This is a genomic window from Mesorhizobium sp. WSM4307, from assembly GCF_007003945.1.
Lineage (GTDB): Bacteria > Pseudomonadota > Alphaproteobacteria > Rhizobiales > Rhizobiaceae > Mesorhizobium.
Genome location: NZ_VFTB01000007.1, coordinates 345,180 through 453,198, shown reverse-complemented (window position 1 = coordinate 453,198; position 108,019 = coordinate 345,180). Strand labels below are relative to the sequence as shown.

103 protein-coding genes and 5 pseudogenes (1 of these 108 running past the window's edge) are annotated in these 108,019 nt (G+C 59.4%); 50 read left to right on the top strand and 58 right to left on the bottom strand.

Annotated features, from left to right (window positions below):
• Positions 1-102 precede the first annotated feature (102 nt).
• The 9 genes and pseudogenes from FJV83_RS19695 to FJV83_RS19660 all read left to right on the top strand — a co-directional run bounded on the left by FJV83_RS19695 (position 103) and on the right by FJV83_RS19660 (position 4,859).
• Positions 103-1,044 (top strand): DUF2493 domain-containing protein, encoded by a 942-nt coding sequence (locus tag FJV83_RS19695; RefSeq protein WP_095775679.1) that lies wholly within the window; start codon positions 103-105, stop codon positions 1,042-1,044.
• Between the two features lie 62 nt (positions 1,045-1,106).
• Positions 1,107-1,367: a type II toxin-antitoxin system prevent-host-death family antitoxin gene (locus FJV83_RS19690; protein WP_057143280.1), complete on the top strand. Its 261-nt coding sequence runs from the start codon at positions 1,107-1,109 to the stop codon at positions 1,365-1,367.
• Positions 1,357-1,776, top strand: coding sequence for a hypothetical protein (locus FJV83_RS19685; RefSeq protein WP_095775678.1), 420 nt, complete (start codon positions 1,357-1,359; stop codon positions 1,774-1,776). Before FJV83_RS19690 ends, FJV83_RS19685 begins: the two co-directional genes overlap by 11 nt.
• Before the next feature lie 82 nt (positions 1,777-1,858).
• Positions 1,859-2,059 (top strand): annotated as a pseudogene (locus FJV83_RS37740) (hypothetical protein); the annotation flags it as partial.
• A gap of 137 nt (positions 2,060-2,196) precedes the next feature.
• On the top strand, positions 2,197-2,487 hold the full coding sequence (locus FJV83_RS37735; protein WP_348645170.1) for a hypothetical protein: 291 nt from the start codon (positions 2,197-2,199) through the stop codon (positions 2,485-2,487).
• Positions 2,477-2,692, top strand: a complete 216-nt coding sequence (locus tag FJV83_RS37730; protein ID WP_348628980.1) for a hypothetical protein — start codon at positions 2,477-2,479, stop codon at positions 2,690-2,692. Before FJV83_RS37735 ends, FJV83_RS37730 begins: the two co-directional genes overlap by 11 nt.
• A 198-nt stretch (positions 2,693-2,890) precedes the next feature.
• Positions 2,891-3,424, top strand: a complete 534-nt coding sequence (locus FJV83_RS19670) for a hypothetical protein (protein ID WP_142886630.1) — start codon at positions 2,891-2,893, stop codon at positions 3,422-3,424.
• Positions 3,425-4,135: 711 nt separating this feature from the next.
• Complete coding sequence (locus FJV83_RS19665; RefSeq protein WP_006205585.1) at positions 4,136-4,459, top strand: DUF736 family protein; 324 nt, start codon at positions 4,136-4,138, stop codon at positions 4,457-4,459.
• Positions 4,460-4,517: 58 nt separating this feature from the next.
• Complete coding sequence (locus FJV83_RS19660) at positions 4,518-4,859, top strand: hypothetical protein (protein WP_095775676.1); 342 nt, start codon at positions 4,518-4,520, stop codon at positions 4,857-4,859.
• Between the two features lie 118 nt (positions 4,860-4,977).
• On the opposite strand, the gene FJV83_RS19655 is transcribed toward FJV83_RS19660, so the two are convergent.
• Both FJV83_RS19655 and FJV83_RS19650 read right to left on the bottom strand, forming a co-directional pair.
• Positions 4,978-5,385: a hypothetical protein gene (locus FJV83_RS19655; RefSeq protein ID WP_095775675.1), complete on the bottom strand. Its 408-nt coding sequence runs from the start codon at positions 5,383-5,385 to the stop codon at positions 4,978-4,980.
• A complete protein-coding gene (locus FJV83_RS19650) occupies positions 5,382-6,062 on the bottom strand; it encodes a ParA family protein (protein WP_095775674.1) in 681 nt (226 codons plus the stop codon). Before FJV83_RS19650 ends, FJV83_RS19655 begins: the two co-directional genes overlap by 4 nt.
• A 482-nt stretch (positions 6,063-6,544) precedes the next feature.
• Here FJV83_RS19650 and FJV83_RS19645 point away from each other — a divergent pair, with 482 nt between their 5' ends.
• The gene (locus FJV83_RS19645; protein ID WP_095775673.1) at positions 6,545-6,952 is read left to right on the top strand and encodes a ribbon-helix-helix protein, CopG family; all 408 of its coding nucleotides are present in this window, start codon (positions 6,545-6,547) and stop codon (positions 6,950-6,952) included.
• Positions 6,949-9,186 carry a relaxase/mobilization nuclease domain-containing protein gene (locus FJV83_RS19640; protein ID WP_142886628.1) on the top strand — a complete coding sequence of 746 codons (2,238 nt, stop codon included), beginning with the start codon at positions 6,949-6,951 and terminating at the stop codon, positions 9,184-9,186. Before FJV83_RS19645 ends, FJV83_RS19640 begins: the two co-directional genes overlap by 4 nt.
• 83 nt (positions 9,187-9,269) lie before the next feature.
• Here the strand turns inward: FJV83_RS19640 and FJV83_RS19635 are convergent, their stop codons facing one another.
• Complete coding sequence (locus FJV83_RS19635; protein ID WP_095776145.1) at positions 9,270-9,521, bottom strand: exopolysaccharide production repressor protein; 252 nt, start codon at positions 9,519-9,521, stop codon at positions 9,270-9,272.
• Positions 9,522-9,936: 415 nt separating this feature from the next.
• On the opposite strand from FJV83_RS19635, the gene FJV83_RS36490 reads away from it, so the two are divergent.
• From FJV83_RS36490 to FJV83_RS19625, 3 genes are read left to right on the top strand one after another with little or no spacing between them, the layout of a single operon-like run.
• Positions 9,937-10,110, top strand: coding sequence for a hypothetical protein (locus FJV83_RS36490; protein WP_179296595.1), 174 nt, complete (start codon positions 9,937-9,939; stop codon positions 10,108-10,110).
• Between the two features lie 15 nt (positions 10,111-10,125).
• Entirely contained in the window at positions 10,126-10,335 is a 210-nt protein-coding gene (locus FJV83_RS19630; RefSeq protein ID WP_142886627.1) for a hypothetical protein, read from the top strand.
• The gene (locus FJV83_RS19625) at positions 10,332-10,655 is read left to right on the top strand and encodes a hypothetical protein (RefSeq protein ID WP_095776142.1); all 324 of its coding nucleotides are present in this window, start codon (positions 10,332-10,334) and stop codon (positions 10,653-10,655) included. Before FJV83_RS19630 ends, FJV83_RS19625 begins: the two co-directional genes overlap by 4 nt.
• A 178-nt stretch (positions 10,656-10,833) precedes the next feature.
• Here FJV83_RS19625 and FJV83_RS19620 read toward each other — a convergent pair whose 3' ends face one another.
• A complete protein-coding gene (locus FJV83_RS19620; protein ID WP_142886626.1) occupies positions 10,834-11,769 on the bottom strand; it encodes an XRE family transcriptional regulator in 936 nt (311 codons plus the stop codon).
• 240 nt (positions 11,770-12,009) lie between these two features.
• On the opposite strand from FJV83_RS19620, the gene FJV83_RS36485 reads away from it, so the two are divergent.
• The 3 genes and pseudogenes from FJV83_RS36485 to FJV83_RS37065 form a co-directional block, all read left to right on the top strand.
• Entirely contained in the window at positions 12,010-12,153 is a 144-nt protein-coding gene (locus tag FJV83_RS36485) for a hypothetical protein (protein WP_179296594.1), read from the top strand.
• Between the two features lie 911 nt (positions 12,154-13,064).
• On the top strand, positions 13,065-14,678 hold the full coding sequence (locus tag FJV83_RS19615; protein WP_095804229.1) for a hypothetical protein: 1,614 nt from the start codon (positions 13,065-13,067) through the stop codon (positions 14,676-14,678).
• A gap of 32 nt (positions 14,679-14,710) precedes the next feature.
• Positions 14,711-14,881, top strand: a pseudogene (locus tag FJV83_RS37065) (LysE family translocator); the annotation flags it as partial.
• A 145-nt stretch (positions 14,882-15,026) separates the two neighbouring features.
• On the opposite strand, the gene FJV83_RS19605 reads toward FJV83_RS37065, so the two are convergent.
• From FJV83_RS19605 to FJV83_RS19550, 12 genes are all read right to left on the bottom strand, one after another.
• Positions 15,027-17,174 (bottom strand): type IV secretory system conjugative DNA transfer family protein, encoded by a 2,148-nt coding sequence (locus FJV83_RS19605; protein ID WP_095776138.1) that lies wholly within the window; start codon positions 17,172-17,174, stop codon positions 15,027-15,029.
• A 12-nt stretch (positions 17,175-17,186) separates the two neighbouring features.
• Complete coding sequence (gene virB11 / locus FJV83_RS19600) at positions 17,187-18,212, bottom strand: P-type DNA transfer ATPase VirB11 (RefSeq protein WP_095776137.1); 1,026 nt, start codon at positions 18,210-18,212, stop codon at positions 17,187-17,189.
• Positions 18,209-19,672 carry a type IV secretion system protein VirB10 gene (virB10, locus tag FJV83_RS19595; RefSeq protein ID WP_095776136.1) on the bottom strand — a complete coding sequence of 488 codons (1,464 nt, stop codon included), beginning with the start codon at positions 19,670-19,672 and terminating at the stop codon, positions 18,209-18,211. Before virB10 ends, virB11 begins: the two co-directional genes overlap by 4 nt.
• Entirely contained in the window at positions 19,672-20,466 is a 795-nt protein-coding gene (locus FJV83_RS19590) for a TrbG/VirB9 family P-type conjugative transfer protein (protein WP_179296593.1), read from the bottom strand. Before FJV83_RS19590 ends, virB10 begins: the two co-directional genes overlap by 1 nt.
• Entirely contained in the window at positions 20,463-21,182 is a 720-nt protein-coding gene (locus FJV83_RS19585; RefSeq protein WP_095776134.1) for a type IV secretion system protein, read from the bottom strand. The genes FJV83_RS19590 and FJV83_RS19585 overlap by 4 nt, the downstream gene beginning before the upstream one ends.
• A gap of 65 nt (positions 21,183-21,247) precedes the next feature.
• Positions 21,248-22,291, bottom strand: a complete 1,044-nt coding sequence (locus FJV83_RS19580) for a type IV secretion system protein (RefSeq protein ID WP_057143244.1) — start codon at positions 22,289-22,291, stop codon at positions 21,248-21,250.
• Between the two features lie 182 nt (positions 22,292-22,473).
• Positions 22,474-23,208, bottom strand: coding sequence for a type IV secretion system protein (locus FJV83_RS19575; protein ID WP_095776133.1), 735 nt, complete (start codon positions 23,206-23,208; stop codon positions 22,474-22,476).
• A gap of 9 nt (positions 23,209-23,217) precedes the next feature.
• The gene (locus FJV83_RS19570; RefSeq protein WP_095776132.1) at positions 23,218-24,375 is read right to left on the bottom strand and encodes a lytic transglycosylase domain-containing protein; all 1,158 of its coding nucleotides are present in this window, start codon (positions 24,373-24,375) and stop codon (positions 23,218-23,220) included.
• Positions 24,359-26,761: a VirB4 family type IV secretion system protein gene (locus FJV83_RS19565; protein WP_142886625.1), complete on the bottom strand. Its 2,403-nt coding sequence runs from the start codon at positions 26,759-26,761 to the stop codon at positions 24,359-24,361. The genes FJV83_RS19570 and FJV83_RS19565 overlap by 17 nt, the downstream gene beginning before the upstream one ends.
• On the bottom strand, positions 26,758-27,051 hold the full coding sequence (locus tag FJV83_RS19560) for a VirB3 family type IV secretion system protein (RefSeq protein WP_006339854.1): 294 nt from the start codon (positions 27,049-27,051) through the stop codon (positions 26,758-26,760). The genes FJV83_RS19565 and FJV83_RS19560 overlap by 4 nt, the downstream gene beginning before the upstream one ends.
• Before the next feature lie 3 nt (positions 27,052-27,054).
• Positions 27,055-27,369, bottom strand: a complete 315-nt coding sequence (locus tag FJV83_RS19555; RefSeq protein WP_023720448.1) for a TrbC/VirB2 family protein — start codon at positions 27,367-27,369, stop codon at positions 27,055-27,057.
• A gap of 12 nt (positions 27,370-27,381) precedes the next feature.
• Positions 27,382-27,990, bottom strand: a complete 609-nt coding sequence (locus tag FJV83_RS19550; RefSeq protein WP_179302416.1) for a lytic transglycosylase domain-containing protein — start codon at positions 27,988-27,990, stop codon at positions 27,382-27,384.
• A 132-nt stretch (positions 27,991-28,122) separates the two neighbouring features.
• Here FJV83_RS19550 and FJV83_RS19545 point away from each other — a divergent pair, with 132 nt between their 5' ends.
• Genes FJV83_RS19545 through FJV83_RS36480 form a run of 3 tightly spaced genes read left to right on the top strand, consistent with a single transcriptional unit; the run spans position 28,123 to position 29,431 of the window.
• Positions 28,123-28,725, top strand: a complete 603-nt coding sequence (locus FJV83_RS19545; protein ID WP_095776129.1) for a hypothetical protein — start codon at positions 28,123-28,125, stop codon at positions 28,723-28,725.
• Positions 28,722-29,270: a thermonuclease family protein gene (locus FJV83_RS19540; protein WP_095776128.1), complete on the top strand. Its 549-nt coding sequence runs from the start codon at positions 28,722-28,724 to the stop codon at positions 29,268-29,270. The genes FJV83_RS19545 and FJV83_RS19540 overlap by 4 nt, the downstream gene beginning before the upstream one ends.
• Complete coding sequence (locus FJV83_RS36480) at positions 29,267-29,431, top strand: hypothetical protein (protein WP_164753924.1); 165 nt, start codon at positions 29,267-29,269, stop codon at positions 29,429-29,431. The genes FJV83_RS19540 and FJV83_RS36480 overlap by 4 nt, the downstream gene beginning before the upstream one ends.
• Here FJV83_RS36480 and FJV83_RS19535 read toward each other — a convergent pair.
• Complete coding sequence (locus FJV83_RS19535) at positions 29,428-29,772, bottom strand: hypothetical protein (RefSeq protein WP_095776127.1); 345 nt, start codon at positions 29,770-29,772, stop codon at positions 29,428-29,430. The two genes, FJV83_RS36480 and FJV83_RS19535, sit on opposite strands and share 4 nt — an antisense overlap.
• 338 nt (positions 29,773-30,110) lie before the next feature.
• Between FJV83_RS19535 and FJV83_RS19530 the strand changes: the two genes are divergently transcribed.
• From FJV83_RS19530 to FJV83_RS37725, 3 genes are all read left to right on the top strand, one after another.
• Positions 30,111-31,724 (top strand): hypothetical protein, encoded by a 1,614-nt coding sequence (locus FJV83_RS19530; RefSeq protein ID WP_095776126.1) that lies wholly within the window; start codon positions 30,111-30,113, stop codon positions 31,722-31,724.
• A complete protein-coding gene (locus FJV83_RS19525; RefSeq protein ID WP_095776125.1) occupies positions 31,714-32,739 on the top strand; it encodes a dienelactone hydrolase-related enzyme in 1,026 nt (341 codons plus the stop codon). The genes FJV83_RS19530 and FJV83_RS19525 overlap by 11 nt, the downstream gene beginning before the upstream one ends.
• A 103-nt stretch (positions 32,740-32,842) precedes the next feature.
• Entirely contained in the window at positions 32,843-33,106 is a 264-nt protein-coding gene (locus FJV83_RS37725) for an ATP-binding protein (protein ID WP_348628983.1), read from the top strand.
• Between the two features lie 94 nt (positions 33,107-33,200).
• On the opposite strand, the gene FJV83_RS19515 is transcribed toward FJV83_RS37725, so the two are convergent.
• Positions 33,201-33,707 (bottom strand): helix-turn-helix transcriptional regulator, encoded by a 507-nt coding sequence (locus tag FJV83_RS19515; RefSeq protein WP_245318418.1) that lies wholly within the window; start codon positions 33,705-33,707, stop codon positions 33,201-33,203.
• A gap of 117 nt (positions 33,708-33,824) precedes the next feature.
• Between FJV83_RS19515 and FJV83_RS19510 the strand changes: the two genes are divergently transcribed.
• Positions 33,825-34,427 carry a hypothetical protein gene (locus FJV83_RS19510; protein ID WP_095776123.1) on the top strand — a complete coding sequence of 201 codons (603 nt, stop codon included), beginning with the start codon at positions 33,825-33,827 and terminating at the stop codon, positions 34,425-34,427.
• 31 nt (positions 34,428-34,458) lie between these two features.
• Entirely contained in the window at positions 34,459-34,944 is a 486-nt protein-coding gene (locus FJV83_RS19505) for a hypothetical protein (protein ID WP_246691885.1), read from the top strand.
• 485 nt (positions 34,945-35,429) lie between these two features.
• Here FJV83_RS19505 and FJV83_RS19500 read toward each other — a convergent pair whose 3' ends face one another.
• The 8 genes from FJV83_RS19500 to FJV83_RS19465 form a co-directional block, all read right to left on the bottom strand.
• Positions 35,430-36,839, bottom strand: a complete 1,410-nt coding sequence (locus tag FJV83_RS19500; protein ID WP_095776200.1) for an ISNCY family transposase — start codon at positions 36,837-36,839, stop codon at positions 35,430-35,432.
• A 190-nt stretch (positions 36,840-37,029) separates the two neighbouring features.
• Positions 37,030-38,385, bottom strand: coding sequence for a Glu/Leu/Phe/Val dehydrogenase (locus FJV83_RS19495; protein WP_095774295.1), 1,356 nt, complete (start codon positions 38,383-38,385; stop codon positions 37,030-37,032).
• Between the two features lie 208 nt (positions 38,386-38,593).
• Positions 38,594-39,091 carry a UPF0262 family protein gene (locus FJV83_RS19490; protein WP_095774294.1) on the bottom strand — a complete coding sequence of 166 codons (498 nt, stop codon included), beginning with the start codon at positions 39,089-39,091 and terminating at the stop codon, positions 38,594-38,596.
• Between the two features lie 359 nt (positions 39,092-39,450).
• Positions 39,451-40,443, bottom strand: coding sequence for a dipeptide ABC transporter ATP-binding protein (locus tag FJV83_RS19485; protein ID WP_095774256.1), 993 nt, complete (start codon positions 40,441-40,443; stop codon positions 39,451-39,453).
• Positions 40,440-41,483, bottom strand: a complete 1,044-nt coding sequence (locus tag FJV83_RS19480) for an ABC transporter ATP-binding protein (RefSeq protein ID WP_245318202.1) — start codon at positions 41,481-41,483, stop codon at positions 40,440-40,442. The genes FJV83_RS19485 and FJV83_RS19480 overlap by 4 nt, the downstream gene beginning before the upstream one ends.
• Positions 41,484-41,490: 7 nt before the next feature.
• The gene (locus FJV83_RS19475) at positions 41,491-42,372 is read right to left on the bottom strand and encodes an ABC transporter permease (protein ID WP_095774254.1); all 882 of its coding nucleotides are present in this window, start codon (positions 42,370-42,372) and stop codon (positions 41,491-41,493) included.
• 1 nt (position 42,373) lies between these two features.
• A complete protein-coding gene (locus FJV83_RS19470; RefSeq protein ID WP_095774253.1) occupies positions 42,374-43,315 on the bottom strand; it encodes an ABC transporter permease in 942 nt (313 codons plus the stop codon).
• Between the two features lie 5 nt (positions 43,316-43,320).
• A complete protein-coding gene (locus FJV83_RS19465; protein WP_095774252.1) occupies positions 43,321-44,808 on the bottom strand; it encodes an ABC transporter substrate-binding protein in 1,488 nt (495 codons plus the stop codon).
• A gap of 866 nt (positions 44,809-45,674) precedes the next feature.
• Between FJV83_RS19465 and FJV83_RS19460 the strand changes: the two genes are divergently transcribed.
• From FJV83_RS19460 to FJV83_RS19440, 5 genes are read left to right on the top strand one after another with little or no spacing between them, the layout of a single operon-like run.
• Positions 45,675-46,481 carry a CoA transferase subunit A gene (locus FJV83_RS19460; protein WP_095774251.1) on the top strand — a complete coding sequence of 269 codons (807 nt, stop codon included), beginning with the start codon at positions 45,675-45,677 and terminating at the stop codon, positions 46,479-46,481.
• 7 nt (positions 46,482-46,488) lie between these two features.
• On the top strand, positions 46,489-47,121 hold the full coding sequence (locus tag FJV83_RS19455) for a 3-oxoacid CoA-transferase subunit B (RefSeq protein WP_095774250.1): 633 nt from the start codon (positions 46,489-46,491) through the stop codon (positions 47,119-47,121).
• Positions 47,122-47,134: 13 nt separating this feature from the next.
• Positions 47,135-48,418, top strand: coding sequence for an ArgE/DapE family deacylase (locus FJV83_RS19450; RefSeq protein ID WP_095774293.1), 1,284 nt, complete (start codon positions 47,135-47,137; stop codon positions 48,416-48,418).
• 3 nt (positions 48,419-48,421) lie between these two features.
• A complete protein-coding gene (locus FJV83_RS19445) occupies positions 48,422-49,600 on the top strand; it encodes an acetyl-CoA C-acyltransferase (RefSeq protein WP_095774249.1) in 1,179 nt (392 codons plus the stop codon).
• Positions 49,601-49,654: 54 nt separating this feature from the next.
• Positions 49,655-50,149: a GNAT family N-acetyltransferase gene (locus FJV83_RS19440; RefSeq protein ID WP_348628971.1), complete on the top strand. Its 495-nt coding sequence runs from the start codon at positions 49,655-49,657 to the stop codon at positions 50,147-50,149.
• Positions 50,150-50,652: 503 nt separating this feature from the next.
• Here FJV83_RS19440 and FJV83_RS36475 read toward each other — a convergent pair.
• Together FJV83_RS36475 and FJV83_RS19435 are read right to left on the bottom strand one after the other, a co-directional pair.
• The gene (locus FJV83_RS36475; RefSeq protein ID WP_179296493.1) at positions 50,653-50,823 is read right to left on the bottom strand and encodes a hypothetical protein; all 171 of its coding nucleotides are present in this window, start codon (positions 50,821-50,823) and stop codon (positions 50,653-50,655) included.
• A gap of 153 nt (positions 50,824-50,976) precedes the next feature.
• Positions 50,977-52,470, bottom strand: a complete 1,494-nt coding sequence (locus FJV83_RS19435; RefSeq protein WP_095774248.1) for a M81 family metallopeptidase — start codon at positions 52,468-52,470, stop codon at positions 50,977-50,979.
• 119 nt (positions 52,471-52,589) lie between these two features.
• Here FJV83_RS19435 and FJV83_RS19430 point away from each other — a divergent pair, with 119 nt between their 5' ends.
• Entirely contained in the window at positions 52,590-53,543 is a 954-nt protein-coding gene (locus FJV83_RS19430; RefSeq protein ID WP_095774247.1) for a LysR family transcriptional regulator, read from the top strand.
• 6 nt (positions 53,544-53,549) lie between these two features.
• On the opposite strand, the gene FJV83_RS19425 is transcribed toward FJV83_RS19430, so the two are convergent.
• Together FJV83_RS19425 and FJV83_RS19420 are read right to left on the bottom strand one after the other, a co-directional pair.
• Positions 53,550-54,242 carry a GntR family transcriptional regulator gene (locus FJV83_RS19425; RefSeq protein WP_095774291.1) on the bottom strand — a complete coding sequence of 231 codons (693 nt, stop codon included), beginning with the start codon at positions 54,240-54,242 and terminating at the stop codon, positions 53,550-53,552.
• Positions 54,243-54,268: 26 nt separating this feature from the next.
• A complete protein-coding gene (locus FJV83_RS19420) occupies positions 54,269-55,576 on the bottom strand; it encodes an aminotransferase class III-fold pyridoxal phosphate-dependent enzyme (protein ID WP_095774246.1) in 1,308 nt (435 codons plus the stop codon).
• A gap of 1,007 nt (positions 55,577-56,583) precedes the next feature.
• On the opposite strand from FJV83_RS19420, the gene FJV83_RS19410 reads away from it, so the two are divergent.
• From FJV83_RS19410 to FJV83_RS19395, 4 genes are read left to right on the top strand one after another with little or no spacing between them, the layout of a single operon-like run.
• Positions 56,584-57,345 carry a transporter substrate-binding domain-containing protein gene (locus tag FJV83_RS19410; protein WP_245433480.1) on the top strand — a complete coding sequence of 254 codons (762 nt, stop codon included), beginning with the start codon at positions 56,584-56,586 and terminating at the stop codon, positions 57,343-57,345.
• Positions 57,346-57,397: 52 nt separating this feature from the next.
• Positions 57,398-58,045 carry an amino acid ABC transporter permease gene (locus FJV83_RS19405; protein ID WP_095774290.1) on the top strand — a complete coding sequence of 216 codons (648 nt, stop codon included), beginning with the start codon at positions 57,398-57,400 and terminating at the stop codon, positions 58,043-58,045.
• 9 nt (positions 58,046-58,054) lie between these two features.
• Positions 58,055-58,714, top strand: coding sequence for an amino acid ABC transporter permease (locus tag FJV83_RS19400; protein WP_095774244.1), 660 nt, complete (start codon positions 58,055-58,057; stop codon positions 58,712-58,714).
• The gene (locus tag FJV83_RS19395) at positions 58,711-59,475 is read left to right on the top strand and encodes an amino acid ABC transporter ATP-binding protein (RefSeq protein ID WP_095774243.1); all 765 of its coding nucleotides are present in this window, start codon (positions 58,711-58,713) and stop codon (positions 59,473-59,475) included. The genes FJV83_RS19400 and FJV83_RS19395 overlap by 4 nt, the downstream gene beginning before the upstream one ends.
• Positions 59,476-59,575: 100 nt before the next feature.
• On the opposite strand, the pseudogene FJV83_RS19390 reads toward FJV83_RS19395, so the two are convergent.
• A pseudogene (locus FJV83_RS19390) lies at positions 59,576-59,782 on the bottom strand (TrbI/VirB10 family protein); the annotation flags it as partial.
• Between the two features lie 837 nt (positions 59,783-60,619).
• Here FJV83_RS19390 and FJV83_RS19385 point away from each other — a divergent pair.
• The 11 genes from FJV83_RS19385 to FJV83_RS19330 all read left to right on the top strand — a co-directional run bounded on the left by FJV83_RS19385 (position 60,620) and on the right by FJV83_RS19330 (position 72,258).
• Positions 60,620-61,582, top strand: coding sequence for a hypothetical protein (locus FJV83_RS19385; protein WP_095774242.1), 963 nt, complete (start codon positions 60,620-60,622; stop codon positions 61,580-61,582).
• Positions 61,583-61,646: 64 nt separating this feature from the next.
• Entirely contained in the window at positions 61,647-62,621 is a 975-nt protein-coding gene (gene nadA, locus FJV83_RS19380) for a quinolinate synthase NadA (RefSeq protein ID WP_095774241.1), read from the top strand.
• Positions 62,618-64,159: an L-aspartate oxidase gene (locus FJV83_RS19375; protein ID WP_095774240.1), complete on the top strand. Its 1,542-nt coding sequence runs from the start codon at positions 62,618-62,620 to the stop codon at positions 64,157-64,159. The genes nadA and FJV83_RS19375 overlap by 4 nt, the downstream gene beginning before the upstream one ends.
• Entirely contained in the window at positions 64,159-65,013 is an 855-nt protein-coding gene (gene nadC / locus FJV83_RS19370; protein WP_095774239.1) for a carboxylating nicotinate-nucleotide diphosphorylase, read from the top strand. The genes FJV83_RS19375 and nadC overlap by 1 nt, the downstream gene beginning before the upstream one ends.
• A gap of 158 nt (positions 65,014-65,171) precedes the next feature.
• Positions 65,172-66,113, top strand: coding sequence for a biotin synthase BioB (gene bioB, locus FJV83_RS19365; protein ID WP_245318196.1), 942 nt, complete (start codon positions 65,172-65,174; stop codon positions 66,111-66,113).
• The gene (locus FJV83_RS19360; protein ID WP_095774237.1) at positions 66,110-67,249 is read left to right on the top strand and encodes an 8-amino-7-oxononanoate synthase; all 1,140 of its coding nucleotides are present in this window, start codon (positions 66,110-66,112) and stop codon (positions 67,247-67,249) included. Before bioB ends, FJV83_RS19360 begins: the two co-directional genes overlap by 4 nt.
• Positions 67,250-67,260: 11 nt before the next feature.
• Positions 67,261-67,896 (top strand): dethiobiotin synthase, encoded by a 636-nt coding sequence (bioD, locus tag FJV83_RS19355; protein ID WP_095774289.1) that lies wholly within the window; start codon positions 67,261-67,263, stop codon positions 67,894-67,896.
• Positions 67,896-69,161 carry an adenosylmethionine--8-amino-7-oxononanoate transaminase gene (locus FJV83_RS19350; protein ID WP_142886620.1) on the top strand — a complete coding sequence of 422 codons (1,266 nt, stop codon included), beginning with the start codon at positions 67,896-67,898 and terminating at the stop codon, positions 69,159-69,161. The genes bioD and FJV83_RS19350 overlap by 1 nt, the downstream gene beginning before the upstream one ends.
• Entirely contained in the window at positions 69,158-70,141 is a 984-nt protein-coding gene (locus FJV83_RS19345; protein WP_095774236.1) for a beta-ketoacyl-ACP synthase III, read from the top strand. Before FJV83_RS19350 ends, FJV83_RS19345 begins: the two co-directional genes overlap by 4 nt.
• 57 nt (positions 70,142-70,198) lie before the next feature.
• A complete protein-coding gene (gene panD / locus FJV83_RS19340; protein WP_095774235.1) occupies positions 70,199-70,651 on the top strand; it encodes an aspartate 1-decarboxylase in 453 nt (150 codons plus the stop codon).
• 1,136 nt (positions 70,652-71,787) lie between these two features.
• Positions 71,788-72,258 (top strand): MucR family transcriptional regulator, encoded by a 471-nt coding sequence (locus FJV83_RS19330; protein ID WP_095774233.1) that lies wholly within the window; start codon positions 71,788-71,790, stop codon positions 72,256-72,258.
• Positions 72,259-72,500: 242 nt separating this feature from the next.
• Here FJV83_RS19330 and FJV83_RS19325 read toward each other — a convergent pair whose 3' ends face one another.
• Positions 72,501-72,713 carry a cold-shock protein gene (locus FJV83_RS19325; protein WP_095774232.1) on the bottom strand — a complete coding sequence of 71 codons (213 nt, stop codon included), beginning with the start codon at positions 72,711-72,713 and terminating at the stop codon, positions 72,501-72,503.
• 304 nt (positions 72,714-73,017) lie between these two features.
• On the opposite strand from FJV83_RS19325, the gene FJV83_RS19320 reads away from it, so the two are divergent.
• A complete protein-coding gene (locus FJV83_RS19320) occupies positions 73,018-74,493 on the top strand; it encodes an NAD-dependent succinate-semialdehyde dehydrogenase (protein WP_095774231.1) in 1,476 nt (491 codons plus the stop codon).
• 300 nt (positions 74,494-74,793) lie between these two features.
• Here the strand turns inward: FJV83_RS19320 and FJV83_RS19315 are convergent, their stop codons facing one another.
• The 15 genes from FJV83_RS19315 to FJV83_RS19245 all read right to left on the bottom strand — a co-directional run bounded on the left by FJV83_RS19315 (position 74,794) and on the right by FJV83_RS19245 (position 92,224).
• Positions 74,794-75,042: a DUF982 domain-containing protein gene (locus FJV83_RS19315; protein WP_095774230.1), complete on the bottom strand. Its 249-nt coding sequence runs from the start codon at positions 75,040-75,042 to the stop codon at positions 74,794-74,796.
• Between the two features lie 200 nt (positions 75,043-75,242).
• Positions 75,243-75,545 (bottom strand): DUF982 domain-containing protein, encoded by a 303-nt coding sequence (locus FJV83_RS19310; RefSeq protein WP_095774229.1) that lies wholly within the window; start codon positions 75,543-75,545, stop codon positions 75,243-75,245.
• Between the two features lie 1,937 nt (positions 75,546-77,482).
• Complete coding sequence (locus tag FJV83_RS19300) at positions 77,483-78,838, bottom strand: Glu/Leu/Phe/Val dehydrogenase (protein WP_095774228.1); 1,356 nt, start codon at positions 78,836-78,838, stop codon at positions 77,483-77,485.
• A gap of 564 nt (positions 78,839-79,402) precedes the next feature.
• A complete protein-coding gene (gene pcaF / locus FJV83_RS19295) occupies positions 79,403-80,608 on the bottom strand; it encodes a 3-oxoadipyl-CoA thiolase (protein ID WP_095774227.1) in 1,206 nt (401 codons plus the stop codon).
• A gap of 1 nt (position 80,609) precedes the next feature.
• Positions 80,610-81,281 (bottom strand): 3-oxoacid CoA-transferase subunit B, encoded by a 672-nt coding sequence (locus FJV83_RS19290; RefSeq protein ID WP_095774226.1) that lies wholly within the window; start codon positions 81,279-81,281, stop codon positions 80,610-80,612.
• Positions 81,278-82,000: a 3-oxoacid CoA-transferase subunit A gene (locus FJV83_RS19285; RefSeq protein ID WP_095774225.1), complete on the bottom strand. Its 723-nt coding sequence runs from the start codon at positions 81,998-82,000 to the stop codon at positions 81,278-81,280. Before FJV83_RS19285 ends, FJV83_RS19290 begins: the two co-directional genes overlap by 4 nt.
• A gap of 149 nt (positions 82,001-82,149) precedes the next feature.
• On the bottom strand, positions 82,150-82,275 hold the full coding sequence (locus FJV83_RS37565; RefSeq protein ID WP_280951242.1) for a hypothetical protein: 126 nt from the start codon (positions 82,273-82,275) through the stop codon (positions 82,150-82,152).
• 77 nt (positions 82,276-82,352) lie between these two features.
• Complete coding sequence (locus FJV83_RS19280; protein ID WP_095774287.1) at positions 82,353-83,783, bottom strand: aldehyde dehydrogenase family protein; 1,431 nt, start codon at positions 83,781-83,783, stop codon at positions 82,353-82,355.
• A 65-nt stretch (positions 83,784-83,848) separates the two neighbouring features.
• Entirely contained in the window at positions 83,849-85,225 is a 1,377-nt protein-coding gene (locus tag FJV83_RS19275) for an aminotransferase (RefSeq protein WP_095774224.1), read from the bottom strand.
• A 14-nt stretch (positions 85,226-85,239) separates the two neighbouring features.
• Positions 85,240-86,277, bottom strand: coding sequence for a dipeptide ABC transporter ATP-binding protein (locus FJV83_RS19270; protein WP_245318195.1), 1,038 nt, complete (start codon positions 86,275-86,277; stop codon positions 85,240-85,242).
• Positions 86,274-87,281 (bottom strand): ABC transporter ATP-binding protein, encoded by a 1,008-nt coding sequence (locus tag FJV83_RS19265; RefSeq protein ID WP_095774223.1) that lies wholly within the window; start codon positions 87,279-87,281, stop codon positions 86,274-86,276. The genes FJV83_RS19270 and FJV83_RS19265 overlap by 4 nt, the downstream gene beginning before the upstream one ends.
• 1 nt (position 87,282) lies before the next feature.
• The gene (locus FJV83_RS19260) at positions 87,283-88,164 is read right to left on the bottom strand and encodes an ABC transporter permease (RefSeq protein ID WP_095774222.1); all 882 of its coding nucleotides are present in this window, start codon (positions 88,162-88,164) and stop codon (positions 87,283-87,285) included.
• Position 88,165: 1 nt separating this feature from the next.
• Positions 88,166-89,107, bottom strand: coding sequence for an ABC transporter permease (locus FJV83_RS19255; protein ID WP_095774221.1), 942 nt, complete (start codon positions 89,105-89,107; stop codon positions 88,166-88,168).
• Between the two features lie 5 nt (positions 89,108-89,112).
• Complete coding sequence (locus FJV83_RS19250; RefSeq protein WP_095774220.1) at positions 89,113-90,714, bottom strand: ABC transporter substrate-binding protein; 1,602 nt, start codon at positions 90,712-90,714, stop codon at positions 89,113-89,115.
• A gap of 112 nt (positions 90,715-90,826) precedes the next feature.
• On the bottom strand, positions 90,827-92,224 hold the full coding sequence (locus FJV83_RS19245) for an amidase (protein ID WP_095774219.1): 1,398 nt from the start codon (positions 92,222-92,224) through the stop codon (positions 90,827-90,829).
• 1,070 nt (positions 92,225-93,294) lie between these two features.
• Between FJV83_RS19245 and FJV83_RS37060 the strand changes: the two genes are divergently transcribed.
• Positions 93,295-93,744 carry a GntR family transcriptional regulator gene (locus FJV83_RS37060; RefSeq protein WP_245318194.1) on the top strand — a complete coding sequence of 150 codons (450 nt, stop codon included), beginning with the start codon at positions 93,295-93,297 and terminating at the stop codon, positions 93,742-93,744.
• Positions 93,745-93,839: 95 nt separating this feature from the next.
• Here the strand turns inward: FJV83_RS37060 and FJV83_RS19235 are convergent, their stop codons facing one another.
• From FJV83_RS19235 to FJV83_RS19225, 3 genes are all read right to left on the bottom strand, one after another.
• Positions 93,840-95,186: an IS5 family transposase gene (locus tag FJV83_RS19235; protein WP_095774217.1), complete on the bottom strand. Its 1,347-nt coding sequence runs from the start codon at positions 95,184-95,186 to the stop codon at positions 93,840-93,842.
• A gap of 328 nt (positions 95,187-95,514) precedes the next feature.
• Positions 95,515-96,534 (bottom strand): hypothetical protein, encoded by a 1,020-nt coding sequence (locus FJV83_RS19230; RefSeq protein ID WP_210248233.1) that lies wholly within the window; start codon positions 96,532-96,534, stop codon positions 95,515-95,517.
• Positions 96,535-96,585: 51 nt separating this feature from the next.
• Positions 96,586-97,908, bottom strand: coding sequence for an aminotransferase class III-fold pyridoxal phosphate-dependent enzyme (locus tag FJV83_RS19225; RefSeq protein ID WP_095774215.1), 1,323 nt, complete (start codon positions 97,906-97,908; stop codon positions 96,586-96,588).
• Positions 97,909-98,317: 409 nt separating this feature from the next.
• Here FJV83_RS19225 and FJV83_RS19220 point away from each other — a divergent pair.
• Positions 98,318-98,575 (top strand): annotated as a pseudogene (locus tag FJV83_RS19220) (DUF1045 domain-containing protein); the annotation flags it as partial.
• Positions 98,576-98,693: 118 nt separating this feature from the next.
• On the opposite strand, the pseudogene FJV83_RS37055 reads toward FJV83_RS19220, so the two are convergent.
• The 8 genes and pseudogenes from FJV83_RS37055 to FJV83_RS19185 all read right to left on the bottom strand — a co-directional run bounded on the left by FJV83_RS37055 (position 98,694) and on the right by FJV83_RS19185 (position 107,814).
• A pseudogene (locus FJV83_RS37055) lies at positions 98,694-99,223 on the bottom strand (DUF6118 family protein).
• A 12-nt stretch (positions 99,224-99,235) separates the two neighbouring features.
• The gene (locus FJV83_RS19215; protein WP_095774286.1) at positions 99,236-100,381 is read right to left on the bottom strand and encodes a porin; all 1,146 of its coding nucleotides are present in this window, start codon (positions 100,379-100,381) and stop codon (positions 99,236-99,238) included.
• A 456-nt stretch (positions 100,382-100,837) separates the two neighbouring features.
• Complete coding sequence (locus FJV83_RS19210; protein WP_095774213.1) at positions 100,838-101,581, bottom strand: hypothetical protein; 744 nt, start codon at positions 101,579-101,581, stop codon at positions 100,838-100,840.
• Positions 101,582-101,941: 360 nt separating this feature from the next.
• Entirely contained in the window at positions 101,942-103,012 is a 1,071-nt protein-coding gene (gene ugpC, locus FJV83_RS19205) for a sn-glycerol-3-phosphate ABC transporter ATP-binding protein UgpC (protein ID WP_095774212.1), read from the bottom strand.
• Positions 103,013-103,021: 9 nt separating this feature from the next.
• A complete protein-coding gene (locus FJV83_RS19200) occupies positions 103,022-103,849 on the bottom strand; it encodes a carbohydrate ABC transporter permease (protein ID WP_245318193.1) in 828 nt (275 codons plus the stop codon).
• On the bottom strand, positions 103,849-104,808 hold the full coding sequence (locus tag FJV83_RS19195; protein ID WP_245318192.1) for a sugar ABC transporter permease: 960 nt from the start codon (positions 104,806-104,808) through the stop codon (positions 103,849-103,851). The genes FJV83_RS19200 and FJV83_RS19195 overlap by 1 nt, the downstream gene beginning before the upstream one ends.
• Before the next feature lie 59 nt (positions 104,809-104,867).
• Positions 104,868-106,175, bottom strand: coding sequence for an extracellular solute-binding protein (locus FJV83_RS19190; RefSeq protein WP_095774209.1), 1,308 nt, complete (start codon positions 106,173-106,175; stop codon positions 104,868-104,870).
• A 4-nt stretch (positions 106,176-106,179) separates the two neighbouring features.
• Positions 106,180-107,814, bottom strand: coding sequence for a sulfatase (locus tag FJV83_RS19185; RefSeq protein ID WP_095774285.1), 1,635 nt, complete (start codon positions 107,812-107,814; stop codon positions 106,180-106,182).
• 168 nt (positions 107,815-107,982) lie between these two features.
• On the opposite strand from FJV83_RS19185, the gene FJV83_RS19180 reads away from it, so the two are divergent.
• A protein-coding gene (locus FJV83_RS19180; protein ID WP_095774284.1) for a LysR family transcriptional regulator crosses the window boundary here: on the top strand, positions 107,983-108,019 show its beginning. Its footprint extends 905 nt past the window's final position; 37 of the gene's 942 nt are visible here — the first part of the coding sequence; its start codon is at positions 107,983-107,985; its stop codon lies beyond the right edge, outside the window.

The following is a 108,019-nucleotide window of genomic DNA, read 5'->3' as shown; positions in this document are numbered from 1 at the left end:
CGCCAGCCCGCCTGCCGCGGGGGGGGGGCCCGCCCCCGGGGGCGGGGCCGGGGAGCGCTGTCAGGCCGCAAAAGGCGCGGACACAACCGACGGAGACACGCCATGACCTACGAGCTTCCTTTCGACGATGCCTACGAGCCCTACCACGCCTCCTCGCCGACCGACCGCGTCATCCTCGAACTGCAGATGTATGGCCATCGCCCGCATCAGGACGAACCTGATGCTCGGCCACTTCCCGACGACGAGGTGATCCGGGCCGGGCTAGCCGGGATCGTCGAGATCTTCGCCGGCATGCTCGGCGACACCAGGCTCGAACCCGATCTCGATGACCTGCTCTGGTCCTTCGCAAACGTCTTCCACCGTGCCGCCGAGCGCGTCGCCCGCAGCCTCGATCGCAATGAAGAGGCGCAGCGTTCAAGCCAGCAGGAGCAGGACGGTTCCGAGGTGAAGTCTGTCGAGCTGGAACGGCTCACGGCCGAGGGCATCACCTATATCGAGCGCCGCAACGTGCTCGAAATCATGCGCGACGAGGCTGCCGACCTCTACGAGGCACAAACCGGATCGGCATGGCGGCCGCGCACCGGCTCCAAGGTCTCCCACCAGGCGATGACCGCTGCGGTGATCGACTCCCGCGACTTCCTCGCCGCCCGTCGCCACGCCGAAACCGAGGTGCTCGTTCCAGCCGGCACCAAGATCGCCTTCGCCGGCGGCCTCGACTGCAACGATCACGACCGGATCTGGGACGCGCTCGACAAGGCTCGCGAGAAGCATCCCGACATGGTTCTGCTCCACGGCGGCAGCCCGCGCGGCGCCGAGCGCATCGCCGCTTGCTGGGCCGAGAACCGCAAGGTCACCCAGATCGCCTTCAAGCCGGACTGGACCCGGCACGCCAAGGCGGCTCCGTTCCGCCGCAACGACCAGCTTCTCTCCGTAGTGCCCTACGGCCTGATCGTCTTTCCCGGCTCCGGCATCACCGACAACCTTGCCGACAAGGCGCGTCGGCTGGGCATTCCCGTCTGGCGGTTCGCGGAGGACGGCGCGTGAGCGCCGTTTTCTTGCAAATCAAGAAAATCCAGATAATATGGAGATTGGTAAGGAGGCCAGCCATGCGCCAGTTCACGACCGGGGATCTCAACAAGCAGGTTGGCGACGTCACCGACGTTGCCAGCCGCGAACCCGTTATTCTCACCAAGCACCGGAAACCCCGGTTCGTGCTGATGAGCTACGAGCACTACGAGCGGATGCGCATCGGCGGCGATCCCCGCCGCGCATACCATGTCTCCGAGATGCCGGAGGAACACACGGAACTCTTCGCCGCCGAGATCGACCGATTGGCGCGCGGGGAAGGGTACGATGATGAGCGGTAGATTTCTGCCTGGTCAGGTGATCTCCTACCCGTATCTTTGGGCATGGCAACACGAGCGCGGCGAAACGGAAGGCCGCAAGAGCCGGCCGACCTGCGTGGTCATCGCTGTCCGCGGCGCAAGAGATGGCCTGACCCATCTCGCGCTCCTGGCGATAACCACCCAGCCACCGACCAGCGATCGGGTCGGTTTGGAAGTCTCCGCTATCGAGTGCCGCCGCGCCGGTCTGACCGATCTCAAACGCTGCTGGATCGTGGTTGACGAATACAACTACGATATTGCCGAACGCTCCTGGTACATCGAATCCGACGGTAAGCCCTCTGGTCGTTTCAGCAAGGCATTCATGATGAAGATCGCAGGCGCCTTTATCGAAGCGCGCAGCGAGGGCCGCCGCGTCAGCCGTCTGGATTGACGTTCTCTTTTCGCGGCAGGGAGCATACCTCGGATCGGATCAGTCCGCGGTTTCCGCATGCCTGTACGCCGGTCCCAGGTACATGAATGGCGTCACACAAATCCAGTGTCATGCTGCATCGCATCGGCGTATGTCCATTCCAGCACAGGAACGCACCATGGCCGCCGCCGCAAAAAGGAAGGTGTCGATGCGGTTTCGCGAGGATGATCTCACCATCATCGACCGCGGCGCGCAGCTGCTCGGCCTGTCGCGCACGGAGTTCATCCGGCGCGCAGCACTCCACGAGGCGCAGGCGGCCATCCTCAACGAAACCGTCACCCGCGTCTCCCCGCAAGCCTATGACGCTTCATGCAGGCGATCTCATCCCCCGCCGCTGCGTCGCCGCCGAAGGCGCGCCGGTCCCCGCCCTGGGACCGCTAGGTGGCGCTTTCAGGCATCGATCACCTTGACGAGGCGCACCGCCTCGACAGCTTCTCTTGCGGCAAGGCCGCGCTCGACGCCTGGCTGGCCGGCTTCGCGCGAACGAACCAGGCCTGCGGGTTTACCCGCGTCCTGATCGTTCACGACGAGGGCACAGTCGTCGGCTATTACGGCCTCGCGCCAGGCGTGATCCAGCCAAACAGCGCACCGCGCGCCATCCGCACCGGGCGACGGCCCGATCCGACCCTGTCGATCGAACAACTCGCCGTCGACCACCGTCATGCTGGGTAAGGCGTCGGCAGCGGCCTGGTCCAGGACGCGCTGCGTCGCCAGCGCCGCCTTCGTCGGCGGCCGCGCGGTGGTGGTGCGGGCGATCGACGCCGAGGCCGAGCGCTACTGGCAGAGCTGGGGCTTCATTCCCGCGCGGGACAATCCGTCGGTGCTCATGCGCTCAATCCAGGACGTGAGCCTCTGGCTGGCCGACAAAGGCCAATAGCTCCCCCGCGCGTAACGCCGGCAGCGGCAAGGCCTGGGCGCGCCGGCCCGCGGCCGGCCGGGCTCTAGTCGCGGCGTCCCGCCGCTCCCCGAGCCGGCTTGGCCGTCTCGGCCTTCGGGTGACGATCCCTCGCGCAGGGCCAGAGGAAGAGGGCGGCCGGCGCGGGGCGGGGGACGCGAGAGAGAAGGGAAAGTCACCATGTCGATGATATTCATAGGTGGATCACGCGAAATATTCGAGCTGCCGGAACCTGCCATCACTCGCATCGGCGCAATTGTTGCTGCCGAGCACGGCGTGCTGGTTGGCGATGCGCCCGGAGCCGATGCCGAGGCGCAGGGCCTGCTCGCGGGCTACAAGTACGAGCATGTCGGGGTCTTCCATGCCGGCAAGGAACCCCACAACAATCTGGGCGACTGGGCCGCCTACCATGTCCCGTCACCTGGACGCACTCATGGATCTTGGGACGACGCCGCCAAGAACCGGGAGATGGCGCGGCGCGCCGACTTTGGCATGATGGTCTGGGACGGCGCATCACCCGGTACGGCCGTCAACGTGTTTCGGCTCGCCATCGCGAACAAGCCGTGCGTCATTTACGATCTGGCCAGGGGCCGGATGGCGACCACGTACAATGTGGAGGACTGGTGCGCCATGCTCCGCCATGCAGGTTCGGACATTCGGCGCCAAGCCGAAGCCCGCATGACGCCGGAGGAGCGTCTAACGTTGCCAGGATGATGGATGCGGTCCTGCCGACAGCCGGCGGGGTCAATCCGATATGTTGATCCGGCAGCTCGCCGCCTAATCCACTTGTATGAGCGGACGGAGCCGGCACCTTTGGAAACCGGTCCACGCGCAGAGCCGCCGGGCGTTGTGCGGATGATCATCTGGACCGTCTCGCCTCTGAAGCGGGTGCAAGCGTGCCGAACAACATGCTGGCTTGCCGGGTCATCCAACCTGACTGCGCGGTATCATCCCCGAGGGGGCGTGAAGGCCACTGCCAGCCGGCCCCGATCTCGAAACCGCTATGCCGCCATACCGAACACGCAAGGCGGTCACGCGCCAGGCTGCTTTTCGATGTGTTGGCAATGCCGACGACATGACCCGAGAGGCTGCAGCATGTTCCTGCGATCCGGCACCGTTGCGTCGGCGGTCTAGCGATGGCGGCCTGAGTTCTTTTCCTTCGGTCGCATCCGGGGCCATTCCCGTTTCATGTCGCCTTTGTAGACGACCGCCTGCTTTGTGCGGTCAACCCCCGTTGGGGGTACACTCGGCGAATATTCAGGAAAATTCGATTTCTGTTTTTGGTCTGCGGGCAGGCGAAGGGCCTGCCCGCAATTTTTCGGCAAATAGAATTTTCCAGAATTTTCGCCGAGATGACCGCAGCAGGACGGCCCTCTCCTTTGGCGCCATCGGGAATGGTCCCGATGCAACCGAAGGAGAACTACCATGGCCACCACGATCGCAAACCTCACCACCAAGGCCGACGGCTCGATGGAAGGCGTCTTTGCCACGCTCCGGGTCAACGCCCCGATCACCCTTATCCCGAACACCAACAAGTCGCGCGAGGACGCGCCCGACTACCGGATTGTCAACAAGCGCACGGGCTTCGAGATCGGAGCCGGCTGGCACCGCATCTCCCAGCGTTCGGGAGAGGAATACCTCTCGGTCAAGCTGGAAGCCCCCGAGATCGGCGTGATCTTCGGCAATCTCGCTCCCGCCCCGGGTGGCGAGGAAAACAAGAAGGTCATCCTCTGGAACAACCCCCAGTGAGGCATCGGTGGCCGGCCCCTTAAGGGGCCGGCTTCCCCACCGGCAAAAGGAGGTTGCAATGAGCCGCTACACCATCACTCTCACTGGCACCGTCACCGGAAAAGTCCGCTCGGATCCAGACGCTGTCATCGGCTACGATCCACCGCTTCGGACCTATTTCCTGCAAGCGTTCCCGCACGAAGAAACCGACGAGCCCGCGCTCTGGCTTGGCACCCGCGACCACGCGTTCGAAGCGCTTGAGGATCTTCGCCACGCAGCCATCTCACAGGGCTACGACTTCATGCCGCTGTCGCCCAAATTGGCCGCAAAGCTGGTCGACGACAAAGTGGCAGCCAGCGGGCGTCCGGAGCGCGACGCCCCCCTCGGGGAACTGCTGAAACACCCCAACCAACCCAAGTAGGCAAACACATCTCAGGGCCCGCGACGGAGTGCTCCGTCGCGGGCCCTTTTTTTGCGCGTCGCAAGAGAGCCACGAACATCACCCGTCGCAGCATGCGATAGCGACTCCAAACCGCCGATTATTCCTTCGGCAGTTTGTGCTTATGAATGCGGATATAATCCTGCACGGCCTTTCGCAGCAGCTCGGTCATGCTGTGCCCGTTGCTGATCGCCAGCAATTTGAACTGACGCTGCTCCACGGCCGTCAGATAGTAGCCGCAGCGGACCATCTCCTCCTCGCGAATCTTCTTGCCGGCGATGGGATCCTTTTTCTGGCCCTGCCGCAGCAGCTTGCGAAAATCGGGCCCGACTGCCGGGGACGGCTTTGTCGGTTCCTGCATCTGTGGCGTAGCTTGCACCTTGGTCCCTGACGTCTGGACCTTCGGTGTGATGAACATGCTCGGCAGCGCCGGCGGCTGCGTGGAAATCGCCTTCATCATGCGGGCTTTCTTGTCGTCACCGGGTTTCGGTGCGGTTTCGTCACTCATGCCGCATTCCTTGTGGCTTCGATGAAGGTTTGCAGAAGGTCGTCAAAGACCCCTTCGCTCTCGGCAATCGCCTTCGCATCGGGCACCGCGGGGCTGTAAAGGGTCTGCCCGGTCTGCAGATCGCGGTAGGCAACACGATTGTGCAGGACGTGTTCTGCGATCGGCGTGCCGTTGGCCTGAATAATGGCGCGCAGTTCGGTCAGGGCTCGCGCCCTGCCATCGATGATGGTCTGCTTGGTCAGCACGAATATCGCAGGCAGGGGTCTACCCCGGCTCTCGACCGCAAGCGGAATGTAGTGGTCGGTGATCTGGATGGCGGCGGTCACATCGTCGAGCGCAAAGTAGACCGGCACGACGACAATGTCGGCCGCGAAGAGCCCGGCCATGAGGTTGTCGTTCGTGGTGCCTTCCGTATCGATCAATACGACGGAGCGCTCACCGTTGTGAATGGCTGCGGCGTCGAGGATTTCCTGCGGGGTCATCGCGCTCACCAGCTGGAGCCTGTCAGGACGGTTGCCAGCGTCACCCAGCATCTGGAACCAGCGGTTCATATTCTGCCGCCGGTCGCCGTCGATAAGAGTGACCGAATAGCCGCGATGCAGCGCGACGGATGCGAGGGTGCGCAGCATCGTCGATTTGCCAGTGCCGCCCTTGGGGATCGCAGCGGAGATGATCATTGGGCCTCCTTCCACGTTGGCTCCTTGTTTCCATGTTAACATGGAAACAAATCACCATGGACACGTGGAAACAATGTCACGGTCGAAAACTTGGTTACATAGTCGACGGGGCAGACCGGTTTGGCAACCCAGACGCGCACCAAAAAAGCTCGCCCGGGTGCAATCAGTGGGAAAGGGGTCCGGTCGGACGGTCAGGCTGCGAACCGCTCGGTTGTTTCCATGTTAACATGGAAACAAGTCCTCAACGCAACATGGACACATCACAACAATTCACGATGGAAACATCACGACGCTGGGTGCTGGCGGTCCGGAGTTGAAAACTGGGCTAAGTCGTGAGGGGACGTCGGCCGGTTTTTTTTTGCACCCTCGGTTTTTTTTGCACCCTCCCTTCTCTACGTTGGCAGGATAGCCTATTTTGTGATACACACAAAATAGGCGGCGCGGCCCTGGCAGGCCTTAGCGCCCGCAAGCGGGCTTGAGAGATGAACGCAGACGCCCAGAAAGCAGCGGTGAAGAGTGCGTCACGACGCTATGGCGAGGTGACGCACATTCGGTTTTCGGCTGACGAGCTGGCTAGCCTCAAAGCCATTGCGGAGCGGGAGGGCGCAACCGTCAGTGAGGTCGTCCGGCGTCTGGTGCGGGCTCAGGCTGGGCACCTGCCTGTGGCCTCAGAGGCGTTGCGGCCGGCGATCGTAGACATGACCGATCAGCTGCGGCGCGTCGGCATCAATTTCAATCAGGCCGTGCGCGCCATGGACGACGGCCGAGTTGCCTATGATGAGGATATTGAGCAGGCTTTGATGGCGGTAGGCAACCTGGTGCGGCAGTTCCGCGAGGAACTGAAGGCGATGGCTGGCGGGTCCCGCAAGGCGAGGGAGGTCAGGCCGTGAGCAGTCGTCTTGCTGGCTATGCGGCCGAAATCGAACGCTATCTGCGGGGCGAGGCCGGCATGAAGCGTGAGGAGCTGGACGACGACAAGTCACTGACGGGCACCCGACGCGAGGCCAGCGAATTCCAGGCGATGAAGAGTTTTGAACGGACCGGTGGCGGGGGACGGGTCGGGCAAGGACAAGCCGGCTCGACGGTAAGTGGCGGCTGGAAGGGGCCTCGTTCGTCGCCGGGCGGGACAGGAGGGGTGGGGAGCTCCGTCGCCAGCAAGTCTCCGAAGTCCGCCGTGGCTGCGACCACCCCCAATGCCGCTAGCGCGCCGATCATGGTCTATGGCGCTACGCTCGCCGGATTCCGGCCGGAAGAGGAGGAGGAAGACTGGAAGCGGCGCGGCGGCGGCGGCCGTCGTGGGAGTCTCTCGAGCGGTGCAGGGCGAGTGGCGCGGGTCGCCTATCAGGCGCGGGCCGTCGCGGCACGGGCAGGCTATGCGGCGGGCGCGCAGCCTGCTGTGTTCAAGGTCATGCCGAATCCGCCATCGACCAAGGAAGCCGCCGCTCGGCTGCTCAATTACATCGGAAAGCGCGAAGACGAAAAAGGCGAGAAACACGACATCGAGATTTTTGACGAGGATGGACAGGTCCTTGCGACAGGCGGCGCACGAAAGGCGTTCCTGAAGATGTTTTGCGAGACGTTCGAACCACCCCTGGAAAATACCAATTTTATCGAGGTTCGTTTCGATCTCGCCGGCGAGGTCAGCGATGCCGCCTTGAGCGAGGCGTTGAGCGAGGCCTTCGACGCAAAACCATTCATCTATGCTCGGGATGGTCAGACGGTGGAGGTATACGCGCACACTGATGAGCGGGCAGGGCCGCTCGCCAAGGTGCTGGCCGGCGGGCGGGAGAATTCGCGCAGCAAGGCGCTCGACAAGATCGAGGCGCGGTTGTCCGAGGCCATGGGCGCGGCGGGGGTGGTCGCCAAGGCAGAGGTAACGGCGGCCGTCAGCCGTGAACCCAAAGCGAAATACTTTTTGCAAAAGTTCATCCGTACAAACAAAGACGTCCGCACTGCGAACGGCGAGCCAATTCGGGGCGCGAGGAACCCCGCCAAGGCGGCGGCTTCGGTCTATGAACAATGGCGCCCGCAGTTTTCGGGGCGTGAACGCCGCAATGCCTATCACCTGCTTTTCTCGGCAAAGGCCGGCACCGATGCCAACGCGGTCATGGCCGCGGCGCGCGCCGTAATGGAGGAGCGAGCGCCAGGATACAAGTTCGTCCTGGCGCATCACAAGGACACCAAGCACGTCCATATCCACGCGATGGTCCAGGCACGGTCAGCCGACGGCGAACGCCTGAAATTCTACAAGCCAGATATTGTCGCTTGGCGCGAGACCTTTGCGGAAAAAGCACGCGAGAACGGCATTGCGATGGTGGCGACGCGGCGCATGGATCATGCGATGACGCGGCCCTTCACGAAGGAGCACGCCGGAGCCTACAGCCGCGCCCAGAGCGATCCGCGCTACCAGGTTAGCGCCAGGACGATCGAGCGAGTGGAGGCCAAGCGGCAACGCCGTTTGGATGGACAATCCCTTGTCATGAACGGCGACGCAATCGCTGCCGCATGGCAAAAGACTGTGACGACGATGCGGACCGCGGGCGTAGTCGGTCAGGCTCTCACGGCAGCGGAGTCGATCGGCAACAATTTTCTGCGGTTCCGTCGCGATCGGACAGGCGAGGGGGAGTCAGGTCCTGCCGCGGATCGCGGAGCTGATCAATCGGGGCAGAAGTCTTTCCTGTCCCATCCCGGTATGAGAGAATTGAATGCACTGATAGGAGATTTGAACATGGCGCAAACCCCTTTGGAAATGCGGCGTCAGATGGCCCGCGTCAATCAGGCTCTCGACAACATGCGCGAGACGCTGCCTCCGGCGCATCAAGGACAGTTCGAACAGTATCGTGAAGAGGTCAACGACAAGATGCACGACCGTCTCGCGCGGCTGCAGTTCGAGCGGCAGCAACAGCGTCGTGGTGGTGGCAGTGGCGAGCCGATCCCCGAACGCGAGGCGCGAGGGCGAGACCTTCCAACTCGGGACGATCCCCGCCACTCGGAGCAGCCGCGCACCGGCAACGAGCAGGAGATGAGACCCAAGCAGAAGGACGCGAACAAGCAGAAGACTCAGCAGGCTGAAGAGCAGGACCGCAAGACTCAGCGCTCGAATGATAACGATTACGAGCGCTGATCAAAGTCGACATCTTCACCCCAGCCGAATGTGCTAACTCCTTCAAAGCCGCAGGATATGAACCGGATTAAACAGGACTTGCTCTAGGCCATTTGAGAAGACCAAAACACCAGAGGTTGTGTGGGGTCGACCGCAGCCGACCTTGTGTCGGTGGCTCCCAATGCTCGCTTATATATCAAGCGAACGACCAGGCCGAAGTATCCAACCTGCAGAAGGACCAGTGCAAGGATAGTCCATCCGAGCGCCGCCCAGACGGATCCGGTTTCAAGGTACGCCCAGATTGCGGCCACGCTCGTTGTGGCAGACATCCCCACCAGAAACTGCGGAAAATACATGCTTTGCCCAGCCGATCTCGGAACCTTCGCGGTTCGAGAACGTCCCCTTTTGCCCTATGTCCCTCCACCAAGGTTTCACTAATTTTGGCAATTACGCAATTATCCGGTTTCAAATATCGGTGCAGCACGACGTCGCATCGCCTAGCGCCGCTTGTCCGGAGTCACGGCGTGGTTTGTTAAAGCCAGTTGTCTTAGTGATCCAAGTCGGCGGGCCGATGGGGCTCGCCGGCTGAGGCGATATGATACCCCTCTTCATGGCCGCGCAAATTCCTCGCTGGCGATTATCGGCCACACATTGTCGCTCAACCGCTAGGATCGGCTGGCGAGAGTTCCATGTAACGTGAATTTAGCTTCAGCTAATAAAGCCGCTCTGCTAAGCTTAATGGTGGGGAGCCAGGGGACGGAGCGTTTCCCGATGGATGCAACCGAATTGCAGGCGATCAGCGAGACTCTGATGCGGATCGTGACGCCAGATATGATGCCCAAGCAATTGATCAGGGCGGCACGGCACCCGAACGCGTCAAAGAAAGACATCGCCGCGCGCGGCATTCTTTTCGACATAGCCGAGCGTGTAGACCACGGCTCTTGATCAGGAGCATGGCGCTTGCGTCCAACCAATGCCGACCGAATGGCAATCCGCGAGCAACAGATTGAGGTTTGCCGCGACATGATCGAATGGGAAGCGTCACACGATTGGGGCGATGCCGTTCAGCTCGCGCATTTCTCTGCCGATATCATCGAGGAATACAAGCGCCTGATCGCCACTCTGCAACTTATTGCGGACGGGCTGAGAAACCTCGAAACCAGCGAATGAAACAGGCGTCGCGCGATAGGCCGAACTCCTATACGCGTTACCCGCAATGCATTGGAGAAAGCCGCGTGCCGTCGAGATCCTTCGAGAAGGACGTTCAGATACCGCTACAGTATCTTGCTGCCGCGACCTTGATGCATTGGCAGGAGATCCCCGAAGCTGTGCGCACCGCGATTGTCGAGACGGCGACAAGCGGTGCATTCCCCGACTTGCCGCGCTCCACCTCCTTGCATGAACAAATCGCGCGGCTTGTCCGCTACAGCGGGGAGAACCGCGACCAATGCCCACCGGACCTAGAGGCCAAGAAGCGCCGAAAACTGTGAGAACGACGTCACTGCGATGCGGTCGGGCAGACAAAGCCGTCCGACCAAATGGAAAAAGACCGGCGCGAACTGCCCCAGAGGTTGGCGCCTTCGATCCTTCCAAGACTGGCCAATCAGGGGGTGAAAAGCTTCCTCTGCAATGATCGGAAACCGGGTAACGACGCATTGTAAAACGTCATTAGGGTTTGGCGAGGCTCACTTTCTTTCCAATATGATCGCGCCATAGCCCTAGCCGCTTTATTCGATATTCAACAAGTTCCGGTGACGTCCCGAAGAAGGACGCGATCTCGGGGGCACTCTTGCCGTCCGAGACCATACGCTTAATCGCATCTCTTGGAAGCAAAGTGGCCGATGCCAGGAAATAGGCGTCATGTTCTTCAGCACTATCATATGTCCGGCCGAAAGAGCCAGCGATCTTAGCTATCTTGGTTAGCTTATGACCGGCAAGAATGTGCCAATATTCTTCAAGTAGCGTTACTCTTTGCCTCTCAACAGTATGGCAGTCGTTTAGGAAGATAACCCAGCTATCCTGATCAGCACTTAAGGGAACGCTCATCGCGGACCACTCGTTGCGCGAGGGTCCAGCAAGAGTGTTTCTTGTCCTTCCCGGAATACAAGATGAGTCTTGCAGTCGATCCACCGTGACCGAATCAACGACCAAATAGAATGGATCCAGTGGATCGTTCTTCTTCAATCCTAAGTCCCTTCGGAAATCTTCGGCCGTCTGCTCTAGTTCCTCCTTAGACATGGCGATAACGTCCCCATCTGTCGGCGCGCCGCCCGGTTCTGTTATGTCACCCTTAGCGTAGTGCTGACGAAGACACATGGCTGCCTGCAACAGGGTTTGCACGGTCCCGGAGGACGCGTTCTTTCCGGCTCGGAAGTGGACGAATGCCACCCGGTCAAAGCCAAGCTCGTGTTCGTCGGCGTCCGGGCCGAGCCACTCCAACAGCCTAATCTTGGAATTGTTGTCGGGCGATCCATCGCCCCGCTCGATTCGAGCCAAGGTGGAGAAGCTGATCCCTACAATTCCCGACAGTGCTCTTATACTAAGACCTTCGCGTTCGCGCTTCTCGCGGACCGCTCCGACGAGTTTTTTTTCGAATTCGTCCATGTTCACCAATTGTGCGATCAGCACGCCTTGACACACTTCGCCTCAGAATGCATCCTGTGCTGGTGACACAGACTCGCACATCGGCAAGCAAAATGGAAGCGTTGTTGGCCGACGATGCGCTGGCTGAGTTGCAGCGGATTGGCGACGGTTTGGACGCGCGCCGGCCCGTTCGGGTGAAGGACGGGGGCCTCGTTATCCTCGATCCACAGCCCTTCTCAACGACTGTCCAGGAGAAAAGCGATGAGCAACAGCAAAGAGCGGGAGGACCCGCAACCCGAGCACGGCAAAGGTCCACCCGACGGCAAAGGTCGTCCGATCGATCACGGCCGCCCCGTGCCGGATCACGGATCGTCGGCCTCGCCGGCAACTACGCCGGGCAGCTAGAGAATGTGCAACGGGCATACCCCGGCACAACTCTCCTCCCCGATGACCATGGAGTATGGCTTCTCGCTCGCAGCCGCGTCGTAGAGGGCCTAGGACGGGAAGCCATATTCCTTATCGCCTTGCCAGAAATATCAGTGGTGGAGCCGCGCGGATGGGCTTTCTGGGATCAAGACGGGCAGGTCGAGTGGATCGGCCCGCGACACACAAATTTTCCTGATGGCTCGGTGTGCGCTTATCACCCGATGCTCGACAAGGCTTGGTCGCCTGGCGGCGACTTGCGTACGTTGCTCGACCTCTACAGCGTTTGGGCGCTCCGTCATCTCCACTTGGCGGTATTTGATCGGTGGCCTGGACGTCAGCACGCTATGCCGGACGATCTCGGGCAGCCTGACCCTTACTATCGGCTAACCCAGTTCAAGGATGCCGAGCTTTGCAGCTGCGGGTCAGATCGACGCTATGGCGAGTGCTGTCGGCCGCACGATCTGAAGCTGCCGTTTCTCTCGATTCTGCGCGCGTTCAAAAGGCGTAATCTCGGTCTCAGCATCCTTGATCGAGCACCCCCCGCCGAGATTTCCGGGTCGATCGCCCAAGGAGGACAAAATTCCCTACCTCCCATCTTGGAGGTTCACGCTACTCTACGAGCGCATTTCGCGGACCTCAGCGGGAACCCTTCGCTCTACATCCCCTAAGAGATGCACGATTGGGTCAGAGCTTATCGAGGTAGCCGGAGATGTAGTCGCCCGCTGACCCCAAATCCTCGTGACAATATTTGTTTAGGGCACCTGCCTTCAGAGTCTGCCCTGGACTGCTCACGCTAAGTGCTGCTACGGCGCAGGCAAACACAGCCCAATTTTTCATAACGCCTCACTAAGCATCGTGGCTGCTGTGCTTTTGACTAGGAATCTCATACCTTGATACAGCAGGGCGGGCTCGAACAAAATATGGCTGATTCACCGAAACAAATGCTCGCGCTCAGAAAGCACAAAAGCACGCGGGAGCGGCTGCTTAGGAACCTCTCGAACGTCAACGACTTCGGGACCTTGAAGATATTATGGGCGGTTAACGCTCTTCAGTCGGACAATCCACCAGACGTTAGCCCCTTCCTTGCCTACCCAGACAGCGCTGCAGGCGCGCGTTTAGGGAATAACCAATTCATGCCGAAATGGGAATTGGAGAACCTGCTGCTGCTCCTACTGTCAACTCCCAAGACCTTGTCCAATCGGGTTGCGCCCGAGGAAACCTACCGGAAGTTCGACACCGCCAGGATACTCATCAATCTCCTCAAAGCAGCCGAGGCAGCCGAGGAGACCCGGCTCATCGACAATTCCAACATTCTCAACTTCATGCAGAAGCTGGGCCACAAGCAGTTCGCATGGCAACGCGGGTTTTTCAGCATCGAGCGCATGTACCGCTACTACTACGTTTACGGGCAGGGGAATTGCGCCAGCTACTTCGAAGCCCAGCACGGCTTGACCATGGATGAGTTCGCAATGAGTTGCTTGGCACTGCATGTTCAGACCTTTCGCCTGCCGTGGAATAAACCGCCAGACGCGTCGGCCTTGAAGCCCATGCGGCCTGAAGCCATTGGACTGACGCTGGACTTGATTTCGAAGGAGCTAACCGACCAACGCAGCGAAGCACAGGCCCGCATTCATGAGCTGACGCAGAACAGTGAGTGGCGGGTTTCCTACCTGCCGAGCACGCTCAGGTTCCACCCCATTATCTCATCGTCACTGATGGACAGGTACATTGCCCCCCTGCCGCAGCTCATAATGTTTCGCGCGACGTCGGGGCTCTATTATGACCTGGTGAGCGGCCCGCAATCTCTAATTGCGGAGGCGACCGACCGTTTTGAGGCGTATGGTAAGAAGCTCATCGAGGCGAGGTGCCCGCGCTTTAGCGTGATGCGTGAGAGCGAGTATGGGCCGAAGCTGACCCGGGCGCGAACGCCCGATTTGCTCCTCAAGGACGAGGGCACTATCAAGGTGGTGTTTGAATGCAAGGCCACCAAGCTCACGTTTGCCGCCCAATATGCGGATGACCCGCTTGCGCAGGCCCCCAAGGGATTTAGCCAGATTGCCAAGGGCATGTCGCAGCTTTGGAAATTCTTCTCCAGGGCGCGCCGGCGGATTTATAGCGACGAGACGGTGGCGCCAGATGCTTATGGCGTCGTTCTCACCATGGACAGCTGGTTCCACCTTGAGGACAACCAGCTGCCTGCTTTAAGGGCAGAGGCGGAGGCCCTACTTGTGAATGAGCCTGACATGCTGCCCGAGGACAAGCGCGACGTTATCTTCTGCTCAATCGGGGAACTGGACGACTTGCTGGCCGTTTCGACCGAGGATGAGGTCTTGGAAACGCTGGCCAAGACGCGCCTACCCGAGTTTCGGGCATGGCAGCTCACGACGATCAGAAATCCGGAATATGCCTTGACGTTGCCGGCGAGGAAGTTCCCATTCAAGGTCGGTGAGGTTATACCATTGTGGGGTGCGATGCATAAGGCCAACGGTCGCGAGGACACCTAGACCCCCTTATGCAGTATACGGACGTCATCATCATCCTTGCAGGATGTGCGGTGCTGAGCGTTATAATATTCTGCGGGTATGCCGTCGTGTTTTCCACGCAGCCCATGGTCAGGATGTATCGGCGTGCGCGGCGAGGCATTGAAGTTGTTTTAGCCGTCGCCTTTGGTTTTGCGGGGCTGCGGCTCCTGCTTTGGCGAACCTGAAAGGATCTCCTCAACAACGCGGAGCGGGAGCGAGGGGTCAAGTCCCGGGGGCGGAGGGTATCTCTGGCACCGCTTTACGTGGCGTCTGGCGCATCAAAAATGCGGCCGGGAGCTAGCTGTCGGCGATCGCCGTAGACTGCTAGGGCTAATCGACTAGATCAGGCAAAGCATCTTCGACGATGGTCAGATTTCGATCGAAAGTCTCGGTGTCGGATGCGTTGGCGCGCAGAGACCGCACCCTATTCAAGATCGCCGCAACCGCCGCTTCTTTGTCGGGCGCTATGCGTGTTGTCACCGCTTTGGCTGCCAAAGCAGAAAAATCTATAGCGGCATAAGCTGGTACGGATTCAGCGTCTGTTGCTTTCAGCCGTTCTTTTACGAATGCGCGCCGGCCCGGCGGCGGAGATATAGGGCCTGCTTTTGCGGCAAATGTTGCGCCGCGCCGCAGGCGGGTCTGCGAGAGGCCTGAGCGGTACGCCGGTGCTGTCGGCACAATCGTCGGGAGCGCAGGAGATGGAACCGCCGCGGAAGCGTCCAACGCGGGGCTTTTCGTGCGCGAAACCTCGACAGAGGCGGGCAGGGGCATGAACGCGCGTTTGGCGATCTGACTGTCGGCGAAATAGAAATTGCGCGTGCCGAGGATTGGCAGTTCGCCACGCGGCAATATGATGACCTTGTTCTTGTCGAGCGTGCGGATTTCATCTGGCCGCATCAGGGGCCGCCGCACTTCCTTGCGGTGCTCCGAGCGCGTGTAATATGTGTCGAACAACGTTGCCTTGGTGCGCGTCACGTCCTTTTGCACGTCCGACGTTTCGCCGAGCTGCTCGGAAACGTAGCGCAGATCGTCCGCGTCCTGCGCACCAAAAAAGATCTGCACGCGAGCGGCGTTGATGAGCGTCTTGCGCCCTTCCTGGCGATAGATCTCGTCTACGGCCTTCAGCGACTGCACGAAAAACCACATGGAAACGCCGTTGCCGCCGAGCACGCTCGCCATTTCGGTCACGTTCTCGAGCTTGCCGAGGTTCTGAAACTCGTCGAGCAGCACAAGCACCGGATGCTCGTCCGGACGCGGCATAGTTTCCGACATGAAGTTCATCATCTGCGTAATCAGGACGTTGAACAACGGTCCAAGCGAGGTGATCTGCTCGCGCCGTACGTCGAGATAAAGAGAGATCCGGTCGCGTTTGAGTTTGCGAATATCGAACGTGCTGCGCGAGGTAGCTCGCATCAGGCGCTCGTTGAGAAAGGGGGCCATGCCGGTCCGCACGCCGGCGTAGATTCCGGAAAACTGCCGCTCAGACATCTCGAAATATGGCAGCACGGTTTGCAGCGTAAAATGCGAGCATTCGCGGCGGCGTTCATCGCGCAGCGAGCCGATGAATTCGAGGAGCGGCCGCTCGGCGCCGTTCATGATCTCGAGGATTGTGGCAAAGGTCTTCTTCTCGGTCGGGATCGCGGGCGATTCCATGACGAAAGACGCGATGCCGGTAAAAAGGAGGCGGGCGTCGTTAACCCAGTAGGGGTCAGCGTTCGAAGGGGGGCGCGGAAACAATGCCGCGGCGATGTTGCGAAGGTCGATGTCGCGCTGTGCTGAGTCCAGCGAGATGAAGTCCATGGGATTGTAGCATGCGGTATTGCCGTCCGGATCAGCCGGCGCGAAACGCACCACGCGGCTCATGGTTGAACGGTAACCAGCAGTCGCCGCATAGGTCTCGCCCCGCAGGTCGAGAACCACGAGCGAATGCGGCCAGGTCAAGGCGTTCGGGATGATGAGCGACGTGCCCTTACCGGAGCGCGGCGGCCCTATGACGAAGCCGCCGATATCATCGCCATCAATCCACAATTTCTTGCCACCAATCAGCTTGCGCTGCCTCAAGTGGATCTTGCCGGAGCGCTGATCGCGGCTGGGCGACAGAATTTCGGCGAGCTTGCCGCCAGCTCGACCGACGAAGACGCCGCCCACTTTCGTCAGGCCGGTTTTCGATATGTCGCTCATAGTCATGAAGCGAGAGTCATTGCGCTTTCTCGGACGCATGAGAAACAAGCTGACCAGTGGCGAGAGAAACCCAAAAAATCCCGCGGCAATGGCGTATTGCACCCGATCAAAATTTCTCGCAGTCACGTCAGCCCAGGCCTGACGAACAACCGGCAAGGGATTGGCGTTCAGCTGGTCAAACAGGACGTGGGAGCCAGTCCGGTACCAATCTGTCGCGACATAGGCGACCGTGAAGAGCAGGGCGCCCATGGCCATCGCCATGAGCACCATGAAAATTGCTGTTGCGATTTTCTGCATGGATAGGCCTCGCTAGATCGTCTCCGCCTTGGTGAACTTGATCTCGCTGATGCCGCGCCGTCCGCCTTCACTGCGGACCATCTGGACGACCACCGGAATGACCTCGCGCAGATAGTCGAGGATTTCGCTTCGTGAAAGGCCCGTACTGCCCTGCATGACCATGAGCGCCAGCCGCTCGTAGGCGGATCGGGCGGAATTGGCATGAACGGTGGTGAGCGAACCCGGGTGGCCGGTGTTGATCGCCTGGAGGAACGCGAAGGTTTCAGCGCCGCGTAACTCGCCCAACAACAGACGGTCGGGTCGCATGCGAAGCGAGGCTTCAAGCAGCTGCTGGGCGGAGACTTTGGCAAGGCCCTGGTCCCCCTTCGAGGCTATCAGGGTGACGTTGTTGGGAGCCGGCAGCCTCAGTTCGCGGGTGTCTTCGATCGTGATGATCCGTTCATGAGCCGGGATCTCCTTCAGGAGTGCATTCAAGAACGTCGTCTTGCCGGTCGACGTGCCGCCTGAAACGACGATCGAGACGCGGTTGCGCACCGCATACTGCAGGAACTCCATCGGCGAAGTGTCCTGCAGCATCTCGACAAGTCGCTTTTCCTCAGTTGACAGCGCCAGGCCGCTCCCCATCGCCGTGTTTTCGAATGCGCCGAGATCCTTGTAGGCATCAAGGCCCATGTCCATGATGACCTGCTTGCGGATCGAGATCGCCCCGCCTTCGGGGGCTGCGGGCGGCAAGATGCATTGGATGCGCTCGCCTGAGGGTAGCGCGGCCGACAGGACCGGCTTTTCTTCGTTGATGACCTGATTTGTCGCCGAGGCGACGCCCGTCGAGATATGCCTAATCCAGCCGGGCGTGACCTCGCGCTTGACGACGTGCTCCATTTCCTTCGCGCCGAGGCGTTCGATGAACAATTCACCTGGCCTGTTGATCGCAATCTCGGATACCGCATCTTCGTTCAAATAGGGCCAGATCGGTTCCAGATGCGCGCGCAGTACCGGGGCTCTTGCCCAAGGGTCGGGGAGGGGATGCACGGCGTTCATTTCACCGGGCTCCCATAGCCGGGATAAAAATGATCCTTTGGCGTCGCGTAAAGAGGCGTCGGATCAATCGCCGTTTTCGGCCGCCCTCCTGCCTTCAGACGTGCGACTTCTTGCTGAACGGGATCGGCGTACAGGTCCGAGAAATCGAGATCTCGCCGCACCAGCACGACTATCGATGTGCCCTGGTCGACATAGACTGTCGGGCCAATGTTCTGCGTGTCGCGAAACGCCTCTTGCGCGAGTTGCTGCAGGGCGGTTGATGATTTGTCGAACGCGATGCCGCGGGCGTCGCGCTGCGAACCATTGCCACCATAAGTTACGGTCGTGGTTTCACCGGTTACGGGATCGATCGTCGACACCTGGCGCTGTTGTCCATCCTGGCTGCTGTCGCCAAGCGAGGACAGATATTCAGAGACGCCGCCAACGACGGAAAGCATGATGGCGTTGCCGTACCGTTCAACCCAGTGCGTATCGACGCGGCCGCCCATGCCACCGCGGCCGAGCGCGTCTGCACCGGGTGACTTGATATCAACGGAAATGCCGTCCGAGCGAATGACCCTGTTCCAGACGATGAACACACGCTTTTGTCCGCGCGCAAGCCCCGAGCGGTATTCTCCGGTCAGGCGCGAGCCCTTTGGAATGAGAACCCGCCTGCCGTCGAGCGAAAAGACATCCTCACGCACGACAGCGCGCACCGCGCCGGGAAGGTCGGTGTTAACAGCTGTTTCCAAATAGCCGCGAAGGATCGTTCCTTCAGGGATCAACGCATCGGTGCGTCGGAAGATTTTGGCTTTGACGATACTGGAAGAACTTGCCTCTGACTGTGCCAGGAATGCCTTGTTGGGATCGCTGTCGGCGCCGGGGACCGGTATGATCTGACCATCGGGCGCGATTTCGACCTGTGCCGCCTGGACACCGGCATCCGTCGCGCCGGTTTCACCATTTGTTACCATCTGGTTCGACCGCAGGCGTTCCCATACCGCCTTTTCATGCTCGGCGGCCTCAGCCTTGCGGCGAGCCTCGTCGTCAGCCGCGGCCTTGCGGCGGGCTTCTTCCGCCTCGGCCTTCCGGCGAGCCTCTTCGGCCGCCATTTGCGCCTCCAGTGCGCGCCGCTGCGCATCGAGATCCGCACCCTCCTGCACGGTCTGATCGACATTGTCGGCTTGTTGCGTGCCCTTCTGGTCGTCGACCGGTGGAGGCACCACAATCTGGTCGATCGTGCCGTCGGCCGGTTGCGGCGGCTCGTTCAACGCCGGCGGGCGAAACTCTGGCGGGTTGAAGTTTTCCTCGCCATCGCTGCGAAGATCGCGCGATACCGGCTCTCGAGGCCAGTTCAGCCATATCAACGCGCCCACCAGCACCACGCCGAGGCCGACCAGGGCGATCCTGGTTCCCACGCCCGCACCGCGGCGCGCGACCGTCGGGCTGCCGTCCAGTTGGTTATAATCGATCTGGGTCATCACCGCCCTCCGCTGGATCCGAACAGGGACCCACCTGTCAGTTTCGTTGGACCGTAGACCTGCTCGACTGGATCGATAGCGTTGGGTCGCGCCCGGTTGTACAGGCAGAGCGTCTTGCCATCGGCCCGCAGGGTGAATTGGCGCGCGACTTTGTCGATGACGGTGTATTTGCCCTGAGTGCGAACGTTGACCAACGACTCATGGCGCTTGTCGTCGACGACGAAAATCGCCGGAATGTCACCCTTGAACTCCAGAAACACCTTGGTGCCGTCGTCGAATACGGTGCGTGGCTTCAGGCTGTCATCGCCTTTGTAGGCATAGTCGTAATTGAGATCGGCATAGTTCAGGTCCTTCAAATCCGGATCGGCGGCGCTCTCCTTGGCCTGTGAGAGCAGGCGCGCGTTGACATCCTCGTCCGGGTATTTGAACCGGACCTGGAAGGATGCCCGGTCGCGATCATTGTCAGTCCCCTGCAGCAGTAGCGAGTAGACACGGTGGTTGGTGACGACGTTGACGTTGGTCCACGCATCGCGCTCCAGCGGCTTGACGAAGAGAAATCGCGATCCGCGTTTGGGGATGATCGACCAGCCCTTCGTGTCGCCGGCGGAGACGGTTTCGATGACTTCGGTAGGACTGAGTTCGACCATCGTCGAAATACCGAGAGCGGCGCGAACGGTGGTCACGTCGTCATTGTTGAAGGTGACATATCGGATGCGGCCATCGCGTGCGGCCGCGCCGTGGATAGGGCCGAGCAGAATGGCGGCTGACAAAACGAGGCCAACGCGCCGTCTCATTGCAGGCTCCCCGCGGCCGGCGCCGATTCCTGGTCGCGGCGGTAATCCGTAACCTGAAATCCCAACGGGTTGTCGAAACGCCATTCGTTCTTGAGCGGCGTCGAGGTGTAGCGGAATTTTATCACCGCCACCCAATTGTCGGCGGTGGATGAATTGTCCCGCCGCGTCGTCGTGGCAAAGCGCACCGAGGCAGTGTTGCGATTGAGCAGGGAAACCGATTTGATCTCGACCGAGACGGTGACATTGCGGCCAAAAATCTTGTCCCGCGATTGTGGATTTGCAGGCGTATAAAGCCATGTCAAATCCTTGGACGCGGCATCGGTGGAGTAGAGCTGCGCCAGGTCGTAATTCTGTTTCAGTTCACGGGAATCGTAGGTTTCGCGGGCCCTGATGTAGCGCACCAGATTGGCCGCCGTGACGGCCTCGTTCTGCGACAAATCTCCGGGCTTCAGCGCGCGCATGATCTCGAGGTAGCCCGTCGATTTGTCGACCTCGACAACGTAGGGTTCGAACTGCCGGAGCGGCAGGATCAGCACGAGCGCCAGCAGCGAAAGCACAGCAACCAGCCCTGAAATGCCGCTGACGATCCAGGCCAATGTGCGCGATCGGCGCATTGACCTGTGCGTGTCGTCTTCCCAGGTGGCGCCCGCCCTGTAATAGCGTCTGTCGACGAGCTCGCTGCCGCTGTTAGCAGCTGTTTCCGATGGAGTTGACACTTACTATTGCCTCGTTTGCGTGACGCATCCTGATCAGGGCCGCGATCGATGATCGTTTGTGTGTTCTAGGCCAGAGGCCTGGCGTTATCGCGCGCACCTTGCTGGATGGCGGACCGAGCTGCGTCGTCCGCCCTGGCTGCTCGCGGGGATCGGAAGCTGTTTGCCACGAGCTGCCGGGCGCCCCGAGCGGCGCGGCCGGCGGCCCATCGTGCACCGGAGTAGCGCACGGCGTTTGTGCCGAAGTTTCTATAAGGGTTGTATGCGCCCACGGTGCTGAGATACCCGCCGCCATTCAGGATGGAAGCAATCGAGGGTATCTGCATGAGAACGTAGATCCCGATGATCGTCACCAGCACCAGGGGCAGCACCAGCGACATCTTGCTGTCCATAGTCGCTCCACCTGATGTGGCGGTGTTCAGCGCCGCATTGACGAGCGAGAAGTAGAAACCGAGAAAGCCGTAGATCAGGATTTGCTGGATCATCAGGAAGGTGGTCAGCGAAAGAAAGCCTTCGCTCATGCGCGAGGACCATCGGTAAAGCCAAAGAATGATCCATATCGGCGCCAGGGCGAGCGTAATGAACAACATCACCTTGGCGGCGATGATCGCGGCAATGGCAAGCGCTGCGAAGATGATGGCCGACAGCAGGACGAGCAGCGACAAGAGCGCGCCAAAGATGTCATAGAAGGATCCGCTATACACCTGATTGGCGACGTCCTGGGCCCCTTTGTAGAGGTTGTCGATGAGCGCCGGAATTGCCGCCTGATCGCTGAGCTGATTGCCGGTGGCTCGCGACACGGCGCCGACGATGACCTTGCCGACCTCATCTGGAATGCTTTGGACAAGCTGATAGATCGTCGCGGAAAATGTGCCCCATCCGGTCAGCAGCAGATAGATGATGACGGCGCGACCGAGGCGATAGGCCGCTTCGAGCGGCGAAATCGACTCCCGCCCGCTCAGGATCGAATAGCCCCACCACACGATATAGAGGGTGAGCATGAGGGTGAAGACGTTGCCCATCGCATTGCCCAACTGCATATAGACGGTGCGGACGAAGTCCTCGCCGATGTTGTCAATGCCACCCAGAATGCTTGCGGCGAGACCGTTCATGGATCCTCGTCAATGATGCTGGCGAACGGCGTTGAATTGACCGGTTTTAGCGCGCCGCATTCGTCGGTGCGGGCATACGCCAAAGGCCCGCACGGCGCTTTCCGTTCGCGATTTGCGCATCCAAACAGCACTGCGCCGAGCCCAATTACAGCGCATATGCGCAGCACTCGCCTCGACAAGCGCTAGCCTCCGCTCTTGCCAAATTCCGCGAACGGATTGACGTTGCGCGGCGTCATCATCTTCTGGACCTGGCTCTGGCGAAGAAGGTCCCCCTTCAGCTTCTCATTCAGGGCCGCGACCGCGCCGTTCTGGACACCGATCAATTCGTTGACCGCGCGCGCATTTTCCAGCTGCATTCGGGTGTTCTGGTCCACCGATCCCTTGACGTCCTGTGACTGCCCGATCTGCCCACTCGCGGACTGGAGGGACTGTTGGCGCTGGGTGACGCCCTGCGAAGCCTGCGAGGTCAATGCGCTTAGCAGCGAGGCCACATTGACGCTGCCGCCATAGGCCGTGTTGACGGCGCTGGTCTCCTTGCCGGCAATCTGCTGGAGCTGCTTCACCAGCTGGAGCCCATTGATGACGGCGCCTGCGATTTTCTGGATTTCGGGCGAAAGGCCACCAAACGAAAGAGCCCCGCCGTTCAGGATCGATCCGAACGAGGGAGCCTGGGCAATCGACATGTTGCCGCCAAGACCCATTTGTCCGATCCCGAGCGAACCGTCACGACTGCCGCTAAGAGCCTGCAGGATCTCCTCGCTCTTTTTCAGGATATCCTTGTTCGAATCCATGATGGAGTTGGTGTTGTCCGCATTCTTGCGGGCGACATCGAGATTGGCGCCATCAATGACGGCAATCTGTGCGTGGGCCGTGCTTGCCCAAAGCGCCAGACTGGCAGCAATCGCGAATTTTTTCATGTCAGCCTCCTATTGCTGTAGAGAATTGATCACGCTGGCAGCGCCAGCAGGGTCGGTGGTGATGGTCATCGAGCTGCTGTCGGCCGAGCTTGCCGCCGCGTTCTCAAGTGCGCATGGTAGCCACCGGCCGCGATCGATCCTCAACCGCTCCAATTCCGCGGGATCACAAGAGAACGGGTTTGGAGAGCCGCTGTTCGGCTGTTGCACCAGCTTGGACGACTGCGATGCCTGAACATTCTGCAACGATAGAAGTTGGGCCAGCAACGTCGTAAAATCCCCCGCCTGGGCGAGGTACTGGTTGGTGACATCGGCGTTGATCCCACGAGCCGACGAGTTCAGCTCCCACGCATCCTTGTATTCGGTAACCTGGCCAACGTTGCCCGCCAGCGCGTCGATTGCAGCATTGTTGGCGCCCATCTGCGATGAGCTTGCATCAAGGCCGCCAGCCGCCTTCCTCACCGTGCCCATGGCCGCTTCCTGAGCCGTCCCGCCGGCGCCGTCGGCCGTTACGATCGAGAATGGTGGCGGCGCGGCGGCGGGAGCCTTGCCGCTCGATACATAGTCGTTGAAGTAGCTGTTCCAGCGGCCGACGCCGCCGGCCCATTGGTTCTGCTCGCCTGCGTTCGATCCGTTGTAGAAGGAGGCGAGACAGCTGTAACTCGTCGCGCCGCATTGCTTCACGCCCATTCCGAGATATTTGACGCCGCCTTCGACATTCTGCTCGTTCACGTCGCGGTCCAGTCCCATGGACTTGCCAGTGCCCTTGGTCAGCTGCATGACGCCCTTGACGCCGGTGTGGCTCCCGGCGCATGTGTCGAAGCGCGATTCCTGATAGGCAACGGACAGCGCTAGGCCTTCGGGCACACCGTACTTTTGCGCATAATAGCGGATCATCTTCACGTTGCCCGCGTCGCGTTGCAACGCTTCGGCAGGCGACCGGCGAAACATCTGCGAGCGGTATTTGTTCGAATAGGTGCAGACGACGCTTTTCTTCCTGTCGGTTTCGTCCTTCTTAGACTCATCTGACTTCGTGCTGTGCTGCTCGTCCTCTTGCCGCTTGTCGAGGTTCGGCCCGTCGATGACCGCGATCTGAGCGACAGCCACGGTCATGCTTTCCGCTGTCGAGAGAGCCACGGCCAGACAAAAGCTGCTAAGCCGCTTCGTCATGCTCGTCCTCCCATCCGCAGAAGTAAGGCAACCACATCTCCGGCTCGTCGCCGAAGGTCTCCCGGAGCCGTGCGCATTCCTTGCTGTTGGCTTCGTTCGAGGACAAGACCTTGATGAGATCGGGCATTGCCGACAAATCGAGCTTGGCGATGATCGAGTCGCTGTCGTGCTTGACGAGGAAGGTGCGTGTTTCCTTCGCGGTTCGGCGCACGAACTCGAATTCCTTCGCTGTCAGCGAGAAGCGCTCCACGTAGGATTCTTTGCTCGCCTTGGGGTTGGGGAAGAAAATGTTGGTCTTCGTTTGCTCGATCAGTGACGACGAGATGGAGGAGTTGACGACGTCTTCTGCTGTCTGCGTGCCAAAGCCGACAACGCCGTTGCGGCGACGAATGGTCTTCAGCGTCTCATTGATGAAAGCGGCGAAAACCTCGTCGTCCAGCAGCTTCCAGCCTTCATCGAGGAAAAGCATGATCGGCGAGCCGTCGATGACGTCCTCGAGACGATGGAAGATGTAGAGCAACGCCGCCGAGCGCAGCTTTCGGTCGCCCAGGATCTTCGTCATGTCGAACCCGACAACGGGTTTCGAGAAATTGACCAGATCGACGGGATTGTTGAAAAGCCAGCCCTTGTCCTTCGGGTCGAGCCAGGGTTGTATCCGCGCCGCCAGATCATTCATGCCAGGCATGAGCGAGCCCCGCAGCACTTCCGGCAGCAGGTCGAAGGTCCGCTGTTCGCGCGGTATCTTGTAGATCATGTCGACGGCCGCGTTGATGACGCGCATCTCGGCCACATCAAGCGCGCCGCCTTCCGGCGTCAGAATGTAGAGGAGTAAATCTTCCAGGAAAGAACGGTTTTCCGCCGTGTCATCAAGCTGCAATGGCGCGAACCCGGTCGGCTGAGAGGGTTCCATCACCTCGTAACGACCGCCGAGCGCCCGAACGAAGATCTCCGCGCCGCGCATGTAGTCGAAATAAACACATCGCGGCCGCGGCATGATGCGCATGGCCTGCGCCATCAGGAACGACAGCACCACGGTCTTGCCCGAGCCGGTCGGGCCGAACACCGTGAAGTGCCCGACATCGTGTACGTGGAAATTGAAATAGTAGGCTGTCTGGCTGGTCGTCTCGAGCAAGGCTATGGGCCGTTTCCAATGCAGCCGGTCACGTTGGCCGGACGGGAAATTGTGTCCGGAAAAAAGGCCGGCGAAATTCAGCGACGAGATCAACGCACGTCGCGCGATGTAGCTGAAATTTCCCGGCAACTGCGCCCAGAAGGCCAGTTCCGTGTTCAGTGTCTCCCGGACCGGCACGATCGACATGCGCGAAAGTTCGGCCGTGATGTCGGACAGCGCACGATTGAGACCAGTCATGTCCGGCGCCAATGCCATGACGCTCATGTGATGTTGTCCGAAGACGACTTCGCCGCCGGCCAGCTTGTCGGCACCGTCGTGGACGGAGACCTCGACCGTCGTGCCCGCCTCGTCGGAACCCTCGACCTGGTTCGCGATAGTGTTGATCCTGCGCATCGCCGTGACACGGTCTTCGATCGCGAAACTTTGCGTCAGAATAAACTCATGCGGCAGGCGCAAGAGACCGTCCAATGAGCCCGGAGCAGTGAACGGCGGGTATTCCTTGATCGACACCATGGCGCCGAGCTTGGCTGCGTCCGGCCCGCGCAGTTCCAGGGCCGACTTGCCGAAAAACAGCTGCCGCGTCGCCAGTACATCGCCAAGGGACATGCGCGGCAGAGGCATTTCCACGTCGCCACCGCCGGCGAGGATTTTCGCTAGAAATTCGGCTGGCTCGGAAAAGAAGCTGTCGCGGCGCTTTACTACACCGAGAAGACGCCCCCCGTAAGCGGTGAAATCCTTGACCATCCCGTCCAGGATGTCATGCAGTTCGGCTATTGCCTCTTCGCGGGTTTCTTCGCCAGCGGTGCTGATGCGGAATGCATTGAGCGCCTTGTCCACCCAGCCGACCCGGCCGACCATCGGGCGCCGTATGACCGTCAGATACGCCTCATTGACGAAAAGGTTCTTCGACCCAAGCTCATCCATGTAGCGGGCGTCGAGCTCGGCCACGAAAGGATTGTCAAAGTCGCCTTCGATCTCCGGCGTCACGTGGCGGCGGATGATCGTTGTGTAGACCGCAAAGCGAGAGGTCGAGAGATTGCGGAACGTCGTGTTGCGGTTGAACAGTCGGCTGTTCAACTCGGCCTGGTCCATTGTCTGGAATGGCAGGCCGCTGAGCTGGAGGGCGCCGACCAGAAAGCCGCTCTTCGTCACGATCAGATTGTCATCGACATGGCGAAGGTAGGGGATGTGCATCGCCGCCGGCTTTTCGCGGCGGCGCTCACGGCCAAATTTCAGGTCTGCATCGAGGCTCATGGCGAATAACTCCTCGCCCCCCAGAAGGTGAGGTTCGCCACCGCTCCGCGTTTGGAGACGCGCCGCTCGAAAATATGAAAGATGTAGGGATCGCGCTGGCACAGATATGCGCTGACCAGATGCACCACGCCGAACACACCAAGACCGAGCATGAAGCTGCTCGTGGCGATAAAGCCGATCACCGCCAGGATGCCGTTCAGTGCAAAAACTTCATAGCGCACCCCCCATTTCATCGGGGGGCGTGTCAGGGGCAGGCTGACCGGCTCGACATAGACTTCCTCGTCGTCCATGGCTCAGCTGCCTCCTGCCGTCGCGCGAACCGCGTCCACCAGCTGGGCAGCGCCGAAGATAAGAGCGATGCCAATGATGATGGAAAAAGCCATCATCCACGCCAGCCGTCCCGTCATGGCGAGGAAGCCGAGAAAACAGACCGCGATGATGGCAAATGAGCGCGCTATGTTGCCCTGCAGAACGCCGACGAACCATTCCAGCACGTTTTCGACTGGCGCCGCCGATTGGGCGTATGCGGTGGCTGGCGCCAGAGCTATTCCGACCGCCGAGGCCAAGGCCAGTTTCAGAGCAAATTTGCCTGCTTTCCTGTATTCCACCCTTGGCTCCTTTCAGTTGCCGAAATCCATGACATGACCCTCCTGCCAAGCGTCTCCTCTTGCTGGCGGACCGGCCGCGAGCATTTCGGATTTGGTCAGGACGGGCTTCTTCGCGACACCGCCGAACTTCCAGCGGTTGAGGATTTTCACGATGTATTCCGCGGTCTCCGGATTCACCGGAATGCCCTGCGCCTTGTAGACGCTGTTGGGCCCGGCGTTATATGCCGCCAGCATCAGCAGCGGATCCTGGAACTCGTCATAGAGTGACTTCAGATAGCGCAAGCCAGCCCGAACATTCGCCTGCGTATCGCAACGGTCGCTCACGCCGAGATCGGCCGCCGTCCCCGGCATCAACTGCATGATCCCAAGGGCTCCGGCCTTGGACGGACCCTGATTGGCGCCGAGATCGCTTTCAGCCCATGCGATCGCCTCGGCCAGATCGGCGTCGAAGCCTTCGTCCAGCGCGACTGAACGCACAAGTTCGGCGACTTCAGTACGGTTTCCGGTCTTGCACGCCCCAGGCCTCTGCGCCCCGACTGAGGTAAGGGCTTGCGCCGGCGTTGCAAAGGCGACCGCGACGCGGTCTGATGCCAGATCCCGGCCGTGCGCTTCCAAGGGCATTGTAGCGGCACACAGGGTGAGCAGAAGAGCTGTTCGAGTGTTCATACTGTCGCCAAAATTTAACACTTTACTATGGCTACACGCAGCCCTAGTAAAGTGTCAACACCATATGCACCGCAGGGACGGATTTCGATGAAACAGATTGCCCTTTGCACGGCTTTGCTGCTCCAGGGCACCGCGGCTTATGCTGCCGGCGCCGACGCTCCAAATGCCTTCGCGCAGCCGTCGGAACACTACCTGCTCCAGTTTGCCAAGCCGGGCGAGAAGGTGTTCGTCTATGAGCGCTACGATGCGAAAGGCGCGCTCTTTCAGCGCGACGCGGCGACCCTCAGTTCGCCGGTTAAGGCGTCGTCGGCGACCGAGCGCGTCATCAACGGCGTGGCCTATCGACTGCGCGGCCTCGCGGCCTGCCCAAATCCAAAGATTACCTACAAGACGCAGGCGTGGGACTGCACGAAGGCCGCGCAGGACTATGAAGAAGGAATCTACAACCATCGTGCTTCTGTCGTGCTTTGCAAAACGCTTGTGCTGCAGAGCAGGAAGGGGGAACCCGACGCCGTGTCGTGTTTTTCTCTCGTGGGTGCGGGCAATACAAACGACCCGTACAACGTCGCCTACGACGATGACGAAATGGTTTTCTTCGGCATGGCCGCAATCGGACGCAACAAGGACGGCAAGTCGCTGCGCCCCGATCTGGAGCACTCCGCCGACCTCGGTGGACAGTTCCAGGAATGAAACAGGCGCGCTTTGCAGTGCTGGCCGCTTTTGGTTTGTGCGCATCGGCACAGGCCCAGGATGCATCCGAATCTGCTGCGCAAACGCCCTTCGCGGTATCGAAATCGGCTCAACTGCTGACTGGAGATACCTGGCGTGACGGCGACCATCTTTTCCGCCTCTATGGCGTGCAGTCATGTCTTCGCGGCACGTCGGCTGAACAGCCAAATGGGAACAAACTCGATTGCGGGAACATCTCGCTGGCGCATCTGGCAGCACTGTTCGATAGCGCGGCGGTGACATGCCAGCCAATCGGCTACGCCCTCGACAAGGCGGCCTTTGTCGTCTGCGGTGCGCAGCTGAATGGCGACACAATCGACGTCGGCACCGCGCTCATAGCGACCGGATACGCGTTTGCCGCAACGACAGCAAAGGGCAAAGCCGTCAATGAGAACTACCTCGTCGCGGAAATCAACGCTAAGATGAAACGTGCAGGTTTGTGGGGCACGACGTTTCAGCACCCTGTTCAGCTGCTGCTAAATAAGCGATCGGAGAGACAAGAATGAAGCACGACGATGAGGCGCACAAATATTACTATCCCGTGGAAGGACGCGGTGACGGCGCTATTGGCGGAGCCGCGGCGTTCTTGGCAATCATCTTGGTGCCTGCAGGGCTCTATGCGGCCTGGAATACCGTGGCCTCATGGATTTCAGCGCTCTTCTCCTAGGCCTGCAGTTTCGCGAAAGAACCGAGCAACGCGCGCATATCGTCGACGTCAATCTCGCACCAGTCGTTCCCCAACAACCGACAGAAATAAGCTGCCTTCATTTTCATCTCAACGACATCGGCCACCGGCGCAGCGGCCGCGCGCCGACGCGCGATAACCTCTTCCGCCATGACCGAATCCAATCGCCGGCCGGTCAGGGTCGCGTCCGGCCCTTCTGCCCCCATCCATCGCTTGCCGAGACGTTCAACCATGGCGACTGCCTGACGATGCGCCGCGATCGGATTCTGGACCCCGTCGGCCTCTTCCACCACTCCGTTGTTACAGACCACTTGAATGGGCATCGATTGGCTCCACGCTCATGACAATTCGTAAATGATACCTGGGGAGGCGAGAAAAATAGGGATGGCTTCATCCCTCTGCTTCTCAGGCTCCCGAAGCCCTGGCTTCCCCTACTTTTCGCTCATGCGGTCGCGACCGATCCGGGCAGCTCAGTGCCTTGGCCGGCGGTTTGCGAAACATCTCCCCCGCAACAACCGTGTGCAGCCTCTCCAGCGGGTCACCAGTCATCGATCGTCTCCCGTGCCGGCCAAATCCAGTTGATAAAAGCGTTGATTGAGCACGAAGGCACGATAAGATACGAAGCCTAGCGAAGCGGAACGAAACTAGAGCCTATAAGCTGTTGTTTAAGAACGGAAAGTTATTTCTCCCTCCGCCCAGAGACGGGAGTGATTTCAAAGAATTATTCAAACGATTGGCGGCGGCGGGCGCGGGTCGACTACTGGGCAAAGACGGGTTTCCTGCCGGCCCATGGACGCCCGAGCTCCTTGCAGAGGCGATTTCACAGATTGATTCCAACCGGGTTGGGGTCGATCTGCGAACGGTGCAGCTTTGGTTTCAAGAGAACGAGAAGGGTATTAGCACTGCCAACATTCGTTGGCTGGCGAGGATTCTCGGATGCGATGATCCGGTCGCGACTAGCGAATGGCAGATGGAGCTTAGTGCGGCGCAATCGCGGCTATCGATCAAGAGACGAGGATGGAAGAGAGCCGGAAGCAGCGTTGCACAGGAGATTCCAGATACGGCACTGACGGCGACCTTCGACGACGAGACAGACTCCCCAGCAGTGCTGACACGGGATACTGACCCCAAGGGGCCGAGCCGGCGTTTTAGTTTGGCGAGGAAATCGGAGGCGTTTTTTAGTCGCGGATCTCCCCTGAATTTACCGGCGTCGGTGTTTGCGGGTGTCACCGCTCTTGGGTTTTTGTCGTATCTTACGGGGATTCACAGCGTGACATATGGCCGGGCGGATGGCGTCGTCAAGCAGGTTGGGTTTCTTTGGACAGCGAATTGGACATTCGTCTTCATGGTATTTTTGCCACTGTTTTTTGCCTTCGTGACAGAGCTGGTGACCTTTTGGAAAGATGAAGGCCGCCCAAAGCTTGTAGCGCAGGGCGACAAGATGGAAAGCGACGATGCTTGGGCGCGCAGCGTACAAGCTTCTTCGTATTCATATTGGGCGGTTCTTTTGATTTGTGTGGTATTCGCCGGTCTTTTTCAGTGGATCGGCGTGTCTTTAATCCCGTTGCTCAAAGGTGGTGGCAGCTATGCGACGGACTGGGGCTCGTTAGCGATTGTGCGCCCTGAAGTTATATCGGTGCCGGAAGCGATCGTGTTCACGGGGCTCGCTTACCTATACATGTGCCTATGTTTTTATCTGTTCTTTGTAGGTCTAATTTTGCTTTATACAGTGATTCATGATCTTTGGAAAATTGGAAAAGCAGCGAGTAATTCGCCCGAGGTGGATTATCAATACGGCTTCCATGAAGCCAGCCTCAGGGTTATGCGTGCGATTTTTCGGTGTACTGTTTTGGGGCTTCTGATCGCCATAGTCATGAAGCTCCAGAGTGCTTACCTGACATCGCGTGGGGAGAATATTGTGGCGTGGTTGGTCGGCGATATGTCTTCCGCCTTCTATGGGCGAAATGATGTGACCGCCGTGATCAGCTACCGTAGGCCGACCCATTATAGTAGCCTTCTTATCGCTATTTCGACCTGTGCTGTATTTCTGTACGGCTCCATCCGTGTAGGTGTCGAACCTCGGTTTCGTATGTCTTTGTGGAAGATGTCAGCGATCGTAGCGTTACTCGTGGCTAGCTACTTGCTGATCGATGCATTTGCTGGCTTTTCGATCCTTCTGGGCGTTGGAGTGCTGTTCGCAATATATGGCTTGTTTGATCCAGGGTTGGGGCGACGGCAAGCGATTAAGTTGGGAAACAATCAGAGTGTATCATAGTTGGCTTGATCATTGGGATGAGCGGCGGGCGCGACGCGGTGAGGAAGGGAAGAAATCAACCGATTTCGCCCTTGACGCGGAACGCGCCTTTCCAGGTGCGGATAAGATAACAAGTATCGAGGAATTCTGTGCCCTTGCGGACCAAGCCGTGGCTGATCCAGCCTTTTTCGATGACCCGAATGTGAGTGTTCAGGGGTTTGAAAGGCTAGATGGGTGGCTCAAATTTCCATCGGACATATCTACTGATATCGAACAGAACAATGTCGTCTCGGCGAAAATCACAGAAAGCGGGTCGTTCGATCAGGCGATGGTGATTTTTCACCATTGGAATGCAACCTTCCGGAATCGTCAGATCGCCAACTTTTTCTCGCAACGTGGCATCACGGTTGTCGAGATCGCTATGCCTTATCACTTCGAGCGCAGCCGTCCCGGCTCCGCGCACGCTGACTATATGCTTAGCCCTAATCTCGGTCGAACGATTCAATCTGTAAGGCAGGCAGTGTTAGATGGGCGAAAGCTCATACGTTGGTTGAAGATCGAAGGCTATCGAGAGATTTCAGTTGTCGGTATGAGCTTAGGCTCCTGGGTTGCGGGCCTTCTCGCGGCGCACGACTCGGCTGTGTCGAAAGCCTCGTTGTTTCTCACGGCGGGGAGTCTAGCGGATATGGTTTGGGCGGGTCGCGCGACACGATTGATACGTGCTAGTCTCGAGCCAGCGATTAAGCTGACCGAGCTCAGAAGGGCTTGGGGTCCACTTAACTTGGAGAATTACGCAGATAGTTTGGCACGGCCTGATCTCGGTCTTCACGTTGTGTTGGCTAAGAGAGACAAAGTGGTGTTGCCAGAGCTATCGGAGAGGTTCATGCAGAGGCTGAAGGACGCCGGAGCTAGGCCAAATATTTTGGAATTAAACTGTGGTCATTATTCGCTCGCCATGCCGCCATACATTTTGTTGGCCGGTTTGAGCTTGAAGCGGTTTCTGTCGCGTGCTGACAAGTCTGCCCGGCAAGCATGAGTTTGGCGTTGGCCGGTCAGTTCACCAGCAAATTCTCTGGTGGGCATCACGACACTAAAGTGATGAATCTGGGTCGCCCCCCTACCGGAACCGACCCCTGGAATTGGCCGACAACGGCGCAGGCGTGACACCGGCAAAAGTCACGACACCCTTCTACTCTACACGCGCCGGCAATCACACCGGGCTAGGTTTGACGGCTTGTTCTCATATGGTTTCGACCCTCAAGAGGAAGCTCTTCATCAGCAGAATTCCCGACGCCGGCACAGTCGTCCATGTTAAAGTCCCTTATCATCCCCGCCGCTGCAACAGGCTAGCAGCCGACGATGACAGCAGCGGCTCGACAGCCGCGGCGGGGGTGCTAGTCTAAAGTCGGCCGCTAGGCCTGACGGGCAGGGGCATGGGAGCGGTCGCCGGCTGGGGGCGGGCGTATTACAGGCCCTTTAGGAACACTCGTCAGGCGGCTAGATGTCGGCTCCGCCAGGCGGGATCTTTTCGGAAAAGAGGAAGGTCGCTGGATCAAGTTTCAACGCCTTGGCGATCGCCGCAATCGTGTCCACGCTGATATTGCCGCTCGCGCGTTCCAGTTTCGTGAATGTCGCCTCCGCCACGCCGATTAGTTCGGCCATCTCATAGCGGTGCAAAGTACGTCGTTGTCGCTCAAAATCGATGATGTGCGCCAGCCGCTTGCGAATCGCATTGTCGTCCAACCGATGCGCCCATTCCGGAACTTTCTTGCCGCCGGCGAGCAGTGATGCAAAAGACAGTTGCAAGCCGTTTGCCATGATCTGCAGCGTCATCAATGTGACATTATTTTTCTGACGCACAGTCTGAATGTAGGTTCGATAGGCCAGTTTTTCGCCCTCGGCGGTCCGAAACAGTTCTGCCATGTGCATGTGGGATAGGCCGCGTCTGGCTCTCTCCTGCTCAAGCGTCAGTGCAATGTTGGCGCGCAACGGGTTGTTGACCACGCCTCCGTCGTCTCGTTTCATAAATCGATGTAGTCGCACAAACCTACCTTTTCGACCTGTCCTTTTTCGCGCGGATCATCCATAGTAAACTGTCAAATCAGCAGCGAGGAAAAGGCTATGACCATACTCAAATTCCTACTAGGGGGTGCCGTCGCCATCGCGGGCGCCGCAGCTCTTCCATCCCAATCAAAAGCGTCGGAATGGGGCTGTCAGGTCCTCCTATGTCTTTCCGGCGACTGGCAAGGTACCTCCTCGTGCCACCCGCCGATCTACAAGTTGATTGCGGCGATGGAAGCTCCGGGTTTTGACTGGCCGACCTGTCCGCAAGCCAACTCCAGCGCGGCGAGATTTGAGAAGTATGAGGATTGTCCGTCTGGCTGGCAAGCAGTTGGCAGCTCCGAATCCGATCGGCCGGGCTTAGGTCAAGAACGGAACATCTGCCGCATCGCGGCCGATAGGCTCTCCTTGCCCGTTGTTTTCAAAAACAACGCCCTCGGCGGGCATCATGGAGACGGTTCACGTCCGGTCCAAATCGAAATCGACGGGAAGGTGGTTGCGGCAACAATCCAGACCGCGGGAAACGATCGAGGGCATTCCCTTGGTAATGGCCCCACTTACTACACCATCCCTCGACCGATGCGCGGAAAGCCCTGGTTTATCGAGTATGATGACGCGAACGGCGTGCGCCAGAAAAGCTGGTTCACTCTCAACATCCCATGAGCCAGGCGATCACGCAGGACGAGGTGCTACGATGGTGACAATTTCAGGGAGGTTTGAAGTGTTCAAGGCGCTTCTCCTGTCCGCTGTGATTATGAACACAGGCACAGTGTTGGCGGTGGCTGGTCAGAGCGACAAGCCGCGATCAAACGTGGACAACCCTATGTGGCCGGCTTCACTGAAATGGGACTGCAAGACCGCAGCCAAAATCGTGTGCGAGCGCGATGGCAGTTGTTCGGTGGCTGAGGACCACACTGGATTTGTGCTGAACTACGGCAGCAACGAAGCCGAGTTTCCGGCCAGCAATGTCAGGATCAAACGCCACTATCAACAGACCGTGCAGGGGAGTCCTTTGCAGCAGGAAGTTAAAGTTGAATTGGCCGACAATCGCGTTCTTTGGCTGACGGCCGTGGATGCCAGCCGCACTTATTCGCAAGCGTGGGCCGGCGCACTCAGCGAGTTGAAGGGTGGCGCGGTACTGATGGAATCCGAGGGCGTCTATTGCATGCCGCATAGGTGAGTGCACCGAGAGGGGACGCGAGCGAGCGAAGGCCGATATAGTCTGACTTGGGACGCCGGCGGTTAAGAAGAGTCCATAGTCGACCGCCGAGTTTTAATCAGACGGTGAGATGCGGCCATTCAACATCTATCTGTCGATCTGAGGCTTAAAGTAGGCTTGACTGTTGGAAGCTGATCGTATTTCTGTCGAGGACAATCGGAAAGACTTGGATAAAGTGCTGCCAATACGTTGAAATGTGAAGAAATGTTAACCTAAACTTGTGATGTTGCAACCAAGTTCGAATGTCGCGCGCTCAGCAAAGTTGAAATGTCGCAAAGGGGCAATTCGCAGGGTAGGTCGCAGCAATTAGAAACGCGACAGTGACGCGCTTGCTGGCGCCTACGTGAGCACGCGATCGGGCGTAAGCTGGTCGGGGTTGCGCAGCCCGATCGGGGGCGGCTCAGCCAAGCTCCTCGGCTTTAGCTTCTGAGTGCCGGACTGGACGTCTACTCCGCAGCCAACAGCTCCGCCAATGCCTGTTCCCGCCGAGCGATGACGGCTGGATCGTTCATGAAATCCGTCCTGCGGCCCGGCTTGCGATCGCGCTTCACATAGCCATTGGCCTGGCTGCCATCAGGAATCCCGAACAGATGGTTGGTCTGTCCGGTCCGCCGAGGGCCGTGCTTGCTGCGCGTTAGCTCCCGACCAGCCTGCATCTCGGCCACCATTGAAAGAGCTTCATCCAGGCGCTTATTCTCGACAATCTTCGACCTGTGAACCGATCGCAACTTGTCGAAGGTTCTGTAGGGCAGGGACGTGCTGCCTTCCATGATCTCAAGCCGGCCATCGGGGTAGTCGCAGACGACTACCTTCTTGCCAGCCAGGCGCTTAGCGAAGGCGCTCGGATCGAGAATGAACAGCACCTTGTCATAGCGCAGTGTCAAAGCCTGAGACAGCGTGCGAACCTCCTTGCGGCACAGGGCGCCGTCCAGGTTCTCATGGTCAGCGAGCAGGCGGTGCATGTCCTTCGGATTGCGCGGCTCTTTGCCGAAGCGGGCATTAAAGTCTGCAGCAAACTCGCGTGCGTAGGCATTCGCTGCCTCGATCGTGCTGATGCCGCGCAGGCGCAATTCCTTCACGAGACGGTCTTGCAATGTTTGGTTGGCGCGTTCGACGCGACCCTTAGCCTGCGGGCTGTTGGCGCAGATGATGTCGATGTTCAATTCGTAGAGCGCTCGGCCGAACTGCGTCAGTCCGCTGGTGCGATCCTTCTTAGAACCATGCGTCGAGCGAAAGACACCATGCTTGTCGCTGTAGAACGAGATCGGCTTGCCCCATTCCTGCAAATACGCCTTCGTAGCTATCAGGTAGTCGAACGTGTTCTCGGAGCCGGCAAAGCGCAGGTGCAGCAGCTTGCCGGTGGCGTCATCGATGTAGACGAGCAGGGCGCACTTTGGCCCCCGGCTCTCAAACCACCAATGGTGCGATCCGTCGATCTGAACCAACTCGCCGAAGCAATCTCGCCTACCACGCGGTTGATGAATCTGGCGCTTGCGCTCACGTCGCGATGTCCAAATGCCGGCTTCGGTCATCCATTTGCGCAGCGTCTCTTTGCTGACCGCTATCTGGTGTCGCTCGAGCAGCTTCTCGCCGACAAGCGTCGGACCAAAGTCGACATAATGTTCGCGGATCAGCTCCAGGACAAAGTCACGAACGTTATCGATGATGCGATTGTTCGAACATCTGCCGCGCGCCTTGTGCCGGAGAGCTGCGGCACCGTCGTCTTGGAATGTCCTCAACAATCGTTGGGTCTGGCGGACCGTGAGCCCCAGGATCCTCGCGCCCGACGCAGTGGAGATGCGTCGTTCAATGACCTTCGACAAAACCTCGATACGCTTCAGCTCGCGTTCGCTCATCAGAACAAGTCCCAAGTTGCAATCTCCCGCACCGTCGAAGGCGGAGAGATTGGCAGCGCACAAGCAGGAGCGACATTCCTACTTTGCCAAACCCGGACATTTTAACTTAGCTCCTACATGTGAAAGTCGCATAATCTATCTTATGGAACTCAACCACGCCACCTCGCTGATGTGGTTCTTAGGACTAAGGTCAAATTCCTATCGCCTCGTAGGCTTCGGCGATCTGTCGGATGGAGGCGACATAGGCGGCGGTGCGATAGTCCCCGAGTTCCGGTTGCTTCTCCATGAGATCGCCGATGCGGGCCCAGGTGCTGCGCATGACATCTTCGAGACCCGAACGAACGAGGTCGATCTCTGCGCCGCCTTCGAGGAATTCGTCGCGGATGTCGGCCGGGAACTCCTTGCCCGTCATCCGCTCGAGCGCTGCAGCGATTGTCTGGTTGCGCCGCTCGCGCCGGCGCCGTTCCATCAGGCCGAAGGGAATATGCGTCAGGTTCTTAACCCACTCGAAGTAGCTGACGACGACGCCACCGGCATTGACATAGAGATCCGGAAGAATGGTCACACCACGGGAGCGCAGGATCTTGTCCGCCTCGAAGCTGACGGGACCGTTGGCCGCCTCCACGACCAGGTGTGCCTTGATGCGTTCCGCGTTTTCGACATGAATGGCATTTTCCATCGCCGCTGGAATGAGAACGTCGCAGGGCTGTTCGATGCCGGTCATATCGCCGACAAAGGACTTGGCGCCTTCAAAGCCGAGAATGCTGCCGGTGCGGATCTGATGCTGCTTGAGCGCCTCGATGGGGATACCCTCGGTATTGGTGACATAGCCGTCGCGTTCAGCAACAACGGTGATGCGTGCGCCGTCCTCTTCGGACACGAACTTGGCTGCGTGATAGCCGACATTGCCGAAGCCTTGCACGATGACCGAGACGCCCTTCAGATCGCGTCGGCCGTCGAGCCCGACTGTGCGAGTGTCGCGAAGAAAGCTTTGGATGGCGAATTGGACGCCCCTGCCCGTCGCTTCCGTGCGGCCCGCGATGCCGCCCTTCGACAAGGGCTTGCCGGTGACGCAGGCGCGCGCATTGACGACATCGGTCGGATTGGCACGACGGAACTCATCCATCATCCAGGCCATTTCGCGCTCACCGGTGCCGATATCGGGAGCCGGAACGTTAACGCCCGGACCGATCAGGCCGCGCTTGTTGAGCTCCTGGGTAAAGCGGCGGGTGATGCGCTCGAGTTCCTGCGGTGTCCACTCGCGCGGATCAATCTTCAGCGCGCCCTTGGAACCGCCAAAGGGAACGTCAACGAGCGAGCACTTTAGCGTCATCAATGCGGCCAGTGCCTCGACCTCTTCGGCATCGGCATTGGATGCGTAGCGGATCCCGCCCTTGACCGGTTCGCAGTGCTCGCTGTGGACCGACCGCCAGCCGATGAAGCTGTACATGCGACCGCGCAGACGAACTCCGAAGCGGACCGTATAGGTCGAATTGCACTGGATGATCCGCTCTGCCAATCCCTCCGGCAGATCAAGGAAGGACATGGCATGGCGGAAGTTCTGGTCGACGCTATCCAGAAAGCCTGCGGAGCTGACCTCCATCACGCACCCCTCACGCGTTGAGTGGCATGATTTGGAGAATGATGCTTGCCGATTGGTGCCGGCAGTTGTGACGTTGCATGCACTTGGTACTTCCTTCCATGGTTATTGACCACCGGCCACCGTCCGTCAGGGGCAACAATTTGATAGCTATTCAACTCGAGAGAATCCTATGCTCGGCATTGCGGGCGAGGAGCGCATAGATCAGCGTGAACAGGCGGCGCGCCGTGCCCTTGTCGATGCTGACTTTAGAGGAGAGACGCTCTCTTAAAAGCTCGGCCGCTTCGTTGTGGATGCCACGGCGGCCCATATCGATCGCCTCCAGCCGCTCTGGCCCGGGCCGGCACATGGCATCGTAGTGGCTTTCGCAAATGCGCGTGTAGTCCTTGATCAGCCGCCGGAAAGGGGTGAGCGAGAGATAGTGGCTGACAACATGCACCCCGTTGTCCTCGGCAACGTGCAGGGCCAACCGTCCGTCCACCGTCTCGATCTTGAGTCGATAGGGGCCGCCGTCATGGCCAATCGGCGTGAATGTGTTGCTTTCCAAAAGATCGATGATCGCCAGCGCCTGTTCACGCTCGACGCGCGCGTCCCGTATCCCGAAGGAGCAATCGAGTGCGACATCGCAAAGATGATACCGGGCGCCGGCCAGGACTCTGCCCTTCCCTACCATCGCTTCGACACACATTGCGATGCCAATGCCCCGCGACATCGCCCAAAGCGTTAGTTCCAAACCATTGAGGTTAGGAAAGCGCAGGCCCGATGGCGTAATGTCGTTCCCTCTGCCGAGCTCGTTTCCAGCGGCAACTCTCAAGGGTTTTTTTTTGGATGCCAACACTCTTCGCTGACGAATTTGACCGTGTCGAAGACATAATGCAAACAGATAATCATAATCATCATTATTGACTGAGATTATGGACTTCCTCGCGAAGAGGTGTCGAGGGCACGCGTACATAATTCGCGGCAGCAGAGAACCGGCGATGACACAACCAGAAGCGTCGCCCGCTCCACTCAACTGCGCAACGACGCGGTGGCCGGAGCGCGCACATGACAGGCCACAAGGCGGCCATCTGCCGCCGGTACGAAAGGCGGGACCTCTGTCCGGCAGCGGCCTTCTGCCAACGGACAGCGCGGGTGGAACGCGCAGCCTGTTGGCGGATTGACCGGGCTCGGTACCTCGCCCTCGACGGGCACTTCCAGTCTGACATATGTGGGGTCGGGCACTGGAGCCGCGGCTATAAGAGCCTCGGTGTAAGGATGGATCGGATTTGCGAAGAGAGCTTCGCAAGTTGCCAATTCGACAATCCGACCGAGATACATGACGGCTACTCGGTGACCAATATGCTCCACAACACCAAGATCGTGCGAAATGAACACGAAGGCGATCCCCGTTTCCTCCTGCAGGTCCATGAGAAGATTCAGGATCTGCGCCTGCACGGAAACGTCGAGAGCGGAGACTGCCTCGTCGGCGATGATGATTGAGGGTTTGAGGGACAACGCGCGTGCAATTCCGAGCCGCTGGCGCTGACCGCCCGATAGCTCCGAGGGAAGCCTGTGCATGATCTCGGGCGCAAGCCCCACCTTGCGTAAAAGCTCCGCCGCAAGGGCTTCGCGTTTCTTGCGGGTCAGACGCTCGAAATTCTCAACGGGTTCTGTGATGATCTGCCCGGCCGTTAGCCGCGGGTTCAGCGACGAATAGGGATCCTGGAAGACCATCTGCATCCGACGGCGCCAATTCCGAAGCTCGTTCTTATTGAGACTGGCAATATCGGTTCCCTCGAGCAGTACGCGGCCACTCGTCGGGTCGATGAGCCGCATCAAGAGCCGTGCGATCGTGGACTTGCCGCATCCTGACTCGCCGACAATGCAGAGCGTCTCGCCTGCCTCCACAGAAAAAGAGACATTCTCGACCGCTCGCACCACCAATGGATCTTTATTGAAGAGCCCACCACTGAGTGGATAGTGCTTTATTAATTTTTCGACTTGCAACAAAGGGCCACTCATGCGCTCACCACCTCTTCTGCATGCCAGCAGGCGGCCGCGTGATCGGCGGCGTATTCCTTAAGAACCGGCGTCTTCTCCCGGCAGACTTCGGTCGCGAACGGACAGCGCGGCGCAAAGCTGCACCCGACAATGGGCTCGCGCAGGCTCGGGACGATGCCAAGGATTTCCGGCAGGCGGCGCTCATTCCCGCGCCGTCTGTCTGGGACCGAACGCATGAGAGCTTTAGTGTATGGATGCATGGGTCGGTCGAAGAGATCTGTCACCGTTGCCTGCTCGACAATCCGGCCGGCATACATCACGATCACGCGCTGGCAGGTCTCGGCCACGACGCCAAGGTCATGGGTGATGAACATCACCGAGGTTCCCGTGCGATCCTTCAGATCGACGATTAGCCGCAGGATTTGTGCCTGGATAGTGACATCGAGAGCCGTCGTCGGCTCGTCGGCAATCAGGAGTTCGGGTGAGCAGGCAAGTGCCATGGCAATCATGGCACGCTGGCGCATGCCCCCCGACATCTCGTGGGGATAATCGTTAACCCGCCTTTCGGGGTCCGCAATGCGGACGAGGCGCAGCATTTCTGCAGCCTTTGCCAAGGCCTCGGAACGGGAGGCACCAGTATGGATTTGTACCGCTTCTGCAATCTGGCGACCGACGGTGTAGACCGGGTTGAGGCTCGTCATTGGATCCTGGAAGATCATCGCGATCTTATCCCCCCGAATCCTGCGCATCTCGCGCTCGGACAGATCCAAGAGATTGCGACCGTGAAAGCGAACCTCGCCGCCCACCGTCTTGGCGGACAGCTTCGGCAGCAGGCGCATAATGGACAGGGCCGTCACGCTCTTGCCGCAACCGGATTCGCCGACTACGGCGAGCGTTTCCCCCTTCTTTACTTGGAAGCTAACCCCGCCTAGAGCGCGGGTGACACTTTCTTCACCGAAGAAGTGGGTCTCAAGATCCCGGACATCCAAAAGCACGTCATTGTCGATGGTCCTGTCCTCCCTAAAACCCTCAATTTTTCTTTCCTGGCTGGAGACTTGCATCAGCATCTCAGCGCCTCCGTTTCGCGCGGGGATCGAACAGATCCCGTAGGCCATCACCCAAGAGATTGACCGCCAAAACCGTGACCGCGAGAAAGATGCCGGGAGCGAAGATCGTCAGCGGCGCGGAAGCGAGATAGATGCGCGAGCTTGAGATCATGTTGCCCCAGCTTGGGATCTCGGGTGGTACGCCTACGCCTAGGAAGCTCAGCCCGGCTTCGGTCATAATCGCATCTGCGCAGACTATGGCGCACTGTACCATGAGCGGCGGGATGGTGCTCGGAAGAATGTGTCGCCACAGAACCTTCGGCAACCGCGCGCCGCCGCAGACCGCCGCCTCCACGTAGGGACGCTCGCGCACGCTCAGTACCACCGAGCGCACAAGCCGGGTCACGCTTGGCGTCTGAGGAAGCGTCACGGCGACGATCAGGATGCCGACCCCGGGACCCGTCAAGGAGATGAGGGCGATAGCCAGCAAGATGGTTGGGATCGACATCAAGGCATCCATGACGCGCATGATGACGTTGTCGAATCTGCGCACGTACCCTGCGACGACACCAATCAGCAACCCAGCACAAGCCGCCAATATAGCCGATATCAGACCCACCATTAGCGAGATGCGCGCCCCGTAAACGGTTCGGGCGAACACGTCCCGACCCAGATTGTCAGTCCCGAACCAGTGCTCGGCAGATGGTGGCTGCAGGCGGACGAACGGATCCATGTTCCGGGGGTCACCGGCGTAAAACGGTGCGGCCACCGCTAGGATGATCAGGAGCATTAGGAGGCCGCTGCCGATCAAGACCAGTGGATGCCGCCTTGCGAGCCGGGGGAGATTCGAAAGTCCTAGTAGAGTGGTCGGCACGGTGTCAATATTAGCAGAAGAGAACATCATATCAGTACCTGATGCGGGGATCGATGAGCGTATAGGCCAGATCGACCGCAAGATTGATGAGGACGTACAGGCCCGAGGTGAGGATCAGCATGCTCTGGATAATTGGATAGTCCCGGGTGTTGATCGCGTCGACCACCAGCCGCCCAACGCCGGGGATATTGAACACCGTTTCGGTGAGCACAACCCCGCCGATAAGGTAGGCGAAGCTCAGGCCGATCACAGTCAGGATAGGAACGCCGGCGTTCTTTAGGGCATGGTGAAAGAGCATGGCATAGGGAGAGGCGCCCTTGGCCGCCGCGGTGCGCATGTAGTCTTCCGACAGTATCTCAAGCATGCTCGCGCGTGTGACGCGGGCGACGAACGCTATATAGGGCAGGCTTAAGGCAATGGTCGGTAGGATCAGGTGTGCAAGCCAGTCGCCTACGCCCACTTCGATTGGCGCGTAGCCTTGGACGGGCAGCCATTTCGCGCTGATCGCGAGCAGGTAAACGAGGAAGTAGCCGATGACGAACACCGGAACAGAATACCCGAACGCCGAGAAGACCGATAAAAGGCGGTCGACGATACCGCCGGCGCGCCACGCAGCAAGGATACCGAAATACACCCCGACACATACCGAAATGGCTAAGGTCAGTATAGACAGCGAAACGGTTGGCCCCAGCCGCTGTAGGAGGAGTTCGAGAACCGGACGGCCAGAGAAAATCGAGGTGCCGAAGTCCCCGTGCAGCATCGCCGAGAGCCAGTGGATGAACTGAACCGGCAATGGTTCGTTCAATCCCAGTTGCTCGCGGATGCCAGCTATGATCTCTTCCGTCGCGTTCCGCCCGGCCATGACTGCTGCGGGATCACCCGGAGCCAGCCTGATTAGAAGAAAGACGAAGATCCCGACCATCGCCATAACGGCGATGGCCGAAATCATCCTGCGAAGGATGTAGGACACCATCAGCTTTAGACTTTCCGCATGTTCCAGATTGCCCGCTCTGGGGACGGGGACTTGATCATATCCACCAGTGAATTGCTCCGTGCGGCAGGTGCTGCGGTCTCGCAAAGGTAAACGACACCGACGTGATCCCACCAAACACGCTGCATCTCACGCGCCAGCTTCTTCCGCTCCTCCAATGTCTCAGTGTCTGGCCACTTGGCTCGGAGCGCTTCGTATTCGTCATTCTTCGGCCACCCGTACCAAGCCTTTTCGCCGTTCATGAGGAAAAGAGACGCCGACATCGGATTACCAAGTTCAAAATTTGAAAAATTCGTAATAAAAGCGCTCCAGCCACCTTCTTCTACCGGACCCTTTTTATCCCGCCGCACAGCCAGTTCGCTCCAGGTCATGGGAGCAAGCTCGGCGTTGATGCCTGCCTTCTGCAGCACACTGGTAAGCAATTGCGAGGCCAAATCGCCTTCGCGCCAATCCGTCGGATCGAGGATGACAACCTTTTCGCCGGCGTATCCCGCCTCCGCGATCAGTTGTCGCGCTTTATCGAAATTGCCCCCATCCTTGAACCAATCCGCATTTACTTCATTCGAGTAAGGTGACCCAGTTCCAAACATCGACGTAACAGTCCGACCGAGCTTGGGATCGGGAGATAATAGGCTCAAGAAAGCTTTTTGATCGATCAGATGCAGCAATGCCTGGCGCATCTTGACGTTGCTAAAAGGCGGCTGCAGAAAGTTCATCCGCACCACCCAGTCCCATCCATTTCCACCCATGGTATCAAGGACTAGTGTGTTGCTGCTTTCAATCGCGGGAAACAGATCGGCGACGGGCTCCAGCCAGAAATCCACCTCACCTGCTTGCAGTGCCCCCAGCGCGGTCTGCGGATCCGAAATGTTTTCCCAGATGACCTGCTCGACTTTCGCGATCTTGCCACCGGCGAAGCCGCTGGACGGCTCGTCCCTAGGCACATATTGCTCGTTGCGCTCGTAGACGACGCGCGAACCAGGCCTGGTAAGCTCTGCGTTGAACTTGTACGGCCCCGAGCCGACATTCGTGGTGACCTGCTTTGTTGCTGGAAGTTTCGCATCCTGCTCGCGCATCATGAACAGCGGCTGCCCGGTAACGGCCAGGATGTCGATCATCAAACCAAGCGGCTCCTTGAGCGTGATCGTAAAGATCTTGTCGTCCGTGGCCGTGATGCTCTCAGTGCGCTCCAGCAGTAGCTGCCCGGACGGCTGAACCTGGCCCCAGCGACGGATCGATGCCACACAGTCAGCCGCGGTCACAGGCGTGCCATCATGCCAGCTCAGGCCATCACGCAGCTCAAATGTGTAGGTCTTCTTGTCATCCGAAACGCCCCATTTGCCCACCATTTGTGGCTGAGGCACAAGATCGGCATCCAAGGCAAACAGAGTGTCATAAATTGCGGTTGCATGGTTCATAGTGTACGCCGAGGTACTAAATACCGGATCGAAGATCTGGATGTCACCCATAATCATTCGAACTGGCTGACCCTGTGCACGCAGTGCCGACGGGACTGCGAGGGCTACGCCAGCAGCCAAAGTTGATTTCATCAATGTGCGTCGCGTGATTGTCATATCTATTCCCCTTGTTTTATTGATTGTGCTGAACGTGGTGTTTTTGCTTCCCGAAGACATGGCATAACTCGCCTATTCGCCCATCGCAGCTAGTCCGCGCAAAGACGATCTCCATTGCGAGGGCATGGCTTGTGCACCGAAGTTAGTCGCTGAGACGCTCCAAAATGGCCGCTCCCAGAGCATAAGGCAAACAGATATTCATAATCATGGCTATTGACCAGATTTATAGATGACTCTGGGGGGTGAGCGCTTTCGCTGAAAGCTCGAGTGGGAACTTGCTGCGCACGTGCAGGGGCGCCTACCGGAGCATCGGCTTAAGCGACCGATCAAAAGCAGTACTCCAACATTTTGCAAGTTGAGCACTTAGTCTGATAATGCGGTGCCGTCACCCTTGAAGTCGCAGACGAATAGCAACCCGCACCTTTATGCTGAATATCTCCGCCGGGCGGTAGTTTCTCCTCCAGCGCGCCCCGCGGCTGTGGCTGACCACCGAGTGTCTGGTGAGCAAACAGAGCCGATCAGCGCTGTTGCTTGTTCTCGCGATACAGGGCTTCGACTGAGGTCAGCGCGAGATGCCCCGGCCGGCGATCGAGCAACTACTTCTCGGTGGTCTCCCTTCAGCGCGCGGCCGGTTGTAGGCTGGCCGAGATTCCTAAATTCTGTCGCACGAATGACGCCACCCTGCTCAACCGCCACGAAGGTGCGCAGCAGGTTCCAGTCCGGCGCCAAAGAACGCTCTTCGTAGGTACCGACCATTAATCAGATCAATGGCCGTCATTACAATTATCTGTTTGCGCTATGCCAAAAATGGCGACAACAGTGTGGCAACCACGTCAAACTCTCGCGCAGCCATTCTGGCCGACACGAAATGGATGATCGGAATGAAACTATCCAACAAGGTTGGCTTGATCGGAGACGCTATCGCCATGATCGGCGATGGTGCAGTGATCATGCTAGGTGGTTTCGGCGTGCCGGGAACGCCGTTTTGCTTGATCCGTGAGCTCGTCCGCCAGGGGCCGCGTGGGCTGACCATCATTAAAAACGACGCCAACGAGGCTAGGATGGGCGTCGATTGGCTTCTTGAAAGTGGCCAAGTCGCGCGACTGATCACCACTCATGTCGGCCTTAATCCTAGGGCCATGCGTATGATGAACGACGGCGCTATTGAGGTTGAATTCGTCCCACAAGGCATCCTCGCCGAACGCATCCGCATCGCTGGTGCCGGGATGATGGGTTTTGTCACCGATATTGGTCTTGGCACCCCGCTTGAGGATGGCAAAACCCGCGTCACAGTCGACGGTAGAGCTGGCCTCCTGGAGACGGCTTTGACGGCGGATTTCGCGCTCGTGCACGCCGCGCGGGCAGACTGTTTCGGCAACTTGTCCTTCGCCGCCTCGGCGCGCAACTTCAACCCGCTGATGGCCATGGCTGCACGCAAGACCATCGTCGAGACCGAGTCTCTCGCGTCTCTGGGTGCGCTCGCTCCCGAGGATATTCACCTGTCCGGGACCTTTGTGGATCACGTCGTCGAATTGTCCGAACTGCCGGAGGTTTATGGTGTCGTCAAACGCTAAAGAGCGCATGCTGCGCCGCGCAGCAGCTGATATCTTGCCCGGCATGACCGTCAATCTTGGGATCGGCCTGCCGACCGAGGTCCTGCAATACGTGCCGGCCAATATGCCCGTCTGCCTGCATTCGGAAAATGGAATCACCGGTGTCGGCCCGGTCCTGTCCGCCGACAAGGCCGACCGTAACTTGATTGACGCGGGCGGAGCCTATGTCTCTGTGATCCCCGGCACAGCGTTTTTCGACAGTGCGATCAGCTTCGCCATCGTCCGCTCAGGCCGCCTCGATCTGACCTTGCTGGGGGCCTTTGAGGTGGCCGCCAACGGCGACCTTGCGAATTGGAAAATCCCCGGAAAATTCTCGCCGGGCATGGGCGGCGCGATCGAGTTGGCGCAGAAGGCTCGCCGGGTCGGAGTGATAATGACCCATACCGACCGCAAAGGTGACTCCAAGATCCTGGAGGAATGCACGCTGCCGTTGACAGCGAAAGGCCGCGTCAACCGCATTTATACTGACATGGCAGTCCTTGACGTGACCCCGACAGGCCTTGAGCTTGTCGAGATCGCGGAAGGCGTGAGCCTCGCCGAATTGCGCGAGGCCACTCGCGCGCCCCTTCACGTCGCCGATCAGGGCGTGCCGAACTTCTAGGATGAACATGGACATTGACAAAACAGCTATCCTGCACGCCGTCGACGCGCTTTTCGACCGCGAAAGAGATTTTCTGGTTGAGCTCGTTCGCCACCCCTCAACGCGGGGGCAGGAGCAGTCCGCCCAGGATTTCATCGCACGCGAGCTTGGCAGACTTGGTTATGAGGTCGACCGCTGGCAGATAGACGTCGCTGACATCGCTGGGCTGCCGGGGTTCTCGCCCGTCATCGGCGATTACGACGATGCGGCGAACGTCGTGGGAACCCTGCGCAGTTGCAGCAAGCGCGGGCGCAGCCTCATCCTCAACGGCCATGTCGACGTGGTGCCGACCGGTCCGCTGGAAATGTGGGAACGCGCGCCCTTCGACCCCCATATCGATGGCGACTGGATGGGTGGCCGCGGCGCGGGTGACATGAAGGCTGGGTTGGCCTCGAACCTCTTTGCGATCGAGGCGTTGAAGCATATCGGCCTGCGCCCCGCTGCCGACGTTTTCTTTCAGTCTGTCGTGGAGGAGGAATGCACCGGCAATGGCGCCCTTGCCTGCTTGCAGCGCGGCTATCGCGCAGATGCGGTATTGATTCCGGAACCCTTTGCCGAAAAGCTCGTGTCTTCGCAGGTTGGGGTGATTTGGTTTCAGGTGCGCCTGAAGGGTCTGCCCACCCATGTCGCCTATGCCGCTTCGGGCGCCAACGCCATCGAAGCGGCCATACCCCTGTTCGAGGCGCTGCACCTGTTGGAGCGGCGGATGAACGCACAAGAATGCCGCCATCACGACTATGCAGACCACAGCCATGCGCTCAACCTCAACATCGGCAAGATCGAGGGCGGCGATTGGGCCAGTTCCGTTCCCGCCTGGTGTGTTTTCGATGTGCGCATGGGAGTATTCCCCGGCCAGAACCTCGATGACATGCGCCGCATGATAGAACAGGCCATCTTCGATGCGGCCCGCAACCATCCCTTCCTCGCCAGCAACCGGCCCGAAGTTGTCTACAATGGCTTCGCCGCTGAGGGCTATTCCTTCAAAGATGACCAGAGTGCAGCAGCGCGCGCGGCACTGGCCGCGCTCGACCGCGCCCACAGCTTTGTCGTCGGTAAGCCCCTCGAGCATGAGGCGATCACCGCCACGACCGATGCCCGCTTCTTCGGCCTCTACGCCGACACCCCAGCGCTCGTCTATGGCCCGCGCGCTGAGGCGATCCACGGGTTCAACGAGCGGGTCGATCTCGAATCCGTGCGCCGCATCACCCAATCGACCGCCCTGTTCATCGCCGACTGGTGCGGCCTGGAGGAAGTATAACCCATGCGCGACGCCGTCATTGTGTCCACCGCCCGAACCCCCATTGGGAAGGCCTATCGCGGTGCCTTCAATGCCACGCAAGGGCCTGTCCTCGCGGCCCATGCCGTGCGCGCCGCCTTGACCCGTGCCAGCCTGGAGGGCGGGGAAGTCCAGGATTTTACACTGGGCTGCGCCCTTACTCAGGGCACCAGCGGCATCAATGTCGCCCGTCATACCGTCTTCGCCGCTGGCCTTCCCGACGGAGTGGCCGCCGCAACTATCGACCGGCAATGCGCGTCTGGTTTATCGGCGATTGCAACTGCAGCCAACCAGATCCGCTCCGGCGACTGCGATATCGCTCTGGCGGGCGGGATGGATAGCATCTCGCTGGTACAGAACGACGATTGGAATGGGACGCATTACCGCATCGCCCGTGTGCGCGAGGGCTATTACATGGCCATGCTGGCCACCGCCGATCTGGTTGCGCGCAAATATCGAATCACCCGTGCGGCGCAGGATGAATATGCGCTGGCCAGTCAAAAGCGCACAGCCGCAGCGCAGGAAGCGGGGCGCTTCGCAGACGAGATTGTTCCTTTCGAGACGGAGAAGATCGAAAAGGACCGGGACACCGGCGCGGAAAGGCGCCTCACCGTCGCGCCTTCGCGCGACGAGTGCAACCGGCCTGCCACCAGGCTTTCGGACCTTTCCGGCCTGATTCCTGTCATGGGAGAGCCTTCCACCGTAACCGCGGGCAACTCTTCGCAGCTTTCAGACGGAGCCTCGGCCTGCGTCTTGATGTCGGGTGACGAGGCTTCCCGGCGAGGGCTTGCGCCTCTCGGTCTATTTCGTGGCATGTTGACCGTTGGATGCGCCCCCGAGGAAATGGGCATTGGCCCCGCGCTGGCGATTCCATCGCTGCTCCAGCGCCACGGCATTTCGCTCGACGACATCGACCTCTTCGAGATCAATGAGGCTTTTGCCGCGCAGCTCGTCTATTGCCGCGATCGGCTCGGTCTCGATCCGGAAAAGCTGAATGTCAATGGCGGCGCCATCTCGATTGGCCATCCTTACGGTATGAGCGGTGCACGCCTTGTCGGCCACGCGCTGCTGGAAGGACGCCGGCGTGGCGCGCGCTTGGTGGTGGTGAGCATGTGTGTGGGTTGGGGCATGGGGGCCGCAGCGCTTCTTGAGGTCGCTTCCTGAGTAAAAACTACCTAGCTCGTGGCTCCGCTCCTGACGACGGAAGCAGAAAGGATCATGATGACGTCTGGATTATCATTTCGGATTGCCGAGCGCCAGGATTGCGACGAGATCCTGCTGGCGCTTCAGTTGCTGACTGAGTCCCTCGGCGCTCCTGGACGATTGAAAAGCACCAGGGAAGATATCGAAGCCGCCGGTTTTGGTCCTCGGCGCGAATTTGCCGTAATGCTGGCCGAGGTGGACGGCAAGACAGCCGCCATATGCCTTTACTTCCCGATGTTTTCTCCCTGGAGGGGCAAGCCGGGCCTGTACGTCCAGGACCTGTTCGTCCACGAGGAATTCCGTAGCGCCCGAATCGGTGAAAAGTTGCTGCGCCACGTCGCCCGGGCCGCCAGCAATGACGGTTACCACTTTCTTCACCTGACCGTCGACCATGTCAATCAGGCGGGCGCTCGCTTTTATCTTCGGCATGGATTCGAACCGTCGAACGATGAGACGATCCACAGACTTCATGGCGAGGCATTCGAGAAGTTTTGTCGCAGCGGAAACTAACCGCCACTTTCGAGGCTGCACCAATAGTGTTCTCTGCCATTGTCAAGGTGACCGCCGGATCACTTCCTCCAGTCCGTAAACTCGGCAGGCCTGGCGGGACGTCGCTGCGGGAGTTTGTCAATGCCTTCTCTAACGTCAAGACCTCGGTTTAGGTAAATTTGCTGTGGGCGCGAGAGGGCGGATTTCGAGCAACCGTTAGCGCCGGGCTACGACGAGACGGCGCTGGACAGCGTCTGTTTCATCGAATGCGCCGCCCACCGCAGGGCTGGTGCGAACTGGACTAGGCGCTGGTTGCCCGAGAGTTGACGCGGGAAGGTGTGACACCGACGTACCACGAAAAATCGCGCCGCCCATCGCTTCACCTGAGTCTGCGACCCGTTTGCCTTTTTGGCGGTGGGGAAGCCCGACGTTTCGCAAGGCAGGCGCGGCGATGTAGAGCGCGGCCGACTGCGCGAGGCTAATACAAGCTGGACTGACGACGAAGCTTTCAATCCTGCTCACCTTCAGCACACGATCGGAACCTGATTGCCCGTACGAGATAGCACCTTCTTCTGGAACTGAGCAAAACGATCTAGCAATGCCGTCGTATCGTCGCCGCCCCCCAGTGCTTCGACATCTCGTAGCCATTGCCCGGCGACGCCGAGGTGATCAGCTACGTTGAGCGAGAGGTCCATTTGTACGAAAATGCGGCAAGATCGGTGTGGATAGCGGTGGGCGTAAGTTCCAGCTTCGATGACGGCGTCTCCTACAGGGTGAGTGTTATTGACGACTCACTTTGCCAGAGAGGCGGCCGCTGTTCACTCCCCATGGGATCGTATTCGCATGCATCAATCGAGGTCCAGTGGCCAGATCGGCCGCCTGAGTTTGCTCCAAGGAAACTGCTTGAAATCAAGCGAGCAGATGCCGCCCGCGTCGACATAGATAAGCGCCCGCGCAATCGGCTCGAAATCGACGCGGAAGTGGTTCATCGCCTTGCAGGCGAGGATATTCATGCGCTCCGGCTCAATGCCATACATGCGGAACTGCTCGCGGTCATCGATCTGAGTCGCGTAAGTCACGACGATGATCTGTATGCCGTCAAGATCGAGGCGGAAGCTCGGGCCCATATTAGCCTTGGTGCCAGTCATGTACTTGCCCTTGCGGACATAGATTCCGTCAGAGACGGCGCCCACCGTGCCGGTCAGCCGAATTGGCGAACCACCGAAGCGGGGATCTTTCTTGCCGCCGAGGTCCACCGTAACCGTCGCGCCGACTCCCGCTTTGAGACCAGCGGCGGCGGCGCCCGGATCGGCGATGGTGCCGACCGCAACGCCCTTGATACCGGCTTCAACCAAGGCGAGAACCAGACCGGTGCAATCCCCATGAGCGCCGCCGCCGGGATTGTCGGTGTAGTCGCCAATCAGCAGCGGCCCAGAGCCGGCTGGAGCGACCTTGCGGGCGATGTCGATGGTTTCGTCCATGGGGAGCAGTTGGACTGTTTCGCGGCCACGGCTATCCCAGATAAAATCGGCCAACTGTTCGGCGACCGCTCGATATTCGGGCCGCGCTCCATCGCCGGTGACCAACACTGTGGGTCCGGTGAACGGCACGTCAGCCCAGACGAAGCCGGCGTTTACGCCGATATCGAGCACGCCAGGCGTCTCTGCTTCGGCCTCACGCACGCGTGCCAGCATCTCGACCATTGCCCCATGTCCGGCAATCGTGCGGCCATGGTCGAGCCCGCTCAGAACCGGACGGTTCGCCAGCGTGACGGTTGGCTTGATCTCACCCAGCATCGCTCGCTGCAGCAGTCGGCCGGCACGCTCAGCGGTCTCGTAGGTGTCGGTATGCGGCGTTGTGCGGTACGTGGTGATGATGTTGGCCAGGCGCGCCATGCTTTCGGTTGCGTTTGCATGCAGGTCGAGAGTGACGGCAATGGGTACTGCTTGCCCGACGATGGCCCGTACTTGTCTGAGGATCTCCCCTTCGGCGTCATCGTGACTCTCGGTGACCATGGCGCCGTGCAGCGGCAGTATTACGCCGTGCACCGGCATCGCCCGTTCGAGCGCATGGGTGATGATTCCGAGCATGTGATCGAACGCATGGTCCGTGACCCGGCCGGCGGGCTCCGCGTAGGCCGCAAGCGGATGCACGAGATGCCAGCCAAACTCGTCGGCGAGATCGAGTACCGCACCCCATTCGCTGCGCGTTCCCCGCATCGCCTCGTCTATCGCAGCACCCTCGAGATAGTCGGCGTTCCGAAAATCATCCAGCTTAGTCGGCGCGATGTTAAACGTATGCGACTCATGCATAATAGTTGCGGCGAAAATAGTAAGAGACATATTTGTTGCTTTCCTCTGTCCATGAGCGCTTGCGTTGGGAACTCGTATGTTGGTCAGATTGACTCACCGCCGCTCATAGCGCAAACAGATAAACGTAATCATCACTATAGGCTGAGATAATGCGACCGTACGAAGAGCGTTTTCTCTGGCGCCTGGACTGGAACCTGCTGCGCACCTTCATTGTGGTAGTCGAGCAGGGTGGGGTCACTCGTGCGGCAGAGTTTATGAATCTTAGCCAGCCTACAATCAGCAGCGCGCTGAAACGGCTGGAAGAAACCAGCGAGAAGCGGCTGCTCGATCGCCGGCCGGGGCATTTCGCGCTCACCCCGGCGGGCGAATCCCTGTATCGCGAGAGCCTTATGATCTTTGGCTCGATCTCGCGACTGCCGGGTCTTATGGCGGCGGCGGAGACCGTTGTCACCGGCCATATCGCCATTGCAATGACGAGCCACGTGGTCTGCAAGCATTTCGATGAGGCAATGGCTCACTTCAACACAGCCTATCCAGAGGTGACATATTCGATATCGATTACAGACAGCGCCGAGGTCCTGAGCCGCGTTCGCCAGAATCAGGCGTCGGCAGGCCTCTGCCTGATGCGCGAGAACGATTCTTTGTTGGACGGCCGCACTCTTTTCCGAGAGTTCTTTGGCCTGTTCTGTGGACCGATGCACAGACTATTCGGCCGGTCGGACATCGGTATCGAGGAGATATCCGGCGAACGCTCGGTGTCGTTCCAGACAGAAAGTGAGAATGGTCCGCTTTACCTGGTGCGCCAGTTGCGCGAGCGGGCAAATCTACAACCCGAACCACATGGAATCTCGGCCAATCTGCCTGAGGTGCGGCGCATGATCATCAATGGGATGGGCATTGGAGCGCTGCCGGTGCATGTCGCACGGCGAGACGTCGATGCCAGGCTCCTGTGGCAGGTGCCGCCGAAGGAAAATTTACCAGCAGTGGACGTCCAGTTCGTGGTTAACCCGCGCCGCAGCATGAACCCGGCCGAGACCGCCTTCGTGCGTACGATCCATGAGATGATCGCCCAAACATCACTGGAGGAGCGCACCTATAACTGAGCAGGCTCAGTCAGTGGCCTCGCGGAACCTCATCGCCTCGAGCAGGAACTCGCCGGTGTTGCGAATTTCGTCAATGAGGAAGTCCCGCGCCATAGCGGTCTCGCCGTGTCGCAGAGCGTCAGTGATTTCCTTGTGCCTGTGCGGCGCCCGGCCAACCGAGCTACCTAACAGCGCCCAACGAGCCTCCCAGAACATTGGGCTGCGACGAAGCCACAAACTCTCGATGAAGCTGAGTAACAGGGCCGAACCGGAGGAGCGGTAGAGCTCGAACAGGAAACCGGTATCCGCCTGCCGCACGCCTTTCGGATCAGTCTCGAGGCGGGCTCTTTCATGCTGCAATACGAAAGCGTCAAACCGCTCGAACTGTGCGGGCTTCAGATGCGGCGCAGCAAGCGTCAGCGCCAACGGCTCCAGTTGCAGGCGCATCGCAGTCAGGTCGGAAAACTCGCGCCGGGTCATGCGAGGCACCACGGCCGTCCCTGTTGGCTTGGCGTCCAGCGCGCGCTCGTTGACCAAGCGGCGTAGAGCGGCGCGCACAGGCATCGGGCTCAGCGACAATGCCCCGCAGACGACCCGAATGGAAAGTTTGCTGTCCGGTATGAAATCGCCATCAATAAGAGCGCGGCGAATGAGCTGATAGGCCTCCTCCTCAAGCGCACCTGCCGCTGGCGCCGGCGTGATCGTGTTGCTCCTGTCCATCGCTTGGCGTCCTGCCTTCGGCTCCACTATCGCAGCAACGGAGCCCGTGCGTCGAGAAAATCGCCGACGGCAGTTGTGAACTGCACGAGGTCTCGCTCAGTCGTCGGTAAACTCAGCGCCGTCATGCCGCGACGGGCGATGTAGACCCCCGCGTCAAGCATGTCAAAGAAGAACAGCTCTTTAAGAGCTTCCTCCCTCGGGGTTATGGCGTAAGGGCGAACGACCTGGTCACGGCGAAAGTGGGCCGTGGCGAGTGAGCCGACGCCACAAAACTGCAACGTTGCGCCAGCCCTGCCGGACATTGCGTTGAGCTGCTCGCGCAGGGCTTCTCCTAGGGCAAAAAGGTCGGCGGCCTCTGCGGCGGTAAACACCTCTCCCATTGCGGCGATCCCTGCGGCCATGGACATCACGTTGTTGTTGAAGGTGCCCGCGTGAGGCACCTTGGAGACGAAAATCTCCATGATCTCGTGCCGCCCACCGAAAGCACCGAAGCTCATGCCCCCGCCGATATATTTCCCTAGAGTGGTCATGTCAGGCAGGATACCGAGACGCTCCTGCAGACCGCCTCCCGACATGCGCGAGGTCATCACCTCGTCGAATATCAGGATCGCGCCGACGCCGCGTGCAGCTTCGGCGATGGCAGCCAGGAAGGTAGGCTCGGCAGCAATACAGCCCCCGCTACCCAGCATCGGCTCCACTATGACCGCTGCAAGCTCGCCTGCTGCCGAGCGGATGGCGGCCACGGTGCCGTCGATGTCGTTGTAGTCACATAGCGTCACCGGCAACGGGGCGGTGATCGGGCTGGAACCGGTCGCAGGGTAGTACAGGAGGCTGCCGTGATAGCCGCCGCGAAACGCAATGATGCGATTGCGCCCCGTCACCACCTGCGCGGCGCTGAGCGCGATCAGGTTGGCCTCGGTGCCACTGTTCGTGAAGCGGATCATGTCAATGGACGGAAATCGGCTGCAGAGGATTCTTGCAAATCGCTGCTCGGCCTCCCCCACTGCGGCGAGACTTAGTCCCCGCGCTAAAGCGTCGTGTAGGGCCGCACGAATACGGCTATCGCTGTGACCAAAAAGACCGGCGGTGTATTCCCCACATAAGTCCAGATAGATGTTGTCATCGACGTCCCAAAGACGGCAGCCCTCGCCGCGCGCCATGGCGGTCGGAAAAGGCGCGTAGGCGAGCACACTCCGGGTGTTTCCACCAGGGAGAACTTTTACCGCCTCGCGATGCAGCGCCGCACTCTTGGGGCGCTTTGCAGCGTAGCGCTCTCGGGTTTCGAGCAGGGCGGCGTCGAGGGAGGAATTCTGGTGGGCAGGATTCTCGATCATAAATGATTCCGTGCGAATTGCGAAATTTGAGATCAAGAAAATAGCACATCTGTGATCTCGTCAAGTCCGCATTCTCGCTCGCCGGACCGATGGGAGGATCTGGAAATGCGTTTCTACAAAGACAGCATTTGCCGACAGAGGCGCCAGTTTTCCTCCGACGCCTCCGCGACAGTGTGCCGAAAAGCGACAATGAACGGGCGAGCAAAAAGGAGGTAAACAAGGTGACACGGTAGCGATGTCTGAGGTTTTTGGGGCAGAGACAGACATGGCACAGAGCTAAAAAAACGCGGTGAAAGTGCCTAGCCGCCGTCAAGTGATTTCCACAATGCCGGCAAAGCTCGCCGGTTTCGACGTCGCTGTCGCTGTCGCTAACGCGTCGTGCGCAAAGGCAAAGATCGATTGTGAGATCAATTCACAAGAACGGGATGGTCTTCTTCCCGGATGCATGAAAAAAAGTTTACGCGATCTTAGCTCAGGCTAGCGTTTTGCAAGGCCGCCTTTGACGCGGCCTTGGGCGATTAAGGATGGGCGGTGATTAGCCCGCTATTGCCTTTATGGCGAGGGCGCGGATGCCGCCCTGCCCCAGGACAATCGTCAATATCTCGAAAGGATGATGTGTATGGGGCGCGCCGAAGCACAGTGGCGGCATCTGCCTGACGAATACGGCGGATGGGATGGCGTCTTCCGAGGCAACTGCGATGCTCGAAACTTTAGCCGAATTCGTAGAACGAGACCGAAGCGACGACATGATCGACAGCACCGCTGTGCCTGGATTAGGGTCGCTCACGACAAAGCATCCTACCCCGCCAAGACTGCTGTATTTTCGAGACCTCGGGTACATTCCCCCTCCGGCCGCGCTGGAGCATTCATTCGCTGAACCTATAGTCTCTATTTAAACTAACAATTTGCTGAATAACCAGGGCGCGTATACGAAAACTGCACGTTACAGATCAATCAGCTAATCAACAACGGGGAAACTGATGTCTCATTGCATTTCACGGATTGCTATGCGTTCCGCATTCGTACTTGGGCTAGCATTCGCTGTGACGCTACCTGCGGCTGCCGATGACCTGGCTTCGATCCAGGAAGCCGGCAAACTCAGCGCGGCGATGTCGGGGCAGTATCCGCCTTTCAGCATGATCGACGAGCAGAACCAGCTCGTTGGTTTTGATGTGGACATCGCCAATGCAATTGCCAAGCGGCTCAACGTAAACGCTGTGGCCGTCAGTACGGCTTGGGATGGGATCATTCCAGGTCTCTTGTCAAAAAAGTACGATTCTATTGTCGGTTCTATGGCCATCACCAAAGAGAGGCAGAAAGTTGTTGACTTCGTCGGACCCTACTATCGTGATGGCCGCGGCGTGTTTGTGTTAGATAGTTCAACGACGAAAAGGATGGCTGATCTCAAAGGCAAGACGATCGGCGTAACCCTTGGCGAGACGCATGAGAAATGGGCCCGCGAAACGGGTGGCTGGACGATACGCACCTACAAGGGACTTCCTGAACTTGTGCTCGAGCTAAAGGCCGGGCGCATCGATGCTGTTGTGGTCGACTACATCGCACTGCTGGCCGTGATCAAGCAAACTGGCGACCCAATTCACATGCTCGACACTCCAAATATCGAAGGCGGCAGTGTCGGCATCGGCATAGCGATTCGGAAGGACAATCCCGACCTCAAGGCTGCGATGCAGAAGGCCCTCGACGACATGATGGCCGATGGCACGTATGCGGCCATTGCGACGAAGTGGATCGGACGCGACATTCGTTGATCGCGAATTAAACGCTGGCCGATTGATGACCAGCTTTCAATGGGAGCCCACATTGGACATTGCCCTGGTTGAGAGGGTTCTTCCCTATTTCTTGGAAGCGGCCGGCATGACTGTCGCGATCTCGCTTCTGTCCTTCATTCTGGGGATGATCCTCGCCGCAACGCTGACCGCAATGCGTCTGTCGCCTAGCCGCACTCTACGCTCCATTGGCTCCATCTATGTCAGTATCTTTCGCGGCACCCCATGCCTCGTTCAGCTGTTCTTGCTTTACTTCGGAGGCCCGCAGATCGGCATCAATCTTTCACCCTTCACTGCGGGCTGGATAGGCCTGGGCATAAACATCGCGGCTTATATGGCAGAGTCCATGCGCGGCGCGATCCTGGCCGTCGATAAAGGACAGAGCGAAGCAGCCCGGACCATCGGTTTTGGCCGCATTCGCACCATGTGGCTGGTGATCTTGCCACAATCTGCACGGCTGATGATCCGCCCGCTGGGTGTTAACACGGTGGCCCTGATCAAGGGGTCTTCGTTAGTTTCGGCGATTTCAGTGGTGGATTTAGCCTACACCGCGCAACGCTACATTTCCTCTACGTTCAGGCCGTTCGAGATCTTTGCGGTTGCTGCTCTTCTCTACATGTTGATCATCGTCGCCGTATCAATGCTGGTGCGTCTGGCCGACCGACGCTTTGCGATCGATTGAGGAACATCGATGGAGGGTCTGGATCTTTTCGTTCTGATAGAATATCTGCCCCTTCTGGCAGAGGGGGCATTGTGGACAGCACTCATCTCGATGCTGGCAGGGCTTTTGAGCTTCGGCATGGGCATCGTCTTTGCGGTGGCCCTGCTTTACGCTCCCGCCGGCGTACGCGCTCTAGTCGCTGGCTTTATGTGGCTGTTCATGGGCACGCCCCTGCTCCTGCAACTCTTTCTGATCTATTTCGGACTGGTGCAGATTGGCATCGATATTCCTGCCATCTGGTCAGGGGTGATCGGTCTTGGGCTTCACTATGCGGTCTACAATGCAGATATTTTGCGCGCCGGCATTACGAGTATTGACAAGGGACAAACCGAAGGCGCCCGTTCGCTTGGTTTCGGCCGACTGGGCACCTTGAGCTATGTTGTGGTGCCTCAAGCGGTGCGACTGACCCTGCCTCCTATTGGCAGCAATATGATCGCATTGTTGAAGGAATCGTCGCTGGTGTCCGTAATTGGTGTCGCGGAATTGGTGAACGCGGCCCAGCTCGGTATTTCCTCCACCTTCCGCCCCTCTGAGTTCTATATATTCGTGGCTGTTGTCTACTACCTGCTCAACCTGATTCTCGAAGGCGTGCTGGCGCTGATTGCAAAGCGCGTGGAGGCAACACGATGACAAACATTAACCCCATGGTCGACGTGCGCAATGCACGCAAATCATTTGGCAATTTGGAAGTGCTGAAAGGGATCAATTTTTCGGTCGCTAAAGGGCAGATCATTGCGCTGATCGGCCCTTCCGGTTCCGGTAAATCGACCCTGCTGCGATCGATCAATCAGCTCGAAACGCTGAACGCAGGCGAGGTATGGCTCGACGGCGAGCGGGTCAATCTGGATATCCGAGGCATCGCGTATGAGCGCCATATCAACCTTGTGCGCCAGCGGATGGGAATGGTGTTTCAGCATTTCAATCTATTCCCCCACCTGAGTGTGCTGGAGAACATCAGCCTGGGACCAATCAAGTTGAAGGGCATGGCCAGAGCCGAGGCGCGCGAGCTGGCCTGCGACCTGTTGGCCAAGGTTGGGCTGGTGGACAAGGTGGATGCGTATCCCTCGCGGCTATCTGGTGGGCAGAAGCAGCGCGTGGCAATCGCCAGAGCGCTGGCTATGAAGCCAAAGGTGATGCTCTTCGACGAGGCCACTTCAGCGCTCGATCCCGAACTGGTCGACGAGGTCAACGCGGTGATGAAGCAACTCGCCGCCGAACACATGACTATGCTCATTGTCACCCACGAGATGCGTTTTGCCGCAGAGGTTTCCGACCACGTTATCTTCATGGATGGCGGCCGAGTGGTCGAGGAAGGTTCTCCCGTTCAGCTCTTCCGCAGCCCTCAGCAGGAACGCACTCGACAGTTCTTGCGAAAGCACCTATCCGCCTAAACCTTTGTCGTACCCTTATACGAAATGTCCTCCGTCAATGCCGGAACGGTTCATTTGATAGGTGGCTGTCATTCGAGATCGGTTAACTGCGATCCTGATGGGTCGGCTGAACATCCATGTTCCGCTGAATCGTCTGGTCAGCAACCCGGCCGAACGTTTCAGCAAAATTCCGGCGTGTCGCATCCGAGGCGGTATCCTGGGTGGCGAGTGTCGAGCTCTGTGGAACAGCCATGTCGATCCCCGTCCCGATCAGAGCGATGAGCACGGCTGAGCCGAAGGTTCGGAAATAATGGTTGTTCACCTTGTCGAGGTTCAAGCATCGCTGGCTCTACTTGAACTGCGGACACGGATCGCTCGGGTGGACGCTCTCCATGGCAACTGCGGTGAAATTGGCTGCAGAAATTCCTCGCCTGTCCCGATAGCATCAATGATCATCACCGGCTAAGAATCAAGTGACGGTTACACTCAAGTCTCATGGGCTCATTGAAAAAGTTTTGCCAGCCACAGGCCCCTCGTTCGAAGAGATTTTGGAGTGCCACTGCATCCCCCTCAGCGGCAGCCCGAGCCAAGGGACAGAGAACCACGACAACCATCAAAGCAGGAATTCGCAGCCTATCTGACGTCAGTTGTGTCTTTCGAACTCAACAACGACCACATCGGCGCGACATAAACCGTCACCGAACGGCTCTCGTCGACCGCCCGCAGCGAACGTACTTATGGAACTTTGATTAGTTGCAATGAAAGCAACGGCACAGTGTGGATGTGCACCGGATACCGTATGTGTCATCATGGCGAGCATACGAGTGTGATCGGCATACATGGAAAACCATTCCAACACTGTCGCCCACCTAGACGAGCTTGGTGAGGCGTCGTGTACCGTCAGACAGACGAGCCGCGTTCCACCCTTCGCAAACGGATATCCGACGGGGTTTATCGCCTTGGTGCTAGCAAGCGCAGTCAACGAGGGCTGCTGCCCTTGCGTTACCAACCGAGGGTGTCGCATTTGACGCCATTTTCTGCGAGTGCAGAACCCTAAAACCGCATCCTGGCCTGATGTTGACGGGCCGACAATTATCGTAGAAAACCAATCTAAATCGGTTCAGCTCCTTCCGCAGCGGAACTCAGCCCAGCCAGATTAGGAATCATGGACCGTCAGAAAAAGCCGACCAGGCAACGCAGATCTGGAGGCAAGGGCAACAACGTCAAGGCGGACCTGATCGCCGTCGTCGTCGCGATGAACAACAGCGTTCCTTGCGTTCTCACCATCCCGCAGGCAAACGCTTTGCCGTCAGGTCCGTTCGAACTCGCTCACCGTTCGCTGCAGTCCGGCCTCAGGGGATGGGTCGAACAACAGACCGGCTACCCGCTCGGCTATATCGAACAGCTCTACACCTTCGCCGATCGCGACCGGATTGGCGCCGAGGAACGCGTAATCTCGATCAGTTATCTCGCGCTCACGCAAGCCGACGATGCGGGCGCCGCAGCCAGGCGATCCTGGGCAAGCTGGTACGACTATTTTCCATGGGAGGATCATCGCTCCGGCGCGCCGGCGGCAGTGCTGGAACATCTGCTGCCACGCCTCAGGGAATGGGCGGATAGCGCTGACGAGAAGGCCATGCGGCTCGATCGCCGGCGTCGCACGGCTGTCGCCTTCGGCTTCGACGGCCGGTCATGGAACGAAGAGTTCGCGCTGCAGCGCTATGAGCTTCTCTACGAGGCAGCGCTTGTGGAGGAAGCGATACGCGGTAGACCTTCAGCCGCACTTACTCCGGTAGCGGGCAAATCGATGATCGCCGATCACCGCCGCATCCTGGCAACGGCTATTGCGCGGCTGCGCTCCAAGATCAAATACCGGCCCGTCGTGTTCGAGCTGATGCCGCCGCTCTTCACGCTCTTGCAGCTCCAGCGAACCGTTGAAGCGCTTTCCGGGAGGCTCATCAACAAACCAAACTTTCGCCGGCTCATAGAGCAGCAGGAACTGGTGGAGAAAACCGGGGAGACGACCACTGAGACCGGCGGCCGACCGGCGCAGCTCTACTGCTTCCGCCACGACATTCTCGATGAGAGGCCAGTCGCTGGGACAAAATTGCCGCTTATGCGGGCTTGACATCTCTTATAGTCACAACGGATATATAGGTCTTATATTCTTGTAGACTATAACTGGAGGCTCGATGAGCGCCATCCTGCCTTCAGGCGCGTCGCTGTACGACCGCGTTCGCCACTTTGTCCCCCCGATCGAATGGCCGGTTTTTGCCGAGGACATCGAGGCCATTCTCGACCTCAAGAAGCAGCGCAACGCCGTCATCCTGGCGCACAACTATCAAACGCCAGAGATATTCCACTGCGTTGCCGACATCGTCGGCGACAGCCTGGCGCTGGCCCGCAAGGCAATGTCGACCGAAGCCGACGTCATCGTGCTTGCCGGCGTGCATTTCATGGCGGAGACGGCGAAGCTGCTCAATCCGCAAAAGACGGTGCTCATTCCCAACCTGCGCGCTGGCTGTTCGCTGGCCGACTCGATTACCGCCGAGGATATCCGGCTGCTGCGGCAACGCTATCCGGGCGTGCCTGTCGTCACCTATGTCAATACGTCGGCCGAGGTGAAAGCCGAGTCCGACATCTGCTGTACCTCAGGCAACGCGAAGGCCATCGTCGAGTCGCTTGGTGTTCCCCAGGTGATCATGCTGCCGGACGAGTATCTGGCGAAGAATATCGCCGCCCAGACCGATGTGAAGATCATCGCCTGGAACGGGCATTGCGAGGTGCATGAGCGCTTCACGCCGGCCGATATCAGGGAGTTGCGCGAAAGCCATCCCGGTGTGATCGTGCTCGCACATCCCGAATGCCCGCCAGACGTGGTGTCTGAAGCCGATTTTTCCGGGTCGACCGCTGCCATGTCCGACTATGTCGGACGACAAAAACCGCCTCGCGTCGTGCTGCTGACGGAATGCTCGATGAGCGACAATGTCGCGATCGAGCATCCCGAGCTCGAGTTCATCCGGCCCTGCAATTTGTGCCCGCACATGAAGCGGATAACGCTCGCCAACATCCGCGAGGCTCTGGAACAAAACCGGCATGTCGTGAGCATCGATCCCGAGATCGCCGGCCGGGCACGGCTCGCCGTCGAGCGGATGCTGGCCGTATGAACGCGGACGTCCGCAGCTTCTTCGGTCGGCCTATTGTCATCGGCGGCGGCATTGCCGGGCTGATGACGGCGCTTCACCTGGCGCCCGAGCCGGTGCTTCTCCTGTCCAGGACGCCGCTGGGAGCCGACGCTTCGAGCACGTGGGCACAGGGCGGCCTGGCTGCCAGCCTCGGCGATGACGACAATCCGGCGCTGCACCTGGCCGACACGCTCGCCGCCGGCGATGGGCTGTGCGACGCGGACATGGCAAGTCGCATCCTGCACGCGGCGCCCGGCGCGATTGAAACGCTGGAGGGCTTTGGGGTCCGTTTCGACCGCACGCCGGCAGGGAAAATACGCCTTGGGCTGGAGGCCGCGCATGGCCGACGGCGCATCGTTCATGCCGGCGACGACGGGAGCGGACGCGAGATCATGAGTGCCCTTGTCGCGGCCGTGCGTTCCACTCGCTCGATCGTGGTCGTGGAAGGCGTGGAGGCGCGACGGCTGGCCGTGGACGAGAATGCTGTGCGGGGCGTCTGGGCAAGCTCTTCAATGGGTCCCGTGTTCTTCGGTACGGGACGGGTCGTTCTCGCGACCGGCGGGATTGGCGGGCTGTTTTTCGACACAACCAATCCGTTGGGCAGTTGCGGACAGGGCCTGGCACTTGCAGCCCGCGCGGGTGCTGTCCTTGCCGATCTCGAATTCATCCAGTTCCACCCGACAGCGCTCGACGGGCCGGACCGTCCGCTGCAACTCATCAGTGAAGCGGTTCGCGGTGAAGGCGCTGAGATCGTCGATGAAACAGGCCACCGCTTCCTTGAAGGATTACAAGGTGCGGAACTCGCGCCGCGCGACGTTGTAGCGCGAGCGATCTGGAAACATCTTTCGAAAGGCCACCGCGTCTTTCTCGATGCGCGGGAAAAACCCGGCACGGCGTTCGCGCGGCAGTTTCCGACGATCGCCGCAGCCTGCCGCGATGTCGGCATCGATCCGGCACATGACCTCATTCCCATCCGCCCCGCCCAGCACTACCACATGGGTGGTGTTGCCGTGGATGGCGCCGGTCGCACTTCTGTTTCAGGCCTTTGGGCTTGCGGCGAAGTCGCCTCGACGGGGTTACACGGCGCCAACCGGCTTGCCAGCAACTCGCTGACCGAAGCCGTGGTGTGCGCGCGCTGGGTCGCCGAAAGCCTGGCAGGAACCCCTGTCTTGCGAACAAGGCCGGCGACTGCAAACGATTATCCTTCGCCCGATCCGAGGGCCGTGCGGCCTCTCCTGTCGCGCGCGCTCGCCATCGTGCGGGACGGCGAGGTCTTGAAATCAACCGCACGCGCTTTATTGCCGCTCGCCGAGGCCAATGACGCGGCATCGGATCCGGCGGCTGTCGGGCTGATGATGACGGTCGCCGCTTTGTCGCGAGAAGAAAGCCGTGGCGCCCACTACCGCCCCGACTTTCCCCATCGTGAAGCCATTGCCAGACGTAGCGAACTCACTCTCGCCGATGCCTTGGCGGCAGCGCGGGAACTCGCAGACGTCCCGAGCCTCGAGGGGGTCAGGTGATGAAGCTCGCACCACTTCCCACGGTCATGCTGGAGCCTCTTGTCCGGGCAGCTCTTCTGGAAGACCTTGGCAGAGCCGGCGACGTGACCACGGACGCAGTCGTGCCGAAAGAACAACATGCGAGGACCGTGCTGGCGGCGCGCCAGTCGGGAGTTGTTGCCGGCCTCGATCTGGCGATCCTTGCTTTCCGGCTGATCGATCCTGACGTCGAAATCTCCGTGGAGCGAGCAGACGGTAGCGAAGTCTCGCAAGGAGAGGTCATTGCAACGGTGAGCGGTCCCGCCCGGGCCATTCTCACAGCCGAACGGACGGCACTCAATTTTCTGTGCCATTTGAGCGGTGTCGCCACGGCAACCGCATCGATCGTCACCGCGGTTCGCGGACATGGCGCGAAAATCGTCTGCACGCGCAAGACTACGCCCGGATTGCGGGCGCTGGAAAAATACGCCGTGCGCGCAGGAGGTGGCGCCAATCACCGCTTCGGCCTCGACGACGCCATCCTGATCAAGGACAACCACGTTGCCATGGCCGGCGGAATTCGACCTGCCATTGAGCGGGCGCGCATGAGCGTCGGCCACCTTGTGAAGATCGAAGTCGAAGTCGATACGCTGGCCCAGCTGGAAGAGGCCCTAGCGCTTGCCCCTGACGCCATCCTGCTCGACAACATGTCGGTTGCCGAATTGCGGCAGGCGGTGGCGATGGTCGCCGGCCGGGCGATCACCGAAGCATCGGGCAGTATCACCGCCGCAACTGCGCCAGCCATCGCCGCCACCGGCATCGATCTGATCTCCATCGGCTGGCTGACCCACAGCGCGCCGATCCTGGATATCGGACTTGATTACCGGGACTCATGATCGACTGACAAACGGACGGCAGCGGGCTGATAAGCCTTCCAGTCGCCGTCAATCCGCCGGCAAAGAAGCCGTAACGCCGGAACCAAGGGAACAGGACAGGAATGTACGCATCGAATTCGACGAAGACATTGCCACAGGCTCAAGCCACAGACACAGGGATGTGGACCCTGGAGAAGGCTCGGGCGCTTCACGATGCTCCGTTCAACAATCTGCTGTTCCTCGCTCAAACCGTCCACCGCGAGAATTTCGATCCCAACAAGGTCCAGCTCAGTCGCCTTCTCAGCATCAAGACGGGCGGCTGCCCTGAAGATTGCGGCTATTGCAGCCAGTCGGCGCATCACGAAACCGGCCTGAAGGCATCGAAGCTGATGGAGGTCAGGCGCGTCATCGCCGAGGCGACCAAGGCACGTGACGCCGGCGCCACCCGCTACTGCATGGGGGCTGCCTGGCGAAACCCCAAGCCGCGCGACATGGATGCAGTGGTGGCGATGGTCGAAGGCGTCAAGGCGCTCGGCATGGAGACCTGCATGACCCTCGGCATGCTCGATCTTGAGCAGGCCGCTCGGCTGAAGCAGGCGGGTCTCGACTACTATAATCACAACATCGATACCTCGGAACGCTACTACAGCGAGATCATCAGCACGCGCAGCTTTGCCGACCGGCTCGATACGCTCGAACAGGTTCGCCAATCCGGCATCAAGGTCTGCTGCGGCGGGATTGTCGGCATGGGCGAAGAGCCGGTGGACCGGATCGACATGCTGGTGACGCTGGCCAATCTGCCGGAGCACCCCGAAAGCGTTCCGATCAACATGCTGATCCCGATACCCGGCACCCCGCTTGCCGAAGCCAGGCCGATCGAGCCGATCGAATTCGTGCGCGTCATAGCACTGGCCCGCATCATGATGCCGAAATCGCATGTGCGCCTTTCCGCCGGCCGCACCGCCATGACCGACGAGATGCAGGCGCTGTGCTTCTTTGCCGGCGCCAACTCGATCTTCGTCGGCGACACGCTGCTGACGGCGGATAATCCCGGCGAAGACAAGGATAGCCTTCTCTTCCGCCGCCTCGGCATCGAGCCGATGGCAGTCGAGACGCAATGAACGGGACACCGCTTGCCCGCTACGAGGGAACCTTGCAGGGACTGGCGCGCAGGGACCGGCTACGCACACTTGCGCCGCGCGCCGGGCTCGACTTTTCGTCGAACGACTATCTCGGGCTTGCAGGCTCCAAAAGGCTGGGCGAGGCGGTTGCGGCGGCGATTGCGCGGGGCACGCCGGTGGGCGCCACCGGGTCGCGGCTGTTGCGTGGCAATGCGCCGGAACACGAGCAACTGGAGGCGGACGCAGCGGCGTTCTTCGGAACCGAGCGCGCGCTGTTCTTCGGCAGCGGCTACATCGCCAACTTCGCTCTCCTGACTGCCCTGCCGCAGAAGGGAGACCTGCTGATCCTGGACGAAATCGCCCATGCCAGCATGCATGAGGGCGCGCGGGCAGGACGCGCCAAGTTCAAGCTGGCCGCGCACAACAACGTCGGTGCTTTCGAGGATGCGATCACGCGCTGGCGCGCCGAAGGTGGCCTGGGCCGTGTCTGGATCGCCGTCGAAAGCCTCTACAGCATGGATGGCGACCACGCGCCTCTTGCGAGCCTGATGGCGCTTGCCGATCGGCACGAGGCATTCATGGTCGTCGACGAAGCGCATGCCACCGGCGTCTGGGGACCGGCTGGCCGGGGGCTGGCCGCCACATTCGAGGGCCGCGACAACATCGTGGCACTCCACACATGCGGTAAGGCGCTTGGAGCCTCCGGCGCACTCGTCACCGGACCGCGAACGCTGTGCGACTATCTCGTCAACCGCTGCCGGCCATTTATCTACGCCACCGCGCCATCGCCGCTGATGGCCGTCGCAGCGCGCGAAGCGCTCGCCACGCTGTCCGACGAGCCGATGCGCCGCGTTCGGCTGCAGGAACGCGTTGCCTTGGCGGGCAGGCAGTTAGCCGAGCGGTGTGGCGTGACGCCCAGCGGCTCGCAGATCCAGCCATTCCTCATCGGCGACGTCGGGCGCACCATGGTGGTGGCGGCGGGACTGCAGACACGCGGCTTTGACATCCGCGGCATTCGTCCGCCGACGGTGCCGGAGGGCACGTCGCGCCTGCGCATTTCGCTGACGCTCAACGTCGACGACGCCGACATTTCTGCCATGGTCGAGGCGCTCGTTGAGGTGTTGGCCCAAACATGACCGGAGGCGGCATGACCCAACGCATCGTCATCACCGGAACCGACACCGGAATTGGCAAGACCGTGTTTGCGGCCGGGCTCGCCGGCCTGCTCGACGGTTTCTACTGGAAGCCGGTGCAATCGGGCCTCGACGGCGAGACCGACAGCGAGGTCGTTGCCCGGCTTACCGGCTTGCCCTTAGAGCGCGTGCTGCCGGAAGCCTACCGCTTGAAGAGCCCGCTGTCGCCGCATCGTTCGGCCGAGATCGACGGCGTCGCGATCAAGGCTGCCGATCTTACTTTTCCCGTCCTGCCGACGCCGCTCGTCATCGAGGGCGCGGGCGGGCTGATGGTGCCGCTTAACCGGCACACAAGGTTCATCGACATCTTCGCTGAGTGGCGGCTGCCGGTCATTTTGTGCGCCCGCACCACGCTCGGCACCATCAACCACACGCTGCTGTCGATCGAGGCCCTGCGGGCGCGCTCCATCCCGCTGGCAGGAATCGCTTTCATCGGCGATGAGATGGCCGACACGCAACGGACAATCGTGGAAATTGGCGGTGTACCGCAGCTCGGCAGGCTTCCGCTGCTCGATCCGCTGACGGGCAAAACGCTGAGAGACGCGATGATTGCCGGCTTCGACCTCGCTTTGATTGCCGGAGGGCAATGATGCCGCAGTCCCGAGTTTGGCACCCCTTCACCCAGCACGCGCTCGAGCATTCGATCCCCGAAATCGTCCGGACCGAAGGCGCCTATCTCCACAAGGCCGACGGCGCGCGCATCCTGGACGCCATTTCCTCCTGGTGGGTCGTCACCCATGGCCACCGCCATCCCCGCATCATGAAGGCGATCGAGACGACCGCGTCGAGCCTCGATCAGATCATCTTCGCCGGCTTCACCCACGAGCCGGCCGAACGCCTGGCCAAGGCGCTTGTCGGCCTCGCTCCCGCCGGCCTCGACTGGGTGTTCTATTCCGACAGCGGTTCGACCTCGGTCGAAGTCGCGCTGAAGATGGCGCTCGGTTACTTCCGCAACATCGGCGCACTGCGTTCGCGCATCGTCGTCATGGAGCACAGCTATCATGGCGACACGATCGGCACGATGAGCGTCGGCGCTCGCGGTGTGTTCAACGCCGCCTACGAACCCTTGCTGTTCGAGGTCGACACCATCCCCTTCCCGGCCGCGGGACGCGAACAAGAGACGCTGGATCGTTTTGAGGCCGTCAGCCGCGACCGGCGCGCCGCCGCGCTGATCGTCGAGCCGCTGGTGCTCGGCGCCGGCGGCATGCTGATGTATCCTGCATCGGTTCTGACCGAATTGAAGAAGATTGCCGAAGCCTCCGGCACGCTGCTGATCGCCGACGAGGTAATGACCGGCTGGGGGCGCACCGGAACCATGTTCGCCTGCGAGCAGGCGTCGATTTCTCCAGATATCCTGTGCACCTCGAAAGGCTTGACCGGCGGCATCATCCCGCTGGCCGCAACGCTTGCCACCGATGCGATCTTCCAGGCTCATTATTCCGAGGACCGCACGAAGACGTTCTTCCACTCCAGTTCCTACACCGCCAATCCGATTGCCTGCGCGGCAGCACTTGCCAATGTTGAGATCTGGCGTGACGAGCCGGTGGCCGAGCGTATCGCGGCCCTGAGCGTGAGACAGGCCGCCGGGCTTCGGCGCTTTGGCGACAATCCCTACCTCGCCGACAGCCGGGCGACCGGCACGATCGCGGCCCTCGATCTGCGCACCGGCTCTGCCGGCTATCTGGCCGAGATCGGACCGAAATTGCGCGCCTTCTTCCTCGAGCGCGGCCTTCTCGTGCGCCCGCTCGGCAATGTCCTCTATCTTCTGCCGCCCTATTGCATCACCGGCGAGGAACTGGACGGGCTCTATGACGCCATCGAGGAGGCCGGCGAACGCTTCGGCTTAAAGCCATGAGGAGATCGTCGCGCCTTCTCGGCTTTGGTCATCATGCGCCGTCGCGCAAGGTGGAGAATCCGGAAATCGAAGACCGTCTCGGGCTCGAACCCGGCTGGATCGAGCGGCGGACCGGGATACGCTCGCGCTTCTGGGCAAACGACGAAGACACGCTGTCGGGCCTTGCCGCGCATGCCGGTGACATGGCGCTGGCGAGCGCCGGCATCGACCGTGGCGACATCGGTCTTTTGTTGCTCGCCACCTCGACACCCGACCACCTGCTGCCGCCCAGCGCGCCGCTGGTCGCCCACCGGCTTGGGCTGGGGCGTGCGGGCGCGGTCGACCTGACCGGCGCCTGCGCCGGCTTCATCTATGCGCTGATGTTCGCCGACGGCTTCACCCGCCTGCATGGCAAGGCGGCCCTTGTGATTGCCGCCAACATCCTCAGCCGCCGCATCAACCCGGCCGAGCGCGCCAGCGCCGTGCTGTTTGCCGATGCCGCCGGCGCCTTGGTGATTGGTCCCTGCAATGACCCGGACCGGGGCATTCTCGGCGCATCGGTGGATTCCGACGGCTCTCGCTACGGGCTGATCCAGATTCCCGCCGGCGGAAGCAACACGCCGTTTCACAGCGACCTAGACCTGAGGCAGACCCGGATGACGATCACCGACGGCCGTGAAGTGTTCGGCAAGGCCGTCGAGATGATGACCGCCTGCTCGAGAGGTGCGCTCACTGCAGCCCAAATGCGGCCGCAGGATATCGGGCGGTTTGTGCCGCACCAAGCTAATGCCCGTATTTTCGATGGGGTCGGGCGCAACCTCGGCATTGCCGATCACGCGATCGTCAAGACGATCGCCGAATATGGCAACTCTTCCGCCGCAACGATCCCGCTCTCGCTCTCGCTCGCCCATCGCACGGAGCCCTTTCGGCCGGGCGAGAGAATACTTCTGGCGGCAGCGGGTGCGGGCCTCAGCGGCGGCGCGCTCGTCGTCGGAATTTAGCCGAATAACTGGCTGCTCCGAGGGTGGCAGGATTCATGATGGAAAGGACAACAGACCATGCGAAAACTAGTCGCCGGCAAGCTGCACGGCATCTACGTCACCGAAGCGAACCTCAACTACCACGGTTCGATAACGCTCGACCCAGATCATTGCGAAGAAGCAGGGATCCTGCCCATGGAATTCGTGGAGATATGGAACAAGAATTCCGGTGCGCGGATTTCGACCTATGTCATCCTCGGTGAGCGCGGCTCACGATGCTGTATTCTAAACGGAGCAGCCGCCCGCACTTGCCAGCCCGACGACCAGATCATTGTCTGCAACTCCATTTATCTGGACGAAGCGCACATTACCTCACTGAAGCCGCTGATTGTCACGTTCGACCAGGACAACAATATACTCGATCGCCTAAGCTACTCCGTCGATCTCGACGCCGATGGCCGCTACACCTTCTCCATCCTTGACGAGACTGATCAGGCTTTGGCCATTCCTGCGCTGGTCTCCGGGGCGTGACACCCGCCGCACATGTGACATCAGTGTTCGTCAATTGGTGGCCTGCTCGCAAGGCCGAGCCTGGCGCGTTGGTCATCGGCAAAATGTTCGGCGGGCGACTGCGTCTTGAACCGATGAACTGTCAGTTCGCCGTCCTCCATAATATGAACCACCCATCCCCCACCGCAACGCTTGACGCGCACGTCGTTTGGTTCGCCAGCCACCATCGCCGCCCCTCATTTTCGTCGCCTTGGAACCGAGACTGGAAGTCGTTCCCCGCACAGCGAAAAACACGGGACCTTACGTAACGTCAAGCGCCGATTATTTGACAGCTGGCGCCTTATGGATTTGACGGCGACAGCGGCTCTGGCCCGGGCTATCCCGAGCCGGCCGCATCTTGCATTCGGATCGATTTAGATGACCCGATCTTGCACGTTAATGCTGTCTTAATTATCCACAGCTAATGTCAGTGAGAACGCGTATTCAGTTCGAGTAGCTCTGCAAAAAGCCCGCCGCTCTTGCCCCCAAGAGTGGCGGGTTTTTCGGTTGTGAACACTGACGCAGTCGGTGCGGATGCTGCCACAGCACAAGCGCCGTGGACGTCTTCCCTGCCCCCTTCCATCAATGTCGCGGCGCTCCTTTTCGGGGCGAAGGCTCGTCGAGGACGAAGCCGAACGCGCCAGCCGCCGGCTGGGCATCGGACACCTCCCCGAAGCACGAGCCTTGGCGCGCGGGTTCTCGTGGCAATCGTTTCCGGTCTCGACCAGATCGTTGCAGAGGAACAGGAGAACGCCTGTCCTACCGGCGAGTTCGATTCTGCTGCTTCACAGGCGGCCAGCTCTGCTCGCAGAGGGAGCCACTATCGAGCGTGCCGGATCGGCATTCTCCGAATGATCGCTTCCGATCTTCAGCGTAGAAGAGATCGAGAACAGGCTTGGCAGCGTTTCAGGTCAGGATCGCTCCCTCATGCTACATCGAGCAGCGATGCTGCCAACCGCGTTCGATCAATAGACGCAAGACGACGGGAAGCGTCGCTATTGACCGCAGTGCAAGACGAGCATCGCAACAGTCTTGCCGGGGCTTTATTGCTTTCAGCGGCAACCGCCACTATGTAGCGACACTTCGCCGCCTGTCTTTCAAGCCACCCGGAGAGTTTCATGACAGAAGAAGCCGACAACAACATCGACGTCCTCATCGAGCTCACCGCTGATGTCGTCTCAGCCTACGTCTCCAACAATCCGGTCCCGGTCGGTGAACTTCCTGCCCTCATTGGCCAGGTGCACGCGGCACTCAAGGGCACGGCCGGCGCCAATGTTTCTGCGGAAGTCCCGGAGGTTCTGAAGCCTGCCGTATCGATCAGGAAGTCGGTGACACCGGACCACATCATCTGCCTTGAGGACGGGAAAAGATTCAAATCGCTCAAGCGCCATCTGTCGAGCCATTATGGGCTGACGCCGGACGAATATCGCACCAAATGGGCTCTGCCGGCGGATTATCCGATGGTCGCGCCGAACTACGCCGCGGCGCGCTCGGCGTTGGCCAAGACGATGGGTCTTGGTCGCAAACCGAAAGAGCCGGAAACGCCGCCAGCGCCGGCAAAGCGGGCCCGCAAGATGGTCGCAGCTTGATTTCAGAAATCAAGGTTTTTTCTGGGCGCGCAGTGCCATCGGCATAATCTGCATCTGAACGGAATATGAAAAGGCGGGGTCTACCCGCCTTCCCTTTCAAGACAGCCTGGCTTGCCCAACAATTCGCGCGGGCTGCAGCATCCGCGGCTCAAGCCGTCCAGTCGAGCCCTGTGCTCGCCCGCCCTTGTCACGCGGCGAGACCTATCGCGTCCACCCGCTGTTGCCAGCAGGCGAGAGAAAAGTCAGCCGGCTTTGCTGAGGCTGCCGGCCGAGGACTTGCCGGTGCGCCGGTCCTGTTCGATTTCATAGTTGATCTTCTGGCCATCAGCGAGGGTAGAGAGGCCCGCTCGTTCTACAGCGGAAATGTGGACAAAAACATCCTGACCGCCATTGTCGGGTTGGATAAACCCAAATCCCTTGGTGCTGTTGAACCACTTAACCGTTCCAGTCGGCATATGCGTTTTCCTTTGTAACAATTGCAACGTGGGCAGGCCGTTAGGCCAGTCCCGATTCATAGCCGATACTTCTGCGTCAGGCGCAGCAAAAAAGGAAAAATTTGCAAGGCCCGGTTTGATCGGCCGCTGTAACTCCTCATGCACCGTCCAGCGCCCGCCCGTTGGGGCTCACGTTTCCGCGGCAGGTCCACCCGACCCAAGGGAAGCACGACTTTTCGTGAGCGGTGGTCCTATGCAAAAGCCACATGTGCGCAGTAGATGTCCATCCGGCCGGATAGGCCAAGAGCCTTCTGGGGAATCGACATTGCCGCTGCTGCCGCCTTTGATCCGCCACCTCAAATCTCCTGACCTTTTTGGCAGCCTTGACCGCCTGCCGGCGCTTGGCAAACCAGTCAGTGAGCGGACATTTGAGGTCCTCAACCCGTCGACCGGCGAAGTGCTGGCGGAGCTTCCCGACATGGGTGTCGAGGAGACGCGGGTTGCGGTCGACAAAGCCTATAACGCACAGCCTGGATGGGCGGCATTGACGGCCCGTGAACGCAGCGACGTTCTGTGGCGCTGGCATCAGCTGATAATCGACCACGGTGATGACCTTGCCGCGATATTAACCGCGGAGATGGGCAAGCCCCTTGCCGAGGCCAAATCGGAAGTGTCGCATGCGGCGGCCTACCTGCAATGGTACGCCGAAGAGGCTAACCGCATCTATGGCGAGACGATCTCCGCGCCATCGCCAGACCGGCGCTTGCTGGTGATCAAGCAGCCGATCGGCGTCGTCGGTACGATTACGCCATGGAATTTCCCGGCCTCCATGGTGGCGCGCAAGATCTCGCCGGCCTTGGCCGCGGGCTGCACGATCGTTTTGAAACCCGCTGAACAGACGCCGCTCGTTGCCGGCGCAATGTTCGCCCTTGCGCATCTAGCTGGCTTTCCCGAAGGGGTGGTCAACCTGATCTACGCTTCTGAAGGCGATGCCGTCGGCCGCGAACTCTGTACAAACCCCAGAGTCCGCAAGATCAGCTTCACGGGCTCGACCGAAGTTGGCCGGCTGCTCATGCGCCAGTGCTCGGACCAGATCAAGAAGGTCAGCCTCGAGCTCGGCGGCAATGCGCCTTTCATCGTCTTCGACGATGCCGACGTCGATGCGGCGGTAGACGGGGCTATCCAGGCCAAGTTCCGCAACGCCGGCCAGACCTGCGTTTCCGCGAACCGCCTTTACGTCCAATCGGGCGTTCACGATGAATTTATCGACAAATTCGTCGAGCGGGTCCGCCAGCTGCAGGTTGGTGACGGTTTCGATCCAGGTGTCGCCATCGGCCCGCTGATCGACAGGCAGGCACTCTCCAAGATCGAATCGCATATCGCCGATGCCGTCGCCAAAGGCGGTACAATTCGCTGCGGGGGCAAACGCATTGGCAAGGATGGCACATTCTTCCAACCGACGGTCCTCACTGAAGTCTCCAGCGAGATGACGATTGCGCAAGAGGAGACCTTTGGGCCATTGGCCCCGACCATTCGCTTCGACGATGCGGACCAGGTCGTACACGAGGCAAATGACACGATCTACGGCCTGGCCGCCTACTTCTATGCCTCGAACCTGCAGCGTGTCTGGCGTGTGGCCGAGGCCCTGGAATATGGCATGGTGGGCATCAATACGGGACGCATGTCATCGGAAGCCGCACCCTTCGGCGGGATGAAGCAGTCCGGCATTGGGCGGGAGGGTTCCCGGCACGGGCTCGAGGACTACCTCGAAATGAAATACCTCTGCATGGGCGGCATCTGAAGCATCCGCTTGCGAAATCGCGGAGCCGCCGGCGCAAGCGATCATCAAACCTGTGAAGCAAAAGTCGCACCTCGATGGGCGGCGGCTACGAACCCGCTGAAACCGTCGCATTCGTCACCTTGAGGTCAGCTTCGCGCCGACGCCCGCCCTTGTCCCGCAGTCAGGCAAGGTCGTCGCCTCGGGTGAGCGCGGCCCTGGAAAGCGTCGGGATACCGGACCTGGACAAGTGTTCACATCATCGTTCCAACAACGGTCGTCCCGGCGATGGTCAGTGAGCAGTTCCGGAGCATCCCAGCTTTCTTAATCGCTGCGAAGTATCTTTGCTTCAAGCGCGGCTGCCACGAAAGCTCTTCGAGCTGCTGCAGGATAAGCCTCACCGCGCAATACCTGCAGACAGGCATCCATCGCGGCCTTCCGTTTCACGGTCTGACGTTGAAGATCACGCAGCAAGATAGCGGCAGCATCATTGACCTCGAAGACGATCCGCTCTGAGCCGTGGTGGCTAACCTGAACAACGACTGGCCTCTCAAATCTGCTCAAGCCGGTCATGTCTGCGCTCCTGTGAGGCAAATAGCCTCGATCGCACCTTGGCCCGGCCGACGGTTCCGCTGCTCGCTGAACCTCGCCCCTCGCGATCCATGTGCGGTATCTGATTCATGGTGGGATTGCGCCGCTAATGTCGAAACCTGCTTCTGCTTTCGGCTATCCCTGAAAATCTCAACACAATGCCCCCTCGGCGTGCCAGGTGCCTATACCTGCACTTTTCCACGGCCCGACTTGCAGGCAGCGAGCCATTGCATGGCGGAAATTGCATCTTCCAATATGGCGGCCCGTTTCGCAAAGCCGAAAAAGGCGTTGCGCGCTGCGCTTACAGGTTTTCGCCCATCGTATGCATCATAGCAGGCCCTGACGGCGGCTTCGTGGATCAGGTCTCGGCGATCTTCTGGCCAGTCATTGAGGAAGTCGATAGCGTCCGCAAGGCTGGCAATTTCCTGGACGATGTAGGTTGCACGCTTCACGAAAACTGGGCTGCTGAAAGCTTCAGGCTTCATTGGTTCCTCCCGACCTGCTGAACGGCTGGTTTGCGTGAACACGCGCCTCATCGACACCCGCCGACGATTGCACAATGTGTTGTCAGGGCAATGACGGTTCAAGAGGAAAGCAGGCGGCTTTGGCAGACTAGCAGGCCGATTTCGCTGCCGCGGCTCCCGAAGGCCTCGCAAGAAGGCGATGGCCAGGCGTTTGCATGAGGAGCTTCAAGGGCCCGACAGCCGTGCTCGTCACACGCACGACCTCGATGAAGCCGTCTATCTCGGAAACGGATCGTCATCATGCATCCCCATCCTGCGGCGGATCGCCACGATGCTGCCGGTAACCCGCCTAGTCTGTCGCGACCTCCGATCCGAATTTCAGTGTGTCGTCGCATGGGCGCATCAGCCCTCCGTGACTGACGGCCGCGCCCCAGCTCAAAGCGTCGCCGACAATCGGCCGCTCTGGCCGGCATACCTACGCCGCAGGTCCCATCAACAGCATGAATCGGCCGCTTGTGATCGATTCCGAAAATGCGTTGGACGCGTCTAATGCACTCGGAAATATGGAAGCATGGATAGGAGCGGCCACCATCTTCATTGCATCCTGAAACTCCTGCGGCTTCGCCATGGGGCCGGCAAAGGCGACTGCGTGGGCGATATGATCGTCTTGGCATCACCCTGAAAGCTGGACAAGAGATCGCGAGCGCAGGCCCGGGTGCCGGCGGCGGGCCGCTTTCGTCGTGGCTTGGACAGCGGCAACGTTTCCGAAAACCTTTGGAGAATGCGTGGCGGCGGGTGGACGAAGGCGTGCGCTCCGCCTAGAGGACACTCGCAACTCCCCTAAGTCCGCGAGATCACCATGAGGCAGCCGCAGCGACCCTTTGTCGTCGAGTTCAAACAGAAGCGAGGGCTGGTGAAGCGGCCACAGTCGATCTGGGGCGGCATTGACTCGCTGCCATCGCCAACGAAGTCGCTGAGGTGAAGACGGAAGGTGCGATCGCTGAAGCAACCCCGCCGCCGACATTTTCCGAAGATGCTCGTTCTCAGCCCGTGCCAACCACCGTTGAGGCAGGCGTCATCGTGCCCGACGGATCGTCTCCCAAGCCGCTGGCGGTTGAGGATGCGCTGGTTCCCGAGGCACTGGACGCACAGACCGGAGGCAGACGAACCCGCAAATTAAAGCGCTGGCAGAAAGATGTCCCTTTGCCGCGAGGTCAACGATGGAAACGTCGCCTACCTTGGGTGCTCCGCCAAAGCCGGGCCCTGCAGTAGGTCCACCAGCACCCCGCCAACGTCGAAGACGAACAGCATGCCTCGTTCCCTCATTGCTGTGTGCCTCTGAACAGGAATTCGGCTGCACGCCGATTAAGTTCATGGCCTGGACGATGAGCGATAATGCGCAGCCGGAGCCGGTGGTTGATAGTATACAGATCTCCAAGTAGATCGACGAATCTTCTTATGAGTAGCGAATTCGTTTTCGTGCCTGAGAGTCGTCAGTATCGAATGAGAATCCCAAAGGATAAGCGCCTCGGAACTGAGGACCTCTGGTAGGCCGCGCAATCGGGATTTGGCTGCCTCTTGTAGAGGAATCCGGTCGAGCGGATCTCGGATAAAGGAACGCGCTGAAATTACCTTCTCAGGGACCATCGAGTTTAGACAGTTTTGAATACTGAACGCCGATCGGCATCGGATAGTCGATCGTACATTCCACTGAAAGGTGGTGTATCCCTTCCCGTCTCGACCATGGATTATATGGGGTTGCTGGATTGAAACCTATTCCCCGGAGAGGGGTCCGGCAGGAGACTAAGCTCGCTGCCGGGCCGTACGCCTTGGGAGGGCGATGGGGGTGATAGAATATGTGAGCTGGGCGGAACGGGACCCAAGTTAGAAAAGTTCGGGCGCAACAAACTCCTGCATTCAGCAAATAAGATCCTGGTTCCACCTTCCGAAACCGAGGCTCAAATCCCTATCGCCTCGTAGGCATCAGCAATGTGACGAATGGACGCCACATGGGCAGCAGTCCGGTAGTCACCCAGTTCAGGCCGCTCTTCGATGAGGTCTGCGATGCGCGCCCAGGTGCTGCGCATGACGTCCTCCAACCCGGAGCGAACAAGATCGATCTCTGCACCTCCTTCAAGAAACTCGTCGCGCATCTCGGCGGGAAATTCCTTGCCGGTCATGCGTTCAAGGGCGGCTGCGATCGTTTGATTGCGTCGCTCCCGACGGCGCCTTTCCATCAGGCCGAATGGGATGTGCGTCAGGTTTTTGACCCACTCGAAATAGCTGACGACCACACCGCCGGCGTTGACGTAGAGATCGGGAAGGATCGTCACTCCGCGCGAACGGAGGATCTTATCCGCCTCGAACGTGACCGGGCCGTTTGCGGCTTCCACAACTAAGTGGGCTTTGATGCGCTCTGCATTGTGCGAATGGATGGCATTTTCCATTGCCGCTGGAATGAGCACGTCGCATGGCTGTTCGATGCCGCTCATATCGCCGGCTAGCGACTTGCCTCCATCAAAACCAAGGACGCTGCCGGTCCGGATTTGATGCTGCTTGAGGGCCTCGATAGCCAGGCCCTCGGGGTTGGAGACACAGCCATCCCGTTCAGCGACAACAGTCACTCGAGCACCGTCGCCTTCAGACAGGAACTTGGCCGCGTGATAGCCGACATTACCGAACCCCTGGACGATCACGAGGGCGTTGTTGAGATCGCGCCGGCCTTTCAGTCCGTCAGTACGGGGATCCCGAAGGAAGCTCTGGATGGCGAACTGAACGCCCCGGCCCGTGGCCTCCGTTCTACCGGCGATTCCGCCCTTCGACAGGGGTTTGCCCGTGACGCAAGCACGCGCGTTGACCACATCGGTCGGATTGGCGCGGCGGAACTCGTCCACCATCCAAGCCATCTCCCGCTCACCGGTGCCGATATCGGGCGCAGGAACGTTGATGCCGGGGCCGATCAGGCCACGCTTGTTCAGTTCCTGGGTGAAGCGGCGGGTGATGCGCTCCAGTTCCTGTGGCGTCCATTCGCGAGGGTCGATCTTGAGCGCGCCCTTCGAGCCGCCGAACGGAACGTCGACCAGCGAGCATTTGAGCGTCATCAGCGCAGCAAGCGCCTCCACCTCCTCGGCATCGGCGTTCGGTGCATAGCGAATGCCGCCTTTCACCGGCTCGCAGTGCTCGCTGTGGACCGATCGCCAGCCAATGAAGCTGTACATACGGCCGCGCAGCCTGACGCCGAAGCGCACCGTGTAGGTCGAGTTGCATTGAATGATCCGCTCCGCCAATCCATCCGGCAGATCGAGGAACGTCATGGCGTGACGGAAATTATGGTCAACGCTCTCTAGAAAGCCAGCGGAATTGTCCTGCATCACGCACCTCTCATGGCTGGACGGTCGGCGCTCGCGTTCATGCGTTTGCTCGCGCAGTCCGCCGCGTGGTGATGCTTACGTCGCGGCCGGAACTTTCTTCCGCGATCTCAATTGGGGTTTTTGGTCTCACAGGCAACGAACGTTTTCCTTCTTGTGCGGGCAGGCGGAATAGCTTGCAGCTCTCGACCCTCTTGATGAGTAGCCGGACTTGCGAGGCGCAAGGTGTGAACCGAAAAGTTTCAGCGCTCTTAATCCTTGTGCTGCTTCGTTTGACCAATCTTTCAGTGGCCGAGGCACCTCTGGCCGGCGCTTGCAATAATGCACTACAAAACGCGATCGGCCGCCGCCTCTACGCTCGGATTTCGCCTGCGCAAAAGGCCAAGTCATGGCAGGCTGGGAGGTTCTCAACATCATGGCCCACCTTGGCAGGCCGGAGTCGCAGCGCGCCGCTTGAGTTCCACTGGTAGGGTATGAAAAGGAGCGACATCTGAATACCACCAAAAACCCTTAGACAGCCTCGAGGGCGATGGAAATTCCCTGGCCGACACCCACGCACATGGTAGCGAGCGCCCGCTTCTGGCCCGTCAGCTTCAGCTCCAGTGCCGCCGTGCCGGTGATACGGGCGCCCGACATGCCGAGCGGGTGACCGAGCGCTATGGCGCCGCCATTGGGGTTAACGTGCTCCGCATCCTCCGGAAGGCCGAGCTCGCGCAGCACGGCAATGCCTTGGCTGGCAAAAGCTTCGTTCAACTCCACCACATCGAAGTCGGTTGGCTTCAGACCGAGACGGGCGCACAACTTATTCGTGGCCGGCACCGGACCCATGCCCATGACGCGCGGCGGCACGCCCGCGGCAGCCCCGCCAACGACCCGCGCAATCGGCTCAAGCCCGTATTTGCGCACCGCCTCCTCTGAGGCGATGATGAGAGCGGCCGATCCGTCGTTGACGCCAGAAGCATTGCCGGGCGTCACCGTCCCATCCTTGCGAAACGGAGTTGGCAGCTTCGCCAGCTGCTCCAGCGTGGTGTCGGCACGCGGATGCTCGTCCTTGTCCACCATGACCGGGCCACCTTTCCGCTTCGGGACCGTCACGGGCACGATCTCCTGCGCGAAGCGACCCTTCTCCTGTGCTGCCGCCGCCTTAGTTTGAGAGCGCAGGGCGAAGGCATCCTGATCCTTGCGCGATACGCGGAACTCCTCGGCCACGTTCTCACCGGTCTCGGCCATCGAGTCGACGCCGTACTGACGCTTCATCAGCGGATTGATGAAGCGCCAGCCGATGGTGGTATCGTAGATCTCGGCGGCGCGCCCGAAAGCCGTCTCCGCCTTCGGTATGACAAAAGGTGCGCGCGACATGGACTCAACCCCGCCTGCAATCATCAGCTCCGCCTCGCCGGCCTTGATGGCGCGGGCGGCGGTGATCACCGCATCCATGCCAGAGCCGCACAGGCGGTTGAGGGTGGTGCCCGGGACGGAACGGGGCAGCCCTGCCAGCAGCAGGGCCATGCGGGCGACATTGCGGTTATCTTCCCCAGCCTGGTTGGCGCACCCGAAGATCACATCATCGACATCCTCGAAGTCGATCTTTGCGTGGCGCTCCGTTAATGCCTTCAGCGGCACCGCGGCGAGCTCGTCGGCACGCACGCTGGACAATGCGCCGCTGTAGCGGCCGATCGGCGTGCGGATATAATCACAGATAAAAGCTTCGCGCATTTCAGAGATCCGGAACGATCAGCTCGGCCACAGGGCGCTTAACAAGAAGCTCGGCCCCGGTCCGGGCTTGCAGGTCTTCGAACGACAGCGCTGGAAGCTTCTCGCGCAGGACAAAGCGATCGCCTTCAATGTCGATGACCGCGAGGCTGGTATAAACGCGTGTGACGCAACCGACGCCGGTCAGCGGCAGCGTGCAGCGCTTCACCAGTTTGGGCTGCCCGTCTCTCGTCACATGATCGGTAATAACGGCCGTGCGCTTCGCTCCGTGGACAAGGTCCATCGCACCGCCCACGGCCGGAACTCCCTTGGGCCCGGTGCTCCAGTTCGCCAAATCCCCGTTCTCGGCCACCTGGTAGGCGCCCAGGATCGCCACATCCAGATGCCCGCCCCGCACCATGGCGAAGCTGTCGGCATGATGGAAAAAGGCGGCACCCGGGTTCATCGTCACGGCCTTTTTGCCGGCATTGATCAGATCCCAGTCCTCGCTCCCGTCTGCCGGGGTCTCGCCGAAGTTCAGGATGCCATTCTCAGTGTGAAAGATCGCTTGGCGTCCAGAGGGTTGGTACTGGGCCACCATCTCCGGGAAGCCGATGCCAAGATTGACATAAGCTCCACCCGCGATGTCCTGGGCGGCACGCCAAGCGATCTGGGCATTGGAAAGCTTGCTGGTCATGGATAGTGCGCTCCGGCGCGGTTCAGGGCTTCTTCCTGTTGTGGATCGGGCACCGCGACGAGGCCTTGCACGAAGATGCCGGGGGTGACGATGTGTTCGGGATCGAGCTCGCCTGCTTCCACGATGCGACTGACCTGCACGATGGTTGTCGCCGCAGCCATGCACATGAGTGGATTGAAATTTCGTGCCGCTTTGTGATAGGTCAGGTTCCCCTGCCGGTCGCCAAGATGCGCCTTCACCAGAGCGTAATCAGCCTTCAGCCAGCGCTCCTGCACATATGGCCGCTCATCAAATTCCGCGATCACCTTTCCTTTGGCGAGATCAGTCCCATAGGCCGTAGGCGTGTAAAAAGCCGGGATGCCTGCCCCGCCGGCACGGATGCGTTCGGCGAGTGTGCCTTGCGGCACGAGTTCCAGCTCGATCTCTCCGGCCAGATAGGTCTCAGTGAACGCGTGGGGGTCCGCGGAGCGGGGAAACGAGCAGATCAGCTTCCGGACCATCCTATGTTTGATGAGCGCCGCCAGGCCGACATGGCCGTTGCCCGCGTTGTTGTTCACCACCGTCAGGTTTCTAGGGCTGCCCGCCGCATAAAAGCGGTCAATCAGCGCATGGATCAGTTCAATCGGCGAGCCTGCGCCTCCGAAACCGCCGATCATCACCGTCGCACCATCACCAATTCCCGCGACGGCCTCAGCCCGATTGGGGATTGTCTTGTCCATCGGCGCTCCTCTCTGGTCACAAGGTGGGTTCATCATACACCTCAGTAGTTGCCCACGGCCGCGACTGGAGACACTCCACATAGACAGACGCGTGGACGGCAAGAACCGGCTCGAGGCCGAATTCGCGCCGCGCTGCCAGCTCGCACCCTTCAGCGCGGCGAGGCTGCAAGCTCGGTCGCACGTGCGGGCACCTCGACGCTGTCGAAGATGCGGCCGCTAAAGATGATCTGCTTGGGCTCATGCGGGAGATGCTTGTCGGAATAGGCGACGAACATATCTCTTTCCTTGTCTGGCGAGGGTGGAGACGACCAAGGCCGCAAAACGGTCTTGGCCTGTGACATCGCCGGCGGTCTCAGCCGCTGATTGCCTTCACTTCCAGATACTCGCGAAAGCCATATTCCCCGCGTTCACGACCGTTTCCAGACTGCTTGAAGCCGCCAAACGGGCTGCTTTTCAAACGAGGTTTCCCATTGATTTTGACATTACCAGCCAAAATCCTCTTCGCGACGCGAAAACCGCGGTCGTTATCACGGGTCTCAATGTAGGCGGCCAAGCCATAGGGGGTGTCGTTCGCCATCGTAACCGCCTGCTCCTCGTCATCGAAGGGAATAATGACGAGGACGGGTCCAAAAACTTCGGTCTGAGCAATAGCCATCGTATTAGTGACACCGGCGAAAACGGTAGGTCGAACGAAATATCCCTTGTCGATACCCTTGGGTCGACCGGCCCCTCCTGCCACGATGAGAGCTCCTTCAGCCACCCCCACCCCCAAGAGGTCCTGGATTCGGTCAAACTGAGCTTTTGAAACAACGGGCCCGATATGATCACCATCCTGCGTGGGATCCGCGACGTGGATCTTTTCAGCTTCATCAGCGGCGAGTCTTACGACTCGATCGTAAATGCTGCGCTCGACGAGCATTCTCGTCGGTGCGTTGCAGGACTGACCGCTATTTTGGAAGCACATACGGATGCCGCGGGTAACGGCTTCCACAAGATTGCAATCGGAAAAGAGGATATTGGGTGATTTGCCTCCGAGTTCCAGCGTAACTCGCTTTACCGTCGGAGCGGCGCTTTGGCTTACGGCAACACCGGCCCGCGTCGAGCCGGTGAACGAAACCATGTCTACGTCGGGGTGCGACGAGATATCCGCCCCAACGGTTTCGCCGCGTCCATTGACGAGGTTGAAGACGCCGGCCGGGAAACCCGCTTCATCGATTATCTCCGCCAGGAGAAGCGAGGACAGTGGCGCCAAATCCGAGGGCTTCAACACAACAGTACATCCACAAGCCAATGCCGGGAATACCTTGAGTGCAACCTGGCTGATTGGCCAATTCCAAGGTGTGATGAGTCCACAAACGCCGATCGGCTCGTAGACCACGAGATCGGTATTTGCGCCTTCGGAAACCCACCTTTCGAACTCAAACTTCTGCAAGATTTCGATGCACGCGTCGATCTCCTGCAAGCCACTTGGTGCGTGAGCACTCCGCGATAACCGTATCGGAGCTCCCATCTCCTGCGAAATGGCTTCCGCCATCTCTTCCAAACGGCGCTCGTAAATGGAACGGAGTCGACGCAGGCGGACAGTCCGGTCGTCCCTGCTTGTCGTTGACCAAGCAGGAAATGCCTGGCGGGCGGCACGAACTGCCCGCTCGACATCCCGCCTTGTGCCGTCCGCGATCCGAGCGATCACGAGTTCCGTGGCGGGATTAATAACGTCTATTTCGCGGTCCGAGGACGACGCGGTCCATTCGCCCGATATGTAGTGCCTGGTTCGATCCAGCATCATTTCCCCTGCGACATACGAACGAACTGAGTGGGAACTACGCTTTGCATAGTGCGCCTGCAGGTTTAGCCGACGAACTGGTCGAGATTGTCGCGCAGGCGCTTCACGAGCCAGTCGATCTCGTCCTTCGAGATGACAAGCGGCGGCGAGAAGATCAGGCTGTCTCGCACAGCGCGGGTGATCAGTCCGGTCTTGAAGCAGAGATCCCGCACCGGGATCGCCAAGCTCGAGACCGGTTCGATCGGCGTGCGCCCCTCCTTGTCCCGCGTCAGTTCGACGGCAGCCATCAGGCCGACGCCGCGCACCTCGCCCACCAGCGGATGGTCGAGCAGTTCCCGCAGCTTCGCCTGGAAGTACGGGCCGGTCTCTTCTCCTACTCGCTCAACGATCCGCTCGCGCTTTAGGATGCGAATGTTTTCGAGCGCGACGGCAGCCGCCACGGGGTGGCCCGAATATGTATATCCGTGGTTCATGCGGCCGGGCTTGTCCATCAGGACGCTTGCCACCCGGTCCCCGAAGACGGAGGCAGCAATCGGCAGGTAACCCGACGACAGGCCTTTCGCGGTGGTGATGATGTCGGGTTTGATCGCGTAGGTGTCAGAACCGAACCACTGCCCGGTGCGGCCGAAGCCGCAGACCACCTCGTCGCAGATCAACAAGAGGTCGTACTTGCGGCAGATCTCCTGCACCCCCTGCCAGTAACCGGGGGGCGGGGTCAGCACGCCTCCGGCCCCCTGCACAGGCTCTCCAATGAAGGCGGCAACGTTTTCCGGTCCGACGTCAAGGATCGTCTTCTCCAGCCCGTCGAGCGCCCATGCGCAATGCTCTTCAGCCGTTTGGCCGCGGCCGTCGCGCCACCAGAACGGCGCCGGTGCGTGGTGGACGTCGGCGATCGGCATACCCGCAATGTCGTGCATGTCTTTGAACCCTGTCAGTGAGCCGGAACCGATCGAGCTACCGTGATAGGCGTTCTGACGCGAGACGATCGCCTTGCGCTCGGGCTTGCCGAGGCGTGTCCAGTAGAGGCGGGCAAGACGGATGTTGGTGTCGTTGGCCTCTGAACCGGAGTTCGAGTAGAATACGCGGTTGAGGCCGTTAGGGCTGACCGAGGCAATCTCGGCCGCCAGTTCGGCGGCCACTGGCGTTGTGGTCTTAAAGAAGGTGTTGTAGTAGGGCAACTCTTCCATCTGCCGCGCCGCGGCTTCCGCAAGTTCCTTGCGGCCGTAGCCGATGTTGACGCACCATAGGCCGCCCATGCCGTCGAGCAGCCGCTCGCCTTCGCTGTCCCACAGATATACACCTTCGCCGCGCGTGATGACGCGCACGCCTTCGGAAACGAGTTCCTGCTGGTCTGTGAAGGGATGCATGTGATGCGACAGGTCGAGTGCGCGAATGCTCAAAGTATCGTAGGGTTGGTTGTTGTTCGTGATCGGTCTGTTCATGACGTGAAGTTCCTTCAGGATGCTTTGGGGGACGCAGCGTTCAAATGAATTTGGCTCGATCGCGCGGTCACGTCGCGGTTCAGATCAGAGCGCACATGACAGGCGACGGAGCGCCCGTCCGGCATGGGCACCAAGGACGGTACCTCCATGCGGCAGCGTTCGACGGCAAGCGGACAGCGCGGATGGAATGCGCACCCGCTCGGCGGATTTATGGGGCTTGGGACCTCACCCTCCACAAGCACTTCCAGCCGAACGCGCGCGGGATCGGGTACCGGGGCTGCCGCGATCAGCGCCTCGGTGTAGGGATGAATCGGCTTGGCGAAGAGCGCTTCGCACGGCGCAAGCTCCACGATCCGACCCAGATACATGACCGCCACGCGATGACCGATATGCTCCACGACGCCGAGGTCGTGCGATATGAAGACGAAGGCGATGCCCATCTGCTGTTGCAGATCCATGAGCAGGTTCAGGATCTGTGCCTGCACGGAAACATCAAGGGCCGAGACCGCCTCATCGGCGATAATGAGCGACGGCTTAAGGGCCAGTGCCCGCGCGATGCCAAGCCGCTGTCGCTGACCACCCGACAACTCGGAGGGAAACCTGTCCTTCATCTGCGGCGACATTCCCACCTTCTGGAGAAGCTCCGCGGCAAGCGCTTGGCGTTGCTTGCGGCTGAGCCGCTCGAAATTCTCGACAGGTTCGGTGATGATCTGTCCGGCGGTCAGACGCGGGTTCAGTGACGAGTAAGGATCCTGAAACACCATCTGCATCCGACGGCGATACGCACGAAGCTCATGCTTCTTAAGATCGGCAATGTCGATCCCGTCGATCAGGACACGTCCACCCGTCGGATCCGTCAGTCGCATCAAGAGCCGGGCAACCGTGGATTTGCCGCAGCCGGATTCGCCAACGATGCAAAGTGTCTCTCCTGCCTCGACGGAAAAGGATACATCCTGCACTGCCCGCACCACCGGAATGGTTTTCTTGAAGAGGCCCGAGCCAAGCGGATAGTGCTTGGTCAGGTTATCGACTTTCAGCAAAGGACCATTCATGCGCCCATCACCTCTTCGGCGCGCCAGCATGCGGCGGCGTGATTTGACCCGACATCACGAAAGACGGGTGCCTTGTCACGGCAAATATCGATCGCGAACGGACAGCGTGGCGCAAAGCTGCAGCCGACGATGGGCTCGCGAAGACTTGGGACAATGCCTGGAATTTCGGGAAGGCGGCCCTGTCGGCCGCGCCGCCGGTCAGGCACCGATCGCATGAGGCCCTGAGTGTAGGGATGCGCGGGACGCGCAAACAGATCGATGACGTTTGCTTGTTCTATAATCCGGCCGGCATACATCACGATCACCCGCTGGCATGTCTCGGCAACAACGCCCAAGTCATGCGTGATGAACATCACAGCTGTTCCCGTGCGGGATTTCAGATCGACGATCAGCCGCAGAATCTGTGCCTGGATGGTCACGTCCAGCGCCGTCGTCGGCTCGTCGGCAATCAACAGTTCCGGCGAGCAGGCCAGGGCCATGGCGATCATGGCACGCTGGCGCATGCCGCCCGACATTTCATGGGGGTAGTTGTTGACGCGACGCTCGGGGTCCGCGATGCGGACGAGACGCAGCATCTCTTCTGCCTTTGCCATAGCCACCGAGCGGGACGCTTTCGTGTGGATTTGCACCGCCTCGGCGATCTGGCGGCCGACTGTGTAGACCGGGTTCAGGCTGGTCATCGGCTCCTGGAAGATCATGGCGATCTGATCGCCGCGGACCTTTCGCATCTCGCGATCGGACAGCTCAAGCAGGTCGCGTCCATGAAAGCGGATCTCGCCGCCGACGGTCCTGGCGGTCAGCTTCGGCAGCAGGCGAAGAATGGAGAGAGCGGTGACGCTCTTGCCACATCCGGATTCGCCGACAACGCCAAGTGTCTCACCTCTCTTAACCTGGAAGCTGATGCCGCCAAGAGCCCGGGTGACGCTATCTTCACCGAAGAAGTGTGTCTCGAGACCCACAACGTCGAGGAGGACGTCATCCGATGCAACTTTTTGCACTTGCATATCATCGCCTGCGATTTGCGCGGGGATCGAACAGGTCGCGCAGACCATCCCCGAGCAGGTTAACGGCCAGAACCGTGACGGCTAGGCAGATGCCGGGGGCGAAGACCGTCAGGGGCGCAACGCCGAGATACAAGCGAGAGCTCGCAATCATGTTTCCCCAGCTAGGGATCTCCGGGGGCACGCCGATACCAAGAAAGCTCAGACCGGCCTCGGTCAAGATCGCGCTGGCACAAACACTAGCGCTTAAAACCATCACGGACGGGATAGTGCTCGGAAGAATGTGCCGCCACAGAACTTTCGGCAGTCGTGCCCCGCCGCAGATCGCTGCCTCTACATAAGGTCGCTCCCGCACGTTGAGAACCACCGAGCGAACCAGCCTCGCGACGCTTGGGATTTCCGGTATAGCGATCGCGACGATGAGAATACTGATTCCACGACCCGTCAGAGAAATCAGCGCTATAGCCAGTAGGATAGTGGGTATGGACATCAGACCATCCATGACTCGCATGGCGATCTTGTCGAAGCGCCGGTTGTAGCCAGAGATGACCCCTAAAAGAAGTCCGCCCAGAACCGCGCTTACCGCCGACGCCAATCCCACCAAAAGAGAGATCTGGGCGCCTAACGCGGTTCGCGCAAATACGTCACGGCCCAGGTTGTCGCTTCCCATCCACATGTCCGCGGACGGTGGTTGCAGACGGCTAAAAGGATCCATGTTCACGGGATCACCAGCGTAAAGCGGAGCGGCGATTGCCAGAATGATCAAGAGCGCCAATAGGGTGCCGCCTGCAAAGACCAGTGGACGCCGTCTCACTAGGCGGTGTAGCCCGGACAACCGGAGCCGGTCCAACGGTATAGTTTCAACGGGTGTGGAGAAGAGCTTCATGTTAATACCGAATCCGAGGATCGACCAGGGTGTAGGAAAGATCGACCGCGAGATTAATCAACACGTACAGACCCGAAATGAGGATGAGCACCCCCTGAATGATCGGATAATCGCGTTTGTTGACCGCATCGATTACTAAACGACCTATTCCGGGGATGTTGAATACCGTTTCCGTGAGGACGACCCCCCCAACTAGGCTTGCAAAGCTTAAGCCGACCACGGTGAGGATTGGAACGCCCGCATTCTTCAGTGCGTGGTGGAAAAGCATGGAATAGGCAGACGCGCCTTTGGCGGCGGCCGTGCGCATGTAGTCTTCAGATAAGACTTCGAGCATGCTCGCCCGTGTGATCCGGGCGATATACGCAATGTAGGGAAAGCTCAAAGTCGCAGTTGGGAGGACTAGATGCAGAAGCCATGGTCCAAAGCCATGGTCGATGGGTTGATATCCCTGGACGGGCAGCCAGCGTGCGCTAATAGCGAAGAAGTAAATGAGAAAGAAGCCGACGACAAACACGGGCACAGAAAAACCAAGTGTCGCGAACGCGGTCAGGATGCGATCGGCAGTACCCCCGGCCCGCCACGCCGCAAGGATGCCAAAGAATACCCCTGCTGCTATTGAGACTACCATCGTCAAGGCTGCCAGGGAAAGCGTTGGTTCAAGTCGCTGCGAAATGAGCTCGAGAACCGATTGTCCCGCAAAGATCGAGGTGCCGAAATCGCCGCCGACCAGATCGCGCACCCAGCGGATAAACTGAACTGGCAGCGGATCGCCGAGCCCTAATTGCTCGCGGACTGCGGCGATCATCTCTGGGGTGGCCTTATCGCCGGCGATGATGGCCGCCGGGTCGCCGGGTGATAACCTTAGGAGCAGGAAAACGAAGATGCCAACCATCGCCATGACGGCGATGGTTGAGACCATCCTGCGGAGGATATAAGCAGCCATCGCGCTCAGCCCTTCTGCATGTTCCACATCGGAACAATGATCGGCATTTCGATCAGACCGGTCAGGGAAGCGCGTCGCGCGATTGGTGCGGTGATTGCGCCCAAGTAAACTGAACCGACGAAATCCCACCACACTCGTTGCATCTCTCGCGCGAGCGCCTGGCGCTCCTCAAGAGTAGCTACAGTCGCCCATCTCGCGTAAAGAGCCTCATACTCGTCGTTTTTCGGCCAGCCGTACCAAGCCTTATCGCCATTCGCGAGGAAGATCGGGTTGCCAAGAACATCTCCCATGGCGAAATCGGCGTCCGAGGTTGGATAGATGCTCCATCCACCCTCATCAACCGAACCCTTATTATCCAAGCGGGCAGTCACGGTACCCCACTCGGTCGGGTCCAATTCAGCGTTGATTCCTATTTTTCTAAGGGCATTCGCGATGTACTGTGAAACGTCGCTCATCCACGGCACGTTCGTGACCTGAACAATTACAACCTTCTCCCCGGCGTATCCTGCCTCCTGAAAAAGCTGCTTGGCTTTCTCAGGATCGCCGCTCTTCTTGAACCAGCCTGTATTTTCATCGTTAGTGTATGGCGTCTTCGTTCCGAAAACCGACGTCACAGTCTTGATGTATTCGGGAGGAGAACTCGTACGCATGGCCGCTTCCTGATCAATCAGATGAAGCAACGCTTGCCTAGCCTTTAGATTGTTGAATGGCTTCTGAAGGAAGTTTATGCGCAAATACCGAACGAACCCACCTTTGTCGAGGATCTGCAGGGTAATAGCCGGATCTCCTTCCAGGACTGGAAGGAGATCCATTGGCACGCTCTCTAGATAGTCGATTTCCCCTGCCTGCAGGGCTGCAAGCGCTGTTTGCTGGTCGGCGATATTGTCCCAGATCACGCGCTCGACCTTGACAACTTTTCCGCCCGCCAATCCATCAGGAGCTTCACGACGTGGCACATACTTTTCGTTCCGGTCATAGGTGAAGCTAGCGCCGGGGCGAGCAAGTTCGTGGTTAAACTTGAAGGGCCCGGATCCGATATTTGTCGTGACCGGAATAGTCGGAGGCGTATTCGCGTCCTTCTCTCGCATAATGAAAAGACAGGGAGGAGTTAAGGTCGCCAAGGTTTCAACAAGAAGCCCCAGCGGCTCCTTCAGCGCGATTATGAAGGTCTTTTCATCTTTCCTCGAGATGTCGGTGGCCAGAGCCTTTATCAACGGCCCGCTGGACGCTGCTTCCATCCATCGACGGATCGAAGCCACACAATCATCCGAAGTGACTGGCGTACCGTCGTGCCAGCTCAGGCCGTCGCGAAGGACGAAAGTATACGTCCTTTCGTCGTCGGAAACTCCCCAGCTGTGAACCATCTGAGGCTGTGGCCTCATCTGAGAATCCAGCGAAAACAGCGTGTCATAGACGGCCGCGCCGTGATGCGCAGTGATGTAGTACGACGATATCATCGGATCGAACACACCAAGATCGCCACTTTTCACCATACGTACTGTTTGACCGATCGCCGGCGTGTTCTGAGCACGCAATATGGACGGAAAAGACAGGGCGGTTCCAGCGGCAACGCCTGCTTTAAGCAGGATCCTTCGAGAGATCGTCATGTACCTGTTCCCTTTTTTGTTTGTTAAGAATTATCTTACCCGTGGCAGTGACCCAGCCGCGTCGTTGGTGTCACGCGCGGAATTTCGCAACGCAGCTTGACTGCCACGCTAGTTAACATTGCAGCGGCGCTGTAAGTGGCCAGGGCCGAGCGAGCTCCAGAAGACGAGCTAGTCTCAAAGCAATGTCGTCACGGTGTTGCGGGGCGGTTATCATTAAGCCGACAGGCATCCCGGATCTTGTGAAGCCCGCTGGGGCCGATATTGCTGGATTCCAACTAGTGTTTGCGATGAACCCAAGTGGAGCGGGCCCGGTATTGCTCGCGTCGCGACCGTCAATAATCTCGGGAGCCGGGCCGGCCGCAGCGAACGCTTCGGTAGCAACTGTCGGTGAGACGATGACATCTATGTCTTCAAAGCTAGCAGCGAAATCTCGGCGCAATTTGCTGAGACGCCTCTCGATCTCATAGACTTCCTCAATGGTGAGCTTGGCTCCGGCAAGCAGTGACTGTTGTGGCACGTCGCTGAGTTCACCAATTCGACCGGGAAGATATCCTTCCTGACATAAATTTGACCAGGTGCGGCTTCCCACGAGCCTTCGCCAGAGTGGGCGGATTGTTTCCAGGGACAGCTCCAGCTTGCGTTTTTTGAGTCGAGCCGTGCTAATCAAAGCCTCGGCCGCGGTGTATGCGATTTCAACGATCTCAGGCTCCATCACACCGTAGCCGAAGTCGTCCGACCACCCGACCCTTAGTCCGCTGACATCTAGAGATTCAGCCAATTTCTCGTAGTTCTGATCGGGTCGAGGCAAACTCATCCGGTCGACTGGATGGTGGCCCGCCGCCACATCGAGGTAGCGCGCCGTGTCGAGAACAGAGGTCGTCAGCGCTCCTAAAACGGTGAATACCGATTCCCTCTCGAGCGGGATGCGCCCGTGGCTGGGCTTTAAGCCAACCAGGCCGGTCCAAGCGGCCGGTCCTCTGGTGGATCCCCCTCCATCGCTTGCAGTTGCCAGCGGCACCATACCCGCAGCTACAGCTGCGGCCGAGCCACCGCTACTACCGCCGGGCGTTCTCTCAGGGTTCCAGGGGTTTCGCGTTACTCCAAACGCCAACGTCGCGGTCAAATTATCCATCCCGAAATCGGGCGTCGCGGTCTTGCCTAATGGAATAGCTCCTGCGCGGCGCAGCCGCGCGACATGCACGCCGTCCGCCTGCTTCGGCTTGCTGTCGCGATAGAACACTGAGCCATAGCAGGTGCGAAGGCCGGCACAGTCTTCTAGGTCCTTCACTCCGATCGGAACGCCCGCAAGCGGCCCTGGATCCTCACCACGCGCAACCTTCTGATCGATCAGGATGGCAGAGGTTTCAGCGCCCTCTTCATCTATTTCGACGAACGCGTTCAATGTCGGATTTACTGCCTTAATTCGCTTGATAGCGTCACGGACGACCTCAGTTGCGCTGATCTGTCCGCGCCTGACACATTCCGCAATCTCGATGGCCGTTCGGCTCATTAGTTTCCCCCTTGAGAGCGATAGTTCGGCGACAGCAGCCGACTTTCCGAATTCAGAGTTCGGTTATTGCGCGCATCTTATTGCGAACCCGAACTTCAGTTATGACACATGTTTGCCATTTGTACTCCCAATCATTATGCATTTGTGATCTCATAATGGCATATTGGACGAGCTGAGGCAACGACAAAAGCTTGGAGAAAGCGCACTTGGGGAATAACCTTTCGCGACTGCTGCTCGTGTTGCGGGAGCATCACAATCAAGGCCTGTATTAGGGCGACACGAATGAGACCGTCACACGCTAGGTCCCCTGTCAGACCACAGCCGATTTCATCGCGGCGTTGAGCGACCGAGGGGATCCGTCGCTATTGGAAGCTTTCTCCACCTTGGACCATCAGAAGAAGTCGCCATCGGGACAATGGCCACGTTGCTGCCACGGGCGCTATCGCGGAGCGAAGTCGATCTTGATGTCCACGTCCGGACCGTTGGTCCCGCCCGCGGATGATGTCCAAGCAAGTCGTCTTTGAGGATGCTCCGACTGTTCGCCCGGCACATTCTTCACGCCGAGGGTTGCCGGCAAAATACGAGGAGTACTGCGGAGAATTGCGCCCTGTTTCTGGACCGTTACAGAGCGCTAAAATACCCCAACACTCTGCCTGGAATTGCCCAAACTGCCGCTACACCTCGGCTCTCGCCATTGCCAGGGCCGATAGGCACCGCGATTGAAATCGTGCTATGCAGCCTCCCGGCGGCTGCTGCAAAGCGCGCCAATGTGGCAGGTGTGCCAGAGGCCAGTTTTGAATAAGCCGCAGAAAACATTGCCGAACCGAAGATTCGCTAGCAATTCGCTGGAAGATCAAGCCTATAGACAACTGCGCCGAGCCTTAGTCGAAGGCGATTTTACCCCCGGTCAGAAAATGCCGATTCGTCGGCTTGCGTCAGAGCTGGGGACCAGTCCAATGCCAGTTAGGACAGCTTTGAGACGGTTGATTTCCGAACAAGCGCTAGACGTGCTGCCGTCAGGCACTGCTATAGTCCCCCGACTCACACGAAGTGCTTTTGCGAAACTTGGCATGGTCCGCGCTGCTCTCGAGCCGCTGGCCGTGAAGATGGCTGCTTCCAATTTCGACGGCGCTACAAAAGTGCGACTTGAGGAACTGCTGCAAGTCGAGCGAAAAGCTCGTGAGTCTGGCGATCCTGTTCAGTTACTTCGCGCCGATCGCCAATTTCTTCTTGCCTTGTATGAACCTTGTCAAACTGCGATGCTTCTCTCAATGATCGAGGCGACTTGGCTTCGGCGTGGGCCGCACTTCTGGGACGCTCGGTGGCTGATTATCGGGCGCTCCCCTAGCGGCTCGAAGCACGCCGATATCATGCGCTGTATCGTTAGCGGAGATTTTGAAACTGCAGCGCGAACGCTGCAAGAGGAGATAGAGGGCACTACAAGCTACCTTCTTGAGCGCATGTCATTCGTAGACGATCCGGTAGCAACTGCACGGCTACGCCCGCTTCGACGGAAGTGAAAGACTCGGCTTCAGCGTGTTTAGAGCCCGGTCATTGCCATTCTCATCAACTCGGCCAACTTCGTGCCGTCGTCGACCGTGAACAATGAGATTGGTCAGGCTTCGATCTCGTTTGGCTGACTTTGGATGGCTGCGATGAGAAGCCACAAAAGCCGCCTGAACCAGTTGAGCAGGAGGGAGAAGTTGTAGCCGGCGGCGGCGAGGATGGCGTTGACGGCATCGCCCTGTTGGCCGGCGAGGTAGTTGCGGCCCATCCGGTGCTCGGCCTTGATGTGGCCGATGACGGGCTCGATGGCGGAGCGGCGGCGCATCTGGCGCTTGATGGCCGGGGTGACGCGGCGTTTCTGGCCGCTGGTGAAGACCCTGAGCTTGTGGCTCTGCGGTGCGTTGTGGCCGCGATAGCCGGCGTCGGCGAGGATGCGGCCGATCTCGTTGCCGATGGTCTTTTCCATGTCGGGGATGACGCTTGCCAGCGTGTGGCCGTCATAGGGATTGCCGGGCAGTGCTTTTGCATGCAGGGCGAACTGGCCGCCCTTGGCGCGCTTCAGCGTGGTGGCCACCGACACCTTCACCCCGAACTCGTAAGGCGCATGCGCCTTGCCCTTGCCGATGCATTCCACCTCGTGCGCGTGCAGGCTGTAGATCTTGCGGCCGCGCTGGCGCTGACGTTGCTCGAGAACGGTGGCGGCCTGGTAGAGCGGCCATTTGAAGAGCGCGTCCAGCCCCGCATCGCCGGCGATCTGGCGACCAATGTCGCGAATGGTCCGGCCGAGATAGGTCTTGAGCCTGCGCAGCGCCTTGCTGGCCCGCTTGAACTGCTTGGCGTGGGCATAGCGCTGGTGGTTGATCAGCGCCAGCTTGGAGACCCGCACATAGCTCTGGCGCAAATGGAGCCCCTTCCTCTTGGCCAGCCGCACCAGCCGCTCGCGCGCCCGGTGGATGAGCTTGGCGTCGGTCGGGAACATGACGTTCTTCGGCTGCACGGTGGTGTCGACGATCACCTGGCGCGTGTCGGCCGGCTTCATCGCTCCGATCTTGACCGCAAGGCTGAGGCTCTCCTGCAACAGCGCCACGATCCGCTCCTCGCCCATGCGGCTGCGCCAGCGCGTCATCGACGAGCGGTCGAACGGCAGCGCATGGCAGAAGAACACCTCACCGGTGAGATACTGGAAATAGGGGTTCTCCACCCAGCGCTCGCACAGCACCTCGTCTGACAGGTTGAAGGTGTGCTTGAGGATCGCCAGCCCCGCCATCAGCCGGGTCGGCAGCGGCGGCATGCCGGGGCCGTCCGAATAGACGGCGCCGAAACGCTCCTCCAGCACCGGCCAGTCGATCGCCTGCGCCAGCCGCACCAGCTCGTGCTTCATGTTGATGATCTGGTCGAGCCTGGAGCGGAACAGGTCCTGCTCTCCCGTCTCGCGCTTCTCGCGTGGCCTGGACATTCGCCGTCCCCTCGATTCGCCGCCGCCGAATCGAGTGAATCACGCTCCGAAGCACAAGGGAATCGCAAAACCGAATTGCAGGAAAACAACGCCCATAAACCGCAAATCCTGCAATTCCAAAGCCACCATCCGCCGCAATCAGCATGCCAGATCAATGGCTTGCGGATAGTTCACGGTCGACGCCGTCATCTTAACAAATGCACGCCGTCCACCTTGGTCATCAAATGGTCTCCATCATCCCACACCTTGTTCCGCGAAAACGTTTGCGTCAATTTCCTCTGAAGCCCAACTCTCGTTTGGCCGGATTAAAGAAGAAGGTCGTTTCAATCTAGGCGACGGTCAGCAGCCGCCGCGGATTGCCAACCATGATTGTTTCAATCTCTGCTTCTGAGTAACCGCGCCGGCGCATGAGTGGTAAGACTCTGTCCTGAATATGAGCGTAACCGTGGCCACCAAACTCAGCGAGCCGGATCACGTGACAAATATCATGGCTTATGACGACCTGATCAAGGTGGCCTCGATCTAACAAACTTCGGATCGTCTTTAAGCGCATGCCATCGTTGGGCATATCGATGTCGGCATGAGCATAGTATGTATTTTCTTGTCCAAAGAGGTCCCACTCAAGCACCACGCCTGTGTCGGCCAGACGGAATAGTCGATCATCATCGAAGATGGTACGATCAATGTGATCGATGATTGTTCGAGGCAAATCGGCACCGTTCTCTCGAAGAAATTCCACCAGCATCCAAGGATGGTCCTGATGACGGGATGGATGGATCGTCAGTGAGGTCCCGGTTTCCTGTTGCGCCATGATTGCCGCTGTCAGAACTCGCTTCTCAAGGTCCGTCCAGGGCCATTGGCTGCCGATTTCGCCTATGATTCCAGCACGTACGTTCGTACCCCAGGCACCCAACTGAACTTGGTCAATCATCTCCTGTGCGAAGCTCTCGACAGTTCGGTGAGTGTTTTTAGGATCCTGGTAGTCTTGAACATAGTGCCCACATCCCATAACGATGTGGGCACCGCTTTGTCGCGACACGTTCACCAAACCTTCGGGATCTGGAGAAAGACCACCGATGGTTAGCTCCACAATGGTATTCCCTCCGGCACGCACCATCAGTTCGGCCTCTCGCGCAGCAAGTTCACGGTCGCGCTGCGTTGTATTTCGAGCATCAACTAGCCCACCGGTCATGATCTGGAAATACTGTCGCGAATTCGGACCGCCATCAGCAGGCATGTGTCGGCGATCAGGGCGAGTAACGTCCCAGAGAAGATGCTCATGCATTAGCGTCTTGCCAAGGACCGCAGGATCCACCAACCCAACCACAGTCTGCGCCTTGCCCCTCATCTCGTCTCTAGTAAGTCTCATTGACATCTCCCAAAGTTCGGCGGTAAGCGCCTACGCTACAGTGGTGAGGGGGCGGAGACAGCGCTTCCGCAACTCTGCAAATTCTTCTACCGCCTCAACGAACCGGTCGAGATCTCTCTGCTCTGTCGGAAGGCTAAGAGCGAGCATTCCGCGGCGAGCCAGGTAGAATCCAGCTTGCAACATATCCAAAAAAAACAGCTCTCGTATGCCGTCATCGTGGCTGGTTGACACATAGGGAGAGCGAACAATTGGATTGCAGAAATGGACCGTGGCGAGTGAGCCGACGCCCGTGAAGTGCATCGCCACCCCCGCTCGGGAAAGACGCGAGTTCAGGTCTTTACGCAGTTGTTCCCCCCGGTTGTACAAGGCCTCCGCCACCTCAGCAGTAAAGATCTCCTCCAACGCGACCTGCGCTGCCGCCATCGAGATTACATTGTTGTTGAACGTCCCAGCGTGTGGCAGGCTTCCGTCGAAGAGCGACATGATTCCGGCCTTGCCTCCGAACGCTCCAAAGCTCATTCCGCCTGCAATGTACTTCCCCAGCGTTGTCAAGTCGGGGGTGATAGACAATCGCCTCTGAAGCCCGCCGACGGACATCCGCGAAGTCATCACCTCGTCGAATATCAGGAGAGTACCAGTCTGGGCCGTCGCGCGGCGTAGCGCCTCAAGGAATTCAGTATCAGCTGGAATGCACCCGCCACTCCCAAGCATTGGTTCTACGATAACCGCCGCGAGCTTATCTCGATGTGCAAGGACCAGTTTCTCGGCAGCATTGGCATCGTTGTATTCCGCCATAATGAACGGGAATGGGACAGTCACCGCCGATGGACCGTCTGATGTAAAAAGCAAGACCCCACCATGGTATCCGCCACGGAATGCCATGATGGCGTCACGGCCGGTGAACTGGCGAGCAACGGTAAGTGCCATCAAATTGGCTTCTGTCCCGCTGTTGGTGAACCGAACCAAGTCGATCGAGGGGAAGCGGTCGCATACTAGCTTGGCCAACTTCGATTCGGCTTTGCCCACCGCAGCCAAGTTCAAGCCCCGAGCCATGGCTTCCTGTATTGCGAAATGAATTCGCTTCTCGGAATGCCCGAATAAACCGGCCGTATACTCCCCACACAAATTGACGAACTGGTGCCCGTCGATGTCCCACAGAGTACTCCCCTCCCCCCGTTCCATCGCCACTGGAAACGGATGATACATTAATACGGAGCGTGTGTTTCCCCCGGGCATTACATTCCGTGCCACGCGGTTAAGCTCGCGACTTTGTGGGTAACGAGCAACGAAGCGCTCCCGAGCCTCAGCGAGGCTAGATTCTAATGTGCTGTTATATTCCGTATCGGCATTCACAGTTTAATAACCCCTGAAAGACATGCCAGCCAACGCGGTGCCCTGGCGCTGGTCCGTCCTTGGATTTGGATTGGTTCGAGTACAAAGTCAATATTTTTGTGATCACATTTCTACATACTGTGAGCGCTCGGATTGATGTAACGGGCTCTGGCAAGCGGATCGTCGCCAGCTTCCTTCAATTCGGCTAACGGGGCGTTCCACGGCGTCGTCCAATCAACCGCTGTCAAAGCGTTATCTACCAAGGCCTATTCTCACCGATGCTGCGAATTCGTTCCTCAGATGGGATGCGAGCCGCGTGACCGCCTCTCTGCTGGACGACGAACTTTGCCGTCCGAAAGCGCGGCCTTGCGGTTAACTGCGAAAGTTCTTCCGGAAGCAAGTCCTGCCGATCGGGCCCTCCACCGCCTCGTATCCGTACGTCTTCGAACGCTACGATTTTCACATGACGTTGACCGGCCCCGTCGAACCGCGGGAACACGGCACGGTTCAAAGGTGTCTGGAGGCTGTATTCGGGTCCGCGATCAATGACGATTTCGCAATCGACTCGATCACCTTGTGCGAGCAGGAAGACCCTGACAGTGACTTCGTTGCTGTAAAGCGATTTCCATTCAACGCCCCACCGGTCGAAGTCTCAAATCGGTCCCTGTTGTCGCGCCATAGCGTGTAAGGAGAATGATAGCGCGTGTAGCGATTGTCTTGATGCAGCAACAGCCTAACGGCACTTCGCACTATTCCAGCAAGATTAAGTAAATTCGCTCGATTTAGCCATCGGGCAGGCATTGTTGCTACTGCGCCGGCGCTGCTAGGGTGAGCGTACAGCGCTGCTCCTTCTTCGCCTTCGCGGCCGTCTCGGCGCACGCGCTAAGCGCCTCCTGATTGGCGCGCACAAGGTTGCTGGCATAGACCAGGCCGCGCCATCCGCCGGGGCTTCCCGACTGTTCAGCGAAATGCCGGCGCTCCACCGATCGGCGTTCATGGCGGTTAAAGCAACGGTCATATCGACCGATCCGGGGAGCACGCGCGGCAAGAACAGCGTCAAAAGGATGCCGGCGACCAGGCCGGCCCCTCCTCCACCCCAAACCCACCAATCCTGTTCCCGACGCAGCCGGGCGCTCCTGACGTATTCGCCAAGCTCAGCCGATACGCGCTCGAGGCTTTGGCCTCGAGCTTCAATCGTGCGTCCGGCATTCGCCGAAATCCGGTCTCCGGCGCTCTGGGAGCCGCCGATGAGCCCTTTTGGGTATTCCGCTTCGCCAAGACTGGCTGGACCGGCGAAGCCAGGTGCCCGCTTTCGAGTGTCGCGAGCACCGGGCAAAGCCCCTGTCCGCTAGAACGAGCGCTGGAACCGAAGAACACCACCGATGCTGCTGTTCTGATCGGCGCTGGTCCAGTTGCTGAAGTCCGCCGCTCCGTACTTACCTGCGTTAAGGTAGTCGACTTCGGCCGTGATTGTGAAGCCGGGTACGATGGTGTAGGCGACGTTCGCCGCGATACCGAGATTTTTGCCCTGGTCATAGGAGATCTGGGTATTGAAGGCGGTTTTGTCATTGAACTTGTAGGTGCCGCCGCCCCAGATCGCCCAATGACCATACCACTGCTTGTAGAAGCCGCGGCCGCCATTGCCGAGGTAGTTCGACAGGTTGTTGTCCGTGCCATAGCCGCCCATCACCCAAAGCGACAGTTGGCTGGTAGCAGTCACGTCCAAGCGAACCTTGCCGGCGACTTCCTCGTAGTTGCTGTCGTAGGAAACGACACCGGTGATCGCACCCCAGTCCTGCTTGTATTTCACTCCACCGACGACATGCGGGACATAGCTGTCGATCGTGAATGCCTTGGAGCCTTCCTCGAGGGAGACCACGGCCGTGAAGCCATCTCCGGCGTCGAAGTAGTACTGGATGACGTTGGTGTCGGAGGTGCCATAGGGAACCAGCGTATCCTGGATCACGTTGCCGGCGTCGCCAATGAACGCATTGAAAGCCGACTTGTCCATGCCGACGCGCAGGCCACCGAGCTGGATCCAGGCGTAGTTCAGCGTGACGGGCTTGTTGTAAGCGCCGACACCACCATTGGAATCAGGGCCGAGGCCGCTTTTTGCAGTGTTGCCGAAGTTGAAGCGGGTCTCTGCGTAGGTCTTCAAGGTGCCGAGTTCGGTCTCCTGGCCAGTCCAGGTCTTCAGGCTGAAGCGGGCGTTCTTTTTCCAGGTTTCGTTGATCCCGCCGTCCTGGCGGTCGAGCGCTTGGGCGCCGTCGAAACTGCCGATGTCACCGCCACCAATGTCATAGCGGATATAGCCGCCAATGCGCAGGCAGGTTTCAGTGCCAGGGATGTAGAAGTAGCCGGCACCATAGACGTCGCAGATCTTGACGTATTCGGCCGGTTCGGGCTCGGCGACGACAACCGCATCAGCGGCGCGCGCGCCGGTGACTGCGACCAAAGCCGCAGCGGAGCCGAGAAGAAGGCTCTTGATGTTCATTTTGATCTCCACTCAAAAGATTAAAAGGCCAGGGAGTCGTTCCTCAACGACTGCATCCCTTCCCGTCCCACGATCGAGAATCCAAGCGCATCGCGCCGCTCCTCGCAGGCTGAGTGCTATCGATCGAGTTAAATAATTCAAGATATTAAGTGCGGACAGTGTCCACATGAATAAGTAATGTTGCGCTTATATCACGATTCTCTAAGTAACATCTGCACTAATAGGACGAACTGTACAAATAGAACAATCTGTACAATTGCACAAAGTTGCATTTATTGGACCCCCACATGATGGCGCGGGCCTGCTTTCGTTGACGATCCATCTGACTTGGATCGGTCACCGACGCATTGATCTGGAGATTGGTTGGCTGGGGTGAGGCGAGGCAGGCGAGCCCTTAGGCCTCCAGGCTGCCCGTTCCCGGGTCGCCTGCCAATCTAGCCGATCACGAGATGCCGCTCATGGAGCCTTTTCGTTCGTGATGACGTCGAACGCTGCCAGATCGGCATTCGCGGCGAAATCTCGTGCCGCCAAAATCACTTCTTCAGCCAAATCTTGTCTGAGCATTTCTATTGGGATGCGACCCTCGAGAAGAGATGAAGGGCGGGTCAGCCAAAGCCAGGCCAGCCGAGGATTGGCGATAGATGCGAGCACTTGCCGTATCCCTGGCGCGGGTCTGCCATCGATGAACTGAGCCAATGGGAATACATGTTTGCGCGCGCCCTTCCGTAACGCGACCACGTCGTTGTGCCGTTGCCACCAGTGGAGCGTCGACCTCGCTATGCCATAGTGTTCTTCCAGGTGCGTTGGCCCGGCAATTTGTCCGGCCCAAGCTTGTATCTGAAGGCATTCGTTTTTCTGGTTCCGCACCTTGGAGACCCAGCGCTTTGGCGTGCCCTCGATTTGCCCTGCGAGCGAAGCCTCCTGTTCGGCACTGACATCGAAGCGCCGCGCTGCTTCGGCGGCGAGCCTGCTGACAAATCCGGAGGCGAGGACGGTCAAATCGTCATGGATAGCTTGTTGGAGCGTTAGCGAAAGCGAACTGGCAACACCAATTTTGCATTCCCCCTCGCACGAGGAGATTGAATTGTGTTCCTTTACAACCTCATCGTACTGAGTGAGGACGCGTCGAACTTCTTTCGCGACCAAGCTTGAGAGCTCTTCTTGGCGAGGTCCATTTTCAATATCTGGTAATTTGGCCATCTGCGGCTTCCCCTTGCCAACATCTAGACTGCAAAAACCTCAGGCATCACAACATTGCCTAATCGCCGGTCGAGCCCAGCGATAATTCGACCATGTACCTGGCGATCTCTCCGGCTCCCAAAGTCAATGAATCGTTTGCTGAGTTACTGTCCGGATCGAAGCGCCGGGTGGCTCCAAGGCGAAGGCATACACACCGGACTGAAAAGCTCTCCAGACGCCAAATCCTCCACTGGCCATTTTTTCTGGCTGTATCCCACCGCTCGTTAGGCTTAGGCGCACCTGGCTCCCAGAACCCGTTCGGACGCAGGATCGGTGTCGATCTTCACCCGATCCTCTCAGCATGCGGGCCTAATGCCCGCACTAACCCAAAGAAACCCCCGTCGCCGTATCGAAGAAGTGGGACGTCCGGGGCTTGATGCTGAGACCGACCTCTCTTCCGAGCGCCTCACAACGACCCGGCACGCGAGCGACCAACTCCTGCCCGCCGAGATCGCAGATCAGCAGCGTCTCCACGCCGAGGTATTCCGTGTCCTTGACCCTGGCTTTGAAGTCGCCAGCGTCCTGGACTTCCAGATGCTCGGGCCGAATTCCCAACGTGATGGCGGATCCGGGGCATACTGCGTCATGTAGCGATGGTGGAATGCGCTCAGCGAACCCCGGGCCATCGAACATTGGCCCCTCTTTCGAGCCTCTACATATTCCATGGACTAAATTGATCTCGGGCGAGCCGATGAAGCTTGCCGCGAACGTGTTCGCCGGCTTCGAGTAGAGGTCAAGGGGGCTGCCGATCTGCTGGCAGACGCCGTCTTTGAGCAGCACGATGCGGTCTGCGAGGGTCATCGCTTCGACCTGGTCGTGCGTGACGTATATCGACGTCGCCCCGAGTTCTCTGTGCAATTGGCGAATCTGCGCCCGTATGTGTCCCCGGAGCTTCGCATCGAGATTGGAGAGCGGTTCGTCGAACAGGAAAAGCTTGGGGTCCCGGATGATCGCCCGCCCCATGGCGACACGTTGCCTCTGCCCGCCGGACAACTGCCGGGGCTTGCGATCCAGGAGACGCGATAGTCCGATCATGTCGGCTGTTCTCGAGACCCGCTCCGATGCGTCCTTGGACCCGACACTCCTGACGCGCAGCGGGAACCCGATGTTCTCGGCCACGGACATATGGGGATAGAGCGCGTAGCTCTGGAAGACCATCGCGATATCCCGCTCGCGCGTCTCGACGTCGTTGACTACGCGGCCGTCGATCCGCAGCACGCCCGACGTTACTGACTCCAGTCCCGCTATCATCCGAAGCAAGGTCGACTTTCCACATCCCGAAGGGCCGACGAGCACGATGAACTCGCCTTCCCTGACCTCAAGGTCGATGCCATGGAGGACTTCGAGCGCACCATAGGACTTTCGGATTCCCGAAAGACTCACCTTCGACATTCCCATCTCCTATTTTACGGCCCCGGCGGTCAGACCGCCGAGAATAAAGCGCTGACCAAAGAACATTAGAATGAGGGCGGGGACAGTCGAAAGAACCGACGCGGCGGCCATCTGTCCGTGCAGAATCTCGTTCTCTCCGGCATACGACGCGATCGCTACTGGTATCGTGTAGGTCTCCTTCGTTGTGAGATTGAGAGCGATGGAGAACTCGCTCCACGAGAACAGGAAGGACAACAATCCCGCCGCGATCAGTCCCGGGACTGCGAGCGGGAGAAGGATCACGAAAAAGACCGTCGATCTGCGGCATCCATCCACGACCGCGGCTTCCTCGAGCTCGCGCGGGATGCTCTCGAAGGCCGACATCATGAGCCAGATCGTGAGGGGAAGATTGATGACGACGTGGGTGAGGATCAAGCCCGTCAGGGTGTTGTAGAGCCCGACCTCGCGGAACAGCAGGTACCAGGGGCCAACCAGCGTTATCGGCGGGATCATGTGGAAGATGAGCGTCCAGCCAAGGAAGAGAGCGCTGAAGAGCTTGGACCACCTCCGCCATGCGAGTGAATAGGCGGCAGGCGCGCCGATCAATAACACGAGGGCGGTACTCGAGAGACCCACGATCAGGCTGTTGCCTGCGTAGGCGATGAAGTCCGAACTCTTGCCGAACAGCACCCGGTCGAAATTGACGGCGACGGGTTTGAACGGGAAAGTCCCTGTCAGGATGTCGATCTGGTATTTCAACGACACGCCTACAATCCAGACGAAGGGCGCCAGTATCGATAGGAGCGACAGCGCAACAACTGCGAGGGCAAGCCAGGACTTCCAGTGAGGGCTGGTCATCACAAAGTCCCTTTCCTTCGCTGCGCGATCCGGAATACCGCGAGATAGCCGCAGACGATAGCGATGGTGACCAGCGAGAGGAGAGCTCCATAGCCGAGCTCGTTGCTCTGGAAGAACACCTTGAACACATAGAGGCTCAACACCTCTGTGGAGACGCCAGGTCCGCCGGAGGTTAGCAGGTAGATTTGGTCGAATACTTTAAAGGCGCCGATCGACCTGAAGACGAAGGCGATGGCGATGGCGGGCCAAAGCATCGGTAGGACAACGAACCGAAGCCGTTGAAGCGAACTCGCGCCATCGACGTGGGAGGCTTGTATCACCTCCTCGGGAAGACCCTCCAGTCCCGCTAGAAGGATCAGGAACATGAACGGTGTCCAATGCCAGACGTCGACGATGATGACGGCAAGCAGCGCCGTGGACGTCGATCCGAGCATGTCCAGGCGAACACCGGCGATCTGATCGACGACGTAGGCAATTATGCCGAATTCGGGATTGTACATCAGCCGCCACATATTGCCGATCGCGACGGGCGGTATCAGGATGGGCATCAACATCAAGGTCCGAACGGCTCCTTTGCCGCGCGTCATCCGCTGCGCGGCAAGCGCGAGCATGAGACCGAGAACGAGTTCCGCGAAGGTCGAGGTGACGACGAAGGCCAAGGTGTTCAGTAAAGCGCGCCAGTAGATCCAGTCGTTCGCGAGGCGGGAGATGTTTTCGGCAAGGGCGGCTGTGCGTTGTACACCGTCGTTCGTGAACGAAATTCTCGCCCCCGCCATCCGCACGAGTTCGATCACGGGAGCAACCGTAAGCGACAAGATCAGCAGTGCCGCCGGCGCGATGGTGATCAGGCGGAAATGCCTGTCGAACAAGTCTAGAAGCCTGGTTCGTCGGCTCGCGACGACGCTCTGCGGCGGTGCGCTGTCGGTCACGGGCCTTTTTGAAACCAGAATTGTCGCCATCACATCACCCAGCGTTACCGACCGAGCGCCTCGTGGCAATTCCAGTCGGAGAATGTCGATTATTGCAGCGGAGGTAAAAGGCCCGTCTTACGGCCGCTGCGCACAAAAACGTCGTGGATCTCGGTTGCGGCTGTGTTGAGAGCTTCATTGACGGACAGTTCGCCGATCAGCGCCTGGTTCAAGCGGAGCCCGATGATCTGCTCGATCTCTGCGCCCTCCGGATATTGAAGAACTTGCTTCGCGTTCAGCGAAGCTTGCGAGTAGGGCTTCATCCATCTGAATTTCTCCTGCTGCGAAAGCGGTCCTTCGAGGACGGTTCGGCTCACGGGAATCCCTCCGGCTTCTGCGTAGTATGTCTGGGCCTCGTCGGTCAGAAAATACTTGATGAACTCCATGGCGGCTTCCTTTCGCCCAGCCGAAACATTGGCCGGGATGCCCATCTCCCATGAACCCCACACATCCTTATTCTCGCCATCCGCCGGGCGCGGCATGACCGCATAGCCGATCTTGCCAACTACGGCAGACTTTTCAGGGTCGTCCATCTGCGCTTGGGCCGCGACGACAATGCCTGCCTGTTTGACCTTTCCAGCGACGATATATTGGATCATCTCGCCTTGATCGATCGAGCCGGGGTTCGGCGGACCGCACTCCTTCGCAAGTTTGATGTAAAGTTGGAGGGCCCGCTTCACTTCAGGGCTATTGAAGGTAACAGTGAAGTCGCCGTTTGGTGCGTCTTTCTCGATGCTGCCGCCAAAACTGAGCATAAAAGTGGAAAAGGCGAACCGGATCGGGTTTCCGCGGGCTCCGCGCAGGACGACGCTGTAGTTAGCCGCGTCGCCCTTTGTTTGACACGTTTTCAGGACGTCGTCCCAGGTCTCGGGCGGCTTCTCGATCTGATCGGTTCGGTAGTACCAGAGATGGGTATTGGCGTTTGGCGAGAACGCCATTGGAACACCGCCATCCTTCATCGGCCATTGCCTGTCCTTGTTCCAGTAAAGCATGCCATCGGCATCGATGATGTTGTCGCCGAAGCTGAAGGTCGGGTCGATGTCGGTCAGCGCCGTCAGATAGTTGCCCGCGTAGAATTCAACGGCCCACGCGTTCGAGAGATTGATGATGTCGTATTCGCCGGAAGGCCCGCGAACGGCGTTGCGGGCTTTCTCGAGGAGCCCGCCCAGCGGCACGGCGTCAATGTTTACCTTGTTCCCGGTGTCGGCCTCGTATTTTTCGACAAGTGCCTCGAAGCCTCCGTACCAAGGAGAGGTATTGATCAGGATCGTTATCGGCTCCGCCGATAACACTTGGCTAGCCAGCAGAGTAGATGCAAGGAGCGCCGAGCTTCCGAGTAGCCTTGTTAGAGTTGTCATTTTCTCACTCCCGATTGATGCAGGGTTCAAATGGCTTGCCAACTCGCTCGAGGTGGCGCTCCATCGCCGATTTTTCTTCCGTAAGACCATAGCGGACGAACGTTTCCGGCGGCGCGTCGTGGCGCCAAAGGTGCCGCGTGATTGATTGTCTCAGCGCCGCCACGACCTCCGGAGCTTCCACAGGCCGCTCCTGTTGCGGGTCTGCGGCGAGATCGTAGAGCACCGTGCCGACATCAGCGAAGCCACCCTGTTGCTCCATCCAGGGTATCCGCTCCGCGAAATCACGTGCCTTGATCTTCATTACGGGCATGCTCTTCGTGAATTCGAAAGGCCCTGACATCTCCGCGCCCTCGAACTCGCGAACGTCGAAGTAGGAGCGCAGGTGGGTTGGCATCACTGTGTATTCGTTGAAGCCTTCGCCCGTGAGGGAGTCTGGAAATAGATAGTAGGTGTAACGCCCGTCCGTGGCGCAGATCGGCCCTCCGAACATACCCAAAATAAGATCACTACGCACCGGTTCGTCCGCTTCCAGCACCTTTCTGAGAGAGCATCCTGTGACCTCCGATGGTCTGCCCGCGCTCGCGAAATCAAGGAAGGTCGGCATTAGATCTGTCTGCTGCGTGAGCGCGCTACGACGCTCACCGCCTTTGGCGGCGTAGTCCGGATGGTAGATCATCAAGGGAATGTGGGAGATTTCCTCGTAGTAGGGTGTCCGGTTCTTGCCCCACCAGTCATGCTCCGAAAGCAGGAAACCATGATCGGTAGTGACGATGAGCGCGGTGTCCTCCCAAAGCTCGCCCTCGTCGAATGCATCGAGGAGCCTGCCGAACTGGTCGTCGCACATCGCGACCAGTGCCGCGTAGTTCGCCCTGATTTCCGCGATTTCGTCGGCGGAATTCGTCACCTTCTCGTAGACCGGCCAATCCAGAATTTTCCCGGTGTAGCCAGTCTCGAAAAGCTTTTTGAACCGCTCCGGAGCGTGGAACGGCTCATGCGGATCGAACGTTTCGATCATCAAGAACCAGTTTTCGGCGCCCTTGTTTCCATGCAGGAACTCCAACCCGGCGGTGAAGCACTTTACACAAGGAAATTCCCCCTCTTCCTTGTAGCGCTCGCGGTTCTTGATGTTGCTGAGGTGCTTCCATGCCTTCCAGGGCGTGTTTCCCCGGGTGACGGTTTTGGCAGTCTCGGGAATCCTCGACAACGGGTAGTGCCGGTCATCGAACATCTCCTTGAAGCGCTCCAATGGCGGCTGGACCATGGCCACCCACGTGTCATCTTCCTGTCCACGGATGAATTCCCAGCTGTCGAAAGTGTTGATGTATCCAAATCCGCCTTCCTGGAAGTAGTGTTGATGGTCCGAGATCATGTGTGTGTAGGTGCCGTGTTCCGACAGGATTTTCGGGAACGAGTTGTCGAACGGCTCCAGCGGACCCCAGGAGCGGTGCATGAAGGTCAGCCGGCCGGTGTGAAGGTCGCGCCGGGCGGGCATGCATGGGAGCCCGCCAACATAGTGGCGGTCGAACGTGATACCACGTTGGGCGAAACGATTGAAATTCGGCGTCGGGATGCCCTGCCCGCCGTAGCACTCCAGCGCCAGGCGGTTGAGCGAGTCAAAGAGGACAAAGACAGTTCGCACGCACGGCTCCATGCAGGACAGCCGACCAGACTGCCTTGTTTTTCTTCCGCTAGACGATGAAACAATGACAAAGCGATGTATAATGAATTAGTCGTACCTCTGCGATCGCCTTTTGGAATGATTGTTCCTGGATATGATGAACGCAGGATGCACGTCCGGAGGAATGGAATGGATCGCAACATCCGCGCGTTCATCGCTATCGCGA

What these genes read in the sequence shown, in the direction of transcription:
- FJV83_RS19425 (WP_095774291.1), bottom strand. Translation starts at nt 54,242, where the DNA reads ATGGACAGGAGCAACACGATCACGCCGGCGCCAGCGGCAGGTGCGCTT.
- FJV83_RS19315 (WP_095774230.1), bottom strand. Translation starts at nt 75,042, where the DNA reads ATGACCGGCTTGAGCAGATTTGAGAGGCCAGTCGTTGTTCAGGTTAGC.
- FJV83_RS19245 (WP_095774219.1), bottom strand. Translation starts at nt 92,224, where the DNA reads ATGAGCCGAACGGCCATCGAGATTGCGGAATGTGTCAGGCGCGGACAG.
- FJV83_RS19435 (WP_095774248.1), bottom strand. Translation starts at nt 52,470, where the DNA reads ATGTCTCTTACTATTTTCGCCGCAACTATTATGCATGAGTCGCATACG.
- FJV83_RS37565 (WP_280951242.1), bottom strand. Translation starts at nt 82,275, where the DNA reads ATGTTCGTCGCCTATTCCGACAAGCATCTCCCGCATGAGCCCAAGCAG.
- FJV83_RS19310 (WP_095774229.1), bottom strand. Translation starts at nt 75,545, where the DNA reads ATGAAGCCTGAAGCTTTCAGCAGCCCAGTTTTCGTGAAGCGTGCAACC.
- FJV83_RS19495 (WP_095774295.1), bottom strand. Translation starts at nt 38,385, where the DNA reads ATGTCCTTCCTTGATCTGCCGGAGGGATTGGCAGAGCGGATCATCCAG.
- FJV83_RS19345 (WP_095774236.1), top strand. Translation starts at nt 69,158, where the DNA reads ATGAGGAGATCGTCGCGCCTTCTCGGCTTTGGTCATCATGCGCCGTCG.
- FJV83_RS19690 (WP_057143280.1), top strand. Translation starts at nt 1,107, where the DNA reads ATGCGCCAGTTCACGACCGGGGATCTCAACAAGCAGGTTGGCGACGTC.
- FJV83_RS19250 (WP_095774220.1), bottom strand. Translation starts at nt 90,714, where the DNA reads ATGACGATCTCTCGAAGGATCCTGCTTAAAGCAGGCGTTGCCGCTGGA.
- FJV83_RS19540 (WP_095776128.1), top strand. Translation starts at nt 28,722, where the DNA reads ATGAAACAGGCGCGCTTTGCAGTGCTGGCCGCTTTTGGTTTGTGCGCA.
- pcaF (WP_095774227.1), bottom strand. Translation starts at nt 80,608, where the DNA reads ATGCGCGAAGCTTTTATCTGTGATTATATCCGCACGCCGATCGGCCGC.
- FJV83_RS19430 (WP_095774247.1), top strand. Translation starts at nt 52,590, where the DNA reads ATGCGACCGTACGAAGAGCGTTTTCTCTGGCGCCTGGACTGGAACCTG.
- FJV83_RS36475 (WP_179296493.1), bottom strand. Translation starts at nt 50,823, where the DNA reads ATGGACCTCTCGCTCAACGTAGCTGATCACCTCGGCGTCGCCGGGCAA.
- FJV83_RS37730 (WP_348628980.1), top strand. Translation starts at nt 2,477, where the DNA reads ATGCTGGGTAAGGCGTCGGCAGCGGCCTGGTCCAGGACGCGCTGCGTC.
- FJV83_RS19350 (WP_142886620.1), top strand. Translation starts at nt 67,896, where the DNA reads ATGCCGCAGTCCCGAGTTTGGCACCCCTTCACCCAGCACGCGCTCGAG.
- bioD (WP_095774289.1), top strand. Translation starts at nt 67,261, where the DNA reads ATGACCCAACGCATCGTCATCACCGGAACCGACACCGGAATTGGCAAG.
- FJV83_RS19505 (WP_246691885.1), top strand. Translation starts at nt 34,459, where the DNA reads ATGGTGACAATTTCAGGGAGGTTTGAAGTGTTCAAGGCGCTTCTCCTG.
- nadC (WP_095774239.1), top strand. Translation starts at nt 64,159, where the DNA reads ATGAAGCTCGCACCACTTCCCACGGTCATGCTGGAGCCTCTTGTCCGG.
- FJV83_RS19580 (WP_057143244.1), bottom strand. Translation starts at nt 22,291, where the DNA reads ATGAACGGTCTCGCCGCAAGCATTCTGGGTGGCATTGACAACATCGGC.
- FJV83_RS19670 (WP_142886630.1), top strand. Translation starts at nt 2,891, where the DNA reads ATGTCGATGATATTCATAGGTGGATCACGCGAAATATTCGAGCTGCCG.
- FJV83_RS19695 (WP_095775679.1), top strand. Translation starts at nt 103, where the DNA reads ATGACCTACGAGCTTCCTTTCGACGATGCCTACGAGCCCTACCACGCC.
- FJV83_RS19325 (WP_095774232.1), bottom strand. Translation starts at nt 72,713, where the DNA reads ATGCCGACTGGAACGGTTAAGTGGTTCAACAGCACCAAGGGATTTGGG.
- FJV83_RS19545 (WP_095776129.1), top strand. Translation starts at nt 28,123, where the DNA reads ATGAAACAGATTGCCCTTTGCACGGCTTTGCTGCTCCAGGGCACCGCG.
- FJV83_RS19635 (WP_095776145.1), bottom strand. Translation starts at nt 9,521, where the DNA reads ATGTATTTTCCGCAGTTTCTGGTGGGGATGTCTGCCACAACGAGCGTG.
- FJV83_RS19235 (WP_095774217.1), bottom strand. Translation starts at nt 95,186, where the DNA reads ATGTCCAGGCCACGCGAGAAGCGCGAGACGGGAGAGCAGGACCTGTTC.
- panD (WP_095774235.1), top strand. Translation starts at nt 70,199, where the DNA reads ATGCGAAAACTAGTCGCCGGCAAGCTGCACGGCATCTACGTCACCGAA.
- FJV83_RS19260 (WP_095774222.1), bottom strand. Translation starts at nt 88,164, where the DNA reads ATGAAGCTCTTCTCCACACCCGTTGAAACTATACCGTTGGACCGGCTC.
- FJV83_RS19410 (WP_245433480.1), top strand. Translation starts at nt 56,584, where the DNA reads ATGCGTTCCGCATTCGTACTTGGGCTAGCATTCGCTGTGACGCTACCT.
- FJV83_RS19500 (WP_095776200.1), bottom strand. Translation starts at nt 36,839, where the DNA reads ATGAGCGAACGCGAGCTGAAGCGTATCGAGGTTTTGTCGAAGGTCATT.
- FJV83_RS36480 (WP_164753924.1), top strand. Translation starts at nt 29,267, where the DNA reads ATGAAGCACGACGATGAGGCGCACAAATATTACTATCCCGTGGAAGGA.
- FJV83_RS19665 (WP_006205585.1), top strand. Translation starts at nt 4,136, where the DNA reads ATGGCCACCACGATCGCAAACCTCACCACCAAGGCCGACGGCTCGATG.
- FJV83_RS19650 (WP_095775674.1), bottom strand. Translation starts at nt 6,062, where the DNA reads ATGATCATCTCCGCTGCGATCCCCAAGGGCGGCACTGGCAAATCGACG.
- FJV83_RS19190 (WP_095774209.1), bottom strand. Translation starts at nt 106,175, where the DNA reads ATGACAACTCTAACAAGGCTACTCGGAAGCTCGGCGCTCCTTGCATCT.
- FJV83_RS19395 (WP_095774243.1), top strand. Translation starts at nt 58,711, where the DNA reads ATGACAAACATTAACCCCATGGTCGACGTGCGCAATGCACGCAAATCA.
- FJV83_RS19195 (WP_245318192.1), bottom strand. Translation starts at nt 104,808, where the DNA reads ATGGCGACAATTCTGGTTTCAAAAAGGCCCGTGACCGACAGCGCACCG.
- FJV83_RS19465 (WP_095774252.1), bottom strand. Translation starts at nt 44,808, where the DNA reads ATGATTATGGGTGACATCCAGATCTTCGATCCGGTATTTAGTACCTCG.
- FJV83_RS19385 (WP_095774242.1), top strand. Translation starts at nt 60,620, where the DNA reads ATGGACCGTCAGAAAAAGCCGACCAGGCAACGCAGATCTGGAGGCAAG.
- FJV83_RS19400 (WP_095774244.1), top strand. Translation starts at nt 58,055, where the DNA reads ATGGAGGGTCTGGATCTTTTCGTTCTGATAGAATATCTGCCCCTTCTG.
- FJV83_RS19265 (WP_095774223.1), bottom strand. Translation starts at nt 87,281, where the DNA reads ATGCAAGTGCAAAAAGTTGCATCGGATGACGTCCTCCTCGACGTTGTG.
- FJV83_RS19455 (WP_095774250.1), top strand. Translation starts at nt 46,489, where the DNA reads ATGCTGCGCCGCGCAGCAGCTGATATCTTGCCCGGCATGACCGTCAAT.
- FJV83_RS19475 (WP_095774254.1), bottom strand. Translation starts at nt 42,372, where the DNA reads ATGATGTTCTCTTCTGCTAATATTGACACCGTGCCGACCACTCTACTA.
- FJV83_RS19660 (WP_095775676.1), top strand. Translation starts at nt 4,518, where the DNA reads ATGAGCCGCTACACCATCACTCTCACTGGCACCGTCACCGGAAAAGTC.
- FJV83_RS19470 (WP_095774253.1), bottom strand. Translation starts at nt 43,315, where the DNA reads ATGGTGTCCTACATCCTTCGCAGGATGATTTCGGCCATCGCCGTTATG.
- FJV83_RS19270 (WP_245318195.1), bottom strand. Translation starts at nt 86,277, where the DNA reads ATGAATGGTCCTTTGCTGAAAGTCGATAACCTGACCAAGCACTATCCG.
- FJV83_RS19655 (WP_095775675.1), bottom strand. Translation starts at nt 5,385, where the DNA reads ATGAGTGACGAAACCGCACCGAAACCCGGTGACGACAAGAAAGCCCGC.
- FJV83_RS19440 (WP_348628971.1), top strand. Translation starts at nt 49,655, where the DNA reads ATGATGACGTCTGGATTATCATTTCGGATTGCCGAGCGCCAGGATTGC.
- FJV83_RS19460 (WP_095774251.1), top strand. Translation starts at nt 45,675, where the DNA reads ATGGCCGTCATTACAATTATCTGTTTGCGCTATGCCAAAAATGGCGAC.
- FJV83_RS37060 (WP_245318194.1), top strand. Translation starts at nt 93,295, where the DNA reads ATGGTCCGCGCTGCTCTCGAGCCGCTGGCCGTGAAGATGGCTGCTTCC.
- FJV83_RS36490 (WP_179296595.1), top strand. Translation starts at nt 9,937, where the DNA reads ATGGATGCAACCGAATTGCAGGCGATCAGCGAGACTCTGATGCGGATC.
- FJV83_RS19360 (WP_095774237.1), top strand. Translation starts at nt 66,110, where the DNA reads ATGAACGGGACACCGCTTGCCCGCTACGAGGGAACCTTGCAGGGACTG.
- FJV83_RS19605 (WP_095776138.1), bottom strand. Translation starts at nt 17,174, where the DNA reads ATGCAGAAAATCGCAACAGCAATTTTCATGGTGCTCATGGCGATGGCC.
- FJV83_RS19510 (WP_095776123.1), top strand. Translation starts at nt 33,825, where the DNA reads ATGACCATACTCAAATTCCTACTAGGGGGTGCCGTCGCCATCGCGGGC.
- FJV83_RS19215 (WP_095774286.1), bottom strand. Translation starts at nt 100,381, where the DNA reads ATGAACATCAAGAGCCTTCTTCTCGGCTCCGCTGCGGCTTTGGTCGCA.
- FJV83_RS19210 (WP_095774213.1), bottom strand. Translation starts at nt 101,581, where the DNA reads ATGGCCAAATTACCAGATATTGAAAATGGACCTCGCCAAGAAGAGCTC.
- FJV83_RS19550 (WP_179302416.1), bottom strand. Translation starts at nt 27,990, where the DNA reads ATGCCCTTGGAAGCGCACGGCCGGGATCTGGCATCAGACCGCGTCGCG.
- FJV83_RS19330 (WP_095774233.1), top strand. Translation starts at nt 71,788, where the DNA reads ATGACAGAAGAAGCCGACAACAACATCGACGTCCTCATCGAGCTCACC.
- FJV83_RS19685 (WP_095775678.1), top strand. Translation starts at nt 1,357, where the DNA reads ATGAGCGGTAGATTTCTGCCTGGTCAGGTGATCTCCTACCCGTATCTT.
- FJV83_RS19480 (WP_245318202.1), bottom strand. Translation starts at nt 41,483, where the DNA reads ATGCAAGTCTCCAGCCAGGAAAGAAAAATTGAGGGTTTTAGGGAGGAC.
- FJV83_RS19535 (WP_095776127.1), bottom strand. Translation starts at nt 29,772, where the DNA reads ATGCCCATTCAAGTGGTCTGTAACAACGGAGTGGTGGAAGAGGCCGAC.
- FJV83_RS36485 (WP_179296594.1), top strand. Translation starts at nt 12,010, where the DNA reads ATGAGCAACAGCAAAGAGCGGGAGGACCCGCAACCCGAGCACGGCAAA.
- FJV83_RS19280 (WP_095774287.1), bottom strand. Translation starts at nt 83,783, where the DNA reads ATGCTGGATCGAACCAGGCACTACATATCGGGCGAATGGACCGCGTCG.
- FJV83_RS19290 (WP_095774226.1), bottom strand. Translation starts at nt 81,281, where the DNA reads ATGACCAGCAAGCTTTCCAATGCCCAGATCGCTTGGCGTGCCGCCCAG.
- FJV83_RS19420 (WP_095774246.1), bottom strand. Translation starts at nt 55,576, where the DNA reads ATGATCGAGAATCCTGCCCACCAGAATTCCTCCCTCGACGCCGCCCTG.
- FJV83_RS19560 (WP_006339854.1), bottom strand. Translation starts at nt 27,051, where the DNA reads ATGGACGACGAGGAAGTCTATGTCGAGCCGGTCAGCCTGCCCCTGACA.
- FJV83_RS19570 (WP_095776132.1), bottom strand. Translation starts at nt 24,375, where the DNA reads ATGACGAAGCGGCTTAGCAGCTTTTGTCTGGCCGTGGCTCTCTCGACA.
- bioB (WP_245318196.1), top strand. Translation starts at nt 65,172, where the DNA reads ATGTGGACCCTGGAGAAGGCTCGGGCGCTTCACGATGCTCCGTTCAAC.
- FJV83_RS19620 (WP_142886626.1), bottom strand. Translation starts at nt 11,769, where the DNA reads ATGGACGAATTCGAAAAAAAACTCGTCGGAGCGGTCCGCGAGAAGCGC.
- ugpC (WP_095774212.1), bottom strand. Translation starts at nt 103,012, where the DNA reads ATGTCGAAGGTGAGTCTTTCGGGAATCCGAAAGTCCTATGGTGCGCTC.
- FJV83_RS19485 (WP_095774256.1), bottom strand. Translation starts at nt 40,443, where the DNA reads ATGAGTGGCCCTTTGTTGCAAGTCGAAAAATTAATAAAGCACTATCCA.
- FJV83_RS19625 (WP_095776142.1), top strand. Translation starts at nt 10,332, where the DNA reads ATGAAACAGGCGTCGCGCGATAGGCCGAACTCCTATACGCGTTACCCG.
- FJV83_RS19285 (WP_095774225.1), bottom strand. Translation starts at nt 82,000, where the DNA reads ATGGACAAGACAATCCCCAATCGGGCTGAGGCCGTCGCGGGAATTGGT.
- virB10 (WP_095776136.1), bottom strand. Translation starts at nt 19,672, where the DNA reads ATGACCCAGATCGATTATAACCAACTGGACGGCAGCCCGACGGTCGCG.
- FJV83_RS19275 (WP_095774224.1), bottom strand. Translation starts at nt 85,225, where the DNA reads ATGAACAGACCGATCACGAACAACAACCAACCCTACGATACTTTGAGC.
- virB11 (WP_095776137.1), bottom strand. Translation starts at nt 18,212, where the DNA reads ATGAACGCCGTGCATCCCCTCCCCGACCCTTGGGCAAGAGCCCCGGTA.
- FJV83_RS19565 (WP_142886625.1), bottom strand. Translation starts at nt 26,761, where the DNA reads ATGAGCCTCGATGCAGACCTGAAATTTGGCCGTGAGCGCCGCCGCGAA.
- FJV83_RS19200 (WP_245318193.1), bottom strand. Translation starts at nt 103,849, where the DNA reads ATGACCAGCCCTCACTGGAAGTCCTGGCTTGCCCTCGCAGTTGTTGCG.
- FJV83_RS19575 (WP_095776133.1), bottom strand. Translation starts at nt 23,208, where the DNA reads ATGAAAAAATTCGCGATTGCTGCCAGTCTGGCGCTTTGGGCAAGCACG.
- FJV83_RS19255 (WP_095774221.1), bottom strand. Translation starts at nt 89,107, where the DNA reads ATGGCTGCTTATATCCTCCGCAGGATGGTCTCAACCATCGCCGTCATG.
- nadA (WP_095774241.1), top strand. Translation starts at nt 61,647, where the DNA reads ATGAGCGCCATCCTGCCTTCAGGCGCGTCGCTGTACGACCGCGTTCGC.
- FJV83_RS19300 (WP_095774228.1), bottom strand. Translation starts at nt 78,838, where the DNA reads ATGACGTTCCTCGATCTGCCGGATGGATTGGCGGAGCGGATCATTCAA.
- FJV83_RS19445 (WP_095774249.1), top strand. Translation starts at nt 48,422, where the DNA reads ATGCGCGACGCCGTCATTGTGTCCACCGCCCGAACCCCCATTGGGAAG.
- FJV83_RS19230 (WP_210248233.1), bottom strand. Translation starts at nt 96,534, where the DNA reads ATGAGGGGCAAGGCGCAGACTGTGGTTGGGTTGGTGGATCCTGCGGTC.
- FJV83_RS19375 (WP_095774240.1), top strand. Translation starts at nt 62,618, where the DNA reads ATGAACGCGGACGTCCGCAGCTTCTTCGGTCGGCCTATTGTCATCGGC.
- FJV83_RS19590 (WP_179296593.1), bottom strand. Translation starts at nt 20,466, where the DNA reads ATGAGACGGCGCGTTGGCCTCGTTTTGTCAGCCGCCATTCTGCTCGGC.
- FJV83_RS19645 (WP_095775673.1), top strand. Translation starts at nt 6,545, where the DNA reads ATGAACGCAGACGCCCAGAAAGCAGCGGTGAAGAGTGCGTCACGACGC.